At 41.5% G+C, this 115343-nt stretch carries 95 protein-coding genes and 1 pseudogene (1 of these 96 only partly in view); 45 read left to right on the forward strand and 51 right to left on the reverse strand.

All coding sequences use genetic code 11. The annotated features are described in order from the left end of the window. The 19 genes from H8B21_RS13025 to H8B21_RS13115 all read right to left on the reverse strand — a co-directional run. Nucleotides 1-536 carry the beginning of a glycosyltransferase gene (locus H8B21_RS13025; RefSeq protein WP_223815021.1) on the reverse strand. It extends 616 nt beyond the left edge of the window, so the window shows 536 of its 1152 coding nt (coding positions 1-536); its start codon is at nucleotides 534-536; its stop codon lies beyond the left edge, outside the window. Then, entirely contained in the window at nucleotides 526-1671 is a 1146-nt protein-coding gene (locus H8B21_RS13030; protein ID WP_190314212.1) for a glycosyltransferase family 4 protein, read from the reverse strand. Before H8B21_RS13030 ends, H8B21_RS13025 begins: the two co-directional genes overlap by 11 nt. Further along, entirely contained in the window at nucleotides 1668-2795 is a 1128-nt protein-coding gene (locus tag H8B21_RS13035; protein WP_190314213.1) for a glycosyltransferase family 4 protein, read from the reverse strand. Before H8B21_RS13035 ends, H8B21_RS13030 begins: the two co-directional genes overlap by 4 nt. After that, nucleotides 2792-4057, reverse strand: a complete 1266-nt coding sequence (locus H8B21_RS13040) for a hypothetical protein (protein ID WP_190314214.1) — start codon at nucleotides 4055-4057, stop codon at nucleotides 2792-2794. The genes H8B21_RS13035 and H8B21_RS13040 overlap by 4 nt, the downstream gene beginning before the upstream one ends. A gap of 11 nt (nucleotides 4058-4068) precedes the next feature. Next, the gene (locus tag H8B21_RS13045) at nucleotides 4069-5061 is read right to left on the reverse strand and encodes a glycosyltransferase family 2 protein (protein WP_190314215.1); all 993 of its coding nucleotides are present in this window, start codon (nucleotides 5059-5061) and stop codon (nucleotides 4069-4071) included. Nucleotides 5062-5086: 25 nt separating this feature from the next. Continuing rightward, the gene (gene gmd, locus H8B21_RS13050) at nucleotides 5087-6166 is read right to left on the reverse strand and encodes a GDP-mannose 4,6-dehydratase (protein ID WP_190314216.1); all 1080 of its coding nucleotides are present in this window, start codon (nucleotides 6164-6166) and stop codon (nucleotides 5087-5089) included. Nucleotides 6167-6184: 18 nt separating this feature from the next. Further along, the gene (locus H8B21_RS13055) at nucleotides 6185-7066 is read right to left on the reverse strand and encodes a glycosyltransferase family 2 protein (RefSeq protein ID WP_190314217.1); all 882 of its coding nucleotides are present in this window, start codon (nucleotides 7064-7066) and stop codon (nucleotides 6185-6187) included. A gap of 4 nt (nucleotides 7067-7070) precedes the next feature. Then, the gene (locus tag H8B21_RS13060) at nucleotides 7071-8003 is read right to left on the reverse strand and encodes a glycosyltransferase family 8 protein (protein ID WP_190314218.1); all 933 of its coding nucleotides are present in this window, start codon (nucleotides 8001-8003) and stop codon (nucleotides 7071-7073) included. A gap of 9 nt (nucleotides 8004-8012) precedes the next feature. Continuing rightward, on the reverse strand, nucleotides 8013-8879 hold the full coding sequence (locus tag H8B21_RS13065; protein WP_190314219.1) for a LicD family protein: 867 nt from the start codon (nucleotides 8877-8879) through the stop codon (nucleotides 8013-8015). After that, nucleotides 8872-9300, reverse strand: a complete 429-nt coding sequence (locus H8B21_RS13070; RefSeq protein WP_190314220.1) for an HIT family protein — start codon at nucleotides 9298-9300, stop codon at nucleotides 8872-8874. Before H8B21_RS13070 ends, H8B21_RS13065 begins: the two co-directional genes overlap by 8 nt. Before the next feature lies 1 nt (nucleotide 9301). After that, a complete protein-coding gene (locus H8B21_RS13075; RefSeq protein ID WP_190314221.1) occupies nucleotides 9302-9727 on the reverse strand; it encodes an adenylyltransferase/cytidyltransferase family protein in 426 nt (141 codons plus the stop codon). A 5-nt stretch (nucleotides 9728-9732) separates the two neighbouring features. Beyond that, a complete protein-coding gene (locus tag H8B21_RS13080; RefSeq protein WP_190314222.1) occupies nucleotides 9733-10719 on the reverse strand; it encodes a glycosyltransferase family 2 protein in 987 nt (328 codons plus the stop codon). After that, a complete protein-coding gene (locus H8B21_RS13085) occupies nucleotides 10720-11586 on the reverse strand; it encodes a polysaccharide pyruvyl transferase family protein (protein ID WP_190314223.1) in 867 nt (288 codons plus the stop codon). It lies immediately after the preceding gene. A gap of 17 nt (nucleotides 11587-11603) precedes the next feature. Then, entirely contained in the window at nucleotides 11604-13127 is a 1524-nt protein-coding gene (locus tag H8B21_RS13090; RefSeq protein WP_190314224.1) for an MATE family efflux transporter, read from the reverse strand. An 8-nt stretch (nucleotides 13128-13135) separates the two neighbouring features. Continuing rightward, a complete protein-coding gene (locus tag H8B21_RS13095) occupies nucleotides 13136-14098 on the reverse strand; it encodes an NAD-dependent epimerase/dehydratase family protein (RefSeq protein WP_190314225.1) in 963 nt (320 codons plus the stop codon). Between the two features lie 58 nt (nucleotides 14099-14156). After that, complete coding sequence (locus H8B21_RS13100) at nucleotides 14157-15344, reverse strand: MraY family glycosyltransferase (RefSeq protein WP_190314226.1); 1188 nt, start codon at nucleotides 15342-15344, stop codon at nucleotides 14157-14159. Nucleotides 15345-15402: 58 nt separating this feature from the next. Beyond that, nucleotides 15403-16626, reverse strand: coding sequence for an OmpA family protein (locus H8B21_RS13105; RefSeq protein ID WP_190314227.1), 1224 nt, complete (start codon nucleotides 16624-16626; stop codon nucleotides 15403-15405). A gap of 120 nt (nucleotides 16627-16746) precedes the next feature. Next, nucleotides 16747-18498: a hypothetical protein gene (locus H8B21_RS13110; protein ID WP_190314228.1), complete on the reverse strand. Its 1752-nt coding sequence runs from the start codon at nucleotides 18496-18498 to the stop codon at nucleotides 16747-16749. A gap of 53 nt (nucleotides 18499-18551) precedes the next feature. Further along, complete coding sequence (locus H8B21_RS13115) at nucleotides 18552-18779, reverse strand: hypothetical protein (RefSeq protein ID WP_190314229.1); 228 nt, start codon at nucleotides 18777-18779, stop codon at nucleotides 18552-18554. 468 nt (nucleotides 18780-19247) lie between these two features. On the opposite strand from H8B21_RS13115, the gene H8B21_RS13120 reads away from it, so the two are divergent. Continuing rightward, nucleotides 19248-20108 (forward strand): helix-turn-helix domain-containing protein, encoded by an 861-nt coding sequence (locus tag H8B21_RS13120; protein WP_190314230.1) that lies wholly within the window; start codon nucleotides 19248-19250, stop codon nucleotides 20106-20108. 3 nt (nucleotides 20109-20111) lie between these two features. On the opposite strand, the gene H8B21_RS13125 is transcribed toward H8B21_RS13120, so the two are convergent. From H8B21_RS13125 to dinB, 3 genes are all read right to left on the reverse strand, one after another. Then, on the reverse strand, nucleotides 20112-20999 hold the full coding sequence (locus tag H8B21_RS13125; protein WP_190314231.1) for a helix-turn-helix transcriptional regulator: 888 nt from the start codon (nucleotides 20997-20999) through the stop codon (nucleotides 20112-20114). A gap of 229 nt (nucleotides 21000-21228) precedes the next feature. Further along, nucleotides 21229-21432, reverse strand: coding sequence for a hypothetical protein (locus H8B21_RS13130; protein WP_190314232.1), 204 nt, complete (start codon nucleotides 21430-21432; stop codon nucleotides 21229-21231). A 194-nt stretch (nucleotides 21433-21626) separates the two neighbouring features. Continuing rightward, complete coding sequence (gene dinB / locus H8B21_RS13135) at nucleotides 21627-22673, reverse strand: DNA polymerase IV (RefSeq protein ID WP_223815085.1); 1047 nt, start codon at nucleotides 22671-22673, stop codon at nucleotides 21627-21629. 372 nt (nucleotides 22674-23045) lie between these two features. On the opposite strand from dinB, the gene H8B21_RS13140 reads away from it, so the two are divergent. From H8B21_RS13140 to H8B21_RS13150, 3 genes are read left to right on the forward strand one after another with little or no spacing between them, the layout of a single operon-like run. Beyond that, on the forward strand, nucleotides 23046-24269 hold the full coding sequence (locus H8B21_RS13140) for a porin (protein WP_190314233.1): 1224 nt from the start codon (nucleotides 23046-23048) through the stop codon (nucleotides 24267-24269). Nucleotides 24270-24311: 42 nt separating this feature from the next. Beyond that, nucleotides 24312-25433, forward strand: a complete 1122-nt coding sequence (gene lpxB, locus H8B21_RS13145; protein ID WP_190314234.1) for a lipid-A-disaccharide synthase — start codon at nucleotides 24312-24314, stop codon at nucleotides 25431-25433. 51 nt (nucleotides 25434-25484) lie between these two features. After that, the gene (locus tag H8B21_RS13150) at nucleotides 25485-26129 is read left to right on the forward strand and encodes a hypothetical protein (protein ID WP_190314235.1); all 645 of its coding nucleotides are present in this window, start codon (nucleotides 25485-25487) and stop codon (nucleotides 26127-26129) included. 294 nt (nucleotides 26130-26423) lie between these two features. Here the strand turns inward: H8B21_RS13150 and H8B21_RS13155 are convergent, their stop codons facing one another. The 5 genes from H8B21_RS13155 to H8B21_RS13175 form a co-directional block, all read right to left on the reverse strand. Continuing rightward, on the reverse strand, nucleotides 26424-27704 hold the full coding sequence (locus H8B21_RS13155; protein ID WP_190314236.1) for a M16 family metallopeptidase: 1281 nt from the start codon (nucleotides 27702-27704) through the stop codon (nucleotides 26424-26426). Continuing rightward, nucleotides 27694-28947, reverse strand: a complete 1254-nt coding sequence (locus tag H8B21_RS13160; RefSeq protein ID WP_190314237.1) for a M16 family metallopeptidase — start codon at nucleotides 28945-28947, stop codon at nucleotides 27694-27696. Before H8B21_RS13160 ends, H8B21_RS13155 begins: the two co-directional genes overlap by 11 nt. A 17-nt stretch (nucleotides 28948-28964) precedes the next feature. Then, a complete protein-coding gene (hemF, locus tag H8B21_RS13165) occupies nucleotides 28965-29867 on the reverse strand; it encodes an oxygen-dependent coproporphyrinogen oxidase (protein WP_190314238.1) in 903 nt (300 codons plus the stop codon). Beyond that, nucleotides 29867-30877, reverse strand: a complete 1011-nt coding sequence (locus H8B21_RS13170) for an NAD(P)H-dependent glycerol-3-phosphate dehydrogenase (protein ID WP_190314239.1) — start codon at nucleotides 30875-30877, stop codon at nucleotides 29867-29869. Before H8B21_RS13170 ends, hemF begins: the two co-directional genes overlap by 1 nt. A gap of 65 nt (nucleotides 30878-30942) precedes the next feature. Beyond that, nucleotides 30943-31926, reverse strand: a complete 984-nt coding sequence (locus H8B21_RS13175; protein ID WP_190314240.1) for a calcium/sodium antiporter — start codon at nucleotides 31924-31926, stop codon at nucleotides 30943-30945. A gap of 139 nt (nucleotides 31927-32065) precedes the next feature. Here H8B21_RS13175 and H8B21_RS13180 point away from each other — a divergent pair, with 139 nt between their 5' ends. Continuing rightward, nucleotides 32066-34750 (forward strand): cation-translocating P-type ATPase, encoded by a 2685-nt coding sequence (locus H8B21_RS13180; RefSeq protein ID WP_190314241.1) that lies wholly within the window; start codon nucleotides 32066-32068, stop codon nucleotides 34748-34750. Here the strand turns inward: H8B21_RS13180 and H8B21_RS13185 are convergent. Genes H8B21_RS13185 through H8B21_RS13195 form a run of 3 tightly spaced genes read right to left on the reverse strand, consistent with a single transcriptional unit; the run spans nucleotide 34728 to nucleotide 41078 of the window. Then, on the reverse strand, nucleotides 34728-36680 hold the full coding sequence (locus tag H8B21_RS13185) for a glycoside hydrolase family 97 protein (RefSeq protein ID WP_190314242.1): 1953 nt from the start codon (nucleotides 36678-36680) through the stop codon (nucleotides 34728-34730). The genes H8B21_RS13180 and H8B21_RS13185 overlap by 23 nt on opposite strands. An 11-nt stretch (nucleotides 36681-36691) precedes the next feature. Beyond that, nucleotides 36692-39961, reverse strand: a complete 3270-nt coding sequence (locus tag H8B21_RS13190) for a BNR-4 repeat-containing protein (RefSeq protein WP_190314243.1) — start codon at nucleotides 39959-39961, stop codon at nucleotides 36692-36694. Between the two features lies 1 nt (nucleotide 39962). Further along, nucleotides 39963-41078: a glycoside hydrolase family 88/105 protein gene (locus H8B21_RS13195; protein WP_190314244.1), complete on the reverse strand. Its 1116-nt coding sequence runs from the start codon at nucleotides 41076-41078 to the stop codon at nucleotides 39963-39965. Nucleotides 41079-41525: 447 nt separating this feature from the next. On the opposite strand from H8B21_RS13195, the gene H8B21_RS13200 reads away from it, so the two are divergent. From H8B21_RS13200 to H8B21_RS13270, 15 genes are all read left to right on the forward strand, one after another. Continuing rightward, complete coding sequence (locus H8B21_RS13200) at nucleotides 41526-43427, forward strand: family 43 glycosylhydrolase (protein WP_190314245.1); 1902 nt, start codon at nucleotides 41526-41528, stop codon at nucleotides 43425-43427. A 31-nt stretch (nucleotides 43428-43458) separates the two neighbouring features. Next, nucleotides 43459-45825 carry a glycoside hydrolase family 127 protein gene (locus H8B21_RS13205; RefSeq protein ID WP_190314246.1) on the forward strand — a complete coding sequence of 789 codons (2367 nt, stop codon included), beginning with the start codon at nucleotides 43459-43461 and terminating at the stop codon, nucleotides 45823-45825. Between the two features lie 79 nt (nucleotides 45826-45904). After that, nucleotides 45905-49954: a hybrid sensor histidine kinase/response regulator transcription factor gene (locus tag H8B21_RS20830; protein WP_190314247.1), complete on the forward strand. Its 4050-nt coding sequence runs from the start codon at nucleotides 45905-45907 to the stop codon at nucleotides 49952-49954. Between the two features lie 31 nt (nucleotides 49955-49985). Next, the gene (locus H8B21_RS13215; RefSeq protein ID WP_190314248.1) at nucleotides 49986-50570 is read left to right on the forward strand and encodes an RNA polymerase sigma factor; all 585 of its coding nucleotides are present in this window, start codon (nucleotides 49986-49988) and stop codon (nucleotides 50568-50570) included. 63 nt (nucleotides 50571-50633) lie between these two features. After that, nucleotides 50634-51860 (forward strand): FecR family protein, encoded by a 1227-nt coding sequence (locus H8B21_RS13220; protein WP_190314249.1) that lies wholly within the window; start codon nucleotides 50634-50636, stop codon nucleotides 51858-51860. 242 nt (nucleotides 51861-52102) lie between these two features. Further along, entirely contained in the window at nucleotides 52103-55381 is a 3279-nt protein-coding gene (locus H8B21_RS13225) for a TonB-dependent receptor (RefSeq protein WP_223815022.1), read from the forward strand. 9 nt (nucleotides 55382-55390) lie between these two features. Further along, a complete protein-coding gene (locus H8B21_RS13230; protein WP_190314250.1) occupies nucleotides 55391-56983 on the forward strand; it encodes a RagB/SusD family nutrient uptake outer membrane protein in 1593 nt (530 codons plus the stop codon). 2 nt (nucleotides 56984-56985) lie between these two features. Further along, the gene (locus H8B21_RS13235) at nucleotides 56986-58464 is read left to right on the forward strand and encodes a right-handed parallel beta-helix repeat-containing protein (protein ID WP_190314251.1); all 1479 of its coding nucleotides are present in this window, start codon (nucleotides 56986-56988) and stop codon (nucleotides 58462-58464) included. A 263-nt stretch (nucleotides 58465-58727) separates the two neighbouring features. Then, nucleotides 58728-61304: an alpha-L-arabinofuranosidase C-terminal domain-containing protein gene (locus H8B21_RS13240; protein WP_190314790.1), complete on the forward strand. Its 2577-nt coding sequence runs from the start codon at nucleotides 58728-58730 to the stop codon at nucleotides 61302-61304. 6 nt (nucleotides 61305-61310) lie between these two features. Continuing rightward, on the forward strand, nucleotides 61311-63185 hold the full coding sequence (locus tag H8B21_RS13245; protein ID WP_190314252.1) for a BNR-4 repeat-containing protein: 1875 nt from the start codon (nucleotides 61311-61313) through the stop codon (nucleotides 63183-63185). Between the two features lie 13 nt (nucleotides 63186-63198). Further along, complete coding sequence (locus H8B21_RS13250; RefSeq protein ID WP_190314253.1) at nucleotides 63199-67158, forward strand: hybrid sensor histidine kinase/response regulator transcription factor; 3960 nt, start codon at nucleotides 63199-63201, stop codon at nucleotides 67156-67158. A 156-nt stretch (nucleotides 67159-67314) separates the two neighbouring features. After that, nucleotides 67315-70437 carry a SusC/RagA family TonB-linked outer membrane protein gene (locus H8B21_RS13255; protein WP_190314254.1) on the forward strand — a complete coding sequence of 1041 codons (3123 nt, stop codon included), beginning with the start codon at nucleotides 67315-67317 and terminating at the stop codon, nucleotides 70435-70437. Nucleotides 70438-70449: 12 nt separating this feature from the next. Further along, nucleotides 70450-72309, forward strand: a complete 1860-nt coding sequence (locus H8B21_RS13260; RefSeq protein WP_190314255.1) for a RagB/SusD family nutrient uptake outer membrane protein — start codon at nucleotides 70450-70452, stop codon at nucleotides 72307-72309. Between the two features lie 12 nt (nucleotides 72310-72321). Next, nucleotides 72322-72999 carry a DUF3823 domain-containing protein gene (locus H8B21_RS13265; RefSeq protein ID WP_190314256.1) on the forward strand — a complete coding sequence of 226 codons (678 nt, stop codon included), beginning with the start codon at nucleotides 72322-72324 and terminating at the stop codon, nucleotides 72997-72999. Nucleotides 73000-73038: 39 nt separating this feature from the next. Then, a complete protein-coding gene (locus tag H8B21_RS13270) occupies nucleotides 73039-75543 on the forward strand; it encodes a sugar-binding domain-containing protein (RefSeq protein ID WP_190314257.1) in 2505 nt (834 codons plus the stop codon). 64 nt (nucleotides 75544-75607) lie between these two features. Here the strand turns inward: H8B21_RS13270 and pgl are convergent, their stop codons facing one another. Continuing rightward, nucleotides 75608-76327 carry a 6-phosphogluconolactonase gene (gene pgl, locus H8B21_RS13275; RefSeq protein WP_190314258.1) on the reverse strand — a complete coding sequence of 240 codons (720 nt, stop codon included), beginning with the start codon at nucleotides 76325-76327 and terminating at the stop codon, nucleotides 75608-75610. After that, nucleotides 76311-77843 carry a glucose-6-phosphate dehydrogenase gene (gene zwf, locus H8B21_RS13280; RefSeq protein ID WP_190314259.1) on the reverse strand — a complete coding sequence of 511 codons (1533 nt, stop codon included), beginning with the start codon at nucleotides 77841-77843 and terminating at the stop codon, nucleotides 76311-76313. Before zwf ends, pgl begins: the two co-directional genes overlap by 17 nt. Before the next feature lie 309 nt (nucleotides 77844-78152). Here zwf and H8B21_RS13285 point away from each other — a divergent pair, with 309 nt between their 5' ends. The 5 genes from H8B21_RS13285 to H8B21_RS13305 all read left to right on the forward strand — a co-directional run bounded on the left by H8B21_RS13285 (nucleotide 78153) and on the right by H8B21_RS13305 (nucleotide 82917). Then, the gene (locus tag H8B21_RS13285; RefSeq protein WP_190314260.1) at nucleotides 78153-79220 is read left to right on the forward strand and encodes an endonuclease/exonuclease/phosphatase family protein; all 1068 of its coding nucleotides are present in this window, start codon (nucleotides 78153-78155) and stop codon (nucleotides 79218-79220) included. A gap of 63 nt (nucleotides 79221-79283) precedes the next feature. After that, entirely contained in the window at nucleotides 79284-80006 is a 723-nt protein-coding gene (locus H8B21_RS13290) for a hypothetical protein (protein ID WP_190314261.1), read from the forward strand. A gap of 191 nt (nucleotides 80007-80197) precedes the next feature. Then, nucleotides 80198-81061, forward strand: a complete 864-nt coding sequence (locus tag H8B21_RS13295) for an AraC family transcriptional regulator (RefSeq protein ID WP_190314262.1) — start codon at nucleotides 80198-80200, stop codon at nucleotides 81059-81061. A gap of 76 nt (nucleotides 81062-81137) precedes the next feature. Beyond that, entirely contained in the window at nucleotides 81138-81857 is a 720-nt protein-coding gene (locus tag H8B21_RS13300; protein WP_190314263.1) for an FAD-binding oxidoreductase, read from the forward strand. A 97-nt stretch (nucleotides 81858-81954) separates the two neighbouring features. Beyond that, the gene (locus tag H8B21_RS13305; protein WP_190314264.1) at nucleotides 81955-82917 is read left to right on the forward strand and encodes a TolB-like translocation protein; all 963 of its coding nucleotides are present in this window, start codon (nucleotides 81955-81957) and stop codon (nucleotides 82915-82917) included. A 72-nt stretch (nucleotides 82918-82989) separates the two neighbouring features. Here the strand turns inward: H8B21_RS13305 and H8B21_RS13310 are convergent, their stop codons facing one another. The 5 genes from H8B21_RS13310 to H8B21_RS13330 form a co-directional block, all read right to left on the reverse strand. Continuing rightward, complete coding sequence (locus tag H8B21_RS13310; RefSeq protein ID WP_223815023.1) at nucleotides 82990-84192, reverse strand: BamA/TamA family outer membrane protein; 1203 nt, start codon at nucleotides 84190-84192, stop codon at nucleotides 82990-82992. Nucleotides 84193-84261: 69 nt separating this feature from the next. Further along, nucleotides 84262-84978 carry a 3-ketoacyl-ACP reductase gene (locus H8B21_RS13315; RefSeq protein WP_223815024.1) on the reverse strand — a complete coding sequence of 239 codons (717 nt, stop codon included), beginning with the start codon at nucleotides 84976-84978 and terminating at the stop codon, nucleotides 84262-84264. A gap of 193 nt (nucleotides 84979-85171) precedes the next feature. Next, nucleotides 85172-86032, reverse strand: coding sequence for a DUF6929 family protein (locus tag H8B21_RS13320; protein ID WP_190314265.1), 861 nt, complete (start codon nucleotides 86030-86032; stop codon nucleotides 85172-85174). 49 nt (nucleotides 86033-86081) lie between these two features. Beyond that, nucleotides 86082-86735 carry an ATP-binding protein gene (locus H8B21_RS13325; RefSeq protein ID WP_223815025.1) on the reverse strand — a complete coding sequence of 218 codons (654 nt, stop codon included), beginning with the start codon at nucleotides 86733-86735 and terminating at the stop codon, nucleotides 86082-86084. 171 nt (nucleotides 86736-86906) lie between these two features. Further along, entirely contained in the window at nucleotides 86907-87080 is a 174-nt protein-coding gene (locus H8B21_RS13330) for a hypothetical protein (RefSeq protein ID WP_190314267.1), read from the reverse strand. Nucleotides 87081-87179: 99 nt separating this feature from the next. On the opposite strand from H8B21_RS13330, the gene H8B21_RS13335 reads away from it, so the two are divergent. Next, nucleotides 87180-88733 (forward strand): Fic family protein, encoded by a 1554-nt coding sequence (locus H8B21_RS13335; RefSeq protein WP_190314268.1) that lies wholly within the window; start codon nucleotides 87180-87182, stop codon nucleotides 88731-88733. A gap of 59 nt (nucleotides 88734-88792) precedes the next feature. Here the strand turns inward: H8B21_RS13335 and arr are convergent, their stop codons facing one another. Together arr and H8B21_RS13345 are read right to left on the reverse strand one after the other, a co-directional pair. Then, nucleotides 88793-89536: an NAD(+)--rifampin ADP-ribosyltransferase gene (arr, locus tag H8B21_RS13340; RefSeq protein ID WP_190314269.1), complete on the reverse strand. Its 744-nt coding sequence runs from the start codon at nucleotides 89534-89536 to the stop codon at nucleotides 88793-88795. Between the two features lie 27 nt (nucleotides 89537-89563). Further along, complete coding sequence (locus H8B21_RS13345) at nucleotides 89564-89995, reverse strand: hypothetical protein (protein ID WP_190314270.1); 432 nt, start codon at nucleotides 89993-89995, stop codon at nucleotides 89564-89566. Nucleotides 89996-90077: 82 nt separating this feature from the next. On the opposite strand from H8B21_RS13345, the gene H8B21_RS13350 reads away from it, so the two are divergent. Both H8B21_RS13350 and H8B21_RS13355 read left to right on the forward strand, forming a co-directional pair. Then, nucleotides 90078-90779 (forward strand): hypothetical protein, encoded by a 702-nt coding sequence (locus H8B21_RS13350; RefSeq protein ID WP_190314271.1) that lies wholly within the window; start codon nucleotides 90078-90080, stop codon nucleotides 90777-90779. 9 nt (nucleotides 90780-90788) lie between these two features. After that, the gene (locus tag H8B21_RS13355) at nucleotides 90789-91439 is read left to right on the forward strand and encodes a hypothetical protein (protein WP_190314272.1); all 651 of its coding nucleotides are present in this window, start codon (nucleotides 90789-90791) and stop codon (nucleotides 91437-91439) included. Nucleotides 91440-91667: 228 nt separating this feature from the next. On the opposite strand, the gene H8B21_RS13360 is transcribed toward H8B21_RS13355, so the two are convergent. The 3 genes from H8B21_RS13360 to H8B21_RS13370 are packed head-to-tail and all read right to left on the reverse strand — an operon-like array spanning nucleotide 91668 to nucleotide 93021. Next, on the reverse strand, nucleotides 91668-91862 hold the full coding sequence (locus H8B21_RS13360) for a hypothetical protein (protein WP_190314273.1): 195 nt from the start codon (nucleotides 91860-91862) through the stop codon (nucleotides 91668-91670). A 52-nt stretch (nucleotides 91863-91914) separates the two neighbouring features. Further along, nucleotides 91915-92382 (reverse strand): DUF5675 family protein, encoded by a 468-nt coding sequence (locus H8B21_RS13365; protein WP_190314274.1) that lies wholly within the window; start codon nucleotides 92380-92382, stop codon nucleotides 91915-91917. Nucleotides 92383-92385: 3 nt separating this feature from the next. After that, the gene (locus H8B21_RS13370) at nucleotides 92386-93021 is read right to left on the reverse strand and encodes a fibronectin type III domain-containing protein (protein WP_190314275.1); all 636 of its coding nucleotides are present in this window, start codon (nucleotides 93019-93021) and stop codon (nucleotides 92386-92388) included. A gap of 79 nt (nucleotides 93022-93100) precedes the next feature. Between H8B21_RS13370 and H8B21_RS13375 the strand changes: the two genes are divergently transcribed. Beyond that, a complete protein-coding gene (locus tag H8B21_RS13375; RefSeq protein ID WP_190314276.1) occupies nucleotides 93101-93424 on the forward strand; it encodes a hypothetical protein in 324 nt (107 codons plus the stop codon). Nucleotides 93425-93646: 222 nt separating this feature from the next. Here H8B21_RS13375 and H8B21_RS13380 read toward each other — a convergent pair whose 3' ends face one another. The 3 genes from H8B21_RS13380 to H8B21_RS13390 are packed head-to-tail and all read right to left on the reverse strand — an operon-like array spanning nucleotide 93647 to nucleotide 95845. After that, complete coding sequence (locus tag H8B21_RS13380) at nucleotides 93647-93973, reverse strand: helix-turn-helix domain-containing protein (RefSeq protein ID WP_190314277.1); 327 nt, start codon at nucleotides 93971-93973, stop codon at nucleotides 93647-93649. 9 nt (nucleotides 93974-93982) lie between these two features. Next, nucleotides 93983-94774, reverse strand: a complete 792-nt coding sequence (locus H8B21_RS13385; RefSeq protein ID WP_190314278.1) for a LytR/AlgR family response regulator transcription factor — start codon at nucleotides 94772-94774, stop codon at nucleotides 93983-93985. Nucleotides 94775-94792: 18 nt separating this feature from the next. Then, on the reverse strand, nucleotides 94793-95845 hold the full coding sequence (locus H8B21_RS13390) for a sensor histidine kinase (protein WP_190314279.1): 1053 nt from the start codon (nucleotides 95843-95845) through the stop codon (nucleotides 94793-94795). 350 nt (nucleotides 95846-96195) lie between these two features. Here H8B21_RS13390 and H8B21_RS13395 point away from each other — a divergent pair, with 350 nt between their 5' ends. The 4 genes from H8B21_RS13395 to H8B21_RS13410 all read left to right on the forward strand — a co-directional run bounded on the left by H8B21_RS13395 (nucleotide 96196) and on the right by H8B21_RS13410 (nucleotide 97830). After that, complete coding sequence (locus H8B21_RS13395) at nucleotides 96196-96471, forward strand: hypothetical protein (protein ID WP_190314280.1); 276 nt, start codon at nucleotides 96196-96198, stop codon at nucleotides 96469-96471. A 6-nt stretch (nucleotides 96472-96477) separates the two neighbouring features. Further along, nucleotides 96478-96723: a cyclic nucleotide-binding domain-containing protein gene (locus H8B21_RS13400; RefSeq protein ID WP_190314281.1), complete on the forward strand. Its 246-nt coding sequence runs from the start codon at nucleotides 96478-96480 to the stop codon at nucleotides 96721-96723. 240 nt (nucleotides 96724-96963) lie between these two features. Continuing rightward, on the forward strand, nucleotides 96964-97491 hold the full coding sequence (locus tag H8B21_RS13405) for a MauE/DoxX family redox-associated membrane protein (protein ID WP_190314282.1): 528 nt from the start codon (nucleotides 96964-96966) through the stop codon (nucleotides 97489-97491). A gap of 18 nt (nucleotides 97492-97509) precedes the next feature. Further along, a complete protein-coding gene (locus H8B21_RS13410) occupies nucleotides 97510-97830 on the forward strand; it encodes a hypothetical protein (RefSeq protein WP_190314283.1) in 321 nt (106 codons plus the stop codon). 29 nt (nucleotides 97831-97859) lie between these two features. Here H8B21_RS13410 and H8B21_RS13415 read toward each other — a convergent pair whose 3' ends face one another. The 4 genes from H8B21_RS13415 to H8B21_RS13430 form a co-directional block, all read right to left on the reverse strand. Continuing rightward, nucleotides 97860-99341, reverse strand: a complete 1482-nt coding sequence (locus tag H8B21_RS13415; protein ID WP_190314284.1) for a TlpA family protein disulfide reductase — start codon at nucleotides 99339-99341, stop codon at nucleotides 97860-97862. Nucleotides 99342-99356: 15 nt separating this feature from the next. Further along, nucleotides 99357-100724, reverse strand: a complete 1368-nt coding sequence (locus tag H8B21_RS13420) for a RagB/SusD family nutrient uptake outer membrane protein (RefSeq protein ID WP_190314285.1) — start codon at nucleotides 100722-100724, stop codon at nucleotides 99357-99359. A 4-nt stretch (nucleotides 100725-100728) separates the two neighbouring features. Then, complete coding sequence (locus tag H8B21_RS13425; protein ID WP_190314286.1) at nucleotides 100729-104439, reverse strand: SusC/RagA family TonB-linked outer membrane protein; 3711 nt, start codon at nucleotides 104437-104439, stop codon at nucleotides 100729-100731. 260 nt (nucleotides 104440-104699) lie between these two features. Further along, nucleotides 104700-104909, reverse strand: coding sequence for a hypothetical protein (locus tag H8B21_RS13430; RefSeq protein WP_190314287.1), 210 nt, complete (start codon nucleotides 104907-104909; stop codon nucleotides 104700-104702). Nucleotides 104910-105462: 553 nt separating this feature from the next. On the opposite strand from H8B21_RS13430, the gene H8B21_RS13435 reads away from it, so the two are divergent. Further along, on the forward strand, nucleotides 105463-105708 hold the full coding sequence (locus tag H8B21_RS13435) for a helix-turn-helix domain-containing protein (RefSeq protein WP_190314288.1): 246 nt from the start codon (nucleotides 105463-105465) through the stop codon (nucleotides 105706-105708). A gap of 21 nt (nucleotides 105709-105729) precedes the next feature. On the opposite strand, the gene H8B21_RS13440 is transcribed toward H8B21_RS13435, so the two are convergent. Both H8B21_RS13440 and H8B21_RS13445 read right to left on the reverse strand, forming a co-directional pair. Next, the gene (locus tag H8B21_RS13440; RefSeq protein WP_190314289.1) at nucleotides 105730-106653 is read right to left on the reverse strand and encodes a hypothetical protein; all 924 of its coding nucleotides are present in this window, start codon (nucleotides 106651-106653) and stop codon (nucleotides 105730-105732) included. Between the two features lie 291 nt (nucleotides 106654-106944). Then, nucleotides 106945-107250 carry a hypothetical protein gene (locus tag H8B21_RS13445; protein ID WP_190314290.1) on the reverse strand — a complete coding sequence of 102 codons (306 nt, stop codon included), beginning with the start codon at nucleotides 107248-107250 and terminating at the stop codon, nucleotides 106945-106947. A gap of 1135 nt (nucleotides 107251-108385) precedes the next feature. Between H8B21_RS13445 and H8B21_RS13450 the strand changes: the two genes are divergently transcribed. From H8B21_RS13450 to H8B21_RS13495, 11 genes and pseudogenes are all read left to right on the forward strand, one after another. Further along, on the forward strand, nucleotides 108386-109066 hold the full coding sequence (locus H8B21_RS13450) for a hypothetical protein (RefSeq protein WP_190314291.1): 681 nt from the start codon (nucleotides 108386-108388) through the stop codon (nucleotides 109064-109066). A gap of 178 nt (nucleotides 109067-109244) precedes the next feature. Beyond that, nucleotides 109245-109874 (forward strand): hypothetical protein, encoded by a 630-nt coding sequence (locus H8B21_RS13455; RefSeq protein WP_190314292.1) that lies wholly within the window; start codon nucleotides 109245-109247, stop codon nucleotides 109872-109874. A 167-nt stretch (nucleotides 109875-110041) separates the two neighbouring features. Then, nucleotides 110042-110323, forward strand: a complete 282-nt coding sequence (locus H8B21_RS13460) for a hypothetical protein (protein ID WP_190314293.1) — start codon at nucleotides 110042-110044, stop codon at nucleotides 110321-110323. Continuing rightward, the gene (locus H8B21_RS20895; protein WP_190314294.1) at nucleotides 110289-110435 is read left to right on the forward strand and encodes a DUF1016 N-terminal domain-containing protein; all 147 of its coding nucleotides are present in this window, start codon (nucleotides 110289-110291) and stop codon (nucleotides 110433-110435) included. Before H8B21_RS13460 ends, H8B21_RS20895 begins: the two co-directional genes overlap by 35 nt. After that, nucleotides 110434-110592, forward strand: a pseudogene (locus tag H8B21_RS20755) (DUF1016 N-terminal domain-containing protein); the annotation flags it as partial. The gene H8B21_RS20895 and the pseudogene H8B21_RS20755, both read left to right, overlap by 2 nt. A gap of 57 nt (nucleotides 110593-110649) precedes the next feature. Next, nucleotides 110650-111177 carry a PDDEXK nuclease domain-containing protein gene (locus H8B21_RS13470; RefSeq protein ID WP_380907434.1) on the forward strand — a complete coding sequence of 176 codons (528 nt, stop codon included), beginning with the start codon at nucleotides 110650-110652 and terminating at the stop codon, nucleotides 111175-111177. Between the two features lie 231 nt (nucleotides 111178-111408). Beyond that, nucleotides 111409-111933 carry a GNAT family N-acetyltransferase gene (locus H8B21_RS13475; RefSeq protein ID WP_190314296.1) on the forward strand — a complete coding sequence of 175 codons (525 nt, stop codon included), beginning with the start codon at nucleotides 111409-111411 and terminating at the stop codon, nucleotides 111931-111933. A 218-nt stretch (nucleotides 111934-112151) separates the two neighbouring features. Then, on the forward strand, nucleotides 112152-112925 hold the full coding sequence (locus H8B21_RS13480; protein WP_190314297.1) for a TIR domain-containing protein: 774 nt from the start codon (nucleotides 112152-112154) through the stop codon (nucleotides 112923-112925). Between the two features lie 170 nt (nucleotides 112926-113095). Further along, nucleotides 113096-113623: a hypothetical protein gene (locus H8B21_RS13485; RefSeq protein WP_190314298.1), complete on the forward strand. Its 528-nt coding sequence runs from the start codon at nucleotides 113096-113098 to the stop codon at nucleotides 113621-113623. 4 nt (nucleotides 113624-113627) lie between these two features. Further along, entirely contained in the window at nucleotides 113628-113909 is a 282-nt protein-coding gene (locus H8B21_RS13490) for a hypothetical protein (RefSeq protein ID WP_190314299.1), read from the forward strand. A gap of 461 nt (nucleotides 113910-114370) precedes the next feature. After that, nucleotides 114371-115297 (forward strand): hypothetical protein, encoded by a 927-nt coding sequence (locus H8B21_RS13495; RefSeq protein ID WP_190314300.1) that lies wholly within the window; start codon nucleotides 114371-114373, stop codon nucleotides 115295-115297. The last annotated feature ends 46 nt before the right edge of the window (nucleotides 115298-115343 follow it).

Consider the following 115343-nt stretch of genomic DNA (forward strand, 5'->3'; position numbering starts at 1 on the left):
ACCGGCAAAACCCCTATTGGGATATAATCAATCTTATGTTGTACCTTTTGGAGAGATGCTGATTCGGCTACATATACCGGACTCGTTCCCACAATAATGTCCGCTCTTTTGATAAGCCAATTTTGCAGCGGCACATATAGTTTCAATAACGCTCGCTGCTTCAATATATCCGAATGCCAATGTAAAACCACCTTGCCCCGATAACCAGAAAGGAATAAGGCGAGACACGCCATCGGATCAGGATGATGGATGTGGATTACGTCATAATATCTCGCGATTTGGCGAAGCTTTGTAATCATGGCCGGTGCCAACATCGTCGCTGCCAGCTTATGTTTTGTGGGTACCACGAAGACACTTCCATAGGCATTTAGTTCTATGGTACCCTGCGGATAGTTTTCGGTTGACGCACAAAGCATATCACAACGTACCTTCCGCTCTGACAAACCTATTGTCAGATCATACATTACTTTTTCCACTCCACCCCGAATGGGATAGAATTTTCCCAATTGCAATATACTCATGTTCCTAAACTTCATTGTGTTTTCTATTCATGCTCTCCTTTAAAAGCATGCAAAACACATCTGACCAATTATTTGCCAACGGTTCTGCTATAACTGTAGAAGGGATCGGTTTGAAAGCCTGGCTTTCTCCCTTAATAAGCTGCGCCATCAATTTTGCTAAAGCAACTGGGTTATCCGGATCAAAAAAAGCCGTGTAACCGCTAGCTCCGGCTGTCTCATGTGCATAAGGCATATCCGCCAGCAGCATATATTTGTTGTAAACTGCAAATTCCGAAATGGGCAAGCCCCAGGATTCCACTCTAGATGAGTAAATAAGTCCGGTGCAGGTATCGTAATAGTTCTGCAAATCATCTTTCGACAAGAATCCTACAAATCGAATTGAATTCAACCCACCCCATTTTTTATGCAGCCATCTCGCATATTTATTTTCATTTCCCCGAACCGTGATGTAGACTTTAAAATCCTTGATATGATAATGGTTCTCCAAGATGTCGACTGCCCGACAGATCACTTCAAAGTTTTTATGAGGGTTAGGTGACGCCGCGTAAATAAAAGATATAGCCTTATTCCGACAACCTGCTTTTCCTTGTGTATACATACTCGCCTTTGGTCGTATTGGTGGTGCTACAACGATCTTACTCCTATCTATGGCAAACATCTTATTCATCGCTTTTCTAAACCACTCTTGTTGCACGACGACATAACGATTCCGGTGGATATTTCGACGATAAATAAATTTCGTTAACATCGCTATGATCGCCATATTAGGCGCAAAGAACAGGTCGTGCAACTTCCAGCGATAACTAAAAAGTGCATTATGGCAATAAACCGCTTGGCGCTCGGCGACTACATTCGGTGTGGTATCGTGCAACGAGAACCAAAGGTCGACCGAGCCGATAGTTTTGGATATTCGTTTCAACGAAACATATTCATACCACAACCGGTTTATCCATCTTTTTTTCGGCCATTGCGTTTCGATGTATTCGATATGCGGATAATCTGCCAATTCTTTTTTATACACAATAGCGATCACCCTAAACTCACCTTCCCGATCAGCAACCCATTGCGAAAGACCGGAAAGACAATCCCTCAATATGGTTAAAGGACCTGCTTCCACAATATTTACGGCTGATATCACTATGGTCTTCATGGTGTCAATTGATTAAAGAGATCCAACCATTTCCGCATCACTTTAGCTTCCGTGAAATCCGTAGACATTTCCTTTGCTTTCCGTCCCATTTCCCAACGCAGATTTTCATTTTCCATCAGTTGTATCAATCGCGCTACCATCATCTCTTGATTATGTTCCTCAACTAAAAAACCATTTTCACCATCTCGAATAATATCCCGTGGTCCACATTTGCAAGCATAAGCCACCATCGGTAAACCATAAGTTTGCGCTTCCAACAATGTCATCGGTAAGCCTTCATAACGAGAAGTCATAACCAGCAATCCACTTTGACAGTATTCTTTTTCGATATCCCAAACCGGCGAACATAAACGAATCACATCTGCTAATCCCAATTGGTTAATCTGTGATTGTAGTTTATTCTTTAAAGGTCCATGACCAAAAATGTCTAATTTCCAATCCGGTTTTTGCTCATATATTTTTCTCCATAATGCAATCAGCTCATCAAAACCTTTCTGATAATCATATCGTCCAACAGCGATAGCACGTTTGGCCTTTACATCCGCTTGACAATTCGGCACAAAACTGTTCGCATTAGGAATAACTACTATGTTGGGAAGATTCCCCCAATATTGTTTATCCTCTTCCGTCAATACGACAAAGCGGTCATATCGTTTTGCTATAGAAACATCCTGCCAGCTACGAAGGCGGTCTATTATCTTCCAAAGTCCTTTCCGTCCATATTGTAAGCGTTTAAAACGCGAAAAATGAATTTCCAGCACTTTTTTGCTCCCATCTTGAATGCGATAGAGAAAAGAAGCATCGTTATCAAACATGGAAATAACGATATCTGCCTTCAAATCTTGCAGAAGACTTGTGAGTAATTGTTTATGCTGTTTTTGTTTCCGTTGATAGGAGATTATTTTCTTCCACAGTCCATGTTGATTATTTTCTGTATAGTTGATATCCAAGTCGTGTAGCTGAATAGCCTCATTTAATGGAAAGTAGGGAGATCTCCCCTGCTGATCCGTTGTTACAATAGCCACCTCCAGCCCCTGAGCAACAAAATAATTCGCTTTATTTGCCAATACCCGCTCCATACCACCCGAGTTAAATGTACCTAATATGTTGTAGACTATTTTCATTCTTCTTCCACATAATATTTATGATACAAATACGGGCTACCCACGGACAGAAATAGAGCATACACTAAAAAGATATCTGTAGCTACTTTTAACCAATTGATTAAAGCGAGTACAAACAACAATAGAAAGAGGTGCTTAAATACCGGAAATTTACGCCACAGTGCATAAGACAAGTACATAAAAAAGAACGTGAAAATACTTAATCCTATTAAGCCACTATAGAAAATAAATCGACAATAACCTATATCTGTTCCTACAGCATGCCAATTCGAAAATGTTGCTTTGCCGATTATCCAAGTTTCATAATCATCCGCATCCGGCCAAATCCACATCACATTATTTAAACGGTCTGTAGAGTCTGTTCGCCATTCTCCTGTTTCTATCCAATTAAAAAAGCCTTCAAAAGCAAACCGCAACAACTTATATACTTCTGCGTTGGTATTATAAAAATAGACACTGATTGTTGCTATTATCAACACCGCCAATAAAATTATTTTCCAGAGTTGCAGATTCGATACTTTTATATTTGCTTGAATTACATTGGCAAAAAAAACGAGGTAACCTAACGACAATGTTAGTCCTACCGTAGTCGTTCTGGAAATCATATTCCCTATACCACCGATAACCAAAAAAGCTATGGCATACAGGAATAGTTCTTTCTGATTTTCTCGTAATTTCTCATCCTTTACCAATAATATACTCATCATGACTAAAACCGCCGAAAACCGAATACCTGCAACATCTAGTGCCGCTCCCATACCATATAATCGGTTCACTTCGGTCAAAAATTCATTAATTCCCAGATCAATATATCGATCAACGAAAACTTTCACTGCCGGTACAAAATCAATTACTAATGCTAACACACATTGACTTAAACAAACAACAACTAAATAATCGACTACCAGCCGGAAATTCAATTTTTGATGGATTACCGCAATAAATGTAACAACTGTATACGAAGCAGCTAGCCAAACCCACATCGAAATAATATAGGAGGCATAAGCAGAATCATTAGAGTTGTTGTAGTCCATCGATAAAAGACCTGTCAATGAGAACAAAACCGCAATAAGAGAAGCAATTATTATTTCCCGCGAGAAGCGAGCAACGCCCATCTTTATAATATGATATGCTATTAACAGCAGTCCAACTACCGCCATCATGATCTTCGTATTCAAACCCACTGGTAAGAAGGTAAACTCAAACGGAAAATAAAAAAAACTGGTAACGATGCCTGCTAATATGATTAATACTGTCTTCATAGAAGGTCGCGTTATTTATAAATTAAACCATATACCACCCTAATAATCAGATAATAATATAATTTTAGAATCCAAAATTGACGCCTTAAAGCGGTCTTCTGAATAAATTTTGCCCGGTTGGAAAACATCGGATTCGCATCAATGAATGCATTAGCTTCCGGATACCATGCCAACCATCTTTCATACGATTCCACGTCGGTAGAAATCAGAAATGGTAATTTGACATTGAGTTTAAAAAATTGGACAAACATATCCATATTATCACCATAAATACCACGTATAAAATGGATAGTTGTATCGACATTATATTTAATATCCTCTAAATGTTGAGCTGTCATTTTCTTCGTGAAAGCATCATTATTCAGCTGTACATAGTGATACAACGCCTGTGGTAGATAAACCACTTTTTGCGCATAAGCGAATACCTTTATCATAGCCATATCTTCCCCCATGCCATGACCGTCCGGAAAATGGAGATTATGGTCTTTGTACAGCGAAGTCTTCACCAACTTATTCCAGACGTTGTACCGGATTTTACCTGCGAGAAGAAGTTCAACAGATGCTACAGACGTAAGGGAAGCCGAGCCCGGGTCTTGCGACATATACCGCTCGTTATTTTGGAAAGATAAATACCAATCGCACCACACGATGTCTGCGTTATTCGTTTTAGCGGCGTTATATAACCGCTCTATAGCCTCCGTTTCTAGCCAATCGTCTCCGTCACAGTGAAATACATATTCACCACTCGCCACAACCAACCCTGTATTTCTCGCAGAGGGCAACCCTTTATTCATTTTATGCCTAATGATTTTTACATGAGGTTTCCGCGAGGGATAGCGTTCCAAAACCCGGGAAACGATAGCCGAGCTTTCATCCGGAGAACAGTCATCAATAAAAATAATCTCGATATTTTCCATTGTCTGCTCAAGCAAATGTCTCGCACATTTCTCTACGAATTGCTGAACATTGTACATCGGTACGATTATGGAAACGGAATAACGCATCTGACAAAGTATCGATTTAATTATATTATTTTAATGTCTGTTGTATATCGGATTGCACCATCTCACGAATCAGTTCCGTAAGAGTATATTTAGGGCTCCAACCCAATACTGTTTTGGACTTGGTTGGGTCTCCAATAAGCAGGTCGACCTCGGTTGGTCGGTAATACTGCGGGTCAACCCGAACCACTACCTTCCCAATTTCCAATTGGTATTTCGGGTTATGACAAGATTTTATCCGAGCAATTTCTGCTGCGCCCGAACCCTCAAAGCTCAATTCTACACCAATTTCTTCAAATGCCAACTTTACAAAATCTCGTACCGATGTTGTCGTACCGGTCGCAATAACGTAGTCATCTGCATTGTTCTGCTGTAGGATTCTCCACATTGCTTCGACATAATCCTTTGCATGCCCCCAATCTCGCTTCGCCTCTAGATTTCCAAGAAACAAACATTCTTGTTTGCCGAACGCAATAGCGGCAACCGCCATCGTGATTTTACGTGTCACAAAAGTTTCGCCCCGCCTTGGCGACTCGTGATTGAATAAAATTCCATTGCAGGCATACATACCATACGCTTCGCGGTAATTCTTTGTAATCCAGAAACCGTATATTTTAGCTGCACCGTATGGAGATCTCGGGTAAAAAGGTGAATCTTCATCGTAAAAACCTCGTTCATTTTTATTTGCTGCCAACCCTCCGTATAGCTCAGATGTAGATGCTTGATAAATCCTTGTTTTCTTCTCCAAGCCCAGAATTCGCACAGCTTCCAAAATGCGTAACGTCCCTAAGCCGTCTACATTCGCTACGTATTCCGGCGAGTCAAACGAGACCTTAACATGCGACATCGCACCCAAGTTGTATATTTCATCCGGTTGTACTTCCTGTATGACACGAATGATATTCGTAGAATCCGTTAAGTCGCCGTAATGCAGTTTGAAGCTAACATACTGCTCATGCTGGTCTACATACAGGTGATCTATCCGTTGTGTATTAAAAGATGATGCTCTTCTTTTAATGCCGTGAACCATATATCCCTTTTCCAACAGCAATTCCGCCAGATAGGAACCGTCTTGCCCCGTAATACCTGTAATTAACGCTTTTTTCATATTTCTGTGTTCACAGTCTTATTTTTTCAAATACTTAAGCACGCCATAATAAGCTCCAGGCATCAATGCCCGAAAATAACCTGCAATTAATACCGGTATATATCGATAAGGAAAACAGCGTTTTTGAAAAAGCAATGTGTTATTTAGGTTATAACCCAAGGGTGATTTTAGAAATTTGATACGATCCCTTAATGACATCTCCCTAAACCTATCTCCGCTAGTTTTATAATGATCATTTTCACAGACCCCCACGTAATCTCGTAATATAAATACCGGATATCCGTGCTTATGGGCTAGATAAGTATAATCGTGATCGCCACCGCTATGGATATATTGATCGCAAAAAACACCTTCCGTTTCTACTACGTTTTGAGAGACATAGGTAACATTTCCATGAGCGGCCTGGCAATTTTCAAAAGCGTTATTCGGAATCAAAAATTTATCTTTAAGCGTCCATTTGCTTATAAAATTAAAACCGCCATAGCTTAATCCGGTTCTTGCCTTGTTATAGGTGGAGCCGACATAAATCCCCCCTTTACCAAAATGTCGTTTCGAATATTCATCAGCGGCTTTTAATTCCTTCCATAGATTGGGCAACAACAGCGTGTCGTTATTTAACCATAAAAAACCATCAAAGCCCCCTTCTGCTATTGCCTTACGCCAAGAGTTATTCATACCGCCATTCCAAAACAGCTGACCATTCCCGGATAATATCTCAATATCCTCCTTTAAGAATGTCTCTCGAATTTTATCCGTTGTTCCATCTGTACTTCCATCGTCGGTCAGAAACACTTTAAATGTCATCCCGAGGCCATCAATCTCTGCCTTATATAAAGAGTCCAAACAGATCAGCGTTTTCTCGATTCGATTAAATACGGTTATCAAAACTGCAATTTTCATCTTTTTAATTTTGTTTCTGTCTATGTTTGAAATATCGAAAAAGGATTTTCAACCGTTTCGAAAAAGACAATTTATCGTATTCATTTAGTCTGGAATAAAAAAAGTCAAAATAAAATCCGGGGTCGTAGTACACCGATTTTCTATAATATTCCCACCAAATATCAAAATTAGGACACCAGCTATTCCAAGGCTTAGGACCATTATAGTGAACGATACCCCATTCTTGCATATCACTTAGTTCTTTTGAGGTATAGATTTCTTGCTTTGTTCCTTTTACGGCCAATTTAAAAAGTTCTATCATCCCGCAGAAAACGGGAGACAATCGCTTAATCTTACCTTTACAGACAATATTTATAACATCCATATCTTGATGCTTGTAATTGTGTTTCGCCTCTTTTCTAAACCGGTCCACAATTTGATTTGCCCTTAGCAAAGCAGCATTAAAAATCAAGTTTCCAGACAATATATAATCTTGGGGATCTAGACCGAGACCGATTCTTCGCTGCACAGATTCTTGATATAGAAAACCTGGAGAAATAACGCCTGCGATATAGTATCCGGCCATATCGGTTACATCGAATATAGCAGACAAATCTGATCTAAAAATAACATCAACATCGTGGTACATAATCTTATCATACTCGGGAATAAGCTCAGGAATCAGTAATCGATAATAAGCAGGTACGGTTATCCCTCTAATTTCAAAAGCTTCCTGAAATTGATTTCCTACGCTTCTATAAGTGATATTGAAGTTAGTATACCTATCATAAAGGCGCTCCAAAATACCCAATGTAGGATAAACCGCCCGCTCGTCATGCAGAATAAAAATATCATAGAAAGTATCGGAATGGGCATTTTCCAATAAAGAGGTTATGCTCACACCCGCCGGCATTGCCAGATTATCATCGAAACAAAAAACAACCGGTATTTTTCTCATGACGGATATTTAGATTTTTCTCTTCTTATTCAATTCTTGATAAACTTCTTCCAAACTCCTTCGTTCTTTCAGATTGCGGTATGCCACGCTATGATGTGTCACTCTTTTTTCCTCGGGAGGCAACTGCATATAATTACCGTATACCTGGGTGAGCAATTTATCGTAACCGCTTGGCACACGTACTTCCATCCCTTCAAACGACATCATTACAACATCATCAAACCAGACTTTTGGCCAAAAAGCCTTGACACCAAACTGACTACCATAGCTTCCTACGTATTCTGCTTTACCATATTCGTAACGGGTCACGATATCGCGAAGCCGTTCACAAGTTTTCCAGTATTTTTTCTTTTTGTAAAAAGCACAGGAAATTTCATCTATAGCTGTTCGCAACTGAAATTTAGACAAGCGTTTAAATAACCATATAAAATTTTCTTTACTTGGCTTGGGTAAAATCATCAGTGTATTGGCAATACGTCTAAAAAGTAACCAGTCCGCTGCCCGCTGTTCCTTATCACCGGAAGCTCCATCCAAAGGAAATATGTCTACAAAACATCCAAACACACAGGGAATATGCTCAAATTCCAATAACGTGGTGTTTTTGTCACACATTTTGGTGAACGGCAAGTAGTATGAAGGGGTTTCACCCGGTACCATTAACTCATATTCATCCTGCTCGAGTTGCGAAAACAACGATAGAAACTTCTCATAATCCGGTCTGGGCATCAGTACATCAATATCATCGTCCCAAGGGATCAATCCTTGATGACGCACCACGCCTATAGCTGTACCTCCATGGCAGAAATATTGTAGATCGTGTTCTTCACAAATTTTGATAAAGGCACGAAAAACATCTACAATTTTTTGTTTATACATGAGCAGCCTCCATATATTCCTTTAGCTGTAGGAGAAGTTGATCATCAAAATCCAGCGTCAACAGTACATTTGCCGGCTTCGGCCAATGTTCATCCTCAAAGCGGTTATTCTTAAAGATCACCTCGCGCCCATACCGCGGTATGACATGAAAATGCACCTGTTTATCGACCATCATAAGCAACAAATAGTTAACCTTGTCTGGCGAAAACGTCTTAGCATATACTTCCTTTATCACTTTAAATGCCCGTCCTAACTCTTGCGATTCGCTATCTGTCAAGTCACCAATATCATAACACGGTCTATCTAAAGACAACACCAAAGAACCAATAGTAACCTGCAGCGGACGTAAGCTAATAATCCATGACCCCACCTTTTTTATGGTTAGGTTGACGATATCAAATTTTTGTTTAAAATCTTCCATATTATGATGTTTTGATTTTGTTTAATACTTCGCGCAGAAAAGTAGAAGATGTTCCTTCTGTATAGGGGAAGTATATCACCTGTATTCCAAATTCGGCAAAGTAATTTTCCAGTTTCCGCCCTTTTTCTGTTCCTTTCCAATCATCTCCTTTAAAGAATACATCAAACTTCAATTCCCTCCATGCAGCTATATTATCGATATCCTCTTTTGCTACTGCTTTATCTACATATTTTATACTATTCACGATCTCCAGACGCTCTCCAAAAGACAAAACAGGCTTTTTACCTTTCATTTCAAAGGCAATCTCGTCTGTTGTCACACCGACAATCAAATAATCGCAATGCTCCTTCGCTTTTTTCAATATATTCAGATGCCCGATATGGAATAGATCAAAAACACCGGTTGTATAACCAATTATCGTACTCATTATATTTAAGTTTTACTAGTTTGATATCGTTTTTTAACATTAATCCATAACCTAAGGAGACCCCATATCTTATGAATAGCAAGGAAACCGAGTATTTTATGTCTTATCCGTAACGTACTCTTATAGAGCAGACCGTTAGATTCCGGAAAAATACCGGCCCATTTCTCAAAATGGATTAAATCTATTGCATTCAACAATTTTCGTTTACTCCGAAACATAAAATCGTGGATATGGCTATCCAATACCCAATCCACATTTTTCTCTCGGAGAAAACATACAATATCCCGGGTATTATCTATTTCTTCGTAAACCCGGCAAGTATTCGTATCCCGGGTTATCGCCCCTGTGTTAAGCTGCATATAATGATAAAGTGGCTCTTCTACATGAGTGATATTATTACAGTAAAACAGCACTTTAATCAGTACATTTCTATCCTCTCCCAGATTACTACCGTTTAAAAACCTAATCTGATTTTTAGAAAATACTTGGCGTTTTATAAGTTTATTCCAAAGCATTCCTTTCATTTCACCCGTTATCAAAGCCTGTAAATATGTTTTGGGATCTTCGGCAACTTGTTGTTTATTTTCGTAGCTCGAGTCCGCAAACGTCATCATGAAATTGCACCAAACTAAATCGGCTTGCCCCGATTCCGCTGTGTTATACATTTTTTCAAACATCTCCCGTTCAATCCAGTCATCGGCATCTACCCAACCGATATATTTTCCTTTTGCGACATCCAATCCGGTATTTCTGGCAGTCGCAACGCCTCTGTTTTCTTGGTGTCGAATGATTTTGATATGCTGTTTACGAGCGGGATAGTTCTCTAGAGCCTGTTTCAAAACAGCTATACTATCATCAAGGCTACAATCGTCAATGAATATGTACTCGATATCTTCCAACGTTTGATCAAATAGACTTTGCGCACAACGAGCTATATATATTCCCACATTGTACACGGGTACAATAACTGATATCTTAGTTTCCTTAATCATCTAGAAACAATGTTTACTGTATTTATCCCTGATTGGAAAAGGAGCTGCCTTCAATAGTTTTTTTTGTATATCCATCAAAGAATTGTTGATTTTCGCAAGCTCTCCGTAATCATTAAAAAGTTTATACCAATGAGCATCGTCAGCCAATATATCATCAATATCTTTAAACCCATTATATATCGGAATATCCACGGAACTGAAATAATCATAAAATTTAAATCCGTCAGTGTCAATATAGCCATGTTTGATCCATAAAGCAGGGATTCCATATGCATGTGCTACAATAATACCATGCAATGAACTTGACAAGATATACTCACAAGATGTTATTTCACGGGTCACTCCGACAACGTCTTTCGTACGGAAATCAATGACATGATATCGCTCACCGTATGTATTCTTAAAGAAGTCTACCTCTTTCCAATGTGGTATCAAACCAAGTTTTATGGTTTTTATCTTCTGTTCGTTTAACCAAAGCGGAAGTAATAATGCAGGATCGCCATATATGCGAGTTGGAGATATTCCCTGTTCTTCAAGTTTCTGCTCGGTAAGTTTACCTCTAACTGCGTAGACCTTACCACCTTTAAAACTTTCGTTTTTATTCATAAAACCGGTTCCCCAGACTAGGCTTCCTTTTGGAAGCCAACTCAGGATCGAACCTATTCCACCATAAATCTTTTGAAATGGTAATATCGTCATCCTAATTTTAGCAATATCAAATTTGAGAAAAGCCATAAATCTCTCTTTCCGAGACATCGAAATGCCTTTACACTGAACCTGCTTACCGCTCAGCTCTTCGATGAGTCGAGGACTCAAAGCGTCTCCGTAATTAGCTTCTTTCCAATAAATAAGATTTATCTTCATCATAATAATTTCTTTTTGTCTTAAAATTTATTTGGACACCTTTTTTTTAACTGCTCCATCACTAGAAATCTCTCATTATGATTTATACCAAATAACCAGACGACTGAAGGTATCCCAATTAACACCGACAAACCCATGACGACAAAACGCAACTCCCCTTCCGGTAAATTCCAATAGAAAATTGCGGGAAGGATAGATGCTAAGACAAAGACGATAAGTACCTTAAAAATAACATGACGTATATATTCATTAACGTCCAGATCGATCATCGGCGTTATCAATACAACTCGGATACCGTGTCCTACACAGGCTATGACAAAGTGTACCACAAAAACCGTATATGGCGGGAAATCCAACGTCAAAAGAAAATAGGAAACTGGAACAATCAACAACAGAAATGTACCCAAAACAGACTGATACTTTCTAATTTTTCCCGTGGCTTTGGCGGAAATAATCAATGGGTTAGCTAGGCAGTCTATCAGTGAAATCAACAGAATAATTCGTAGAAAAGTAACCGTATATTCCGGTACAATTTTCAACCACCATACTAACAGTGCATGGGCTTCAAAAAAGACCGGTGTAGCCAATAGCAGAAAAAGAAAAAAAGACAACTTAGAACTGGCAAATAGCAGTTTATGCATATACACATAATCCTTAGCCGCATGACTTTTCATGAGCTGGGGATTAAGGGCCGTTTGAAAGCTCCCAATAAAACGAAGCGTTACACCCTGAACCTGGACGGCAATACCTCTTGCAGCGTTGATTGCCGGACCAAAAAACATATTCAATAATATATTGATGCCTTGCGAAAACAATATGGCAGCAAAATCTCCAAACAAACTCCACCCGGCAAAAGAAGACATCTCTTTAAATTTCTCTTTATCCCACGCCGGCTTCACCCTCGAAGCATGAAAATTCCGAAAACAATATTGCCAGTAAATGAATTGCATCAGTATTTGGATGCCCAGCAACAATACCGCATATAACTTCAATTTATCAGCGGCGAAGTAAGGTAACGCCAACACGACACCCAAGCGCAAGAATAGATCGATCAAAGAAAAATAGGCAAATATCCCCATACGCTCATGCGCAACAATCATTGCGTTGTATGGCACGTTGAGGATGTAGAAAAAAGCCGTGGCAACGGAGCAATGAAATACCCATACTGCTGCCTCCATACGGGCTTCCGGAATTTGCATCTTGTGCTGCAAAAACCAAATGCCAACTGGCTCAGCCAATAGCACGATAAGCACACCTAAAAGAATATGTATCGTTAACGATAACCCAAACACCTTCTTCAGTTGTTCCATATGGTCTTGTCCTAGTGCGACTGTTATAAATCTGCCGGTCGTACCGGACATGGACGTGTTTAACCAACCAAACATAGCCACAACACCTCCAACCACATTATAAAGTCCGTAATCTTCCACCCCAAGTTCATTCAAGACCACACGGGAAGTATACAACCCAATAAGCATCCCCAAAAACATCTGTACGTACAACATCAGGGTATTTTTAGCAATTCGTCCGGTCCTATCTGACATCACGTTTATTATTTTCTCCCAAATTCCTCTTCCAACATATTCCTCAGCCCCTCCTCCATGGTATACGGCGGAACAAAACCCGAAGCCATGGCTTTGCTCGAAGAAAACTGTGTCACGGCACAAAACTTCTTCACCCGAACCGAGCTGATGTTTAATTTTTTACGTGTGATAAATGCCAACACATCAAACCCATACCCCCCCAACATACCCAGCCAATAGGGAATCCGAACGGTCGGGATTTTCTTTCCTACAATCTGTCCGGTATGGTGTACCAGGTCATTTGTGGTGAAGTCCGGTTTATCGACATAATTGTATACCTCATATCCGGTTTTCTCCTGTTCTATCAAAAACCAGATAAACGCTACGATATTCCCGATATAGGACATTGATTTTTTGTTACGGCCCCTTCCGATCATCAAAAATCTACCACTGGCGATCTGTTTCAACAAATTATAGACATTACCGCGATTTCCTTCGCCGAAAATAACCGTCGGTCGTATGATATTAATATCCCAATCGAGATGACTGCGATGCCAAACGTGTAAAACCTGTTCCGCCTGCCATTTACTTTTCCCATAATCGTTAAAAGGATCAATAGGTGCAGATTCATTAGGATTATCTCTGTCTAATCCATACACGGCGACTGAGCTGGTAAAAATCAATCGTTTAATACCATTAGCATCCATGGCTTTCAAGGTATTTCGCATCCCTTCCACATTGATATCGTAATAGAGCGATACCGGACTTACATCATCACGATGTTCCGCAGCCAACAACACCACGACATCGCTACCTTTAGAATGATGTGCGAGCGTTTGCCAATCCATCACATTTCCAATGCGTGTCAATTCCGGATATTTCTCGCTGTTGTTTTTATCAATATTCAACACTTCAATATGCGGAATTTCCAGCAACTTATCTATTAAGCGCGTACCAACAAAACCGGAACCACCGATGAGGATTATCTTCATTGAATTTTCTTATACAGGTAAATTGTATCCGCTCTAAATTCGAGCGTATGTAATCAAATCAAGGCGCATGTAATACACCCTTGCGCTTTCTTTCGGTATTGCTTCTGTAAATTTGTACAGACACTATTACTTGCGTTTCCGCATCTTGTTTTTTAATATGTTTTTGTTCGATTTTCTCAAATATCCAATGAACTCCCAGCCATAATCCTATATCACAAAGGATAACAAGGTTATTACTGATCAATTCCACCATCACGATATTAAACAGACAGAAAACCAATACAAGCCCCAATATGGATAACATTGCCGCCCGATGCGACATGCCCATGCGTAAAAATTTATGATGCAGATGATTACGGTCCGGTTTAAAAACCGGCTTCCCAACACGCCAGCGTACAAACATCACACGCGCTACATCCATAACCGGGATAATGAGTGTGGAAAACGCAACAACAATGGCCCCCTCTGAAAATGGCCTGATATAGGTGTTGTTCATGGCAAAACTAATGGCCAGAAAAGCTATAGAATACCCTAAGGTCATACTACCCGTATCTCCCATGAAGATTCTCCTGCGACGACGGGTCGCACCAAATACATTATAATAGAAAAACGGGATTAATACACCCAGCGTAATAAAAGCAAACAGTGCGTGCCACCAAGCACCGTAATACATAAATAAAGAACCCAACACCAAACACCCCATCGCTACTACGCTTGAACAAAGCCCGTCCAAGCCATCAATAAGATTAATGGCATTGATAATCAAAACAACCATAAACATCGTCAATGGTATCCCTATCCAAGCAGGGAGAGAAACGATAAGCCCTACACCATAGAGATCATTAATCCATAGCCCGGAAAGGGGGAAGAAGGCAGCGGCTAAAATCTGTGCAACAAATTTCCACCTATAGCTTACACCAATAAGATCATCAACGACACCAACCATGAACAACATTCCTAAACCACATAACAGCATCATGAAACTTGGAAGCAATGCCCACGACTGTACCCCCATTTCCATATTTGCAATCTTGATCACAAAAACAAGTGAAACCACAAACAAAAAACATTGTATAGGTACAAAAGCAACACCTCCTAAGCGGGGAACGATGCCTTGATGCAACTTACGGCCATTCACCGGATCAAAAAGTCGTCTTTTGTACGTTACCAACATAATAAGCGGAATCATCCCCCTGCTTAACAGCAAGGCAATAAAAAAACAGCCTATCACAAGTAAAATTTGCATTGTTCTGGTTAATTTTATTTATTGTTATATAAGGGCGTATCCAATACGCCCTTATATATTACTTACCGATAACAATTACCGCACGACTCAAACGTGGGTCATCGTAATACATATTCTCGACACCTCCCTCATGCGCCGTACGCAATTGCGACGGATCAACACCAAACTCTTCTACTAATACTTTCTTGATTGCATCTGCACGGTTACGGCTCAACAGCTCATTACGAGCCCGCGTACCAGTACCTTTATCTGCATAACCAGTAATCGTATAGACCACCTCTTTGTTTCCTTTCTTTATGGTTTCCGCAAAGAACCTTAAGTTTACGCGGGCTTCGTTGCGCACGTCCCAAGTGTCTATCTTGAATGTTACTAGAATCGGCGCAGCCAATATTCTGTCCTTAAACTGAACATCGGTAACTACGTCACCTTTCGCATTCGCCAACTGGCGTTTCAAGGCTTCGTTATCTGCGGCTAATTTTGCAACGCGATCACGCAATTCATTCAAAAGGGTTTCATCATAGCTAGTTTCAATAACGGTTGTGGATGGCTTATCCCAGCCACGTTTGTTAAACTTATATGCTAGCCCAAGTAATGCACTTGCCTGTCCGTCCTGTTTACGGTTCCCGACTTCTCCATCAAAACGATCACTGACCATTGCGCCCCGAAGATCCAGCGTTAGATCCAATGATTTCGCTAAACGGAATGTATTATAGATACCGATATTGGCGCTCACTTCACCTTGTTTTGGCTCATCGTTTGTCACCATCCAGCCCAAGCCTACATAAGGACTGATGTTGTAGAAACGTTCTTTGTAGCCGCCGAAAATATTCGTCAAGTTAAAAAGTGCATCACCATAGATATGAAACGCGTTAAATTCCTGATGTTCTAACCAGTAACCATCCCAGGGTTTGCCATCGTAACGCTCACCGGTAGAATGCACACCGGATGTCATCCATGGTGCGTTTTGGGTCAACCCTTTGATCTTGCCGTAGCTACCGCCTAAACGAACTCCCAATCCCGGGCTAAACCACTTCCCTAGATAGGCTGAAAAATGAGGAGTAACACGCTCTCTCACTTTGGCTTGCTTATCGTGGTCACCAAAAAATATGGATGCACCGACGCCGGCACCAAAGATCCAGTTGTCACCAAAGCGGTTGGTAACGACTTGATAACGATCGGTTGAGACCGTCACCGTGGTATCATGCTTTACCGATAGCGATTGTGCATGTACAGCACCCGTACCACCCAAAGCGAATAGCGATAATATTATAAAATTCTTCATCTATAATTAATTTGTGATTATCTTATTTCTAGTTTAAGTACCCCCGGAGGGGTGACTACATTAAGTGTCATTGCTCTCTTTTACCAAACCTCTGCAAACAAGAAAGAGGAGTAATGGAGATTAATTACAAGGGGCAATCCGCTTACCTGTCACTTGACCATTGATATAAGTTTGTCCGGCTATGGTTTGCGTTATGGTTACCTTATTATTGGTGTTGCCACTGGTCAGCCAAGTCACGTTATTAAAGGATGTGCTATTAAATAATTCCATTGGATAGAGATTGAGGTCGGAATTGCTCTTACGTCCTTCTATGCTCACGACACCGGACGCTGATATGCTCACCCGAATAACCGGATTAGCTACGGTTCCGTTAGTAATATTGTGTATCGCGGAAACAGAACCAACACCATGTTCTCCTCCTCCGTTGGTAAACCGGATATTACGACCGTTAGTCCCTGTACCTTGAAATTGTATTTCTTTCGTCGCTATTTTATATGTTGTGGTATTTTGCTCGTCAGTTGGCTCATTAATCGCCATATTGAACGAATTATCCAAGCTGGTGATATTCATAACCACACCGGCATTGGCTGTTGGTGCAAACTCGTACGTACGACCGATAACTTGACCGTCAAGATTAGCATTTCCCATCTGATTTCCATTCCTCCAATCCCTAACAAAGCCAAGTAAAGTTGTCCCTCCAGAACAGTCGCCCTGCGATATACCATAATCATACCACGTAAAGAAGTTGACGAATAGGAGATAGAATCTAACCCTACATGCCCCTCCCACGGATCTATCCATTGAAAAAGACTCTGGTTGTACTTCAAACATACAATTCCCTTTATCCAACTCCAAAACCAGATTGTATTTCACCCCGGGCTCAATCTTTACATTGGACACGGAAAAAGGCTCGCTCCTGCCTAAGCCGGCTATCTCAATATATTCCACCTCAAGGGTAGCTGTAGTGGTCGAACTACGGAGAAGCGCAGTAACTGAACTGTTGACCTCCGTCAACGCTGTTGAAATGGTCGGAAAAGTAACCGCTTTATCTTGAGCAGATCCCGTGTAAGTTATTACTCCATCAGACAGCTTTATTGTACCCCCACCGTGGGTAGCATTCTTAAAAACAACATTACCAACTCCTGTTATCGAATTCAGACCGATCCCCGTGCCATCAAGAACAGTGGTAATCTCGCTCAGCTTGTTTTTCAGCACTACAGTCAAATCATTATTACCCGCCGCAAGCCCCACTGTCTCTACATAATGCATAAACTTCTGTGCATTTATCTCCACCAAGGCATTAGCGAGTGGCGTATTAGCAGCAAGGTTTGGCAACGCCGCTGTACCTGCCGAATAAGCCACAAACGTATAGTTCGTTGTTGTACCTGTCGCGTCCAAGGTGAATTCGTCAAACGAAGAAGAGTTTGCGTCTACCGTTTTTTCAATGCGCTTCACCTCGTTGCCATTCGCATCGTAGACCAGCAAACGGTAACGCGTGCCTTCCGACAATCCATCTCTCACCTCTTGAGCAGCTGCCTTAAGCCCACCTGCAGACTGCCGGAGAGCAACAGGCGCAGCTTGTTGTTCCGGCACTAATTTTGCAACGATGTTTAATCCATTGCTGAGCGGTATGATCTGGGTCTGAGTCTCCAATCTATCATCGGTATTTTTTGTAGCTCCAGAAATAGAAGCTTTTGATTTTGAAACCCCGCTGTTTCCTATAGGCTGCTCAAAACCACTAGTCAAACTGACGCGCATTTTTATACCGTCGTAAACGGGTTCTATCCCTGTATCATTTTTACAGGAAACCACAACAAAAAGTGTCAATAACAGACACCATATTGCATTATATCTTATTGAGTTCGTTTTCATTTTTTCCTTTCAGTTTGGTTTTTTTTCAAAAAATTTGCGGATAAACGATGTCATTAATCAAAGAAATCTAAATCGACGTTCCGTACGTCGTCTTCTTCCACCATCCAGCTCTCTTGTACTACATTGTCATTCTCCTTGACCGTTATCGAACCTGCCGCAATATGGCTTTCCAATTTCACGAGAATCGATCCCATCGAAGGTGCGAGGTAAAGAAGTTTCTCGTTTTTTTCTGCTCTATGCAATCCCATCTCGGGTATGAGCGGACTTTTTTGCTGTTCCATTTTTTGTTTGGTTTTTATAAATTCAATTCCCTTTTGACAAATGATTAATAATCTTGGCACATATTTTAAGTTAAGCTTGCCTATGATCAGTGCAACAAAATTAACGCAACTGTAAAGGGTAAAAAAGATATTGTACAACCACAATAGAGAAAATAAAAAGGGACAACTTTGTACGATTTACCTAAAATGACAAAACAGAAATAACACACAAACACCTGAAAACAAGGTTTTTAAACAACAAAACAACTATAAAAACGTGCAACCCACTGTCCCCTCTTAATGCATTTTAATTATATTACATCATACCTATGTAGTATCTCATAAAGTATCTGTGACGTATCCAATTTTTCGTCATTCCAAAGGATTGCTTGCATTTTTGTGAAATGATGCTATTTTCCATATAGCATTCTTATATCATTATTTAACCTCGGCTTTTAGGTATTACTAGACGCTCGGAATAAAACTACCATGATTGCGAAAATCTATTTTTTATTTGTTTACGTATTTACATTTGCAACGATTACATGTGCCCAAAATTTAGAAGCTTATAATGCATTATACACAAAGACATTTTTAGAAACTTCACAAAAAGATTTCCCCAGAGCTTTGCATGTTGCAGATTCTTTATATACCATTTCTAAAACACCGTTGCTACTAGCCCGGAACTTAGAACGAAATCAATCCATTGCTACAATGGAAAATGAACACCATGAGAGGGAAGATATCCGCCGGGAATCAAATAGTAAATTGATTTTTTTCATCACAGGTATTTTAATTGTACTCCCATTTACACTCTATTTCTTCCTACTCCAGCCGCGACAAAAATATATGTCAACACCGAAAGCAAAAAAGAATGTACTGGCAAATAAAGAAAATGCATCTCAACTCCTAACTAATAACAATGAATTCTTGCTATCTAATACAGATACATACGGTGAACAATCCTTTGCGCCATCGGTGATGTCTGAACAGACTGCCAATAAAATCCTAGGGCAACTAGAAGAATTTGAAGACAAACAACTGTATCTTAAAAGAGACTTATCATTGTCTTATTTAGCATCCTATTGTGATACGAATACAAAATACCTATCGGTTGTTATTAACTCGCATAAGAAAAAAGATTTTTTCAATTATATCAATGAGCTTCGGATTAACTACATCGTCGATAAACTGACAAACGACCCCTATTATAGGAGATTAAAAGTAGCAGCTCTCGCACGCGAAGCAGGCTTTTCTTCCCAAAGTAAATTTGCCTTGAACTTTAAAAAGGTGACTAATGTATCACCTTCTGAATTTATCAAATCGTTAACGGAGGACTCGGAGGCTTAGATATCAAAACCGGGCAACCCAGCTATAAAGGTCTTCCTGAGGAGGTATACAAAAGGATTTACGAAGTCTACTTTTTCTTGTCTGTACCGTGCGTATTGCCAAATGGTTATAATTCGCGATGTCTTTGGTTGTAAACCCGAGCTTTAAAAATGCGCAGAATTTAAATTCTTCCTGTGTCATCTCGGGATTTTGTTGCAATAAGTTCCTATAAAAATTAGGGAATATTTGTTGAAATGTCGCAATGAACGCCGCATCACCTCCCCGAGCTAATTTTACAGCTTCCTCTACTGATGGTAATATTATGTTGTCAGACTGTCTAATATACAAATTAGATGGTCGTATAGCGTGTAGAGCTTGGTGATACAACTTCTGTAATTCATTATTTTTTAGCATAATAAAATAACCATTGACGGCTAATAGCAATACCGATTGTACAAGGGTAACTTGTGTGTTTTTATGAAAACATATCTGATTTCCCCAAACTTCTCTGAACCAATCTAAATCAAACAATTGGACGACATAGAATAATATAAAAACCCACAGAAAAACAAATATGTTATAGAGTCTATTACACTCATTGAAAATAAATAACGCTGCAAACAAGATTGCGAAATAATAAGGTGCGATCCCATTGTTAAAACCCGCCGTAGAACAAGAATAAAACACTATCCAGGTTGTACCTATCAAAGCTAAAAGGGCAATCTTTGTATTAGAATATATTTTGGTATGCCAAGATAACATAAATAATAGGCAGCCCAGACCAAATAAAACCATACAATTAACAACGTATCCAAAAGATAGGTTTCTAATGGCATCAAGGATGAAAATCAGGGATATCAAAAATGCATATTGATTCATCAGCTGTATCTTAACGACTAGCAATTTATCCATATCTTTCTCTACATGTCTGTTAGAAATAAGATGCCAAAATGGCTTACGTAGATGTCCATTCATAACGTACTTAAAAATTAGTTTTGTTGTTATCCTCTCTCTAGAACCATTGCCAGAAATGGTCTGTTGACGAATTTAGATAATATCTACAGATGTTTATAGCGATTATACAACACAAAAAAAACATGTAGCGTTTCGACTACATGTTTAACATATTTTTACTATGTAACTATTGAGAAATTTGATTTCTCAGTTTTTTACATTGATGGTTCTTTAACCACCGCACAACCGTCTTTTTTGACATAATACCGTGCTTTGTCATCGCTTCTTCCAACAGCAAATCACCGGATAAAATAGCACTTACCACATTTTCTTGTATTTCGGTGGAATAACGGATTTGTGATCCTTTCGTCTTATTAGTTTTTGCGTGCATGGTTATATCTGAACAGTACTTTTTAATAAATAGATCCGGCGTTACCGGGGAGGTGACGCCGGATACAATCTACCTATGAAAAATTATACCGCGATTGGTATATGTTCAGCAAAAATGTATCGCCTTTTTTATGTTAACGAGAAAACCAGTACAACAAACGTACACTTAGAAGCTACTACATAGATACGACTGCATCAAAACAACCGCAATTGTGGGTTATTCAACTTCTCCAAATCAGCATCGTAAAAATTAGAGATCGTTACCCCCAGAAGCCTCACCCGTTTATCTTCCATATCCACTTTACTGAAAAGATCCGTTATCTGCTGGAAAATATCTTCTGCAGTATTCAGATAAAACACGCTAGTTTTGCTTCTTGTAATCTGGGAAAAGTCTGCGAATTTTATTTTTAAGGTAACTGTACGTCCCTGTTTTGCCTTCCCCTCCAATCTTTTCTCCAGTTTGTCGCATAATACCCGCAATTCCTTTAGCATTTCCTGCTCCTCTCTGAGATCCGTTTCAAAAGTATCTTCTATACCAATTGATTTGACGATTCGATTAGGTTTGACAGGTCTATTGTCTTCCCCACGAACCATATGGTAGAAAAATTTGCCTGATTTTCCGAAACGCCGGATCAACTCATTCTCCGTAAACTCTTTCAGTTCCTTTCCCGTATGTATCCCCATACTTTTCATTTTTTTGGCCGTTACTTTACCTACACCAAAAAACTTCTCGATTGGGAGCTGCTCTAAAAAAGGAATAATTTTAGAAGGCCCGATAAACGTTAATCCATCCGGCTTCTGATAATCAGATGCAATTTTTGCAATAAATTTATTTATAGACACGCCTGCTGAAGCTGTTAAACCCAATTCTTCACGAATTGCTTTCTTGATCGCTTTGGCGATTTCAATAGCCGATCCGATTCCCTGTTTGTCTTCCGTCACATCCAAATACGCCTCGTCTAGTGAAAGCGGCTCTATCAAATCGGTATATCGTCTAAAAATTGCCCGTATCTGATGGGAAACTTCCCGATATACGTCAAATCGAGGGCGAGTAAAGATTAAGTGTGGACAACGCTGTAAAGCTTGTCGGGAAGACATGGCCGAACGGACTCCAAACTTCCGAGCTTCGTAACTCGCCGTAGCCACAACACCCCTGCCATCCGGCGAACCGCCCACCGCAAGCGCTATATCGCGCAGTTCCGGAAAATCACGCTGCTCCACCGACGCATAAAATGCATCCATGTCAATATGGATTATCTTTCGTATATTATTGCTCACAATTTTCTTCGTTTGTCTGAACCAGGATTATCGTTGATAAACTCACATGCTCAGCTTATAGGTTTGCACGATCCCTTTATTCTCCTCTGATGTCGCATCAAAAATTTTGAAATATGTAGAACTAATATCTTTGCACTATCCATCCCCATCAAAATTTTTCAGCGACGATTTTTTTTGCATACTTTTTTTGAGGGAAAAAAAGTATGAACCCAATCTTCCTATTTCTTTCCAAAATTAAAATGAAATTTCGTATCTGAGAATAGTGCAAAGTAAAACTAAGAAATATTATCTTTGGCACTTTGCTACGTATTAGAAAATACTTTTATAACCACACGCATGAACACCAAAATTGGATTACTGTTGGTAACCGTAGGTTGCCTCTTACTTACCCTTCAAAGCCAGGCACAAGAGCGGGACGATCGAGCCACCATCTTAAATTTCAAAGGCATACAATACATGAGCGACGATTCCCTGTTCTATACAAATTTTAGATTTCGTATGCAGAACAGACTCGGCTATAGTAATGTACTGGATAACGAAGATAATGGTAAGTTCGATGCTCGCATCCGCCGCTTACGGCTACGTATGGACGGCTATATCTATACCCCAAAGATTTCCTACTCCATCCAGTTGGCATTTACCCGTGGCGATCAAGATTTTGATGATACCGGCATCGCTAATATTGTGCGTGACGCGGTAGTTTTCTATAACTTTAGCGATGATTTTTATATTTCCTTTGGACAGAATAAATTACCGGGTAACCGACAGCGCGTTAACTCTTCCGGTCAATTACAGTTTGCTGACCGATCGTTGGTGAACAGTAACTACACGTTGGATCGCGATTTCGGAGTTTCGTTTAACCTAAGCAAGAAAATAGGCGACATGCCCATCAACGCAAAAGCAGCGATCTCGACCGGTGAAGGACGTCCTGCCTTGGGTACCGACGACGGATTAGCTTATACCGGACGTGTGGAGTTTTTACCTTTGGGCAATTTCACAAACGATGGTGACTACTCGGAAGGGGATATCGAGCGCGAGGAAACGCCTAAGCTTTCCATCGGAGGCGGATATAGTTACAACGATCGTACTATAAGAGAAGGTGGGCAACTTGGCAGGTATGTGAAAAATCCTTTCACACTCAAGACGTCTTTTGCAGATGCTATCTTTAAATATCAAGGTTTTGCTTATCAAGCAGAATACATGCGACGTGATGTCGATAACCCATTCAACATCGTAGATGATCAATTCAATCAAGTGGACGGTCCAGAAGATGAATTAGCCTACGCACAAAAGGGATGGGGGCTGAATCAGCAAGCTTCCTATTTACTCAACAAGGGATATGAAATAGCTACCCGTTATACCTATATAAAACCACATCAGCAGTTGCGGAACTATGAAGATCAGTTAGACGTGATTGAATTAGGGCTAACGAAGTATATGAAAGCACATCGACTTAAATTCCAAATCAACGCAAATTATACCGTGCCAAATGGTGATTTCGGTAACAACTATAGTAAGAACGCTTGGGGAGGAACTTTCCAAATTGAATTGGGGATATAAATAACGTATCTTTGATACGGTGAAATATAACTCAGTTTACGAATGAAATACTATCTTATTGCTGGCGAGACTTCAGGAGATCTACATGGCGCTAATCTGATCAAAGCCTTAAAAAAAGAAGATGCAGAGGCCAGTTTCCGTATAGTAGGTGGAGATCAGATGCGTGAGGCATCTGGACAAACGCCGTTGATACATACGTCCGAAATGGCGTTTATGGGATTTGTGGAGGTTATCAAAAATCTCGGAAAAATCAGTAAGAATCTTAAGCTAGTAAAAGAGGATATTACCAAAGAAAATCCAGACACTTTAATCTTAATAGATTTCCCCGGATTTAACCTCAAGATTGCAGAATTTGCCAAAAAGCGTGGTATTCGCGTTTGCTACTACATCTCCCCAAAAATCTGGGCCTGGAACCAAGGGCGAGTGCATAAGATCAAAAAAGTTGTCGACCATATGTTCTGTATACTTCCTTTTGAGGTCGATTTCTATAAAAAATACAATTATGCTGTAGATTACGTCGGCAATCCCCTGCTGGACGCGATAAGTCAACATACGTTCAATACCGCCTTCAAAGAGGACAATAGGCTCAATGAGCGGCCTATTATCGCGCTGCTTCCGGGGAGCCGAAAAATGGAGATCGAAAAGCTGTTGCCGGTTATGGTCGATTTGTATTATCTTTTTCCAGCACACCAACTCGTCATAGCAGGAGCACCAAATTTTGATGAAGATTACTATCAGCAATATATTGGCGATTTACCCATAAAAGTCGTTTTCCAACAAACATATGATCTCCTTAACCATGCGGAAGCTGCCGTCGTGACCAGCGGTACCGCTACACTGGAGACAGGTATCTTGAAAGTACCGCAGGTTGTCGTCTACAAAGCCAACAAACTCACGGTTTTTTTAGCTCGTCGTCTGGTTAAAGTTGAATTCATTTCTCTAGTCAATCTGATCAATGGTTTTTTATCCGTTCGGGAATTTATCCAAGAAGAATGTGATACCCGTACCATTGCCGACGAACTTGGTGAACTGATCACAAATAAAGAACACCGCGCGAGCGTAATGGAAAATTATGACATATTGGCGGAGAAACTTGGTTCGCCGGGAGCATCGGAAAAAGCAGCGAAACTTATCGTTCAATATTCGTCCGGCAAAGCAAACTAAACTATTTGCCCTTTTGTTATTCTAATATAACATACACAAATAGTAGAAGTCATGAAATTAACGCATATATTAAGTATAATCTTCCTCTTCTTAGGCGTTTCTTTCCTATCGTTAGGATATGCCCAAGAGGAACATATTGCTCGATTAGAATTGGGCAAGAAGAAAAAGAAAACCTTTAACAGCCGGGATTCCTCCGCAGTCATATATATTGATACACTGATCATGAAAGATCGGTCGTCCCTGCAGTTTTACGGAAAAAAAGATGTCAAACTGATTGTAAAACATGCGGAAATTGGAAAAGGTGCATTTATTAGCGGTATCGGTGGCCGAAATAATGCTTCGGACTTCGATATCGATATCAACCTTAAAAAATTGGGTTCATTGTATGTCATTGCCCGTGGTCAAGATGCCATGAACGGGACGAAGACCGATCCAAACGGCGATGGCGGTCAAGTGAATTTCAAATACGATCCGAGTGGGATTACACCACAGTCAGAAGATAAAAAACAAGCGAACTACGTATATATTGATGTATCCGCCGGTGGCCGAGCTATCAATCCTGTCTCCGATTTAAATCAGATATACTCACGTATTGCTACCTCAGCGCCGGGTCTTCGAGGTATGCCGCAAGGACAAGTTTATTCTGGTTCTCCGGGTAGAGAGGGGAAGGCCACTATCTCTTCTTTTTCCCCGTGAAAAAGAAGCAAAAACCTCGTCGCTTCGGATATTTGAGAGAAATGGGTAGTACTAAGGATGGGTTTCTACATACCTCAAACATCCGGATGCGACCTTAAAAGTTAAGGGAGGGTTCATGCAATTGTATTATCCCATTTTTAACCTCTTAATGCCACATATAAAATTTTGAAATATGTAGAAATACTATCGATGCACTATCCATCCCATCAAAATTTTAAAGTGGCGAGTTTTTTTGCATACTTTTTTTGCGGAAAAAAAAGTATGAGCCACGTCGCGGCTTGAGCGACAAAATTATTAATATACTTTACCAACAATAATTTTTAATAAATTATTGTAGTCAAAATACGTATTCGCTACACGTTGTACATCCGCAGCAGTCATGTTGCGGATGATTTCATTATACCGTGTATAATACGATAGATCAAGTCCATAAAAATACACTGCTTTAAACTTATCGGCGTGCGAAAAGATAGATTCGATCGTACCTAAAATAGAACCCAAGATATAATTTTTCACTAAGGCTATTTCCTGTTCGGTAGCTTGTATATCCCGTAAAATATCCAATTCTTTTTCTATCTCCGTGAGCGTTGCCTGCGTGCTGTCTACACCTACTTCCGTGGCAATGGTAAAGAACCCCGTATGTTGCAGACTCGCAAAAGCAGAGCCGATACTATACGTAAATCCTTTTTCTTCCCGGATATTCCGCATCAGACGTGAACCGAAATATCCACCCAGCAGTGTATTCACAAACTGTATGGCCGGAAAGTCAGGATGTACGCGATTGATGGCAGGCATACCTAAACGAATCGCTGATTGCAGGGCATCCGCACGTTCATCCAATACGGTGGTAGGTATAAAAACCGGAAATTCAGGTTTCATGATGCCATCTAAGTTCTCCGTGTTTGTCCACTGGACATCGAAAAGCTCCCGTATTTGCTTTAAAACATCATCAGTAATATTTCCAGATAAAATCAACGTACAGTTTTGAGGCTGTACCTGCTTCTGATATAGCGCTATCAAATCTTCCCGGTTTAGCTTATCATAAGCTTCCTCCGTTGGAATGCGTCCATATCTACTTTCTCCAAACAAGTTTTTGAAAAATAGCCGACGTGCCACATACTCATTTTTTTGCAATGAGATCTGTAACGTCTGCTTATTGTTACGAATATATGTTTCCAGTTCCGCTTCCGGAAAAATAGCCTCATTCAATATATCGTGTACAACAGGTAGCACGGCACCTAGATGCTTATTCAGCGAATAGAGCGTTAACGCCGTTTGGTCAAAGCTATATTCTGGCATGAGGTAAGCGCCATAAAAATCGATTTCTTCTGCGATTTGCGCACTCGTACGCGTCTTTGTACCTTCCTTTAACATATGGCTAGCACAAGTATGAAGCAGGGAGTTTTCCGAGCCATTGAATATATTTTGAAAAATAAATTCAGCCTTTATCAATTCCTGTGTTGGTGCACTAAAAATGAAAACCCTTAAGCCATTGTCAAAAACCACTTCATCGGGTTGTACAAGGTCGATATCCTGTATGTCGTGACGTGAAGGTGCTACCGTTCTATTCAGCATGTTTTTGTTCTTTAGCATAATAAATTAGAGTTGACGAATTATCCGGAGTAAAAATTTCCCGTGCTATCCGTTGGATATCAGACGGCGTTACGGCAAGGTATTTAGCCACTTCTTGGTTATATAAATCAGCATCACCAAGTACTTCAAAAAAAGCTAAATTCATTGCCCGATCCAAGATAGAAAGTTCTGCAAACACCATCGTCGATTCTATCTTATTTTTCACTTTTTGCAGCTCGGTCTCCTTCATCATTTCAGATTTCAATATGTCGAGCTGATTCCACAACAATTTCTCTGCTTCTGCCATATCCATATGAGGTAAAGGTTTTCCTTCAATGACAATCAGATTAGGATCGATAGAACCGCATACATAGGCGTTTACCTCACTGAATAAAGGTTGATCCTTTACCAATGCCCTATATAAACGGGACGAACTTCCACGCGAAAGTATATCGGACAATAAATCCATTACCGGATAATCAGGATCTGTACGTCCTGGTCCGTGAAAAGCAATATAAATACTATTTACCGGAATATCCGCATATACTTCCTCCCGTCTAGGAGCTAATTGTTTAGGTTCCCGAGGCAGCTTCCGTTCGGGTTTCGAACGCGCAGGAATATTAGCAAACCATTTTTCTGCCAATGTTTTTACTTGATCAAATGTTACATCACCTGCGACTACCATAATGGCATTATTCGGCAAATAATGCTCAAAGAAAAACGCCTTTACATCTTCCATCGTTGCTTCTTCGATAGGACGAAGTTCCTTACCGATCGTAGCCCAGCGATAGGGATGTTCCTTGTAGGCAAGTGGTCGCAAACGCAACCAAACGTCGCCGTAGGGTTGGTTGAGGTAGCGCTGTTTAAATTCCTCGCATACCACATTTCGTTGCACTTCCAAACTCTGCTCACTAAAAGCCAAACTCAACATACGATCACTTTCCAACCAAAATGCCGTTTCCAAATTAGCAGACGGAAGCGTAATATAATAATTGGTAATATCGTTGCTCGTAAAAGCATTATTTTCCCCACCTACTTCCTGCAAAGGTGTATCATAGTTGGGTATGTTTACAGAACCTCCGAACATCAGATGTTCAAACAGATGTGCAAAGCCGGTTTTATCAGGCGATTCGTCCCGTGCTCCCACATCATATAATATATTCACACATGCCATCGCCGTGGTATGGTCTTCGTGCACCAATACACGCAAGCCATTATCAAGTGTAAAACGCTGATATTTGATCATAAAAATATTATTATAGGTTAGACCACCCAGTCTATCCCTTTTTTCAACAAAGACAAGGTTTTTTCCTCTTTAGAGCCGATTTCGGGTTTAAAATCATACGCCCAATTCGCCTGTGTCGGTAAACTCATCAATATAGACTCTATACGACCATTCGTCTCCAACCCAAAACGAGTGCCTGCATCGTAAACCAAGTTAAACTCCACATAACGGCCTCGACGCAGCAACTGCCATTCTTTATCCTGTGGAGAGAATTTCCGTTGTCTATTTCGATTCACCAACTCCGTATAGGTAGGTACAAAGGTTCGTCCTAAATCACAGGAGAACTTAAAAAGCTGTTCTGCTGACAGCCCTGTTTTTTCGGGCGTCAACTTATCATAAAACACACCACCTACCCCACGTGTTTCTTGTCGGTGTTTAATATAAAAGTAATTGTCTGCCCACGTCTTAAATTCCGGATAAAAAGTAGGATGATGTCTGTCACATACGTTCTTCATCATATGGTGAAAAAAACGAGCATCATCTTCGATCACATAGTGCGGCGTAAGGTCAATTCCGCCCCCGAACCAGCGAATATTCTCGCCCAATTCGAAATAGCGTATATTCATGTGGATAATAGGCACCCACGGATTATTGGGATGAATAACAATAGAAACACCGGTAGCGAAAAATTCATCCTCTTCCACTTTAAAGGATTTTTTGATCGGTTCGGGCAATTTACCATGAACGGCGGAAAAATTAACACCACCTTTTTCCAATATATTACCATTTTGTATAATACGGGTGCGACCGCCTCCACCACCCTCACGCTGCCATAGTTCTTCCACAAAAGTAGATTTTCCGTCTAAAGTTTCTAATCCCGAGGTTATCTCATCCTGAATTTTTTTATATGTTTCTGCTATCTGCTCTTTTGTTAAACTCATTACGTTAATTTTGCTAATAGTTTTTTGACTTCGGCATTTGCTGGCTGACGGTGATATAAGATTTCATATACCATATGGCATATGGGCATATCCAATTGGTAACGTTGAATAATATTTTGGATACATGCCGATGCATAATAACCCTCTGCAACCATATTCATCTCCAATTGTGCCGATTGCACGGTGTACCCCTTCCCGATCATATGACCGAAAGTACGATTTCTACTAAATTGCGAATAAGCTGTTACCAATAAATCGCCGAGGTAGGCTGATGCATTAATATCTCGGTTAGCCTCCGGGTCAATTGCGGATAAACAAGTCTCCATCTCCTGGATAGCATTCGAAATCAATACGGCAATGAAGTTATCGCCCAATCCCAACCCATGACATATACCTGCCGCCAAGGCATATATATTCTTAAGTACGGCTCCGTATTCTACACCAAAAATATCTTTTGAAAGAATGGTATTGATATACCTACCACGAATAAATGTGGCTACACGTTCAACGGTTTCATCGTCTTTACCCGCTAAAGTTAAATAAGACAGTTTTTCCGAAGATACTTCCTCGGCATGACAAGGCCCTCCAATGACTACAATGTTTTTTAACGGAACATGATAAGTCTTCGTCAGGTAGTCGCCTACGATAAGGTTATCGGTCGGAATAATACCTTTAATGGCAGACACCACAATCTTATTTGAAAAATCTTCGGTCTTCACCTCTTTCAACGCCTCTTTTAAATAAGCAGAAGGCGTGTTTAGTACGACAATATCTGATTGTTGAATAACCGATTTCGCATCAAGGAATAAATTATCTGGTTTTACAGAAACCTTTACAGCACTCAGATAACTGGGATTATGTCCATAAGATTGGATATAAGCCAAATCGTCTTCTTTCCTAACCCACCATAAAATATCTTTATTTTCGACATTATCTCCAAACATCTTTATCATCGCTGTCGCCCAACTTCCACTTCCCACAATGCCTATCTTTTGCACCGATTCGTCCATAAATTTCTTGTTGTAAAAGCTACAAATATACGGTTTCTAATAATACTTTTTTTTCTCAAAAAAAGTCAAACTCGATACATCAGTAAAAACACTAGATAAGCGAGATACAACGTCACAAAAGTAATCCCCTCTTTTCTCGATACCATCTGATCGGATTTAAATACAGGGTAACAAACTACAGCGACCAACGCTGCCAATGGTAAATCAAACCAGAGGATATCCTGGGATACGTTGATACCTCCCGGTGTGAAAATACTTGTAATGCCTAAGATGATAAAAATATTGATGATACTACTTCCGAGTAAATTTCCGATCGCTACATCCCGCTCATCCCTAAAGGTAGCAACAATCGTCGTTGCGAGTTCCGGTGCTGATGTACCTATGGCGATAATCGTTAATCCAATTACCGCGTCACTCATACCGAAATATTTAGCCATCTCTACCGCACCGTCGACTAATTTTTCCGCTCCGTAGATTGTTGCGACGATTCCGCAGAATAATAACATAAAATTCCAAGCCCACACCTTTGCATCTTTTTTCTCATGCAATGGTGGAGTTTCATATTCCTCCCGAAATTCCATTTGAACATGGAAAGGCTCCTGTCTGCTTGTCCGCACAATAATCGTTAAATAAACAATACCCAGCAGTAACATAATCAATCCATCCCATGTACTAAGGTCGCCGTCCAAAGATAGTATCAGTAGTAATACGGCTGCAATAATCATCGTGTACATCTCCGTTTTGATACTCTTTAAATTCAGCGGCAAGGGACGGATAGCTGCACTTAGCCCAAGAATAAATAGGATGTTCACCAGATTCGTTCCCGCAATATTACCTATCGCAATGTCTCCCGCTCCCTCCCCTATAGCCGTAAGCCCAACGGCCAATTCAGGCAAACTTGTTCCAATAGATACAATAGTAAGACCGATAACGATAGGACGAATATGAAGTAACGTGGCAATTTTGGACGCACCTTTCAAGAGAATTTCGGCACCCACCGTAATAATGATCAATCCAAATAAAAAAGTAATAACGGCTGAAAAACTCATAAATCTCTATTAGATGATAAACAAATATGCCATTTTTTACGTTAATTTCTACACATAAATACTTCAAAATGACCAAAATTACATTTTTTATAGGGACTAATTTATATCTTTATTGAACGACAACTTTTAATCTGAAACGATGACGAAAACCGATACTTCCAAAGAAAACAGCACTTTATTTCATGCACAATCCATCGATAAATCTGTCGAGATGCTAAAAACCAATCTCTCTTCTGGTTTATCAGAAAACGAAGCTCAACAAAGACTATCCACCTACGGCCCCAATCAACTAAAGGCACACAACCGTAAATCTATTTTCAAGATGTTTCTTGCCCAATTACAAGATGCCTTGATTTACGTACTGTTCGCTGCTGTTGTCATCACCATGTTCATGGGCGAGTATCTAGATGGCATCATTATCATTATCGTCATTCTTATTAATGCAACATTGGGTGTTGTCCAGGAGATAAGAGCTGGAAATGCGATCGAAGCACTGCGAAAGATGGCGACCCCGAAAGCGTTGGTAAAACGCGACAATCAAGTTAAGGAAATCGGTTCGGAAGACGTAGTACCGGGCGATATTGTTATTTTGGATGCTGGACGTTATATACCCGCTGATTTACGTCTCGTTGAGAGCGCGAACCTGCAAATCGATGAATCCGCATTGACGGGAGAATCCGTAGCAGCAGAAAAAGACGCATCCGCAGTGTTTTCGGAAGACTATATACCACTCGGTGACCGCGTCAATTTAGCCTATATGTCTACGCTGGTTACCTACGGGCGAGGCATTGGTGTCGTGACCGGCACGGGAACAAACACGGAAGTAGGAAAGATAGCCGATATATTAAGCCAGGATAGCGAAACAAAGACACCGCTTGAAGTACGATTAGACCAGCTTGGAAAAACACTGGGCAAAGCAGCACTTGCTATCTGTGTACTTATCTTTATTATATCGTTTTTCCAAGGAAGGGATTTAACGGAAATGTTCCTAACATCGGTTTCCTTAGCCGTTGCGGCTATTCCAGAAGGACTGGCAGCCATTGTTGCTGTTGTACTTTCCATTGGCGTGACCAAAATGGCGAAACAAAACGCGATTATTAAAAGACTTCCTGCTGTCGAAACACTAGGTTCCGTAAACATCGTTTGTTCCGATAAAACCGGAACGCTGACACAGAACAAAATGACCGTTCAGGAGTTTTTCACTTTTACCGACAAAACTCAAAAGGTGGAAGACCAATCCGATCTTTCTGCAGAAGCCCATTTACTTTCGTCGGCCATGGTATTGGCTTCTGATGCTACATTGGAAAATGGAGACAGCACGGGCGATCCAACAGAGATTGCTTTGTTACAGCTGGCGGACGACTTAAAAATTGACCGGGCAGCATTATCGTCATCGCAACCCAGAATAGATGAAAAAGCCTTTGATTCGAATCGTAAGATGATGTCTACGCTCCATCAACAAGAGGACAAATTTGTAATATATGCAAAGGGAGCCATCGACAGCATTATTTTGAAATGTAAACATATTGTAGAGGATGGTGAAATCATTCCGTTAACAGAGACACACAAAACTATCCTTTCGGATGCCGCTGATGCCATGTCGGATAAAGCACTACGTACCTTAGCTGTCGCCTATAAACCATTGGAGAAACAGATCGACACGGAAAATTTTGAAAGGAATTTGGTTATGATCGGTGTAGTTGGAATGATCGATCCGCCCCGCGAGGAAGTCAAAGACGCTATCGCTACTGCCAAAGAAGCCGGCATTAGCACGATCATGATTACCGGAGACCATAAAAACACAGCTTTGGCTATCGCCAAGGAGCTGGGTATTGCGTCCAAACGCTCCGAGGCAACTACAGGCGCGGCCATCAACAATATGTCGCGGGAAGAACTAGAATCACATATTGAAGAATACAAGGTGTTTGCTCGGGTCTCTCCAGAACATAAGGTCAACATCGTAAAAGCTTTCCGGGCAAAAGGCAACATCGTTTCCATGACCGGGGACGGGGTGAACGATGCGCCTTCGCTCAATGCAGCAGATATCGGCGTAGCCATGGGAATCGAAGGTACGGATGTGGCAAAAAATGCCTCGGACATGATTTTGGCAGACGACAATTTCTCAACCATCATTGCCGCCATAGAACAAGGACGGAATATTTATAATAACATCAAAAAATCTGTTATCTTCCTGCTCGCCTGTAACGTTGGCGAAGTCATTACCATGCTCGTGGCGATTGGTGTGGGGTTACCTATACCGCTCATCGCGACGCAATTATTGTGGATTAACTTATTGACGGATACATTGCCCGCCGTAGCATTGGGCATGGATCCAGGCGACAAGGACGTGATGAAAGAGAAACCTAGGCCGTTAAACGATAATTTCTTTTCGCACGGAGCCGGACGGCGTGTCATTCTCGCCGGAATTCTCATGGGTATCTTGACTATTGTCGCGTTTGTAAGCGGCTATTATCTACATGGATACTCCCCTTTTGCCGATAATATTCCCGAAAACATTGAAGAATATGCGCGCACATTGGCATTCTTAACTATTATCGGCTGTCAGTTATTCTATTCATTCAGTTTCCGTCACGAGTATAAATCTATCTTTAGAATCGGATTCTTCTCCAATAAATACCTTTTCGGTTCGGTCGTCGTCGGTTTACTATTACAACTGATCGTACTTTATGTACCGTTTATGACGGAAGCGTTTAAGCTGCAAGCTGTTGGCATAAAGGAGTGGTTAGGCGTATTTGTGTTGAGTATTATACCCTTATTGGCAAACGAAGTCGTGAAAGTGTTTACAAGGAGGAAGATACAATAATAGCCGCTCCGTCTGATTGGATTGTTAATTTGACCTTTTTGTCTTTCGCTATCTTCAAATTGCTTTGTTGGGGGTTTAGTTTGGTATCATCCGAATAGTATACCGCTTGTCCTTCCGAAAGCATAGGCAGCGATACAACAATCTCTTTCGCCTCTTTCTCCGCATTGATGCCAGCGATATACCACGTGTCACCATGTCTACGTGCCAAAACAACATACTTGCCCGGATAGCCGTCAATAAACACGGTCTCATCCCAGACTGTAGGCACATCCTTCATAAAATCAATAATGAAATCAGGGTATTCTTTTAGATTATTTGGCGTAATACCAAAGTTTTGCACCGGCGTCTGAAATAAAACAGCCGTTGCCAGTTGAAAAACCTCACTCGTCTTACGGGTTGTTCCACCGTTATTTTCCTTATTATGACGTTTGTTCAGTAATACAGGTCCGAAATCCATCGATCCGACTGCATTCCGAATAAAGGGGTGTAACGTTGCATTATAAGCCTCCGTATCATTGGCGTGCTGTGTAAAAATCAAATTTTCGGATGCGAGCACCGCTTCACTTCCCACAAAATTTGGATACATCCGTTCCCATCCCCGAGGTAACGTACAACCGTGAAAAATAATGACTAAACCGTGATCATTTGCATCCGAAAGAATATCCTCGTAAAGCTGCATTGTTTCCTGCTTATCTCCACCAAAGAAATCAACCTTGATTCCTTTAACGCCTATGCGTTGCATCCAGGCCATCTCCTTCTTCCGTGCTACCGAGGTATTCATCCGATTTTTAGGTCCTTGCGGTGCATCATTCCAAAAACCATTCGAATTGTACCACAGGCAAATTCCGACTCCTTTTGTTTTCCCGTACGCCACCAACTCCTCAATCTTTTGATGTCCTATCTTCGTATCCCACCAGTTATCTACCAATGCAAATTCATAGCTCATATCAGCAGAGAGATCGATAAATGTTTTCTGATCCTCAAAATTGATACTGCCATCCTGCCACTCTAGCCAACTCCATGTCGAACGTCCGAATTGATAATCCTGAGAAGGATCGTATAATGGTTTTACTACGTCAAAAGCGATAGTCGTTTCCACAATCGGTTTTAGATCTTTTCCAACGGTGATCGTTCTCCAGGGCGTATATCCCGGCAATGCCAAAGTAGGCTGTGAGCTTCCTAACCCGTTATTTTCGCCTTCCTCCGGAAATGAAATCTGATAAAGACCGTTTGCCGTACTCTCGCTCAATTTCGAGCCACAATAAAGGCTACCTACCCCCGTCTCCGACACGAGTACCCACCCTCTATCACCTATACGAAATAACGCAGGGAACGTATAACCCACGCCATATTTAGAAGGCGTGCCAATGGGCTCATCCGGAACATACTCTTCTTCATAACTCGGTTTAGTTTTCTTCCATCCGATCATCGGTGTAGCTTGCGGTGTTAAAAATGTCGTTGTAAACTGTGGAAAGTCAAAACCGCTCAATTCCTTTTGAATAATGGCATTGGCAGGTTCGCCAGTTTGAGGTATGCCGTAGCGGAACGCTACATTGTTATTGCTCACCTGAAAAATGATTTCCAACAAAGTGCTGTCTTTATTCTCAAACATAAAGCTATGCTCATTTGCCCGATAATGCACCGATTTCCTTTTTATTTTAGGTTCTTCATAACGTTCGTCCACCTGCCGTGTTTGTTTATCGATTAGCCGAAGCCCGCTTGAAAGATCCCCTAAATGCGTCTGCAAACCTAAAGGTGATTTTTCGAGCATTTCCTGCCCATCAAAAACCACCGAATAGTATAGCTGCCCTTGGTCCAGCTCTAACATTACCGAGAGATGATTATCCGGGCTAACCATATTCATTTGTTGTCCTTTCACACCGGATAAAAAGAGAAGGAGCAGAACACTAGCAATAATTTTCTTCTTCATTTGAGCATTTATTAGTTTTTATAATTTAATACCTGTCTACGACCATCTTTCCAACGGATTTCAACCTTTCTTCCATCAGAAAGATGCTTCCATGTTTTCAAAGGGAATAATTCTTTTTCTCGCCACTTTTCACCAGATTTCTTCCATAATAGCAATGTCACAAAATACCGGTCGTCTTTAGCAGTTATTCCTTCTATATTAGAGACTTTACTTACGTCGGATACTGGATGCAGACCATTCGCGGTGATCACTTCGGATTTTTGCCATCCGTATACGGGGATCGTTGCCAGCTGATACACGCCGTTGTCTATAATAGTCGCTTCCAAATCAGCTGATTTGATCTTAGACTCCTTTATCGGAGCTTCCAATTGGGGCAAAGCATAATGACCTAAGCGCACCATCGCTGATTTCTCACTTATATCTTTATCTACCCTCAAAATTCCATTTGGTAGGATGACATCGGCAAGTAGTAGTTTTATTTGTTCATCAGAAGCCAATACCGCATCTCTGTAATACACGCCATCTTCAAATCCTTTAAACATATACATCCGAAAAGATTCCCACTCTTTTTGCCCGTTATAAAAAGTATAGTTCATGGATATTTCACCCCGTTTCCCATCTGCTTGCCAGGGAAATGCACTATTGTAAGCTAATTTATTATAGTTCTCTGTCCCTTCATAATATCCAATCTTTTTTGTGCCGCTCCACGATCGGACTTCCGATGCACCAATATCATTATAATCGGTGATGAGAAGCTCGGCATCTGCCGTGAATTTATGCAGCAGTCGAGCCTCTCCGATTTCATTATCCCACGCACCGTTATTTTCTGTTGCCGTCCAAAATATATTATCTTCCGGGATCAGCATACCCAAAAAGAATTTGCCTAACCAATACGCGCTGCCCCGGCAACTATATTCTTGAACAGCCGGCTCAAAAGCCCCGTAAAAGCCCAAGGTCGGCACGTTATCTTCCATCACGTCCGGATTCTGCAGAAATTGCAGCAACGTACCCGAAGCGATTCGGCGCATCCACCCGTAATTAATCGATGGATCTTCCAACATACCCAATAACGGGAATGGCGCAGCGGCTCCCATACGATAGGCAATGCTACGTCCCCACATAATCATTTCGCCATTTTGACTAAACATATACGGATAATTGTCTGCTACGGCACGTAGATTTTTCTTAAACTGGGTGGCAAAATCGGGGTACATGCAATCACCGTAGAACTTCGCCCATAAAGAACCATACATCTGAAAAGCCCACATGCTATAATAATCAAAATACGGACTGTCACTGTACCACCCATCCCCACGATAATCAGCCAGACATTTCTCCAAAAGCTCTTTCAAATATTCTTCTTTAACTTCATAACCTTTACTTTTAAAAAAGCTCATAATCATGATATTGAAAAAACGCCAATTCATTTGAATAGTAGGCCCATGACCATAACTGAGCATCGTATGCGCTAAAGCATCTTTCTGTGCTTGTGTTAATGGATCCCACAACACTTCCGGTGCCGCAGCCAATGATACAGCCAATCCGCCAAACTCCACGAGTTTCTGGCTTGGACCACCGTTCACTGGAAGTGGTTCAATATACGTGTCACTATGACGATCAAGCATCCGCATCATCTGATGACGATAATAATCCCCTACACGTATATCACCGATTCTGTAATCCGGGTCTTCTTTTATCAGCGGAAGGGCAACAAATAAAGTACGACATAGTCCTTCCATTTTCTCCGTTGGTGTATGCTTGCCGTCACGAGGGTAGCTTCTCCCCGGTTGTTTCGGAAATAACATCGGGCTATCTACACCTTCTACATGGCTAAAAGCCCCTTCTAATAAATATGCCGCTGCATCCTTCCAATGTTTTCGTGTTAATCCCGTTTTAGGGCTACGTTTATAATCGGGTTCATGCACTACGAAAGTATTTGTTTCTTTGATCTGTGGTTCCCATTCTATTACTTTCACTTCTGTAGGTGAAGCATCCAACAAGCCCTCTCCATCTTTTTGGTCTGTTTGCTGTACATAGAGTGCTAAGCGCCTTTTTTTTCTCCACAGCTCCGTATCAAACGTAGGTTCCCAGGCTCCCAATGATGTGGGGAATAGATCCAGTATCTCGTAGTTATGTTCGCGGATGTCATCCAGCTTCAGTACAGAAGCCTTATTTTCTCTTTCTTTATCCCGGAACAGCAATAGAAACGATATTTTCTCCCCTTTACCTTTTACCAATAACTGTGGCCGGGAAATAGGAATCTCTTTCGTCCCATGTCCACTCAAGGAAAATGGAGATGTCCGAAAGTCCAACGATTTCACGTTCCATTTACCACTCCCATAATGAATGATCTTGTATTGTGGGATTTTCGAGTCGGCAGCGCGCCAATAAGTAGCGATAAAAGGGTTGCCATCTTCATCTGCTGCCATAGCGGTTTGGTTGATCAATTCACTCTGTTCCGGAATCAGTGCCGCATATTCCGCGTTGTCTGCCGTGATAGGCAAACCATATATTGTGCCATCGGTTTTTTGCCAGGTTAAACCACCGTCTTTAGAACAAGCATACGCCATATCGTGGTTGCTTGCCACATCCGGAGATTCCCGCCAGACCCAGGAAATGTGAATTGTTCCTTTCTGATCAACGTAAGCCTGCCAGTATGCATTCCGTTTTCCCTCTCCACTTATCAGATTCGTGTGAAGTCGTAGCCATTTTTTCCGTTGCTGCTCATATTTGTTAATAATCAAGTTACCTGCTCCCGAACCACCGTCTCTGTAGAAAAAGAGAAGTTCACCAGTTGGTAACGCGAAGAACTCGGGGTAAGTCACACGTTCTTCCTCCCTTCCTACCATTGGCTGCTCCTCCCCAAGTTCCAATCCTCCAGGCGTTATACTTTTAGCGTAACGTAAACGACTATTGTGATGATCCCAAGCTACATGCAGATACCCATCTCCATCTAACATCATGCTGATAACATTATGCGCATCGGCTGCATTCCCTTTATACGATGTCCGCTGTATAGTCCACTGTTCACTTTCAAGCTGCCGCTTTCCTAAAGTTACAAACCCATCACCATCATAATACGCTATAAACTGAATTGTGTCATTACTCACGAGAGAGTTTTTCCTAAACACGGCTGTATTCACTGTATTCCGAGCCCAGCCATGGCCAACGTTCATTACACGAGCATCATGGGGCTGCGCTACGACAATAATAGGCATAACGCATATACCGAACAAAATGGTGAGCCATATTGGCCAAATAGCGGTTTTCCTGTCTTTCATCTTACCTGTCTAAATAACGGTACATTTCAACTCCAGCTAATAAAAAGGCTCCAACGCCAAAACCGGCAGTCGAATTTGCGTCGACAATCTGTCCGGGGATAGCTTTTTCTCCAATTGGCTGTACATAGCCTATCCGACCGTCGTCCTGCAAAGCCGTTTCGCTTAAAAATTTCCAACCCAATTCTGCTGTTTTGCCGTATTTTTCCCCGGGCAGGAACCCATTGTTTATCCCCCATAAAAACCCATACGTAAAAAAGGCAGTACCACTGGCTTCTGGTCCAGGAGCGTGTTGAGGGTCTAGCATGCTGCGCGTCCAATACCCTTCTTTCTGTTGACTCCTGGCTATCGCCTCTGCCATGTCTTTATATCGGCGCACATAATAATCATAATGCGGATTGTCTTTTGGCAGATCTTGTAACACTTTTGCCAGTCCGGCAAACACCCATCCATCTCCACGAGCCCAAAAATCTTTCTTTCCATTTGCCGATTTATGTTTTGGATAAACATATTTTGCATCCCTATAATATAACGCCTCCTCTTCATCAAACATAATACTATCTGCATAGCTTAAGTACGCATACATCTTCTCCAAATATTGATCATTGTCGGTCAATTTATACATCTTGGTCATCACCGGCATAACCATATACAAACCGTCGGCCCACCACCAATAATCGTTATTGGCTGTACTCATCTGATATTCCATCACCTCTTTAGCCCGAGCAATCTTGTAAGGTTTCGGGTCTAAGTTATAAAGATCAATATACGTCTGGAAACAGATTTGCCAATCCCCAAAAAGCACATAATCGTCTTTCTCACCATACGAATATTTCCAATTTGCTTTATCTTCCGATTTCGCTCCTGTCCACTCATTGTGTTCTGCCCACGCTTCGGAATACGCGCGATAAGATTCATTTTGGGTAAGTTTATATAGTTCCATATTCCCTGTATGGTAAGCCGCTACATCCCAAAAGGCCCAAGCAGTAGGTTTATGATGTTCTTGCCAATAATTGTTTGCTAAGTTCAATTTAGACAACACATCATCTTTAGTCAATCGATGACTACAAGAAGCTGATGAAAACAAAAATAAAAAACAAATGATAAGGTTTACACGCATTTTTTCTCTGGTTAAATTTTATAGATTAAACATTTTTGCACAAGAGTACTTTACAAAGATACCTCCCATTTACCGCCATCATGTTCAATTTCAAACTATTTATCCACTAAATTTGATTCAAAAGCCTTTATAATAATAAATTCCATGAACACTTCCATACACAAACCCTAACCGTATTTACGCGATCTGAAACATATTCAAACCTCTTTGACACAAATATCAACACCATAAACACCGCTACTCGTTAGTTTTGCTTTTGCAAGAAAGGCCTACAAAAAAATAAATGTAAAAAAAACACTTAAATTAAGCGTACAATTTTTATATTTAAATCACAATATGATATAGGCACACACAGCTAGCCAGATGTGTATACGTTTTACATAATTATATAGACATTACGCTGATGCAATCTTGTTAAATAGTATATACAAATATTTAAGATAAACCATGAAGAAGAAATTATTTACATTCTGTTTATTCGTTTGCAGCATCATCCTTGTCAATGGACAATATCGTACGCCAGTGGAAAAGGACTATGTCGCCTATCTTTTTGCCTATTTCACGGGCAATGCTGTAGAAGAAGAACAGGTACATTATGCTATTAGCACTGACGGATATAACTATTTTGCTTTAAATGAGAACAAGCCTGTGCTGGCATCCAGTGATATCAGCTCCACTGGTGGCGTACGGGATCCACATATACTTCGTCGTCACGATGGTCAAGCTTTTTACATGGTATTGACGGATATGACATCTTCTAAAGGATGGGATTCCAACCGGGCGTTAATCCTTTTAACGTCTGACAATCTCACTGATTGGACATCTAATGTCATCAATATACAACAAAAATACGCCAATCAAGAAAATTTAAAACGTGTCTGGGCTCCCCAAACGGTTTTCGACGAAAAAGCACAAAAATATATGGTGTATTGGTCGATGCAACATGGCGATGGTCCCGATATTATTTATTATGCTTACGCTAATAACGATTTCACCGATCTGGAAGGGGAACCGAAACGGTTATTTATTCCTAAAAGCAAAAAATCCTGTATTGACGGGGATATTATATATAAAAACGGTATATACCATCTCTTTTATAAAACGGAAGGTGATAGCAACGGCTTAAAAAAGGCAATGACCGATGATCTGACATCGGGCGTTTGGATTGAACAACCAGACTATAAACAACAGACCAAAGAGGCCGTCGAAGGATCAAGTATATTCAAATTGACAAATACAGATAAATATATACTGATGTATGATGTTTATATGAAAGGCACTTATCAATTTTGTGAAAGCTGTGATCTCGATCAATTCCATGTCATCGATCAACAAATCAGTATGGATTTCCATCCCCGTCATGGTAGCATTATTCCCGTTACACGAAAAGAACTTGAACATTTGTTAAATACTTATGGCGCACCAAAAAACTACGCGCACGTTCCGCAAAATAATCCGATATTAGAAGGGTATCATGCCGATCCGGAAATACTTTATGCTGAAAAAACCGGCAAATATTACCTGTACCCTACCAGCGATGGTTATACGGGGTGGGCAGGCGATTATTTTAAAGTGTTTTCTTCTGAAAACTTGAAAGATTGGAAAGCGGAGGGAACGATGTTAGATCTTAAAAAAGACGTCTCCTGGGCAGATAGAAATGCATGGGCACCTGCCATCATCGAAAAGAAAATTGGAAAAAATAAATACAAGTATTATTACTATTATACCGCTGCTCAAAAAATCGGTGTTGCCGTGGCTGACCACCCCACAGGGCCATTCACCGATTCGGGCAAGCCACTTGTGGCAACAAAGCCGGCAGGTATCAAGGGCGGACAGGAAATCGACCCAGATGTATTCCGTGACCCCATGAATGGAAAATATTACCTTTATTGGGGCAATGGTTATGGTGCTGTAGCAGAACTAAACGACGATATGGTATCCTTAAAAGAGAATACGACAAAGGTTATTACGCCCGATGCCACATTCCGCGAAGGCTTTTATGTGTTTTACCGCAACGGAACATATTATTTCCTCTGGTCAGAAAACGATACGCGTAGCGAAGATTATCGTGTACGATACGGCACTTCCAAATCGCCCACAGGACCGATTGAAATACCCGAAAACAACCTGATTTTAACTAAAAATCCCGAATTGGGTATTTACGGTCCGGGGCACAATTCGGTTCTGCAAATTCCGGGCAAGGATGAATGGTATATTGTTTATCACCGATTCAGCCGTCCGAACGGCATCAAAATGGGTGACGCAGCGGGATATCACCGGGAAGTATGTATAGATAAAATGGAATTTAACGAAGACGGCAGTATAAAACCGGTTGTCCCAACGCTGTAAACAATTCATTCGTTACTAAAGTATCATTCGTATGAAGTTAAAGAAACTTATCAGTATATGTTTGCTTTCCACTGCGATCGGAACCGTATTACAGGCGCAAACACAAAAGCAGATCGACTATTTTGAGCTGCGTGATGTCCGCTTGCTACCAAGTCCTTTTAAACATGCAGAGGAACTGGATTTAAATTATTTATTGGAGTTGGATGCCGATCGTCTCCTCACGCCTTTTCTCCGCGAGGCAAACCTCCCCTCGCCTACAGAAAGTTACGGCAATTGGGAGAATACAGGGTTAGACGGCCATATCGGTGGACATTATGTTTCTGCATTGTCCCATATGTACGCTTCCACAGGCGACTCCCGTATAAAAGAGCGGCTTGATCATATGCTCCGTAACCTGAAACGTTGTCAAGATGCCAATGGTGATGGTTATATCGGCGGTGTACCGGAAGGGAAAGAGCTTTGGGAAGAAGTGAAACGGGGAAAAATCAAAGCCGGGGGATTCAGTTTAAACGAACGGTGGGTACCTCTATATAATATCCATAAAACGTATGCCGGATTACGCGATGCTTATTTATTGACCAGCGATGAAATGGCTAAAGAAATGCTGGTTAAAATGACAGACTGGGCGATAGCATTGGTTGAGGGTCTGAGCGAAGAACAAATACAGGATATGTTGCGTAGCGAACACGGTGGACTCAATGAAACATTCGCCGACGTGGCTGCCATCACGCAAAATCCGAAATACCTCGTACTTGCCAAACAGTTTAGTCAGAAAGCGGTTTTAAATCCATTGTTAGCGCACGAAGATTACCTTACCGGTAAACATGCCAACACACAGATTCCGAAAGTGTTAGGATTCAAGCGTATTGCGGATCTCTTCGAAGACGATCAATGGGCGGATGCAGCACGTTATTTTTGGGAAAATGTCATCGAAAGACGGTCTGTATCGATTGGCGGAAATAGTGTGAGCGAACACTTTAATCCTGTTGATGATTTTTCTAAAATGATCCAGAGCATAGAAGGTCCCGAAACCTGCAATACCTACAATATGCTGCGACTGACACGTATGTTGTATCAAACCGATCCGAAAAGCAAATATCTCGATTATTACGAACGCGCCCTTTATAACCATATCCTATCGACACAAAATCCAGAAACAGGTGGGCTTGTTTATTTTACACAGATGCGGCCTGGACATTATCGCGTCTATTCGCAACCTCATACCAGCATGTGGTGCTGTGTTGGATCCGGTATCGAAAACCATGCAAAATATGGCGAGATGATTTATGCCCATAGCGGTGACGACCTGTTTGTCAATCTCTTTATTCCATCTACTTTAAATTGGCAAGAGAAAAACGTCAAGCTTGTGCAAGAGAATAACTTCCCAACGGAAAACAAAATACAATTTACGGTGCACCCGAAGTCTGCTACGTCTTTCGCCTTACGTATCCGTAAACCTGGCTGGCTAGCAGGCGAACCTGTCGTTCAACTCAACGGTAAGCCGTATGATGCTATCCCATCCGAAGAGGGTTGGATTACGATCGAACGTCAATGGGAAAAGAGCGACCGCGTGTCGGTTGAACTTCCTATGCACATTCATACCGAGCAGCTTCCCGATCGTTCTAACTACTACAGCATACTTTATGGTCCACTTGTGTTAGCCGCAACTACAAGCACAGAAGACCTAGCGGGGTTGTTTGCTGATGATAGCCGGATGGGCCATGTGGCACGTGGCAGGCAAATTCCATTACGCGATATGCCTATCTTAACTACTCGGCCGGATAACATTCCTAATTTGGTAAAAAGAGTAGACAATGGTCTGCTACGCTTTAAACTCTCTGGTCTACGGTTAGGAAAAGAACAGCTTAGTATGGAACTTGAACCGTTTTACAAAACGCACGAGGCCCGATATATCATTTATTGGCCGCAGGCAACGGAGGAAGAGCTTGCTGCCCTCCAAGAAAAAACAGAACGCGAAGAAAGAGAATCACTGCGTTTGGCCGGTATAACGATCGACCGGGTTGTTAGCGGTGAACAACAGCCAGAATCAGATCATTTCATCAAAGAAGAAAACACGCAGGCAGGCAGTATAGAGGACGTCCGCTGGCGAGAGGCAAAAGGTTGGTTTAGTTATGCCGTTAAAACCGATCCAAAGGAAAACGTACAATTATTTATCAGATATTTAGACGAGGAAAACCGAAAAACGAACGTTCTCATCAACGATAAGGAGATCGGAAAGCTACCACAGGATAATTTGGGCTCCGGTGAGGTCAAGACGGCCGTGATCGCTATTCCGCCAAATAGCAACAAAGCGGCAACCTTCCAAGTCAAGATCGCTGCCGATACGCCATCAACCAGCCATAAAATACTCGAAATAAGAATCATCAAAGCAGATTAGTTAAGGGTTTATCCCGTTTGATTATCGCCGTTTTAGTTGTAGCATTTCCGTACCTTTGTCCGACAGATAAACATAAATCGTGACCAAAGCATTAGCATACCACTTTATTCTTATTTTCTTCTACATAGGAGTATATCCCTCTTTTGCCCAGCAAATCGGGATTTCCCCTGTAAAAATTGAGCAGGAGCTTCCTTCATTAACAGTAAATAAAACATTCCAAGATAGCGAGGGTTATATATGGTTTGCTACAGCCTACGGCTTAAGCCGGTTCGACGCTTACAATCTGCTAACATTTAAGCTTCAAGACGAAGATGGAACGGTTGCGCCCCACCAAACTATCTTGACCATTAACGAAAACGCCGGTCAGCTCTTATTAGGTGCCGAAAATGGTCTTTATGTATTAGAGAAGAAAACGTATCGTATTTTACCATTTCCAGATGCAAACTTAAAAGGACGCCGCGTTGCGACCATTTTGGTAGACAAAGAATCCAAAATTTGGGTAGGAACGACCAACGCGATTTATGTGTACAATAAAGACTTTAGTTTATACGCCGCATTTGAGCACAAGCCGGGAGATAAAAATTCTATCCCGCCCGGAAGTATCAACGCTATATTCCAAGACCAGAATGGAGAGATATGGACAGGTATCTGGGACGCGGGGCTTTATAAATTAGATAAAAGAAAGCAGCAATTTGTTGCTTTTCCGCGCATAGGAATCCGGAACAATCCTTTTAAAATAATGCAGGATGACCGGGGACAGTTTTGGATAAGCACCTGGGGAGATGGTCTTTTTCTCTTCAATCCGGAAGACAAAGAAAACATGTACCGGGAAATTATCATCAAAAATAAAAGACGGGAAGTTGGAAAGGAAGACCTGGTATATAATATCATACAAGACCATGCAAAGAAATATATCTGGGTTTTATCTTATTCGGGTATTTCTACTTTTCAATACAATGATAACAATATCATCGAAGAACTTAATTTCTCCCACCTGTTTCAATATACGTCTAATTTTTTCCAAGATATCTACCAAGATCGCTCCGGCACGCTATGGCTCGCTATAAGCGGTAAAGGGATATCTACCATTAGCTTTGACAAACCAGTTATGCGCAGCTTTGAGTTGCCTGAGGTTCAGCAAAGATATAATATATCGCCAAACTTCAATATGCTTTACCAGGACCATGAAAATCAATTGTGGTTCAATCTGGAACGCATCGGTTTAGGAAAGTTTATCCCGGGAACGAATGAATTAGAGACTTATAGCAATCTCCGTTTTAAGGACTTGCTATCGATACGGGCGGTTAATTGTGCGTTGGAGGTGGATGATGAACTGTGGGTAGGCGGTGCATATGGAACGATCATGAACGTGTTCCGAAAAGAAAGTGGAAACCTCACACTGTTACGCACAATTGATTTAGCCCAATATGCTAATGAGATTGGTGTTCCCCACCATCTTTTTCAAGATACAAAGGGGAATTTATGGATCGGAACTACCCGCGGCATGATGTACAGAAAAGCAGGAAACGAACAATTATATCAAGTAGAGGGTATAAACGGATATATTGTAGCTATATCCCAAGACGCCCGAGGCAATATATGGGCTGCCACAAAAGATCACGGTATTTATCAAGTGGACAACCATGCGAGCTGGAAATCCACACGTCGTATAGGCAAAGAAACAGTCGGATTAAAAACCGACCAGATGGAAACAATGGACGCGGACAGCCGTGGATACCTGTGGATAGGGACAAAAGATAACAGGTTACTTTCGTTTCATACGGAAAACGGGCGGGTACAGGAATATGCAAATAGTCAACTGCTATCTCCCAATCAAATATTGCATGTGGTTTGCCTGGATAGTACGGTATGGTTCTCCAGCACCCGGGCAGTATATAAATTATTACCCAAGGACAACCGTATCTTTGAATATAGCCGTAGCGATGGTATCCCGATCAGTATGTTTACAAAAGGTGCTTTTACGGCGGATAAAGCTCGTAAAACCGTATATTTTGGTGGATATAATGGCATTGTCCAATTTTGGGAATCTTCTTTTGCACCGAATCATAAATCCGCTGTGGTTATCTCTGATATTAAAATCAATAACCAATCTGCTATATCCCATAGTCTCCATGCGAAATATGATTTTCGTGGAAAATCGCTTGTGCTCGAGCCGGAAGATCAAAGTTTAGAGATTCTGTTTTCTTCTTTTGAGTATACGCACCCGGGTAAAATAAGATATGCCTATAAATTAGAGGGAGTTGATAAAGATTGGGTATACGCACCTCGGGAACGTCTATTTGCAACCTACAATAATCTGGGGAAAGGGCAATACACATTCCTGATCAAAGCAACAGATTTAGACAATCAGTGGAGTTCGGAAGTAACACGCCTGCAAATCCGCAAGAAACCGGCATTCTACGAAAGTAATCTAGCTTATATGCTCTATGCATTACTTGCTTTAGGTATTGCCTACGGCATTATCAGATTTTATGTTAATCGGCTCAAGTTACAAAGTGATCTTCGGATCGCTCAAATCGAAAAAGAAAACGCCAATAAGCTTGTACAGACCAAATTGAGCTACTTCACCAATATATCGCACGAATTGTTAACACCACTTACCATTATATCCTGTCTGATCGATGATGTGCAGATGATCACGAAGAAGAACCTTTCCCAATTTGACAAAATGCGGTTTAACCTAGACAGATTGAAAAGGCTTCTACAACAGATATTAGATTTTAAGCGGGTTGAAAATCAACAGATGGCACTACGTGTAGGACGCGAAGATCTTATCGCTTTTATTACCAATATCTGCACGATTTATTTCAGTCCGCTAGCTAAACGTAAAAACATGGACTTCGAGGTTATTCAAGGGAATTGTATACCTGAAGGATATTTTGACGCGGATAAGCTTGATAAAATTATTTTTAATATCCTATCAAATGCTTTTAAATATACACCCAGCGGAAGGAGCATAAAACTTGCATTTCATACCGAACGTATACAAGAATTTCTTCATTTAGTTGTCAACGTACAAGATACCGGTATGGGCATTGCGCAGACGGAGCTGGATAAAATATTCATTCCGTTTTATAATAATAGACAGGCTAAACAACAAGAAACGAATGGTATTGGATTGGCATTAACAAAAGAGCTTGTGGAGCTTCATCATGGCTCTATTGAAGTAGTTAGTGTAGTAGGCGAAGGTTCTACGTTCACGGTATGTCTCCCTGTTGAAAAAGCAGCCTATACAGCGGAGGAATTACGCGAATTACACGACAGCTTTGTTGATTCGGCCAATTTGTTAAAAGAAGTACCAGATTCTTCGATTACACCGCTTCCACAGGTAGAAGGCAGGAACGATATCACGATTTTGCTCGTCGAGGATAATATAGATTTATTACAAACGGTGCAGAGTGTGCTTTCAAGAACGTACCATGTGGTTACCGCCCAGCAGGGTGAAGAAGCATTGGCTATCTTACAGAAACAGGAAATCGATATTGTCATCAGTGATATTATGATGCCCGTTATGGATGGTTTAACCTTATGCCGCCGTGTTAAACAAGATCCCGAAATAAACCATATCCCCGTTATCTTATTAACAGCTAAAAACAGTATAGACGACCGTATAGAATGTTATCAAGCCGGTGCCGACAGTTATATCAGCAAACCTTTTGACCTCAAGGTTTTAGAAGCACGTATACATAGTTTTTTAGTACACAAGCGGACAAAACAGGAAGACTTCAAAGCAAGCCCACAAATCAATATTTCTTCTTTGGATTATACGCCGCAAGATGAACAGTTTCTCGAAAAGATGATCAGTGTTGTAGAGGAAAATCTCACCGATGATCAATTTGATGTCGTGGCGCTTGGTAACGCGCTCGGATTATCCAAATCCACACTTTATCGAAAAACAAAGGCGCTATTGGATCTATCGCCAAGTGAATTTGTTAAAAATATCCGATTGAAACATGCTTGCCAGATGATGGAAAAAGATAAATCTATTTCTGTTAGTGAAGTTGCATTCGCCACCGGCTTTTCGGATCCCCGTTATTTCTCTACTTGTTTTAAAGCAGAATTTGGAATGACGCCTTCGGAATATCAGAAAACGTCGCGGGAGGAATAGCAAAATAGTATATTCACCACAAGCTTTGGTTATGGACGAACGGAAAAATTATTTTGATCGGTTACAAAAGGGCGATGAAGCAGCGTTGGATTATTATATCAAGAACAACATCCAGACGTTGACCTTTTTCGCCTATAAGCATGTTCGGGACGAACAGTTATCAGAAGAGATTGCTTGCGATAGCTTTGTGAAGCTATGGCACAACAGACATCTTTTAAAAAATGAATTGCATTTGCAGAATTTTTTATTCCGGGTAACCAGAAATGCATGTCTGAATTATCTTGACAAGCAAAAAAACAAACCCGTTTTAGACTATGATTTAGAATCACTGACCATTGCCGATGATAATGATATAAATCGGAAAATTATTTACGCTGAATTCCTCAAATTAATTTATGACGAACTTGAAAAGCTACCTAAACAACAAGCATTGATATTTAAAATGAGCTTTTTGGATGGTTATTCAACAGAGGAGATCTGTGATATCTTAAAAACCAGTAAAAACAATGTATTTTATGCAAAATCAAAAGCCCAAGCTACTTTACGCCTACTTTTAAAAAAGAAGAAATTTGAGCTATACAGTGTGCTGCTCCTGGCCTATTTTTATCACCCCTAAATTATTTTTCTTTTTTTACTAAGATTCTCTTTAAAATCCGGTATATATTAAAAAACAAGAAAGATGCTGGATACACAATTGATAGCTTTCCTTATAAAAAAATATCTTCATAACGAACTCACAACAGAAGAATCGTTGTTATTTCGTGAGTGGTTAAATGCAGATGCCGAAAATGTTAAACTGCTTTCGGAGTTAGAGACGGCCGATAAAGTTTTCACAGATCTTTCCATTTATAATCGGATCGCCGAACGTCAAAAAGAGGGCACGAAGCTAACTGCCCTAACCGAAAAGATCAAAGAACGTACCAGACAAGACGAAAAGCAACCAAAACCCATTAGAGCTCGTTCAAAACGCGCACTAAATTGGATAAAGTATGCTGCGGCGATACTTATTCTTTTTAGCTCAATATATGTTTATATCAAACAAACGAGCGATGTGCCCTACCCATCCGAGAACCATTCTACACATTTTTCCGACATCGCCCCCGGCACCAATCGAGCGATTTTAAAGTTACCAAACGGAAAGACAATAGATTTGGACAACGATGCAGACGGCATCATCGCTGACAACACTACTATTTCTTATGCAGACGGACGAAAGATCGAAATAGCAAACAGTTCCGCCCCACAAAACGCCATCGTCACATTAGAAGTCCCTCTACGTGGCCAGTACCATGTCACCTTATCCGATGGGACAAAAGTCTGGGTGAACGCTGGTTCCAAACTCCATTATCCATTACACTTTGAAGGAAACCAGCGCGCTGTAGAATTGGAAGGAGAAGCTTATTTTGAAGTTTCTACGGATGAGATTCCTTTCATTGTAAAATCGAAGAACCAGACCTTAAAGGTACTCGGAACAAAGTTCAACATATCAGCCTATGATGAACGAAAAGAAATAATAACAACATTGGTCGAAGGAAAAGTCGCATTGGGAAGCGAAAATATCCAAGAAGCCCCATTAGTACTTACCCCCGGACAACAGAGTATATTTAATGGGAAGCGCTTTTCAAAGACAAAAGTCGATGTTGAACAATTTATCGCCTGGAAAAACGGACAGTTTTACTTTGATGGCGTATCTCCAGAAGAAGCTTTTTCTCAACTTGCAAAATGGTACGATATCGATATTGTTTATGAAGGCACAACGCCTAAATTCGAGTTTTTTGGCATAATCGATAGGGGGAAAAACCTAAGCGGAGTTCTTGATATCTTAAAAAAGAGTGGCTTAAATTTTAAGTTAGAAGCACAAGGAACGCACCGTAAATTAATTATTCAGGACGAACAAACTTATTAGCCACAAGCAGAAAGGAGGAAATTATAAAACAATCAGCATAGCCGCAGATAAACACCAAGTCGACCATAATAAACCGGGCGATGCCACCAACATCACCCGGAGAAAAGTGTCGACTGGCTTCCGCTAAGTGGAAAACTTAGCGCTTATAAACTTAGTTACCAATCTAACATTACAAATCTATGTTTTTTAAACCATTTTTGAGGTGGTCTTGTTACCGCTTTGTGTTTCGAATCTTTTTTCTTATGAAATTAACGATCTTTCTGATAATTCTCTCGGTGTTCCAATGCGTGGCACGTGTGAATGCCCAGCGGATAAATGTTGCAGCAAACAACCAGACGCTGAAAAATATTATGGGATCTATTCAAAAACAACAGGGATACACCTATTTCTTCCGGGGAGCCAATATTGCCAATACACGTATTTCTGTCGACATTCGGAATGCAGAGCTACCGGATGCCATGGAGGCCATATTAAAAAACCATCATCTAACGTGGACTTTATCCGATAAAACTATTGTTATCGCACCATCGCCAAAAGCGCCATCCAAAGCTATATTACAGCAACATGTATCTGGTCAGGTAGTCGATGAAAACAACCAACCTGTAGCTGGTGCTACTATAGCCGTCCGTGGCGACGACAAAAAAGTAACAACAGATGCTTCCGGCGGTTTTGAGATTGTTACGAACGTAGCAGATCCGGTGTTAATCGTAACGTATATCGGCTATGAGACATCGGAAGTAAGGGCTGCCACGCTAACGGGCAAAAAAATAATACAGCTCTCACCATCGGAGAATATCCTGGAAGAGACCGTCGTCGTAGGATATGGTACGCAGAAGAAAGTCAATCTAACGGGTTCTGTTGCATCCGTCAATTTTGAGGATGTCGCAAACGCTCCGATAGCAAATCCCACCAACATGTTACAGGGACGGCTACCGGGCATGGTGTTAACCAACAATGGTGCACAAGCGGGTAAAGACAGTCCGGAAATCCGAATCCGCGGAATCGGTACACTGAGCGATAATAACAATCCGATGGTCCTTATCGATGGAATCGAGAGTACCGTGTCCCAAATTGCTGATATTGCGCCTCACGATATAGAAAATGTAACCGTGCTGAAAGACGCGGCATCAGCTTCTATCTATGGCGTTCGGGCGGCGAATGGTGTTATTCTGATAACAACTAAACGGGGAAAGGCACAACAAACACAGATTTCGTATGCCGGAAACTATATCATTCAGCAGCCCAATATCATGACCGATTATCTTGATGCAAGGGAGTGGGCGACAGCATTCAATGAGGCAAAGAGCGCCGAAGTATACACACCCGAAATGTTACAAAAAATAACAGACGGAACGGATCCCGATCGTTTTGCGAATACGGACTGGCTTGATGAAATGTTCCGAACTGCCGGCATGCATCACCATCACCTTTCCGTAAACGGTGGCAATGAGAATTCGCGTTTCATGATCTCGGGTCAATATATGGATCAGGATGGCATTATGTTGAATACAGGCAACAACCGATATGGATTCCGCTCCAACGTCGACTCGAAACTCGGACGGTTAAATGTAGGTTTAAATCTATCCGGCAGCAAACAGGATATTCAAGAACCGATTACCGAAGTTTCGGGAGAAGGGCTTATGCGCATGGTCAGTTGGTTTACACGTCCTACCGTACCTGTTCGGTATTCAAACGGACATTATGGATATGTCGACGGAACCTCACTTTCCCATACTATTTTTAAGAATCCTATAGAGTCTCTACATTTGGGCAATAAAACTTTTGAGAATACACGTTTCGATGGAAAAATATTTGCAGGGATTGAAATCGTAAAGAATTTGTCCTTTCAATCGAATCTAGGTTACAAGATTTTTAGACAGGATATCTCGACATTCTCACCCAGAACGGCAATTTACGATGCAGAGGGCAGTCTATTAATGCGGAATCAGACAAATAGCTTAAACGACTATAGTGAGAAGTCTACGACATTGCTCAACGAAAATATTCTCACCTATCATTATGAGCAATCTGCACACCGGTTGGACGTTTTAGCCGGCCATTCTACGCAATTAAGCAGAACGGATCTGGGCTCAGCCTATATTCAAAACTTTCCCACGGATAATATATACGAAATCGATGCAGGCACATTAAATCCAGCAGTTACCGGTTCTGCTTATGAAACAGCACTGCAGTCATTCTTCGGCAGAATCAATTATAACTATGATTCCAAATATTTGTTGGAATTGAATGTACGGCATGATGGATCGTCACGGATGCCGCGGGAACATCGCTACGGTACGTTTCCATCGGTTTCCGCCGGATGGAACATCGATCGGGAACCGTTTATGGAAAATGTGGCATTCATTTCCAACCTAAAACTTCGGGGAAGCTGGGGAATGCTCGGAAATCAGGAGATCGGCAACTATGCCTTTTCACAAGCCCTGCAGGTAGGTGGTAATTACTATTTCGGAGATGTATTATCTACCGGTTTACGAAAAACAGAACTTGCCAATGACAAGATAAAATGGGAAACCACACGAATAACGGACATTGGGATAGACCTAACACTCTTTTCAAATAAATTCTCGCTAAGCTTCGACTGGTTTAACAAGCAAACTTCCGATATTCTTTTGCGCCTTGCCATGGCACCATCTTTTCTCGGATCGCTTTCAGCTCCATATCAAAATGCTGGAAGGGTCCAAAATAAAGGCTGGGAGCTTATCGGTGCTTATACCGATGGAAAGAACGATTTCAAATGGAACGTCGGATTAAACCTATCTGCCGTAAGGAATAAGATAATCGACAATCGTGGAATAGACAACTATGGAACTAATACCATTAATCGCGAAGGAAATCCGATAAATGCCTATTACGGACTGATTGCAGTCGGACTTTACCGCACCGCTGACGATCTGAATAGAACCACAAATATAAATGGAACAGAAAAGATTATAACACAGTTTGACACCGCTCCGGAATTGGGCGATATTATGTACCTGGATGTAAACCAAGACGGGAATATCAACGATAGTGACCGGGCTATTATAGGAAATCCTTTTCCTAAACTTGAATACGGGTTTAATCTAGGACTTCAATATAAAAATATTGGCTTTTCCATGTTCTGGCAAGGTATCGGAGGGCTTGATAGGTTCAACTGGGAACAGACCACCATCTCCAATGGCGGCAATCTAACAAAAAGATGGCTAGATCGGTATAGTTCAGAGAATGTCAACGGATCGATGCCCCGCTTAGGCTCCCCGTTCAATGATAGGTATTCTTCGTTTTGGCTGACGAAAGGTGATTATCTCCGTTTAAAAAGCTTGGAAATCGGTTATGACCTGGATGGGTCATTGGCACAAAAAATTGGCGCATCGAAACTGCGTATGTTTTTAGCCGGCACGAATCTATTAACGTTTAGTGACATTAAAGAATATGATCCCGAGAAAGCCAGCTGGGATATGAGAAACGATGTCCACCCAAACACAAAAACCTATTCTTTTGGGATTAACCTGACATTTTAATTAAAAGCTATGAAGAATTTATATATATACGCTGTACTGCTATGCCTGTTGGGTACAAACTGCAGTGACAAATTTCTGGACAGAAACTCCCTGACGGGAATCTCCAACGAAACTTTCTGGCTAACAGAAGAAGATGCTGTAATGGGACTCACTTCTTGTTATGACGGCCTTCAGAACAATTACCTATATAATGGTGGTCCCTGGGAAAAAGGTTTCGCCATGATGGATAACTTAACCGACAACGGAGGGCATTTCAACTGGGATGGATGGATGGCCGGCTACGATATTGCGAACGGTATCCATACCCCCACGAGTTCCCTGATAGGTAACTTTTGGTCAGCATGTTACGAAGTCATCAATCGGTGCAATACCCTCATCAGCCGTATCGATAATATTGAAATGGATGCGAGCAAAAAAGAAATAATGAAAGCGGAGGCCGTAACTATCCGTTCGCTGATGTATATCAATTTGACGATGACTTACAACGATGTACCGTTCATTCGGGAAGAGTTAACCATGGAGAATGCGGACCAGCCGAAAACAGAAAGAGCCGCAATTGTAGGAGAAGTAACACAAGATCTAAAAACTTCGATTGAAGTCCTACCCGTTACTCCGGAACAGCGAGGACAGGTAACCAAAGGCGCTGCATTAGCTATTCTCGGAAGGCTTGCCTTATACAATGAGAGCTGGGATGAGGCAGTCGATGCCTATAAAGCAGTAGTCGATTTAGGAACTTATGGGCTTTATACGGATTACACGCGATTGTTTACCCAATCTGCCGAGAATAGCAACGAAATTATTTTCGGTGTGCGATTCGAAGGCCCGGGACTCAAGGAAGGGTCTTCCTTTGCAGCGCATTATGATACCCCGTTGGAAGCTGAGAATGGCAGTCTGGATCTGGCGAACGATTTCTACTGCTTGGACGGGAAGCCTATTGGTGAATCGGCTCTGTATAGAGAAGGGCCTAACGACTTGAAAAACGATCGCCCCGATCCTGTCCGTTATGAAAACCGCGATCCACGCTTAAAAGCAACCTTATTCGTTCCCGGCATGAAGTGGGGCAATAACAATGCAGCGTTTTATGGCGGTGCTGCTCCCTCCCGCTCTACCGTTTATGTGTTTAAATATTTTAATCCGCTTCAATCGTCCAACGATTCCTGGGACTCCGGGCAGGATTTTTACGTGATACGTTACGCAGAGGTACTGCTCTCCTTGGCGGAAGCGTTATTGGAGAAAGGAGGATATTCGGAATCCGAGCTCTTTAGCTATATCAACCAGGTGCGTGAACGTGCAGGTATGCCCAAAGTCGAAGACGTTGAAGGAGCTGGTCTTACAACAAATGAACTACGCGCGATGATCCGGCACGAACGACGGGTTGAAACGGCCTTCGAAGGCCTGCGTCTCTTCGATCTGTATCGTTGGAAGGAATTAAAAAACGCAGTCGATAGAATCGAGGCAGAACGTGGATTGTACTCGAATATCGGAACCTATTTTTTATATGAAAAAAGAAACTATCGCGGAGAACAGGAATATATCTGGCCTATCCCACAAGCAGAAGTAGATGCAAACAAAAATATGGAACAACATAATCTTTGGAAGTAAAAATGAAAAGAATTTTAATTTTAATACTCGGCATCATCCCGTTTTTTTTACAAGCGGCAACTTATTATCTGGACGCTGAAAATGGAAATGACAACAATAATGGTCTTACAGAGCTATCTGCTTGGCAAACGTTTAAAAATGTTAACACCAAACAGTTGCTCTCTGGAGATACGGTTCTTTTGAAACGTGGCACTATTTTCCATGAAGTCTTGGAACTCAACGGCGAAGGGAGCTTTATCAATCCTATTCTTATAGCTGCTTACGGCGCCGGTGATAAACCTGTCATCAATGCTCCCGACAATTCTCTGTATGCCATCCGTGTTTTTAACAGTTCGTATTTAATCCTCACCGATTTAGAAATCGTGAACCATGGTTCTTCCGATTTGGCGACACGAACCGGCGTCAAATTAGAATCAATTGATTATGGTACGTCGAAGTCGGTTATCTTACGCTCTCTTGATATCCGGGATGTTAATGGGAGTTTGGTGAAAGAAGCTGGTGGCGGTTCCGGTATACTTATTCAGAGCCGGGGAGAAAAGAAACGCTCCAATTTCGACGGTTTGACTATAGAACATTGTACAATCACCAATTGCCAACGGAACGCCATGATTTGGAACGCACACTGGCAGCGGGATGAACGATGGCTTCCGAGCACGAACACCGTTGTGAGAAACAACTTGATCCGGGGCGTACCCGGTGACGGCATCGTACCCATTGGGTGTATTAACACCTTAATCGAATTCAATAAAATGATGGATTGTCCCGGCACCTTGCCAAAGACAGAGGCTGCTGCCGGGTTCTGGCCATGGAGTTGCGACAATACGACCATTCAGTTTAATGAGGTAAGCGACCACAAGGCGCCTTGGGATGCACAAGGATTTGACTCGGACTACAACTGTACCAATACGACGATACAGTACAATTACAGTCATGACAATGATGGTGGATTCGTCCTGATCTGTAATTCCGGCGAGTCGACCGAACAGATAGGAAATATCGGAACCCTCGTACAATATAACCTCAGTATTAATGACGGCCAACGCACGAAACCTACCCGAATAGGAATGTTTTCACCATCCATACATATTGCCGGTCCGGTAAAGCAGACAACCATCTTTCGCAACCTTATTTTCGCGGGCAACAAACTTACCAAAGATACCCACCGTTCTGTGATCACATCAGATTCGTGGGGTGGCTTTGCAAACCAAACGAAAATATTGGAAAACGAGTTTATTGCAGTAGAGCCTTCGAATATCGATCTGCAAAAATCTACAGACAACCTGATCAAAGGAAACAGATTTTATGGTAGCTACGCGAATACAGACAGCTTGAAAACGAACAATGTATTCGAGTTTAAAAAGAACATGACTCCCGATCAGCTCAAAGAAAAGTTTTTAAAAACAAAGAGTATCGCAAATGGAAAAGCAACGATCTCCTATGTCGACCGTGTAGCACTTGAGGATTATTTTAATAGCAAATAGTAAGTCATACATCTTGACATAATTCGCTCTAAACCGGTGCTAGCTTATCTTTTAGCTAGCACCGGTTTTTTTTGTTACAAACAAAAAAACAGAAGCTCAACGCCATAAAAGACTTCAATTGAATCATCATCAAACAATTTTGAAACAAAAGTTCATTACTCAAAATAAATGTTATTTTTACATTTGTATTAGGTTAACCAGTGTTTCGCAAAGCGACCTGTAACATATAAACTAAAATGAAGATCATGAATACCAAATATCTTATGAGAAAAGTCGTTATTTCCTTTTTTGTATTATGTCTATTTTTTTCAGGGCAAAGCTCTCTTTTCGCAAACGAACCGGACTCTGCCTATATTTTTGTTTATGGCACAGCAAAAAATAATTACCATAACGGCCTACATGTTGCCTGGAGTTTAGATAAACACACCTGGCATCCCGTCGGGCCAGAGCATAGTTTTGTAAAATCAGACTACGGTCCTTGGGGAGCAGAGAAGAAAATGTTTGATCCTTTTTTATTTCGCGCACCGGACGGCACCTGGCATTGCGTATGGAGCTTGAATAATGAAGACGGCGCTTTTGCCCATGCCAGCTCGTCCGATCTTGTTACATGGAGCAGGCAATCTTATCCGCTTGTTTTATCGAATGGAAATTGCCTGGAGCCAATGATTGCATACGACGATACAAACGATGTTTATACGATTAGCTGGACAAGTAACAAAGGACAAAAACAAGCCTATTTTGTGACCACCAAAGATTTTAAGCACTATTCCGCTGCAAAAAAAACAACATCCTTTTTACCGAAAAAAGAAAAAGTTACGCTACCCGATGGAGAACAGTCGGGAACACTTCACAAAGTAGCTTGGCATACCGTAGATAATATCATCAAAGCTCAGCAGCTGGCTGCATATAAAGCGAAATTGAATAGTGAAAGAATGACGGATGATGGCCAGCGGTTTCATGATTTAAAGGACGTAAAAGCGACCATCAACGTAAGAAAAGATGACACCAGACAAATCAGTGATCTTTTGGTCGGTATATTCTTTGAAGACATCAACTATGCGGCTGACGGTGGTCTTTATGCCGAACTCATTCAAAACCGGGGATTTGAATATGCTCCCGATATCCGAAAAGAATGGAATAGCCTGACGGCATGGAACGCCTACGATGCCCACAGTAAACTATCGATAGACACGGTTTCGCCTATCCATATCAACAACAAACACTACGTTACACTTGAAGCCACTGCAGGTGGTGGACTCGCTAACGAAGGTTTTGGCGGCATCGCTGTCCGTGCGAATGAAAAATATAACCTTTCGTTGTTTGCGCGTGCACCGGACGCCAATACTGTCAATCTCCAAATACGGCTAGAGGATGCAAATGGAAAAGCAATCGGTCAGACCACCATTAAAGGATTATCTAAAACTTGGAAAAAACACGAATTGACCTTGACATCCAGTGCTACAGTTAAAAACGCCAGACTAGTCATCCAGCTGCAACAAGCAGGTAAAGTAAATCTCGATATGGTTTCCCTATTTCCGGAAAACACCTTCCGCAATCATAAAAACGGACTCCGCGCAGATTTGGCACAGACCATTGCGGATATGAAACCTCGTTTTGTACGTTTTCCGGGTGGCTGTGTCGCGCATGGCAACGGCATCGATAATATCTATCACTGGAAACATACCATAGGGCCACTCGAGGCCCGTAAACACCAGCGAAACATTTGGGGCTATCACCAGTCCTACGGTCTGGGCTATTTCGAATACTTCCAATTTTGCGAAGATCTTGGAGCAGAACCGATCCCCGTCGTTGCCGCGGGTGTCCCTTGTCAGAATTCTGCACACAACGGACACGCTCTTGCTGGGCAACAGTGTGGAATTCCGATGGAAGAAATGGGCGATTATGTACAAGATATTCTGGATCTTATCGAATACGCCAATGGGGGTGTAAATACGGTTTGGGGAAAGAAAAGAGCAGAAGCCGGCCATCCTGAGCCTTTCAACCTAAAGTATATCGGTGTTGGGAATGAAGACCTGATCACAGATATTTTCGAAGAACGCTTTACCATGATATACAATGCGATTAAGGAAAAACATCCCGAAATCCATGTTATTGGAACGGCAGGACCTTTTTATGAGGGGACAGACTATATCGAGGGATGGAAATTAGCCTCGACGTTACAGATACCTTATATGGATGAACATTATTATAATCCGCCAGGTTGGTACATCCACAACCAGGATTTTTACGACAAATACGATCGCTCAAACGCAAAGGTTTATCTCGGCGAGTATGCCGCCCATATCCCCAGCCGGGCCAGCACCATCGAAACAGCCTTGGCGGAAGCGCTCCATCTCTGCAATATCGAGCGTAACGGCGATATCGTCGCCATGACATCCTATGCCCCCCTTTTGGCCAAAACAGGTAACACGCAGTGGAATCCAGACCTTATTTATTTTGACAACACCGAAGTGAACCCCACTGTGGGTTACTACGTGCAGCAATTATTCGGGCAACACGCGGGCAACGCATATATTTTTAGCGACCTCCAATTAAATAACAGCGACGACAACGTCCGGAAACGTATAGGAAAATCGATCGTACGAGATGAAGTTTCGGGCGATATTATCCTGAAGCTGGTCAATTTATTACCTGTAGAAGTTGCTATGGCCTCCGATATTTCCGAACTGGCTGTGGATAGCGAAAACGTAAAAGCGACTATACTTTCGGGAACACCAGCGGATAAAGACGCTAAACCGATCGATACAAAAATCGATCTAAATAACTTTAAACTACAGCCTTATTCGTTGACCGTCATCCGCTTTAAGGAGAAAAAATAAAACTAAATGAAAAGAAAAACATATTTTCTATCGATAAGCTGTCTTCTCTTATTTATAACAGCGTGGGGACAAGAAGGTATACAGACAAACACACTCACCGAAGAAGGTGCTTGGTGCTGGTTCGCCGACCCCCGTGCTATTTCTTATGAAAATGAGGAGGGAACGATCAACACGACCTATATCGGCTATATCGATATACACGGTAATATCAAAGCGACCCAAATCAACCATCTCACCAATACCACAAACGAAGTATTGATTCGTTCATGGTTTCAACCGGATGACCATGATAATCCGACTTTTCTGGTTTTACCCGACGAGCGTATCATGGTTTTCTATTCGCGTCATACCGATGAAAGCTGTTTCTATTATCGTGTTTCCCAAAAACCTGGTGATATAACGACTTTGGGAAGAGAAGTGCGGTTGGAGACAGACCACAATACGACTTATCCATCGCCGTTTATCCTTTCCGATGATCCCGACCATATATATTTATGTTGGCGTGGAATAGGCTGGCACCCTACAGTCGCACGTCTCACCCTGCCTGATAAAAATGATGTTGTTCAATTTGATCGCGGTCCCTATCAGATTGTGCAGTCGCAAAAAGGAAAAAGAGGTGTTAGACCGTATGCAAAATACATGTCCAATGGGAAAGACAAAATATACTTAGCTTATACGACCACCCACCCAGACAATCAACCTGTCAACTATATCTATTTTAACTATATAGACATCCAGACATTGGACTTAAAAGATATTAAAGGACAAACATTGGCCACCATTGGCGACGGAACATTACACGAAGTAGACGCCACTCCCGCCTATAAAAACAGCTATCCCGACGCTGTCGTGGAAGATGCTCCTTTCCGAAATTGGCTATGGGAAATCTCTGTGCAGGATGAAGATCACCCAGTTATTGCCATGGTACGAATAAGTGAAGATAAGAAGTCGCATGATTATTATCATGTCAGATGGAACGGGCAGGAATGGCAAAAAACATACTTATCCAATGCAGGAGGTCATTTTCATCAGACACCTGATATCGAGAAGTGCTATAGTGGAGGTATGGCCATCGACAAAGCCAATCCAGCTATCATTTACGGTTCCGTTCCGGTAAATGGAAAACATGGCAATATATACGAACTGAAAAAGTTTACCGTGGATGTAGATGGAAAATTGGTATCCACCAAACAGCTCACATTTGACTCGCCGAAAAACAATGTTCGTCCCTTTGCAATTGCCCACACGAAAAATGATTTAAGATTAGCTTGGATGTACGGCGATTATTATGATTGGATCGTCAGCTCATCACGCCCAAAGGGCTATCCTACGGGGATACATACAAACATGTCCATTCCAACCAGCAATATCCATATCGCAAAAGGAAAAATATTACAGCAAAGCCCAGGTAAAATTTCCGTCGAACATCGCGAGAACATCCGCGTACGAAAATCCAAACAATTCAGTATGGTGATGACCTTATCGATCGATCACGACGCTTACTTCGGTAAACTACTGGAGACCGACGCGTTTATCTATAGACTTGAAAAGAGCGAACACCCTAAACCTTATCTAGAGATTAAGAACGATACCTACAAAAGTATCAATGCATTAGGAACTGCTGACGTATGGAAAACGAAAAACAGAGGAACAGGCGGACAATGGCATCCACCCACAAAATTAGATACTTTTCAACTGGCAATAACCTACGAAAAAGGCCTATTGAAAACTTATATCAACGGGCTTATCGACCAAAATATAGAGATAACAGGACTGTCACTGTCCGAGATAATACTAGGCGGATATCAAGGAGCGATTAAAGACATGCAAGTATATAAACGAGCCTTGTCGCAGGATGAAATAAAAACTTTACAACCATGAATAGTACACCATTGTGTCAACCATATTGAAAAAGTTTCGGTTGTTGGCTATTATCCTATTCTGGCAGTATGGGGTTTCCTATGCTCAACTTCCGCATGTGAAATTTTTATCATTGGAACAAGGTATTTCAAATCCCAACGCGTTAGATATTGTACACGATAACCAAGGGATTGTATGGATTGCCACTGAATTGGGGTTAAATCGGTTCGCCGCAAATTCTTTCGACCATTATTACAAATCTGAACAAGAAGTTGGCTCATCCATTAATAGCAACGAGATAAATAAACTGCTGTACGACGATCAATACCTCTATATTGGTACCCGTGCAAATGGATTAAATGTGTTGGATATAAAAAGTGGGAAATTCTCTTATTACACACACGATTCTGCAAATAAAAAATCAATCGCTACAAACGATATTACGGATATCCTCAAGGGTAGTGATGGTGCAATCTGGCTATCCACATACCACCATGGTGTAGAAAAGTTTAACCAAGTCTCGAAAGAATTCGAACACTTCGATACGCAGAGTGTCCCCGGTTTACCCAGCAACAGTATCTGGTCTATTGTCGAGGATCAGCAGGGGCTTTTATATATTGGACACGTAAATGACGGTGTTTCCATACTAAACAAACAAACCGGTCAATTAAAACGCCTGCATGTAGACAACGCCGAACACGGTATTCCACATAATGAAATCAAAGTACTGCTCTGTGATCATAAAAACAACATTTGGATAGGTACCAGAAAGGGATTAACGGTCTATAATCCCATAAGCGGAAAACTGAAGCGCATCAACTTGTCAAAAGATACGATCGCCCAGCCTTTCATTTATGCGCTAGCCGAAATCAATCAGGAAATCTTGGTAGGAACAGAATCTTCAAAACTCCATGTTATTAAACCAATATACGAAAGTGCCGGCGATATTCCAGTTATACAGGATATCCGCAGTATAGATATTGGACTTGGCAGACATGTTTCGATCCAAAAAATATCTTCAGATAAATTTGGAAATATTTGGTTAGCTTTCTATGGAGGCGGAATCGGATTTATCAGCCATTTTAATCCTTTTTTTGAAACAATACAGGGAACCAACGCGATTATCAATGGTATCGTCAGCCGTTCACAAAATACCATGACGCTCGTCACTGAAGGCAAAGGACTTCTTCAACTTCAAGTAAGCGAATCCAGTTCCCGAACTACCAAATTATCAAATGCCCTGCATGAGGATTTCTTATTGAGCGGCTTTCAAGATCGTAACAAAAATTTGTGGATTGGTTTGAAAAATCAGGGCGTATCCTTTTTTCATGCAAACACAAAGCAATGGAAGCCGTTAAATGTATTGGACGCGCTTCCAGAAGTAAGAACGATTACGGAGGATCACAAGGGGCATATCTGGTTCGGAACCAACCGTGGTGTAGTTATCTACGACCCGAAATACGATCGAATAGAGAAGTTAACGCTCCATGAGCCGGCTTTAGGAGATTATGCTCCACGAGCCCTCGTAGAAGACGTCGATGGAAATATGTGGGTAGGCACCTACGGCCAGGGAATTTATGTTTTTAATACAGACAAAAAACAGATCGCTCATTTCACATCTGCGAATGGACTCAAAAGCAACAGCATCAACCACTTGTTCCGGGATAGTAAAAATAACATCTGGATAGCCACTAATGAAGGTATTGCGCTTCAAAGCAACCATAAAAAGTTAGGAGCGTTACAAATCATTACACCACCAAAAACGAATGCCTGGCTCTTTATACAGGCTATCGTGGAGGATCAGGACGGCAACATTTGGTGTTCTACAAAATCTGGACTTCTCCGGTATCTTCCAGAGAAAAAACGATTTTTTAGCTATGATCAGGATTTTGGTATTCCATTGGGTGGTTTCAAGAATAATAGTGTTGCTCTAAATGAACAGGGGCAACTTTTTTTCGGTATGCAGGATGGTTTGTGTTTTTTTGACCCAAAAGACGTTCCGATTACACTCACCTCCTCTCCTATCTATATCGGTAGCTTTACAGCTTTTCAAGGCGGAGAATCACCTCGACAGACAGAAAAATATATACCCCACCACGATAAAATTAAATTAGAGCATAACGAAAACAGCTTTCGAATAACATTTGGTGTTTCTGACTATGCACTTCAAGGTTTGACGGAGTTCAGCTATCAGTTAAAAGGACGTGATCAGGAATGGACATTTATCGGAAATGAACAAGCCTTAAATTTCCGAAATATTCCTTACGGCACTTATGAGTTACTTATTCGCACCCGTCAGAAAAACGAAAACTGGTCAAGCGATATAACCAGTCTGTCCATTGATATCAAGCCTCCATATTATCTCCGTACATACGCCAAGGTTATCTATACCATGTTTGGAGGCGGTATACTGTTTGCCATCATTTTCTTCTACCAAAGGAAAATCAAAGCCGAGGGAGAATTGCGGTTAAAAAAATTAGAGCATCAACAACAACAGCAGCTCACGACCGAGCGCCTAAATTTCTTCACCAATATCACCCATGAACTCCGCACGCCCCTCACGCTTATTCTCGGCCCATTGGATGATCTACTGGAAGAAAAAACATTATCACCGAAACAGAAAAATCTAGTTCAAGTAATACAAAAAAGCTCCAACCGCCTTTTCAGTTTGGTAAATCAACTTTTGGAATTCCGAAAAGTAGAATCACAACACAAACCATTGGTTTTGAATGAGGGCAATTTGGGAGAAGTAGTGCAAGACGTTGTCAATAAATACGTGGAGTTGAATCTTAAAGAGAAATTACAAATCCGAGGTCACCTACCCGTCACGGATATCAGAACCACCTTCGATGCAGACATCGTCCATATCATTTTGGACAATCTGCTTTCCAATGCGTATAAGTATACCACGGTCGGTACGATAGACGTTAGCCTTTCCTATGAACAAGACCGATTAAACACCTGGTCGGTTCTTCGAGTAAAAGATACCGGAAGTGGGATTCCGGAAGAATATTTGACCCGTATATTTGACCGTTTTTTCCAAATCGATGGTACTTCACTACCGGGAACCGGGATCGGATTAGCGATAGTAAAAGAATTGGTTGCCGTCCATCATGGAAAAATCGAAGTGAGAAGCCTGATTGGGCAAGGTAGTGAATTTTGTATTCACCTACTCACGAATCGTGTCGCAGAAGCCGCACCACCATTGGTAAATAATGAGGAAGTAATTCTATTGGTTGAAGACGATATTGATTTACGGCAGTATCTCACATCCACATTGGAAAGCCATTATAAGGTAATAACTGCCGACAATGGCAAAGAAGGATTCGACAAGGCAAACGATGATATTCCCGATTTAATTATTAGCGATGTCATGATGGCGGGAGGAGACGGATTTGAAATGGTCCATAAACTCAAGGAAAGACGCGAGACAAGTCATATTCCTGTGATTGTATTGACGGCAAAGGACAGCGATATTGACAAGCAAAAAGGTTATGAATTGGGGGTTGATTCCTATCTAACAAAACCTATCCTGCCGGTTCTACTGATTAAAAGGATAGAAAATATTCTGTCTAACAGAAAGATTGTCCATGATTATCTAATGCAAAAAACATCCTTGAGAGAGAATCCGCATTCGAATCTACCGGAAGGCCTCTGGAAAGACAATACGTTTGTACAGGAGTTTATAGAGATAGTAGAAAAACACATGCAGGATGATGTGTTAGAGACGACCAAGCTGGCTGAAAAAATGAACATGAGTCATTCCACCTTATACCGAAAATTAAAAGCACTGACCGGGAAAAACATTAACCAACTGGTTCGAAAAATACGCATACAAAAAGCAGCCGAGCTGCTTCGATCAGGACAGTATAACGTCACGGAAGTTTCCTTCATGGTGGGCATCCATAGTCCAATTTATTTCCGGCAATGTTTCAAAGATGAATTTGGACAGCTTCCATCTGAATATCAAAAAAACAGCCCTCAAAGTCCTTAAAATCCCCTTTTTGACGAAAATACTATCGAAATCTGACGGATTTACATATGCTTGATAAGTGTATAATCCGCTAAGTTTGACGTACGCATTCAATTATAGATTTGATATTATTCCTACACAGGAAAAAGCAAACTTTTTATAATAAAACTAAACACTATGGTAAATTTTAAACCTATTCTATTGCATGTACTGGTATGGATGATACCCCTATTTGTACATGGACAACAAAAACTTACAGGAAGCGTTGTCGATTATGCGAATACCCCTATTTCCGGGGTGAACGTATTCATCAAAGGTACGCCGACTGGGACAACCACCGACGCTACCGGAAAGTTCGAACTCACAGGGATTGGGGATTCTCTGAGCGTTTCCTATATCGGTTACAAATCACAGGTATTGGCTATCGGCAATCGAACAAATTTTACCATCCGTCTGGAAAGCGACGATCAGTTTTTGGAAGATGTTATTGTTGTGGGTTATGGTACACAGTCCCGCAGAAATGTAACCGGAGCGGTGAGCGATATTAAGGCAGATGATATTGTCCGCACTTCCTCGACTACAATGGCCGGTGCATTAGCCGGAAAGGTACAAGGGATATCCATTCGGGCGAAAGATGCCCGCCCCGGAAAAGGAGCAGCAATTGAGATCCGGAATATGGGTACCCCGCTCTATGTCATCGACGGTGTTCCATACGGCGGAGCTCCCGGTAACGACTGGGTTGGTTCTTCCCAAGTTTCAGGCGCAGATGCCTTCAATGCCCTAAATCCCGAAGACATCGAAAGCATTTCCATATTAAAAGATGCCTCTGCCGCGGTATATGGTTTACGTGCAGCAAACGGAGTTGTATTAGTAACAACTAAAAAAGGAACGAAAGGCGAAACTACGCGTATCAATATTAACGGTTATTACGGCTGGCAAAACTTAACCCGTTTCCCGACCCTTGCGAATGCGGCACAGTACGTCCGAGGGAAACTGGAGACAGCACAGAATGAAGGTAGAGACCCGGCCTCTGTTTATAGTCCTGAAGAATATGCAAAATGGCAAGCCGGTGCGGAACCAGGATATAAAGGATATGATTATCACGACATGGTCATCCGTAAAAATATCCCACAACGTTATATCAATGCGAATCTAAACGGGGGATCGGAGAAATCTAATTATTTCCTTTCTGTTGGTCGTACAGACCAAGAAGCGATGATTCGAGACTTTCAATATAACCGTACCAATTTACAGGCTAATATGGAAGCTACTATTCTAAAAGGACTTACTATTGGTTCCCAGATATCCGGTCGGCAGGAGAAAAGCGAAGATGTCGGATTACCGGGAGGCGATGGTTATTTCTCGTCTATATTGGCGATTTTCAAGAACCGTCCAACGGTTGGCCCCTATGCAAACGACAATCCGGAATATCCCAATCATACGCATGATTTCGCCTATAATCCTGCTATTTTCAGCAGAGACATAGCAGGCTACAAAGATAACTTGTATAGAAACGCAAATATCAACCTCTATGCACAATATAAGTTTGATTTTGGTTTATCGGCGAGGGGTACGGTATCCTATAATTATACCAATAATAAATTTGACGGCTTTCAGTATACATATGATGTATATACGTATGAAAATGATGAATATCGTCGTACGCACGGAACCGATTCCCGTTGGCGTTACCAAACCGAGCGCGAAGCTGTTAACCGCTACGCACAATTTCAGCTAGATTATAGCAAAACGTTCGGAGACCATAATCTTTCCGCTATGTTGGGGTATGAGCGTTCCGATTATGACCGCAATTTTCTGGAAATGGGTTCCAATCCCAGTAACAATTATCTACCGTTGATGCAATTCGATGAAATGAATTCGTTCAATGATGGATGGAATTATGAAGCGCGCGCCGGATATATCGGACGTCTAAATTACAATTATCAAGGTAAATACTTATTGGAACTTTTGGGTCGGTACGACGCCTCCTATCTCTATGCGCCCGGCAAATACTGGGGCTTTTTTCCTGGAGCATCGCTAGGCTGGCGTATTTCGGACGAAACATTTTTTGAACCTCTAAAAACCACCATTAATGACCTAAAGATCAGAGCCTCTATTGGTCAAACAGGACTTGAACAAGGCGTGAGTATGTTCGGCTTCTTATCGGGATATAATTGGAAACAAGGTGGCGCTGTTCTGGATGGCGATTACTACAATGGGTTGCGCCCCCGCGGACTGCCGGTCGATAATCTCTCCTGGGTAAAAAACACCAATTACAATATTGGTCTCGATTTGGCGATGCTTAATTCTAAACTAACCTTAACCGCCGATCTTTTCAAAATCATCAGAATCGGCGCACCGGCAGCGCGTTATGATGTGCTTTTGCCTAGTGAAGTGGGTTACGGCTTGCCAAATGAAAACCTAAACAAAAATGGATACTATGGTGCCGAAGGTATTATTACTTATCAGGATCGTGTTGGTGAACTAGCCTACGTGGTTAGCGGAAACTTTACTTTTTCACGATATAGAAGTATCGAGACCTATAAGCCCCGATTCGACAACTCCTGGAACAAATACAAAAATTCCGTCGAAGACCGCTGGGGCGGCGTTTGGTGGGGATACCAGGTCGTAGGTCGTTTTCAATCGGAAGACGAAATACGCAATCACCCCATCGATAACGACGGACAAAACAACAACTCTCAATTACCAGGCGACTTTATCTACAAAGACGTCAATGGCGATGGCATTATCAACGGATTGGATGAGCGTCCGATTGGTTACCCTACCGGCTGGGCACCCATGCTGAGCTTTGGAGGCCGTATCGGATTAGATTACAAAGGAGTTGACCTTAATATTGATTTTTCCGGAGGCAGTATGCAGTCATGGAATCAAGATTATGAGTTGAGAAATGCATTCCACGGTGGCGGAAATTCGCCAGCTTATCTGTTAGAAGATAGATGGCATCGCGCAGATCCTTATGATCCGAATAGTGAATGGGTTCCTGGCTATTACCCGGCTATCCGTGAAGGACATTCCGGACCGAATGCTAAAAATAATGATTTCTGGTTAACCAATGTCCGCTATTTGCGCGTACGCAATCTGGAACTTGGATACACCTTGCCCGCTACGGTTTTAAATAAAATAAACGCCAATAAAATCCGGGTATATGTACGCGGTTCAAACCTATTTTCCTTTGACAATGTCAAGAGATTCCAAATAGACCCAGAAATTGAGGCACCTGCAGCCGTGGTGTATCCACAACAGCGTACGTTCCTCGTTGGCTTTAATTTTACATTCTAAATCTGCATAACAATGAAGTATATATATATTACAATAGCGTTGATGACCTTGCTTTTTACAGCAGGTTGCAAGCATGACGAATGGTTACACCGTGATCCAAAAGACATTATTACTGATGAACAGCTTTGGAATGATCCTGTGTTGCTCACTTCTCTACTAGCAAACTATTACGACCGTCTTCCACAATTACATGGTGTTTTCAATACGGGCGGTATGTCGGAAATCGACGATGCGATGTGGTCGGGCCACCGCGATCAAAATTGGCGAAATGATTTTCAATACGGTGACGACTATGGCCGTTATTGGGATTATGAATTGATTCGGGACATCAATCTTTCTTTGGATAACATGGACAAATATTCGGTAAATCTAGAACCGGAGCAAAAACAGCTTTTTATTGCCGAAATGCGTTTTATCCGTGCTTTTGTCTATTTCGAATTGGTGAAAAGAATGGGCGGTGTTCCTATCGTAACCGAACAATTGATTTACGATTTCGGTGGTGATCCTACTTATTTGCAAATACCCCGCTCCAAAGAACACGAAGTTTATGATTTTGTGTACCAGGAGCTGGAAGAGGTAAAAGATGCATTGTCCTTAAATGAAAAAAGTAGAACACGGGCCAATACGGTTACTGCACTCGCCTTGCAAAGTAGAGCTATGCTATATGCTGCCTCTATAGCAAAATACAATGCACAGATGAGCGCCCCTATATCAACACCCGGCGGTGAAGTGGGTATACCCGCTTCCATGGCAAACGATTACTATACCAAATCGCTTAACGCATCAAAGGAAATCTTAAGTAACCCTGATTACAGCCTTTATAATGCCAACAGCGATAAAGGAGCCAATTTTTACGATATGCTCAACAGCAAATCGACAACAGAAGTGATCTTTGCTAAAGACTTTAAAGTAGGTGTCAAACCGCACCGTTTTACGTACGACAATATTGTCAAAAGCTTTACGGAAGACAACGAGTCGTCATCGACACTGACCCCTTCGTTAAGCTTTGTCGAGAGTTTTGAATACCTGGATGGCAGCAAAGGTGCATTACGTATTAAAGACGGTTCGGGAAATTATATCCGCTACGAGCATCCATCCGATCTATTTGCCGATAAAGACGCCCGTCTAACCGGAACGGTTGTATATCCGGGATCAATTTTTAGGGGGAGAGAAGTGAGCATGCAAGCTGGAGTTGCCGTGTGGGAAAATGGGAGTTACCAACTACGTACGTCTGCCGTGTTAGGAAGTCAATACGAATACAAGGATCAGAGTGGAGTCACGCAACGGATACTCTGGACAGGCTTTGATGGTCCGCTAGATAATGCGCAAGACGTGAGTAATACCGGCTTCTACATCCGTAAGTTTGTTAGTGACGCGCCAGGAGCGAGTGCTAGAGGTATATCAGCTGAAAACTGGTGGCCGTGGTTTCGCATGGGCGAAATTTATCTGAATGCCGCAGAAGCTGCTTTTGAATTAGGTGAGGCAGGTGCTGTAAATTATATCAATACGTTGCGGGAGCGTGCGGGATTCGCGGCCAATAGCATCACCACATTAACCACGGACATTATCCGCAACGAACGCCGGGTAGAATTGGCATTTGAAGATCATCGCTTTTTCGATTTAAAGAGGTGGCGGATTGCGCATCAGATCTGGAACGGAGCCGAAAGCAGTACCAATGCGGTTGTGCGTGGCCTCTATAGTTACCACATTGTTCGGCCAGGTCATCCAGATCACGGAAAGTATATCTTCGAGACTATCCGGCCGACACGATTCCGTAGAGCACGTCTTTTCCGTATGGCGAACTATTATTCGTCCATTGACCAAAACGTGTTAAACAACAACCCAAAACTGGTTAGAAATCCATTTCATTAATTCTAGAAAGTTATGAAAATCAAAGCATCCATTTTAATAATACTTATAGTAACAACCTGCATATTCACAGGTTGCGAATATGATAATTTTACGGAACCCACGTCTACCCTGACAGGTAGAGTCGTCTATAATGGAGAACCTGTCGGTGTCCGCACAAACGGACCTCAGCTAGAACTCTGGGAAGATGGGCATGAATTGAGAGCGCAATTTCCTATCCATGTGACCCATGATGGTACATTTTCCGCTGTTTTATTTGACGGAGAATATAAACTGGTACGGAAAACAAACTCTCCATGGTTACCACAATTGACTGATACAATTATTATTAACGTGAATGGCCATACGGCAGTTGATGTTCCTGTAGAACCCTATTTCACCCTTAGTAATATATCTTTTCAACATAACAATGGCGAAATAACAGCTAATTTCTTCCTAAATAAAATAATAGAAACAGCGAATCTGGACAACGTCAATTTATACCTCGGGAAAAACCTGTTGATCGATGATGTGCGACATGATCTTAAAACAACCCTATCTACTGACAATATTACCATCGACGGCTCTAATAACATGGTTGTCGAGATACCGGCAAACCTCAGAAGCTTGGGTTATATTTTTGTCCGAATTGGTGTAAAGGCATCAGCTTCAGGAGAATTGTATTACAGCCAGGTTCAAAAAGTAAACCTGTAACCCGCACTATAATGAATAATGTGCTGACGATAAAATAATATGATCAAAACAAGAATAACATCTTATCTGGCATCGGCAATATTAATGACTTGCTGTATTCCACCATTTCTTTTTGCCCAACCTGGATTCGGCCAGGCGGAAAAAATAAATGCAAACTGGCATTTCCATCTCGGCCATAACGAAGATGCAGCCACGCAAAATCAGCTTGGCCGATCGTGGCACCAAGTCCAATTGCCCCATGACTGGAGTGTTAAGCAGCCTCTAAGTCCTACTTTAGCCAGTGCCACGGGATACCTTCCCGGAGGCATTGGATGGTATCGAAAAAACGTGACCATCCCACAGGAGGACAACGGACAAAAGCTTTACATTTATTTTGAAGGTGTTTACAACCGCAGCGAAGTATTTGTCAATGGGAAGTCCGTCGGGAAACGCCCAAATGGCTATATCTCCTTTAGTTACGACATCACGCCGTATATCAAATACGGAGAGGAAAATACGATAGCCGTAAAAGTAGATCATAGTCAGGATGCTGATTCACGTTGGTACACCGGATCAGGGATATACCGTGATGTATGGTTAGTACGTGCAAACCCCGTTCATTTAGAACCATGGGGCGTGTATGCCTATCCCGAAGTAAAAAAGAACCGAGGTACATTACACGTGCAAGTCGCCATGCATAATGAATCCGATGCATCGGCGACCCTTTCCATCTTGAATGAACTCGTGGGACCAAATGGCGATGTCGTAGCAAAAAAAACGACTAAAGCTACGCTTGCAGGTGGCGTCCGCGACGAAATCCAAACAACATTGGATGTGAAAAACCCCCAACTATGGAATTTGGAACATCCGACCCTCTACACGCTGCGGACCCGCATACTCCAAGGAAATCAACAAATAGATGAATCCGAAATAAAAACCGGATTCCGCACCTTTACATTTGATCCGGATAAAGGATTTGCGCTTAATGATCAGTGGATGAAGATGAAGGGTGTCTGTATACACCACGACGCCGGCGTGTTGGGTGCTGAAGTTTATCCCGAAGTTTGGCGTCGTCGCTTATTGGCCCTGAAAGAATTGGGCGTTAACGCCATTCGCACCAGCCACAATCCCCAAGCCCCTTCCCTATACGCGTTGTGTGACGAACTGGGGTTATTGGTGATGAATGAAGCATACGATGAATGGGAATATCCAAAAAGAAAGTGGTTGGAAGGTTGGAATGTAGGAACACCGGGATTCCAGGGCTCGTATGATTTCTTTGAAGAATGGGGTGAAAAAGACCTGGAAGACATCGTAAAACGGGACCGTAACCATCTTTCTATTTTTGCCTGGAGCATAGGAAATGAGGTCGATTATCCCAATGATCCCTACTCCCACCCCGTCCTCGATGGAAGTTCGGAAAGCGGATTTACACAACCTATATTCGGAGGTTATAAAAAAGACGCCCCCGATGCCATGCGGTTGGGTACCATAGCCAAACGACTTGCGGCTGTTGTTCGCAAATACGACAATAGCCGTCCGATAACCGCTGGACTAGCAGGCGTTGCGATGTCGAATGAAACGGCGTATCCGGGCGCACTGGATATCGCCGGCTATAATTATACCGAAAGCCTCTATCAGCAAGATCATGAACGTTATCCCGCGCGTGTTATCTATGGCAGTGAAAACCGCCATGACATGGGCGCCTGGAAAGCGGTCAGAGATAACGAACATATCTTCGGACAGTTTCTTTGGACAGGTATTGATTATCTAGGAGAATCAGGTCGCTGGCCTTCACGCGGCTTCTATTCCGGTCTACTGGATTTTGCCGGTTTTACCAAGCCGCGCGGATATTTCCGCCAATCTTTGTGGTCAGAAAAACCGATGGCGTATCTGGGCACCTATCCACTACAAGGGGGCGGAGCAGCAACCGATGTGTGGTCTCGACTGGAAACCGAACAGGGACAACGTAAAGATCAAGCACCATCGATGGATGCTTGGCCAATATGGAATTATCAAGAGGGACAGCAGATACGTGTCGTGTGTTATACCAATGCCAAAAAAGCGCGATTGGAACTTAATGGAAAAGTCGTCGGGACAACCAAAGAATACAATGACGAGCACGGAATTATACACTGGGATATCCCATACGCTGCTGGGAAACTGGAAGTGGTGGGGCTTGATGCCGATGACCAGGAAATAACCCGTTATTATATACAATCAAGCAAGAGACCGCAGGCTATCCAAGTGCTTCCATCGAGTACGACTACCTTACAAGCTAAAGGTGGTGTTGCGCAGATCGAGCTACAAATTATCGATGAAAATGGGCTTCCCGTGCTATTAGCAGAAGACGAAATAACCTGTCAACTTGCCGGCAATGGTCGGTTGCTGGGTATGGAAGCAGGCAACAATTCGGATATGGGCGATTATACGGATAACAAGCAACGTGCTTACCATGGTAAAATGATCGTTTACATACAGGCGAATGGAGAACCCGGTGAACAGGTTGTAGCAAGGTTTACAGCTCCTTGGCTAAAAGCGGCTGACGTAGAGATTAAGCTGCATTAACTCCTCTTGCATATAAAAAGCCCTCCCAAAAGCGTATTCTTGGGAGGGCTCTTCTCCTGTCCAATCACGTCAACAGCTGAGCCGCCTCATCATCTACGAGGAAAACCAATTCTCCCACGGACGGTTTTAAAAGCTGGGAAGGATACAGTTCAGGATTGTTCTCCCCCTGCAAAACCTCCCGCAAGGCCTTGGCCTTTTTCTGTCCAAAGGCAATCACCACGATTTGGTCTGCCTTATTTATAAACGGAGCTGTCAGCGTAATCCGATACATATCTTGCGGCACCAGAAAATAAGCATCTACCCATTTATCTTTTTCATGAAGCACTTCCGTGCCCGGAAACAATGATGCCGTATGTCCATCGTCTCCCATTCCCAGAAAAATAAAATGGAGCCGTGCATCATCTCCTAGTTTTTCCCGTAAAATCTGCTCGTAGGTCTGCGCATAATCTTTCGCATCTACGCCTTCTTTATACATCGGAAAAATATTGGATTCGGGAATAGGGACATGATTAAGCAGCGTCTCGTAAGACATCTTTGCGTTACTCAAATCGTCATCGAGTGGCACCCATCTCTCGTCGCCCCAAAACACGAACACCTTGTTCCAATCCACCTGTGATCTATAGCTTTCTGTGGCTAGCAATTTATGCAACTCGATAGGAGAAGAACCTCCGGTCAATGCCACAGAAAAAAATCCCTTTTCCTCTATATTTTTTTTCGCCGCATCGACAAATAACTGTGCGGCCGTTTCAAAAATTTGTGCTTTACTTTTAAACTGTTTTAACATTCTTTTCCTCCTTTAAACCTTCCGTTGTTGTTGATAACCATTGATGTCCCTGCCTGTTCAGCAGCTCATCCGCAGCTTCGGGTCCCCAGCTTCCTGCGGCGTAGGTGTACATAGGTGAATACGTTCCGTTTTCCCATTCTTGCTGAATCGTAGCGATAATATCCCAAGCTTCCTCTACTTGATCCGAACGCATAAATAACGTCGAGTCTCCATCGAGTGCATCGATCAGCAAGGTTTCGTATGCTTCCGGGCTGTCTGGCGCACTCTCAAAATAGTCAAATACCATTTCAACCGGGTCTAACGTCATGTCCAAACCAGGTTTTTTCGCCATGAAGGACAAGCGGATATCCATTTCAGGCTGGATATTGATCGTCAGTTGATTCTGCTGTAATGTATCCTTACTATTTACAAATGTTTTGTTCGGCACTTGCTTAAAGTTCACCACGACACAGGATTTCTTCTGCGCCATACTTTTGCCGGTACGCATATAGAAAGGCACCCCTTGCCATCTCGGATTGTCGATATAAAACTTCATCGCTACAAATGTCTCGGTATTCGAATTAGGATCTACCCCCGGCTCCTGTTTGTAACCCTGTTTTGCTTTTCCATTTATTTCACCATCCGTATATTGTGCACGCACCGTGTAGTGATTGATATCTTCCGGCTTGATCCGGCGTACCGCTTTTAGTATTTCCGCCTTTTTATCCCGGATTAAAGAAGATTCAAATTCAACCGGAGCGTCCATGGCGACCATACAGAGAATCTGCAGGAGATGGTTTTGAATCATATCACGTAAAGCACCCGAATGATCGTAATATCCGCCCCGATCTTCCACACCAACCTGCTCAGCCACCGTTATCTGAACCGATTCGATATGTCTATTGCTCCATAGCGGTTCAAAAACCGTATTTGCAAAGCGAAAAGCTAGAATATTTTGTACCGTTTCCTTACCTAGATAATGGTCAATGCGATAAATCTGCTCTTCCTTAAAATTTTGATTTAATAATTCATTCAGGGCAACTGCAGAAGCCTTGTCATAACCGAAAGGCTTTTCGATGATGATACGGTCTTTTTTAACTTCGTCGGCCATTCCTGCTTTCTTTAAGCTAGACGATACGGACTCGATAAAACTAGGTGCTACCGATAGATAGAAAAGACGGTTTGCGCGGTTGTTGCGATCGACATCGAATGCTGTTAGTTTATCATTGAGATTCTCGAATGAATTCTCATCCGTGATATCAAAATTTAAGAACGTAATTTTTTCACTAAAACTCACCCACTGTTCTTCGGTATACGTGTTATTACGTGAAAATTCCTTTAGATTTCCTAGGACATATGCTCGAAATTCCTCCTGATTATATGGTTTTCTACCCAATGCAATGATCTGGAAATGCACAGGCATCCATTCATCAATGAATAAATTAAAGAAAGCTGGGAACAATTTCCTTTTCGCGAGATCACCAGTTCCACCAAATACAACAATGGATGTTGGTGCTGTTGTTCTGTCGTGTGTCATGTTAAGGTCGATAAAATTTAGTCCCAGTGGGTATGAAAAAACCTAAATCCAATCTAGCTACAGCGAAATCGTTGTCTGCGATTCCAAAATTGTATTTGTTCATTTTTTATAAAATAGTTTAAGTATGGAAGACCAAAGATATTGAAACTTGTATGCTATTACGCAAAAATTCTTTTTTTTACCCGTATGTGACCAACATTAACGCTTATGGGGTTGACCATATAAGAAAATCTAGTCATTTAACTTTTCTTATTTTGCCGCTAATTTTTTACTTTTAATCATCGTTCATTCAATTCATTACTATTTCTCATGGTTACAACACTTGCTGTTATTTCTGTACTCTTGATTCTTTTAAGTTTACTTCCCTTTATCCAACATCAGCACTGGTTATTCCGCGTTGCCGAATTTATCAAAATACAGCTTGTTATCCTACAAATTATTGCCTTTGGTATAACGATGATATATGTGGAGGACAATATCTGGCTTTGGATAGTTCAAGCCGTCCAGTTTGCATTGATTGTTTACCATATTTACATCTTAATGCGGTACACCAAATTCTGGAAAAAACAAAAACCCTCCAAAACTTCGTTTAGTTCCAATAAAATAAAAGTCATCTCCTGCAACATCCATCAATATAACAGCGATTATCACCGCTTTATCGAATTGATCGAGCAAGAGCGACCTGACATTTTTGTAACGATGGAAAGTAATACCGACTGGGAAAAATCCATGCGCGTTCTAGAAAAAGATTATCCATATCAGGAAAAGGTGACGCTTGAAAACACCTATGGGATGCATTTATATACTAAGTTAAAAGTTAAGAATATACAAACCCACTATTTTGTAGCGGATGATGTTCCTAGTATAGAAGCGGAACTCGAGACCGACGATGGTCATCGCTTTGTTTTCTTCGCGGTACATCCGCCCCCACCAAGTCCAACGGAGGAAGATAATTCCAAAGAACGAGACGGCGATTTACTGGCAGTAGCGAAAAAAGTGAGAGACTCTGCGCTACCCGTAGTAGTCACGGGCGATTTCAATAATGTTGCCTGGGCAAGATCCTCTATTTTGTTTAAGAAAACCAGTGAACTTATCGACGCACGTATTGGACGGGGTATACTGTCAACCTTTCATGCCAACTATTGGTTTTTTCGAGTTCCGTTAGACTTATTATTCCACAGTACAACTATAATAATAGATAAGTTGTTTATTTACCCATCTGTCGGTTCCGATCACTTTCCAATAGGCTGTACCTTCCACATTGACGTCGAATCAAACGATCAGGAAGAAGAAGTAAAGCATCTTGAAAACGGAGAAATGCAGGAGGTTGACGAACTGATTGCCGACGGAAAGGCAGAAGAAAGCGAAAACCGTTAGACGCCATGGGACTAAAAATTTACATACCTTTGGTCGTAACTATCGGAAATTAAAGATGGAAACATGAAGAAACTGAGCAAATTATTCGCGCATATCGGATGGGTATGCATTCCGGCCCTTGCCACGATGCTAGCTTGCCAATCGTCTCCTAAAAAAGATACGGAAACTGCCCATGCAACATCCTCATATCCAGACACAACACAGCCTGTCAACAATACCGACTCCATAGGCTTACAAGACAGATCCGTCAAATTTCTCTGGCGAGAAGACCAAGTCATGGAAGAATACGACGCGACTGTCAGTACCATCGTGCTGGACGAAGCCTATGTGGACCGTATCTCCGACCCGGAAAAGGCCGCACTAGGCTATGTTGCCACTTTCATCGGCAACGAATGTGCTTGGGATGGCAAAGCAACCGCATCACGTAGCAACCTAAAATGCAAGATACTTACCGCACTGAATCTCGGTTATCAATGTTCCGATACTCACCTTGGCTTTCTGCGCAAGTGGTTTCGTGACGACAGTGCCGTCCTGAAAAAACTGGAAAGCTGTCCTACCATCCCGGATGGTGCTACTTCTCAAGAAACTTTTGACCGGATTGATGTAACCGTTGCTGATGGCAAAATTGCCATCGCTTATGAGGTTACAGGCATCAATACACGGGAAGGTAAACAGTGGACGTGGAAGGCAACAGATCTCTTTATATATCAGAACAATGGTCTAAAGCTGGTCAAGGCCGAAAAGTCGGATCCTGTCATTACCGATTTTGAATGGGATGTTCCGTAAAAAGTTATCAGCTATTTAGTGGTCAGACATTAATCCATCCGCGATAGCATCCCATAATGCAATACGCTTGCGCAATGCATTCTTTGCGAATTAGTTGGGCGAGATTTGGCGTAACAAAACTTTTTAAGTAGGTTTAGCTATTGCTTAATGTCCTAAAATAGCGAGACGATAAGTAACGGAAACGAAACAAGATGCGCACGATATCGAATAAAAAAGATATCCCCATAAGAACATTGCCTAAAGAATACGGCAATGGCATAGCTGTGTCAAAAGTATCTGCCGCATCTTTTTTGGCAGATGACGAAACGATGCATGCGCATCGGCACGATTACCACTTTTTTGTATTGCAGGAAAAAGGCATCACGCACACCGAAATTGATTTTGAGCAATATATAATCAGTACCCCAACGATTCTTTATCAATCACCCAATCAGGTGCACCGTGCTTTGAAAGTCGAAAATATCGAAATGTATATACTCATCATCAGCAATGAAAATATCCATCCAGATTATCTCAAACTTTTACAAAATATCGCTCCGTTAAAACCGTTGTCCATTCGGCATAAAGAACTCACCATTGTTCGCCAAGCATTTCGTCTGTGTACGAATCTGTACGAAAGAAAATCCGATAAACTTTATCTTTCTTCCCTGCAAGATAGCTGCAATGCCTTGGCAGGGCTGATCATTTCGTTGTACCTAAGGCAAGTAAGACCTTCCGAATCGCTTTCGCGGTTTGAGCGGATTACCAATGAATTTTTTCGCTTATTGGAACGCGATTTCCTGACAGAGAAACGCCCTTCATATTATGCGGAGGCCTTACATATTTCTGTTTCCTACCTCAATGAATGTGTGAAAGATGTAACCGGTCAGTCGGTATCCCACCACATTCAGCAACGTGTAATTTTGGAAGCAAAGCGTTTGCTTTATCATTCCGATAAAGCAGTTAAGGAAATTGCTGCTATATTAGGTTACGATGATTATCCTTACTTTTCCCGACTATTCACTAAAACAACTGGAATGACCGCCGTAACCTTCCGCAACAAAAACCGCGAATAGTCCAATAATTACACTTTTCCGTCCTTTTCCATTTTGTATAAACTTTCGTCCTTTGTTACCAATAAAATGAAAGATTATGCCAAGTGCTCCAAAATGGGTTTTTGATACCCTAAATTTATTTATTTCTAAAATCCCTTCCGTAACGATAAGTGAAACAGCGTATCTATCGCCATCAGTAAAGCAACTTCGATTGGAAGGCGATTTTAAAAACCTGCATTTCCCGGTTGGTGCTTTCTTCGACATTAGAGTAAGCGATACCGACGCACGACGATATACCGTTGCACAGATAAACGAGGAAAAAGACAAGTTAACGCTTATCGCCCACCTGCATGGGAAAGGCGTTGGGAGCGATTATATGCATCGGTTAAAAGTCGGTGAAACCATACAGCTCAACTATCCCCGGACCGAACAAAAATATTATGATGAAGCAGCAAAAAGGATTGTACTTTTTGGTGACGAGACTTCCTTAGCGTTGGCAAGTTCCTTTCTTCCGATCGTGAGAGAAAAAAATTTGTCTATCCGGTTTATATTCGAACTCGACGAGGAAAATAAACACATACCTGCTGTATTAGGCTTAGAAAACAGCATCGTCTATTCCAAGAACAACTTATTTCAAGACACGACGTGGATACAGGAGCATCTTCAAATTCTCGATCACGAGAACTGGCAGGATGCCTATTACGTTTTGACCGGAAATGTAAAATCGGTGCAGGCTTTTCGGAAAGTCATCAAAAGTAAAACAAACGGCAAGATCAAACATCATGGTTATTGGTTGGAAGGAAGAAAAGGATTATAAATAATTGCTATACGTTATAAAATCCCTGTATTCGTGGATTGACCGATGTGCCGAAATAACCGAAATTGGTACTTTATTTAGATCAAGAGGTAAATCGATGAAAACAAATACTGTATATCTATTCCTATTGGTATTCCTAGTATTCGGATGTTCAAAAGATTCAGATACGGACGGACCAAATGGTAACGGGATGCTTTCGGGAAAGCTCTTCTTCCAAAACTATGACGGACATACGTCGATAGCGCTTCCCTCCATGACGGAAGTAATATGGAAGACAGGTCGAAGCTGGTATGACTGGGACATATCGCTGGACGGCGAAAACATTCTGGAAATGCGGGATGGCCGAAGTGATGGCATGCCGGACCAAGTCAAATTTACCTACCGACGTTTTGCTGAAGAGCAAGCTATTAACGAGTTCTACTACAGGCCAATAAACGGTGGTACAGTGTACATTTCGGGAACGCTATCTCCCGATAAAAGCCTATTTTGCATTGATCCAACATTTGATGAAGGCTTTGTAGTCTTATCACCTCAAGAAGGCAAAATCATTGCCCACATCGAAAGAATAAACAATGAGCAAGTAGATCGCAACTCCAGTTTTTGCTGGCTACCCGATAATTCGCTGGTGATCACCTGGAAAAACGCACTTGTACGATTCCCGCATCCTTATACCAAAGGTGAAATCATCAAGGAATTTCCTAATGAGAATTTTGGACAGATTACGGCAGATCGGCAAGGAACAAAGTTGGCTATGATTTACCAAAAGCGGGTCTGGATACTAAATCTCACAACCGATGAGTTTTACCAAGCGACGGAAAGTCAAGAAAGAGAAGCTAGTCCAGCGTTCTCGCCCGATGGCCACTTTATCGTGTTCGGAGCTGGACAAACCACAATAGGTGTACCGGGAAGTGTGCCGAGCTATCAAAGTTACATGAAGATCGTTCCTGTCGATGGAAAAACCTATCAAGTGGATACGGATGGTCATGGGGTCATTCCGGTCATTGCTGCAGGAGAAATCTCGCCTGAAGCATTGAAAGGCCCTGTTGTGTGGACAGAATAAAGACACCTTTTATAAAATTATTTACTTTGGGCGTAACGATCGGTAACGAATGTGCCTAGGATGGTCTTGCTTCTAGAACACTTCTCCTAGTCCAAGCCTAAAACCCCGATACCCTTTACTTACCCCATAGTCTATGGCTATATTCGTCCCGGACTTTTTGTTGAATTTGATCCTTGCTCCGGCGCCCGTACCTACATTCCAGTTTCCGAAAAGGTGTGTATTAGGTCCGCTAATACTCGTTACATTAGCAAACAGGACGAATCCGAAAAGCCCATTACGCGTAATATCCCGACGGTATTCCGACTCCAGATAGAATAAGGACTTACCTCTGTATCTACTCAGGGGAAGTCCCCTTCCCGAGCTATTGTACGGATCCCAGTTTAACGTCGGAAGGTCCAGATAAGGTACTTTAGTATTGAAGACCGTCCAGAAGAAATTGCGGACAGCAATCATGTTCTGCTGATTTGGATTATCCGTAAGCCTATGGTATCTTCTCACCTCGAGATATAAAGATTGCCAGTTCTCCGTACTTCCCATAAACGTTGGATTTACACGAAATTGCAAATTCGCAAAATTTCCATCCCACGTATTGATGGAGTTCGCTCTAGTATCAAAAATAAGATTTAAGCTTAATCCGGAAGAAATACTGGATCCGTTTTGTGCCGTCCCATATGGGTATCCCGTAAAATCAGCTATCGAAATCTCACTTTTACTCCGAATATCGGTACGATAATCCAGATCGTATCCCAGCCCCATAAAAAAACCACCGTCAATACGTTTAAGGACATGCTGATAAAACCTGACATATGTATAATCCAGATTGATTTTGTCGTTATGGCCATATTGCTTACCCAGCCCCCATATTTCATGGGGGAATTTCAATAACCGTATATCGCCATCGATAACCCATTTGTTTTCCTTAAGCCATATGTAGGATCGGATAGGTAAACCAAACCGCTGCTTAAAATTAGTGTAGGGCGTAAAGTTTACGCGTGACATATGGGTGTCTTCCCGATCACCGAGATAGAAGCCCGCCGTCGTCGAGGTAATCAGCGCATAACCGCCACCGGGCACACTCGTGGAAAAAGGTAAAAACGAAAAATAAACCTTTTTTCCTATACTGTCTTGCCCTTGAGGAGGCGCAATACCAAATACCTGACGACCGATATCGATCAGATCCCGCTGTTCACTAGTGTCCGAACGGACAGGCGTAATCTCAATCTCATTAACAGGCCGTTGTGCATTCACACGCAAAACAACCGTCAAACTAGCCATTAACAACAGCCAGTTATATTTCCTCAGCAACAGCATCTCACAATTCAATAGCGCAGATAGCTTTTATTTTTAAGGGTTCGTACTAAAAATGGATCCGTTCGCGATCAGCGCCCGTCGATTCATTTTAAGAATATCCACGACCCATTCTGCGAAATCTTCCGGCTGCAACACTTTATCCGGGTTACCGTCCGTTAAACCACCTTGGATACTCATATCCGTGGCAATCGTGCTCGGCGTTAGGGTCACTACCCGGATATCATCTTTTCGCCATTCCGCCATCATCGACTGTGATAGTGAAATTACCGCGGCTTTGGAAGCCGCATAGGCTGCCATACCCGCTCCGCCCTTTAAACCTGCCGTGGAAGCGACATTGATCACATCTCCTTGCCCCTCTTCTTTTAGATATGGATATACCGCTCTTGCCACGAGATACACACCAAAAAAGTTAATATCAAATACCTTTTGGAAATCTTCCGGTGCCATCTCCATCACTTTGCCAAACTGGCCCACCCCAGCGTTGTTTACTACAATCTGCACACCGCCAAGCGCCTCCACCAACTCTTGTATCCCTTTTTCCACCTGCGCATTATCTGCTACATTAAATACGGCGTAGTGTGCTTGCACGCCATATCCGCGAAGCTCCTCTACGGTAGACTGGAGGTTCTGCTCATTTTGCCCTGTGATACCCACCTGAACACCTTCTGCCGCAAGTGCCAACGCGACTGCCTTTCCTAAACCACGGCCTCCGCCTGTAATGATTGCTTTTCTACCTTTTAATTCTATCATTTTGATGCTGTTGTAATCTACCCAAAAATAATAAGAATAGTTCTGAAAAACGACATCATAGCAAAAACCTATATCGGACATGCATTGATATTCAAACAGGAGACTATTGGTTGGATATTATAGATAAAAGCACAGGACTGGACAACGCCACATTGAAGGTGCTATTGAAGAAAGTCTTATCTGGTGAACGCCATTAGATTTCAGCGGAACCTAGATCGAAATCGTAACGATAAATCGGACACCTGTTATTGCTTTCATCGTCCGGATCCTCGCATAAAATAAACGTGATCGTATCCGCAGATTGGCCATACACAGCGAGCCCTTCCAACTTTTTGGTACTTGAGAGCTGGTGGGTTTGCCCTAATGTCCAGTCGCTGAGATTTATATAACTGATATAGGAACCTTTATTTTCCCCATCGTGATAAGTACTGGCGCTGTCTTCTGCCGTTGCAATAAAAAATAAGCGGCCATCCACTATTACGCCGTCAGAAAACCCCGTCGTATAGTTTTGGATATCAGACAGCTCAATATGGTTGGCGCTCAACGTTTCGGGGCGGAGAATAAAATCCGAATCGCCCGCTACCGTGAAGATGACGTTCTGTTTTTTTTCACCATTGCCACGGTTTAAAAAGTACCAGGTTCCGTTATCGTAAGTAAGTCCTTCTATGTTGAAGTTCTGCTTGTCAACCTTGCCTATCTCCTGCATGCGTTGATATATCGAATCTAAGGAGACTCGGCGTACATGGCTATTCCGCTTATCGTAAATAAAAGCCTCTTGCCGTTGGGGCTTTGATCCGGAGCCCACGATTACCAGTGCATCACCCACATCACACAACGCCTCGAAATCTTTTTTATCCTTTTTGGCAACCATCTCCGTTTGCTGCAAACTATCCAAAAGCACCTTATCCATCCGTTCTTCCTGTACATGATAGTGGTACAGGTAAGGGCTGTTGTCTGATACAATATACAGTTGATCCTGATGGTATTGCAAGCCCGATGCGGCATTGATACCTGTCAGATTAAAAAGCAATAGCAAAGAATAAATTGTATCCATTATCTGTTGTACTAACAAAAACCTCTCCCTTTTCTAGACATCCGATCCGTTAATACAGAAAACCAAATAACCATAGCGGTATCTTACGACCACTACCTACCTCTATATCGTCAGCAGCAACGTAGGCATTGTCCAATCCTGCCACCTGGCTAAAGTCCTTCTTTGCTCCGCCGACTTCGATCGTATATGTCCCATCGATCACGAAGTCCCCTTTTTTCGCCAAGTCGACGCGGTAACCGGCACTTCGAAGCTGGTTGACGAAAAAGCTTTCGCGAATACTGCCTACATTCTTTGGCTGCGTGGATATAGCATGGAACAGGTTCGGATTGTCCAGCAACAGTTTCCCTGGTTTCTCCATTGGTCCTAGTCCCTTTCCTTCCAAGTAAACCAGTTGAATCAGTTTCGCCTTTTCCAGGTAATGTAAATATTGGATAAGCGTAGCACGGCCCATTCCGATGGTCTTTGCGAGTTCGGAAACGTTAGGCTTAAAGGGCACTTGCGTGGATAAGCTAGCGAGCAGCTGATTGATTTTCCTGATCTGCTGTTTATCAATATCTTCTATAAAAGCGAGATCATAAGCGATGGTGAGGTTCACCACATTGGCAAGTTGGTTTGGATAACCCGCCACGTCTTCCTTATAAAATGGATAATAACCGTAAGCGATATATTGTTCAAACAATCTAATAGGTTTCAGGCTATTCAATGCGCTTGCCTGGGCGCTGAAAACCCATTTCTACTTGGCTCAGCAATATCGCAGACTTTTCTCTAAGAACATCCATGTCTAAAATTGTTTTGAACAAATAACAAAAATCACAAAAATTGTATTTTCAAAAATACAAAAAACTTACCAAATACCCTAATATGATATACTTATTTACTCTCCACTAACCCGTTTTATATATTGCAACATCCCTGTTTCTGTATCCAGCTGCATCATGTGTACCGTGCTTGCTGTAAACGTGTTGACGACCCGGGATGCGCTCCCGTCAACTTCCAATATGACATCTACATCCAAAAAGTACTGACCGCAAATTATGACATTAGCCATCCATAATAGAAAATCACAAAAACTTTGATTTTATAATCGTTTTTCATTTTATATAATTATTTTTCATAACTTTAGCTTAATTAAAATTCATAAGTAAGTATGAAAAATAATTGTTTTTCACAAAATATAACCGTTTTTCATGGACGATCTGCTCCCGAAGCGGGGTATCTTGCTGGATATGCGGCTCTACTTAGTGCCTTTGATCTACAATTACCGCTACCGGATGTCCTGAGCATCATAAGCCATAAGCACAAGCATTATACAACGCCGCAGTGGCGTATCTTCACACCACGTTACCAGCCGGAAGATACACTCATGGGGCACTTGACTTTTGCCCTTAAATATGAAGGCATCGACCTAGGACTTTTAAAGAAGCTCTTTGAAAGAGTTCCTAGGCATGAGCTTACCGAACTTATTGCAATGGAACGTACGGGGCAATACAGCAGAAAGATATGGTTCCTTTATGAATGGCTGATGGACAGGCAGCTAAATTTGCCCGATCTGACTACGGGTAACTACGTCGAAGTGGTCGATACCAGTATCCAATATGGAGTTGTCCGAACAATGGAAAACTCGAAAAGACACCGGGTGCGTAACAACCTGCCCGGAACTAAGGACTTTTGTCCGATGATTCGAAGAACAGCTGTACTTGACGAGTTTATCCATGCGGATTTACCTGAACGTATCCAGACGATTATGGGGCGGATTCATCCGGATATCATGGCCAGAACAGCCGCCTTTCTGTTGTTGAAAGATTCGAAGGCATCCTATGCCATAGAAGGAGAAAAGCCACCGCAGAACAGAGCACAGCGTTGGGGAAGGGCGATTGGACAGGCCGGACAAAAACCGATAAGCACCGATGAGCTGATCCGCCTGCAACAGGTTGTAATCGACAATCCGCGCTTTACCAAAATGGGTTATCGTGAGCAGGAAGGGTTTGTTGGCGAACACGACCGTCTTTACGGAACACCTATTCCCGATCATATTTCTGCGAAATGGAAAGATGTGCAGCAACTGGTGAACGGATTGATCTTAACAGGAGACAAACTAGAACAGGAAGCGGAATTTGATGCAGTTTTGGCCGCTGCTATGATCGCGTTTGGGTTTGTATTTATCCACCCCTTTGTGGATGGCAACGGAAGAATACACCGTTACCTAATGCACCATGTACTGCTACGAAAGGAGTATGTTCCAAAAGGTATGATATTTCCGGTGTCATCCATTATACTGGAACGTTTGGATGAATACCGCCGAACGCTAGAAGCGTTTTCCATACCAAGGCTGGATTTTGTAGAGTGGCGTCCAGACGGCAAGAACAATGTGCAGATTCTCAATGAAACAATTGACCTGTACCGGTATTTTGATGCTACTAAACAAGCAGAGTTTCTATACAGCTGTGTAATGCAAACCATTGAGCAAACCATCCCCGAAGAGGTTGAATATCTGGAAAAATATGATCAGATGAAAGACTATTTAGACAACGTGTTTGAAATGCCCGATAAAATGGTGGCCTTGGCGGTGCGTTTCTTAGAACAGGGAAACGGAAAATTTTCCGAACGGGCGAAGAACAAAGAATTTCAAGAATTAAGCGCTGATGAAGCTACACAGATAGAACATAAGTATCAGGATATTTTTGGGATTAAATCCAGTTAAGGAATAAACAAGAGCACCCGTAGCGTGCGTTTCGGTGATCAAGGTCGTGATGCGTCTGATCAATTTATAATTTCACCATCGTTGTTTGCCAGTCTTTCCTGCCATTTACTTCGTTCTTCGAGTGTTATTCGAGCCCAATTTTTAATCTCACCGATTACTTTTAGTGGCTTCTGACTGCGATAAGAACGCGTAGGGTTGCCCGCGAATTTTTTATTCGTCACATTCGGATCGTTTTCAAAATCCCCTGTTGGTTCCACGATATAAACGCGTTCTTCTCCCTCTCCTTTCGCCAAAGCAGCAGCAAGTCCTGCTCCATGTATTAAGGCCGTGAAGTAAATGTGATTCATAATTAGATCGGCTTCATAATTAGATTTGCCTCCAGCGGTTAGGAGATCGTCTATCTGCAAATCTGCTCGTGTTCCATGAAAAAAGGGTCCTTTGATCGATGGCGCCTCGGTTGGCTGTTTCGCTAGCTCGTTATATTTTGCGGCGTTATCCACCTCACCTAGTTCCTCGTAGCATTGTGCCAATTGGGCATATAATAGTGGTAATGCTGGTCTAACGACGTCATCATTTATTTTCCGTGCGAGTTGCAATCCCGTGTTGAACCACTTTAATCTGTCCTCCGGCTTGGTTTGTCGACGAGCAATATGGTATGCCGACGTAAATTTTTCAGCATCGTCAGTCGCTTCCTCCCAAGCTTGCAGAAAAAGGGCAAGTGCATCTTCATAATTACCTGCATCCTCCAGACGCATGCCCTGCATACAGAGCTTAACCACCGGATTATTTGCGCTAAATTCCATGTTACAATGATTTTGATATGCTAGGCTTTATTCACGTTCTAGGATTACTAAAATATAACCCTCCTTCTGCTCATACTCCACGCCATCCAAGGTTATTTGTTCTATGATTGTACCTCCGCAGGCTTTATTCTTCCTTGCCTTGACCAAGAATGAGAAAGATTTTATGGTCGACAAAAATTTATACTGTATAACCCCTTCTGACCAGCCCACTTCAGGAAGTAAGACCCGATCATCTTCTCTAATCTTATACTCCACGAGCTCATTTTCACGGTTTCCCAGTTCTTCGCGAAGCTCGAAGTTGTCTTTATGGAGCTGACCTGTAGTTATCAAGTTCTTTCCTTCGGCATCCACGAACTCAAAAACGACCGGCGCGGGTGGTGTAAAACAATCTTTTTTCTCACATGCTGTGATCGATAGACAAAGACATGCAACTATCAGGTATATCCGTATCGTGTTCATAAAATGATTTAAAAATACGTTTAGCAATTTTAGCAGCGAAAGATATGAAAAAAAACTATCTTTGCCGCTTAATCTATATTTTATGAATAAAATCTTTATTATCCTATTATTTTTAGGGACGTTCCATCTTGGGCTTGCACAACAGGCGAAGGTATTAATCGAGTTCGGGGGAGCCCTTGGCCATGCCAAAGCTGAGATATCTTCGCAGCCTAACAACGTTCAAACCCAGCTCCTAAAATCCAGAAAGCTCCAACCTCAGATTGGTGTTGGATTGTCGCCCCATTCCTATGTAGGAGTCAGCTACAATTTAACAAAGCAAAAAGAAATCTACACCTCCAAGTTCGAGAACGAAGTTTATACGGCTAATGAGCGAAAAGAAACCGTAGAAAAGACCAATGCCTTCGGTGTCTTCTACCGTTATTATTTTATGCCGTTCAACAAAACACGTTGGAATACATTTGCCCAAGCAAATCCAAGCTATCAGATTTACGAAATCAATAACGCTACTATATCAACAGTGGAATCACGTGATTCATTTTCCGGATCAGCATCGGGCCAGGAATGGTACCGACGCCAGAAAGCTATAGATATGGATATTAGCGTTGGGGCTTCATACCGCATTGCTCCTAATTTCCATGCCCAGCTATCCATAAGATCGTTAGCCAATGTGAAGTACACCTTTAGCAATTCGTATACCATACCGGATGAGCAGAAAGAAACGTCTTATCGCTTTTTTACTTCGCCATTATCAAACACCTATCTTTCACTTTTATTTAGTATTTAAACCATCCACATGAATAGATTTTACATTTTATTTTTTCTGACTTGCGTACTCGCCACAGGTCAGTCTTATAGCCAAGAGAGTAAGTTCAACATCTCTGTCCATACCAATCTCAATAAAAGTTCCTCATCAACTGGCAATGTAATCGGAACCAATTCCACGATGGAATTGAAACAATTTGCCATTACACCTCGAGCTGTTTTTCGAATTGATAAAGTATGGGCAATCGGCGCAATATATAGCTACGGCAATACTGTTAATAGATCACACATTATAATACCTGAACTAGCTCAAGCGTATCTGGATACTAAAACGATAGATCAACATGCCGGTGTGCTCGTGCAGACCTATCTTTTTGATAACGGAAAATTCGCAGCATTTTTAGAATTAGATGGTACAAAAGGAAGTTCCAAAACAGAAATAGTACCTAAAGAGGATATTTCAATTTTGGGCACGCCTACGAAATCTAGCTTATATTATTCGGCCTTCCATGCAGGAGGACGGTATACATTTTTCAAAGGGCTCGGTGCCGAGATAAGACTAAACCGTTTGGTTAGCTATCGACATTTAAGAACAAAAGATTTTGATACGAAAGTGAATCATTTTGACTTATTTAATAACTTTTGGAATGAGGTTTCTCTAGGCCTTTCTTATCAATTTTAGGTTTCCCAGATCCAAATAAAAACACCCTGGTTTGCGCTTCCGGGTGTTTTTGTTACCCACCGATAAAAACGTACCTACCGCCTTCGTCGCCTTCCCGCCAACAAGCGGCTGGTTAAATAACTCACCGCAGCACCGACCATAGCCAGCAACGCCGTATGTGCGAGATTGCTCCAATCGAAGCTGTTCCACACCGAGCAGACGGTACCGCCTAAGGTACCCAGCTGCACATTACTCAGCGGCCTCATCACTCCCCTCCTTCCCTTCCGTTTTTGGCTCAGTACCCTCATCCTGCATCACCTGCTCGATAATACCTAACCCTACGGCGACGTATTTCAATACATTCAATGCCTTCGCCGGCAATTTTATCGGCGCCAGCAGCACCACCTGTACCGCTTGGCTTATTTTTCCTATTATCTGTCTCATTATCTGATATTTAAAGTTCATTCTGCATGAACTAAATTCATTCTGCATGAACTTAGTTCGTTCCGCATGAACTTAGTTCGTGAATTTTTATAAACACTTCTTCTTTTTCCATCATCGCTGCAAGCCGCTTGTAGAGCGGGATGTACGCTTTTCTGGATTGCCGGATCTCAAATTCATGACTTTTCTTGAAATATTTTTTGGTTTTTCCAACTAAAAGACACCCCGCCGTGTCGGAGAAATTATTGCCGATGTGGATATAGATGTAAGAGAAATTCGGAACATCCATGAGCTGTATCATGCCCTTATGAAAATCAGGAAATAACCGGTGGTAACGTCCATGCATACCTCCGTAGCGCCGAAACGCCAACTTATATCGTCCTGCCGGAATCGCTGTACTTCCTTTTATCTTCTCATCCCGGACCGAATCCTCCAGTACATAACAGACCTGCTCGCCATCGATGTAGAGAACAGACAGGGTACTGTTATTCCCCTGCCTGACACGTTTTACGTGAATTTCCATCCGTTAACGTACTACATGTGTTGCCATCTCCGACCAATCCGAGCGGCCGTAGCCGTTTACCGCCCGCACGCGTACGCCATAACGTTGATAAGGTATCAACGGGGCGATGATGTTGAGCCTTGACGAGCTCGTGGTATACGATTCACCCCATTCATCCGGTAAACCATGTGCGTCGATCTGGCACAATTGGTATTCGTACAATTTGGCCGACTGGTTTTTGTCGAAATCCAATCGCATCTGTCCTTTCTGCCGACCATCACCCACGGTAATCCCTGTCACTGGCAACGGCACATCATCCTTTTGCGGTAAGCTGGATACCGCAAACCCCGAACTCAATAGTTTCGGCAGATCGCCATCGGCCGTTTGCGTGACGTAGAATGCCAAACGCTTCAGCATTTGCTCTGTCACTTTCCTAGCCTGGTTCTTGGCAGCTGTATCCTCCGGACTGCCGCGTCGTTTGGCCATGGATAGCTTCTGTTCGTAATCATCCAGTACCTCCGCTACCGCTTCCAATGTTGGTTCCGGTGTTTCAAAGTTGGTGTTGCCTGTCATGGCGAGCAACACCGTTTTTCCTTTGACCAATACGGTTTCATCGCTGTCCTTGGTGAAACCACCCAATGCTTGTTGTTTTATGTTCATCACATATTGTTTTAGCAGCAGGGCCCATTCCCTTGCTGTGGCAACAAAAGTGGTCTGAGCGAGAAGATTTTAACGGAAAATGACGACAGATGGGCACATTTGGGCACAAATGGGCTCTAATGACGACGACAACGACGTCAGCAACCCGGACGGAAGTATCGCTTCAGCGGACAGAAGTATCCTGTCGATGGGCGGAAGTATCACATCGTCGTACGCCGACGTTGTTTCGTTAACCAACCTGATCAAGCTCCTATCTATCTTTTTCATATCGGTGTACGGGACAACAATTTCGTTGCCCAACGCATACATGTTCCCGTATGCCGAAATCATTGCGGTGCACAGGAGTTTACGTTCGGCGTACGTCGACATTATTCTGATGGACAGCCGTCTGGTTTCGTCATAGCGAAAAAGACATATTCCGGACAGGGAGATAAACATGAAAGTCAACTTCATTGTATCGGCGCGTAAAAGAACCGCAACCCCACACGAAAGAAGCATGCCGTTGTCCGACGGGTTACAGAAGTCGCACGCCGTCAAGCCGTCGGCGTACGGAAAAACAAAGGGGAAGCACGATGATCGATGTACCTCCCCCTGCGTGATTAAAGCGTATAACGCTGGTTGCTCATTAACGCTTGCCTTTTCGCTTGCTTTCCTCGAAAGCGCGGCCAAGATCCGCTTCGGTAAAGAAATGGCGCGTGCCCATTATACGCGGCACCAAGATACCACGGTCTACCCAGCGGGTATAGGTACTGTCTTTGATGTTCAGCTTGTCCATCACTTCTTTTCGGGTTAATAGTAAGTGCATTTCATGCGGTTTCGGAGCCGCCGTACAGTTTTGCGGTATATCCAAATCAATGTTTAGTGCTTTCAAAATACTTATAAAGATCGCACATCGCCCACATCTTTCTGCTGGCCGCTGACCGTTCCTGTTGTTTAATTCGTTGTTGTTCATATCTATCATTTATTGGTTGCTATAATAAGTTACTATCCACAAAGCGTAGAAATCAGTATACACGTTGCGATGACCAGCAGGTATTACCTCATTTATGGATTCATCACTGTCATTTGCATTATCACTTTTCTTGGGTTTCGGTGTCGTTAAGACCACGTCTCCACCGACCATTCCCCTATAAAAATTGATATTCAACGCTACACTTTGTGCACACTCTAAAAACCATTTGGAAGGAAGGAGCTCCATTACCTGTTTAAAGCTAGCATTCGTTTCCAGTACCCGTTCGTCTGCCAGGTGTATGCAAAGTTTTCCGTTTTGCATATCCACGTAAACAAGATTTTTTAGCCATACCATTTCGCGTTGGTATCTTACGGGTCCTTTGACCTGAAAATACTCGTAATAATTCTCCAGTGCATCCTCTGGAATCGGCACTAAATCTCTCAGTCCCCGGTCTATACGGCGCAGGGCACCTAACAACCGACTTTGGCTGACAGGTTTTAACAATACATCTACAAAATCACGGTCATACCCCTCGTCTTCATATTTTTCGTGCCCTGTATACAGGATGGTCGGTATCTTCGGGTTGGATAGACCGGTCAGGAAACGAAACGCATTCGTTTCTTCCAGCTCTACATCCAGGATCAAAAAATCGACCTTGTTTACATGTAAAAAGCGCTTTGCTTTTTGTTCATCTACGAACGTCGCAACGATTTCAACGTAAGCCACGTCCTTCAGCATGTCCAGCAGATAATCAATAGCTGATTGTTGATCGTCTATAATGACGCCAATCCATTTTCTCATAGTAGCTGTTTTTAAGAATTAAAAATTAATGTTTAGTATTACTTTATATGTTGTTTCTGTTTCTTGTATTTTCAGATCGGCTCGCTCTCCATAAACAATATTTAAACGTCTTTTTAAGTTATGTAGACCATATCCATGTGTTGCCGCTGACGTTTTGCTTTCCTGCTTTTTATTTTCTGTTGTGATCAGTAAGCGGTCTGTTTCTATGCGCACGAAGATTTCCAGCGGATAAAGCGATTGGTTTAAGTCACCATGTTTAAACGCATTCTCTACCAACGTCAATAAGCTCGTCGGTGGGATCGTATACCCTAGCAGATTTCCCTGCTCGACAACATCCACATAACACTTTTTACGCCTAGTCTTTTGCTGTATGGAAATAAAACTGTCCACGGCTTTCAGTTCGTCGTGCAGCAGAATGGTCTTTTTTCCATTCGGCTCATGTGCTGTCATGTAGAACTTCATCAGCTCATACGTTTCCATCACCTGCTTCGCCATTTCCGGATACAAACTGTGGAGCTGTTGAGCCCAGCTATGAAAAATATTAGCGAAAAGGTGAGGCGAAACTTGGCTAGCCAAAGCAGCGAACTCATATTGCTTACGCTCTTCCTCGATCTGAAGACGGCGTTCTGCTTCTGCTAACTTCTCTTTTACTGCGCGGAGTTGACCGCGGTGCAGATAATAGAGTATCGCCCAGATCGTAAAATTTACATGCATCACACGGAGTGAATCAAAAAAATCGCTCCACGTAAACAGGTCCTTCTGTACTTGCAACTTCCTGTAAAACCCCGACGGTTCCAGTCCACCATGCATCACAAAATATACAAATAGCGTTGACAGTATATAAAAAGCAACTAATGATATCACACCTTTCACATATTTCTCCGGCCTAAAAAATCTTTCCAGTATATGATATACGATATAAAAAACAAAGGCAAAATAAGGAACTGTGAGTACAACGATTCCAATAGTTATATTATCGTTTCGCGAGCTGTTGTTTATGTAAAAATAAATGGCGTACGCTATCCAAAAAAAGATATGTTTCGTGTAGTTCGTATTTATAAGTTTCCGCATAAGTATGATAGGTTTATTTATTTCGAGAAGAAGAATATAAGGATTTTCAGTCAAAGACCCAAATTTCCCGTCGTTATTCTGTTCTAATCTATCTCCTGCGGCGGTTTCTGATCTTGAAAACCGCCGACCGCTGAATTACAAAGATGACGAGAAAGTAAGCCTGGCACAAATAATACCGCCTATTACCATGTTTCCCTATAAAGGTTTACCGGTTTGATCCCGAAAAGGTAGGCAAAACGCATTTGGAGCTAGGCAAATCCATGGAATACAGGTACTTTCTAAATCCATTTGCATAAAACCCTATTTTTAAGGTAGCGGATCAACAGTACAATCACCAAAAAACGATCACCATGAAAAGAGAGAAAGTCGTACTTACCGATTACTTAAACAGCATATTTCCGACCTGGCAACAGGAAGTTCCGACGTTTATGGATTACATCGAGGAAATAAAACTGGAAACAGACGAGCCCCTGCCCAACCAACGGGGCGACATCTACTTTGTTTCAAGTGGTGCTATTGCCAAATACCATAAGAAAATTCCCAAGCGCTACATTACAGCCGGTGAACTCATCATCATCAAATTCGATAGCAAACCGTTGTTCTTTCGTGCGTTGGAGGATAGCTAAATCCTATTGATCCAGCGACATGACCTCTATCAACTAGCAGAAAATTATCCTGTCACGATCCAACTATACGATCAGTTACTGGCTAAACAGGAGCAAGCTGCTGATTTCAGAGAGCTAATACTGGAAATGCCCAAAGCGGAAAGATTGGAGGCGTTCCGCAGTAAATTCAGCACCATCATCCCCCTTATCAGCCGAACGGAATTGGCGTCCTACCTTGGTGTGAGCCGGGAATATCTCCGAAGGCTGTTTTAGCGAATACAAAATGTTGCTTCGATATTGGCTAGCGATGGCAACAACTTAGCAATAATAACCGTACGACCGCATCTAACTTTGAAGTATAAACTTGAAGAGATGAGAACAAAACAACACAAAAGAAAATTTGCGCTATTCCCCGGCAGGCGGGACGAACAAATTACCGGGGAAACCAACGATCAATAGATCGAGGTTCCGCAGCTAACAATAGATTACACAACGCAAAAGAAACGAGAAAACATGCAAAAGCTTATTGGCAGAACGAGAATAGGAACGGCTATAGATGCAATAGCCCAGACCAAAGCCGCACATTGGCTCAGCAAGAAATTGCTGTGGCTCTACAAAGGTCTTCCGGAGCTCATTGTGTACGGTTATGCTTTCCTTTATATATATACCGGATACAACAAGCTTAGACATGTGCAAGTGTTTATAGATGGCAACAGCAAGATACCGCTCGTGGGACAGTATGCCGAACTTATCGGTTGGGGCATTCCTAGTTTAGAAATCCTATTAGCTGTACTGCTAGCATTGCCGTTTGTAAGAGTAAAGAAAATTGCACTTTGGCCGTCTGTCGTCTTAATGGGTATTTTCATACTCTACTTAACGACGATGTCGATTTTCTTTCCAGATAGGCTTTGCCATTGCGGAGGTGTAATCGAATCGATGGACTGGACTACGCACCTAATCTTTAACCTTCTTTGGTTGGGTGCGGGTGTCTTCGCCATCAGAAAATTATCCAAAAATGAGCTAACTGAAGCTCGGTTATAAACATTTAAATTTAAGGGTATGAGAACTCAAATTAAAAATTTAGTAAAATCAGCATTGTTCGGTGTAGCGGTGCTCGGTGGCGGTTTGGCAGCAAATGCTTGGACAGGAGAAAAGCAAGCTGACGGACACCTCGTGAATAAGGGGGATGGTCTATTTGAACTACGAAGTAGTGTCAATCCTATGGATTGTCAACCTACCGAGCCAACGCCATGCAACTACCAAATTCTATCGCCTGAGAACATTCCAACCCAGGAAAGCTATACAGCTGCCGAATTGGAATCCTTTGAGAGCAATGGCTGGATTTCGCCATCAAGCTCTAATGGTGTATACCAAAATTGAAAAAACGGGGGGGGATCTCCCCCGTTTTTTCAATTTTTCATCCTAATAAGCATTTCGACAAATTCCTTTCTCCCGCTGACGTTGATAGGTCTGGGTGGGTTATAGGAAACGAGTGATCCTTTACCGTCTATCATCAATAATTGCGGAAAAGAAAAGAAACCGTAGTATGAGGCGATATTGGGCTTAGGATCAATGATTCTCAAATTTATGCCACCCTCCGAGGTATATTTACCACTTGCTATCCCCTGAAGCCATTTGTCTCTTTTCGCATCAACATTCACACTTATAAATAGAACAGAGGAATCATTTAAATTCTTCTCGATCTTCTCGAGCTCTTTATGTAGCAAAGCACAGCCCGTACATCCGTTAAACCAAAAGTCCAAAACTACCTTTTTACCTTTGAAAGACTCAGGTGTATAAATATTTCCGTCAACATCCTCCAAACGAAAGGGATAAACATCACTGTTTGTGTACCGTTTCTCTTTGACATCAAGTAGATACGATTTAATCCGGCTATCACGAACGAAGTCCAATGCCTTCTCAATAGCCTGTTCTCCTCCTTTCGCGGCCGTCGCAAAACGACTAAACAGAAATGCAATGATTTTATCTCCATTTTCTTGTTCCAAGTTCATTTTCGCCAAATCGTCAATTATGATGTTCAAATCTACAGTCGGCGCAGAACTTGGATTCTTCACATATTCCTGTATAAGATAACCAGCGGTTAATAGGTCGATAATATAATTGGTATAGGCATAAGATTCACCACTACTTCCCGTTCGCTCTTTCATGGTATTCTGATATTCCTGAAACACATATTTTTTTAAAATCCCTTGATATGGTGCCCCAGTTTCGACGCCTCCCTGGAGTGTCGTTATACGTTTACTTTCTGTAGTATAAATACATTCTTCTTTGATATAGGCATATGCACGGTCACTCACTTTATCTCGATTTTTCTCTAACAGTTCGAGTTTGCGCTCCACTATCGCATTATAAAGATCATTACGCACAGCGTAGTACCTGTGAATATTTTCTTGTTTTATATAGTAGCCCAACCAATTAGCCGTCATACTCTTAGCAACACTTGATAGTCGTTCTCTAATTCTATTCTTCTCGTTATCAACCCCTTCTAAGAATATTTTATCTCCTACGCGAAACGATAGACTATCTCCAGGTTCTACTAGATAAACGCGTGTCGGGAAGAGACCAACTAAGGACTCGCCATTGTCAAAGACTTCAATCTTGACGAGCGATATATCGCTTCTCAATGGAATTCCTATTGTGACATCTTGTTTATCGACAGATCTCCTGTACTTTTCATCATATAAATCAACGGCCTTGACGTGGTAATAAGAAAAGACAGAGACCTCTAATGTTAAATCGCTTTTAGACAGGAATTCTTCTTCGAACGAAATAATCACAGTTGCAGCACTGTTATTATTTAGTGCTGCATAGTTACTGTTGATAAATAAAGCCGTTAAAAACAGTAAAACTATTTTATATTTCTTTTTCATGATGTTAAAATTTTATCAATAAAGATGTATCAACTCATTTTCGGGTATAGGAAAGACGACGCGGTCGTCGTCTGAAGAAATTTCGTACAGTTTGTCGCCAAGCTTTCGGGTTATAGTGGTCGTGATACCCAACTTGTCTAATCTTTTCAGATCCGTCCACCGAGTGGAGCGCCAGATCAATTCTTTGCGACGTTCCAAAAGCACCCTTTCGATCAGACTGACCTGTTCTAAATGCTCAATCCCGAAATCGTAACCTGGAGGAAATCTCTTTTGCAGTAATTGCAACAATGCATTTTTGGCTTCCCCCACCTCTCCAATTCGTGCCAGACTTTCTGCTTTGATCAAGTAGATCTCGTCCGTAGCGAGCCCTGTAAACGGATAAAGATTTACAGCTACACTCCCGAACATCATTTTTCTATAAAATCTCCCTTGTTCATTCTTATTAAAGAAAATCTGTAGCCGTAAATCTTCTCGATCATACATCTCCATGAGCGTCGTATCCATCCCGATATAATTTCCGGTAAGCATACCTACCCCCGAAGTTGTCGTATAATCCAGAACCTGAGTGGTATAATAAATCACGTCGTCATTGTTTTGGTGAAAAGGCTGGTCGGTATCAACATCCAACTCGTTAAAATCCGTAATTGTTGGATAAAGAGTAATGCATTGATCGGCATAAAACCCCGCTTTCTGGAATTCTCCCATGACAAGATAAACTTTGGCAAGCATCCCGTAGGCAGCCGCCTTACTCTGCCTTGTACGTATATGGAGTGGTTTATCCGACGTGAGCAATTTAACTGCACCTTCCAGATCGGCGATGATCCTGTTGTAACATGCTTCGACAGTAGCGATTTTCTCCACCTGATTTACATCGGCGGATAGGCGGATGGGTACACCAGGTATTGCAGCAGCAGTCTTCGCATCATAACATGGAGCGAATGTGTTGACCAAGTCAAATAGCGCATAGGCTCGTACAAACAATGCCCGACCTCGGATATCGTCTATTTTTTCTTGGTCGTCCCCTCGTATTCTATCCAGTTCTTCCAATACACTGTTCGCATAAAATATGGCCGTATATAAATTATCCCAATCCTTGATATTGGTTTCGCCTTCGTACAAGTTTGCTTTCCAGAGGTAAGCATTCCGCTGTGTGGAACTGAACAGACCTTGCCATATTTCCGGCGTAGCGATGTAGTACTCATCCGACGCCAACCGTTGTAGTCCTCCAGTTATATTTATTACCAAGGTATTGTCAAGCATCTGCTCCAGATCCTCCAAGGTCTGTGGTCGAATAATATTGGAACTGGGCTTAACCGATAAAAATTCTTGTTCGCAGGATGCGAGCAAGAATAGAGACAGTGCTGCTGTAAATATTCTGTTCATAATCTTAAAGTGTTAATTGAATACCTAATGAATACGTTGTCCTGATCGGGTTGCCGTTGGTGAACAAGGGGTCTATCGATCTTCGGTTCTGCGTCCAGAGTACACCTATATCCGTGGCACTGAAAATAATCCTGGCCCGGGACAGTGAAAGCCTTTCCGCCATATCTATGGCGTTATAGGAAAACTGTAGGTCCTGCAGACGCACATGTCCCGCTGGCTCGATCAATAAGTCAGCGTATTTGTAGAAATCGCTCCGATTTATATTATTGGGATACACCAGCGCCGGCACGGTGGTATGCTGTTCGTCACCCGGAGCTTGCCATCGCGCTTGGTAATCCCATATGGTATAACTACCGTTGTATATCGCAGCGTTGTCCAGTGAGTTTCGCCTAAAGTAGTGACCTCCGTACCATCGAATTGAAAATGAAAGCTCAAAACCCGCATAACCAAAGCGGTTCCATAACGTCCCATGCACTGTGGGCGCAGACGAACCCATATAGGACATTTCGGAAAGGTCCTGGCTGTTCTTGATTGCACGATAATCGACTGTTTCTTCGCCCGCCATATAACCGATAGGATTGCCGGTTTCATTCAGACCTTTCATAGGAAAAGCAAACAACGAAAACTGTGGGTAATCGATCTGCGGGTAATCGTAGTTATTCGACATAATAGTGAAATTTGTGGCCGGAACGACGTGGTAATCCAGCACGCGGTTTGTCACATGGCTCAAAAAGAGTTGGTTTGACCAGTTAAACGAACCTTGAATATTCTGCGTCGTGATAGCTATATCCATTCCTTTTGACAGCACGGCTGCGGTGTTCCCGGTAAAACCCGTAATTCCAGTCTGCGTGGGCGTTGGTCGGTTCGCAATAAGATCCTGACCCCGCTTCTGCCAGTACTCAACGGTACCGGAAATTCGCTGGGACCGCGTTGCTAGGTCGATCCCCACATTAATATTCTGTACCCTCTCCCAACGCAGTGCGGGATTGGGTGGATTTACAATTTCATAATAGGGTTGCCCATACATAGAAACAAACGCTCCCTGTCGGGCCGTTAAATATCCCGACACCGATCTGTTTAAATTACCGTTGTAACCATAGGAGACACGAAGCTGTAACCGAGAAAAAATATCCTCTGGAAAAAAGGCCTCTTTATGCACATCCCAAAGGCCACCTACTGACCACAAGGGTACGAATTTCTGGTTTGTCTGCACACCAAAGAGGTTAGATCCGTCGCGACGAAGGCTACCACTCAGCCGATAACGATCCCTGAAGGCATACATCAGGTTGGAATAATAAGACACAAAACGATCCGTTATGGAGGACTGATCAGTTAGTGTAGATATCCTTGAGCTTTGACCGCTGTGCCACATACGAAAAGGCTCTACATAATTCACCAGGTGATTTTGGTTAGTCTGGTTTTCCTCGTTATACCCGTATAACCCGTAAGAAGCGTTGAGCCCCGTATTTTCCCTAACTTCCATACCCAGGAGGATATTCAGCTGATGTTCTTCTCGGAAACGGCTGTCATACTCCGCTTGCAGACGGCCGGTCTGATTACGCTGTTTTTCCGTCCTGACATGTTTAATTGCCCCCATGGGTATCCCGTACTCGATATCGCCATCGGAATTCAGATAGGAAAAACTGTTGATCTGGTGACGAGTATAATAGGACTGCGGTCCATAATAGGTCGGCGAATCGCTGTACGACTCCTCATAAAGATAAAATGCCGAAGCTTTTAGACCTTTCGCAAGTTTTGCTTCCAGCTGCAAGCTATTCCTCAGATTCGTGACGCGATGATTGCTATAGAAATCGCTGCTGGTCAGATCATCCATCGGTCGCATATGCCAGTCCAGTAAGCGATTATCAGTAAGACGGTCAATATAGGAAAGCCTCAGTGAGGAAACCTCTGGCAGATGATTACCCGTTGTTGCATCAATATATTGGCTATACGGATATCTTGGAGCGGAGGGTACGGCGTATGCCTCCTGCCTGTCGATCTTATTACTATAGAGTATCCGATGGGCGAGCGTAATACGGTCGTCCAAAAACCTGAACGTATTGGCCGCCTGCATTGTCCACCGTTCAAAACTATTACCAACGGTCTGCGGACGATTCTTATCGAGTCCGGCCGAGATAAAATAGTCGTGACTGGCGGTAGCTCCCCTAGCAGAAGCGCTGTACTGCTGGTTGAAAAGTGGTTGATTGAAATACGTATTGTACTGTTCTCTGGCATCCCGCTTCGCCATACCGTCGATAATCTTATTTCCCTCCTCCTCGCTTAATTCCTCCGATCTGATGCGTGCCAACAACTCGACAACGGGAGACACAGGTTGCCAGCCGGTATTAAGTGTTGCATTGTACCGACCACGTTCGAAAAGAAACCGCTCTATTTCTACAAACTCTGCCGAGCTGAGGAGGGGCTGTTCGAATACGTTCCGTTTTCCAGCCAACGACAGGTTGGTATTGAATTCAATGACCGGTTTTCGGCCCATCTTACCGGACTTGGTTGTAATAACGATCACGCCATTGCTCGCCCGGACGCCCCAAATGGAGGCAGCGGCCGCGTCCTTAAGTATCGTCATGTTTTCAATGTCATTCGGATTGATAGATTCGAGGTCTCCCTCATACGGAAAGTTGTCCAGCACAATTAGCGGTTCGCTATTGGAGTACAGTGTGGATCTTCCGCGAATTTCGACATCGCCCTGACCCCGTTGTTTCCGTTTCAAATTCGTCAAAATACCAGGCACCATACCATCTAAGCGCTCGACGATATTCGTGGATACGCGCCTGTTCATCATTTCATTATCAATCTGTACAAAACTCCCTGTAGCCCTTTCCTTCGGAATCTGTTGATACCCCGTACTCACCACTTCCACTTCCTCAATCTGGTTTTCAAGCGGCTCTAGCCGTATAGTTAGATATTGCGTTTTGGTATCGATGTTAATCGACTGCGGTTTGAACCCAATATGCTTTGCTTCTAATATTCCTGCATTTGTTGTTAAGCTTATACGGAACTTTCCCTCCTCATCTGTTATGGTTGTAATTTCGTCTATTCGGATAGAAACGTCTTGAATGGGTTTGTCATCGGTAGCAGACCGCACCTCACCGAGAAAAACTGATTGGTGCCTATCGGTCCCGTCACCGTTGTCGAACATAACGGGACGGGACGCCAAGGCTGTTGATAGATTAAACAACATGAAACAAATCAATGCCCAAACAGGTGGCATTGATCTGCTCGTCCTTGCTGTCAACGAAAAAATGCGTTTGGATAAACGATATTTATTGAGAAAGCATAAATATAGCGAAAAATAACTAACTAGTAAATTGTTTTGCCGTTTACACCCAAAAAACAACCTGTTTCTTCGGGTGCTGTTCGGATATACTTCGGACGCGCTTCGAGTCCGCTTCGGGACTGGTTCGGGACAACTTCGGTATTCCTTCGCTTGAAATTCGGGTGTTCTTCGGGTTGCACCCGAACAGCAGTCGAACACTTCCCGAACAGCACCCGAACCAGTGTCGAACAAATCTTGAGGATATTCCGAAGAAACGTCAACCACCTCTCGAACGGATGTCGAAGGCAAGGCAACGCCGCCCTCTCTTACTTGATTGGTTAATATTTTTGTTATTCTAGGTGGTTTTTCTTTTCGGGAACTAGTTCTTCCTTCGCGTTGGCTAAAGGCCAGTCCTCTCCCACCCTTGTTAAAATTGTTCATTTTTTCATGGTTGTTAGGGTGTGGCCTAAGCAGCTGCCGAAAAGTGTTTCTTTCCTATTTCTCCTTTGTGCCTAAGCTGAACTTAGGCCACACAATTAGTAAAATTGTTTGATAAAGGAATGCGGAATATACGTACTGGAAATTTAGTTAAAATCGGTTATCCGTTTCCGCATTCTTTATAAAGCCAAAAATGGCTATAAACGCCAAACTAGTCGGCGGCGATATGATGTCTTTACAAAATTGTCTATTCATTATTATTGTTATTCTATACATATGTCTCTCCGCTTCAATCCTATTTCAAAAACAATAGGTCGATAAAAACCACGGATTTCCCCGATTGGCCAATTGGTAGCGTCGGCAATTTTTTCGAATTGCTTCTCGGCGTTGATTAACCACTCTTCTACTTTTTGATGATATTTTTCATCAATGGCGCCCAATAGCATATCCCTAAATTCTTCCCTTTCCATCATTGTCTTTTATTTATTAATTCCCTACATAGCTAAGTTGAGCTTCGCAATAGGAATAAATTTACTTTGCTAGAATAAAATGCGAACGAAACGGGGTTGGATACTATGTTATATTACGGTTTTACACTGTCGCACTGTTAGGAAAGCCTAAATCACCTAGCTAGCTTAACTAACTTGCAGGCTTGATGATGTTTTTTAATAATTGCTTTTTTATCATAACTCGTCGTTTATGTAACGAGTCTTGCTTAGTTTTACAGCCCGAAAAAGTAAGGGCTGCATCCCGTAACTCCAAAAGATTCTCAGGCCTAAAGTTGCGACGGGTAAACAGCAGCCCCACACTTCAATGAAGTAAATGCAAAGCTAGCACTTTTCATTGAAAGCGTGAGATATTTATACTGCTGCCTTGCCACTTGGCCTGAGAATGGAGTTGCAAGACCTCTAAATATCTATTTCTTCAATATTTGTTTTGTCTATATCATAAAGACAAATATAAAACATATTTTGAAGTAAACAAATTTGTTGACCAACTTTTTATGTTTTTGTCGAGCTTAACCGAATGGACAAAGTGCAGAAAACATTTCGAATCAAACTTGGACGTCGTATAGAGCAGCTGCGAGAAGACCGACATATCGAGCAAGGAGCATTAGCAGCTATGATAGGAAAAGATAAACAATTTATTAATAGATACGAACGTCAAGGAGCAAATCCAACCGCATTTATTCTGGTACAAATAGCAGAGGCTCTTAATGTGACGGCGAATGATTTGTTGGATTTCAGTAAGTTGAAAACTTCGAAGGATTAATGCGGCATTGACAAGAGAGGACTATCTAAGTAGGTAATTCCTGTCGATGGACTTCACTGTTACTCTGATTACCCGTTTGACGTATATGTCTCTAAACTTAACTAGATTGTCTAGGTTCTCGTCCTCTGGATGTGGAAGAATAGCGTGATATACATATTCATATCCTTTTAATCTATATCTTACTTTTACCATCAATAATTTTATGTCTTCAGTTTCGATAACTCCAATATCATCTGGGATATTTACTTTAAATTCATCGGTAAAAATAAATGGAAAATCCTCATCAAGATTTATTTTTTGAAGTTCACGAATAATTGCTCCATATGTGGCACTCTTTAATCCGTTTTTGTTAAACAACAATCGGTAACCAATTTTGCTAAATGCTATTAAATATGCAGACTTTAATAACGCACTTTTGTCAATTTGATGAGTATAGTTAATTGTCAAATTCATTTTCAATCCATCCCAACTCCGGAACACCCCTCGGTCTTCAAGTAATTTTACAGTCCGTTCAGACAATCCTATTTTTATTTTGGCACCTTCTTCATCAATCCTACCTACCAATTTACCGCTAACTTTACCCTCCAAAATATCAGGTACAGAGAACTTAGCTTCGATAGGCTCTACACCCTGCCTAAAGTTTTGATATTTGAAAAAATTTAAAATCTTTTTATCCTTCGTATAGCCATCAATGTTGTTATATTCTTTATCTGTCAAAACTAGTGGCTTACCTTTAAGACTATTTTGGGGAACATGTTCAATCGTCAGTTTCTCTATATCCTTCTTATGATATGCTCGAAGCGACAAAGGACATATATACATGTTTTCAAAATCGATGATATTTCCCTTCTCATCTAAATATCTAAATCGGAAGATCTCCATCGTTTGAATGAAATCATCTGAATATTTATTGAAAATTTTGTGTGCGATATCAGAATTTTTCATAGTCATTCTCTACGTGGTTATAAAAAGTACGGATACCAACAAGATGATTTTGCCAGTTTAGTTATCTCGTGGATAACTTTAATGATTTCTTGTCGGTTAATCTTGTTTCTGTTGGGTAAGTACGATAATAGGTCCATAGAATAAAGATAAGGAAATTTAGGAGCCAAGACAAGATCCAATTAAGGTAACTGTTGATATCCCTCGACACCTTGTATAGCTTTACCTAGAACATCCATAAAATCGCGATTTTCCAAAGAAACATAATCCAAGTGTACACTTTCAAAAACTTCATTAACATATACCTCTGTTATAATAAATAGTTAAGGTGTCGTTGGCAAACTTGTATACAAAAGGAGATAAACCATCAACTCCTCCGATTATATCTTTTCTTTCTCTCAGTCGAGTTGGGTCTTTGGTTATTACGGTGTACTGCTTATCCCCGGTCATCCCCCAGTTAAGGGTATTGATGTAAAGTTTCTCGTCCTTGCTCGAAATCAATTCTCTACTGATGAATGTATCTTTTGGATCAACACAACTTGATGAATAAATTAAGATCGATATTATAAAACAAAATGTGTATAGATAGTTCCACTTCATACTTGTTAACTTATGAAATTTTCAGTATAGACGAGAAGGTCGATTGATAGACTTAAAGGTAAAAATCGGCTATGCATCGACGAGATAGCACCAGGAGGAACAAGGAACTTATCACCTATTGCTGTAAATATAAGGAGAGCTATGACTAAAGTACTCCATAAATAATATACAACGCCTCCAAGTTTATAAGTTAAGATTAAAGTTTGAATTGAACCGATACCCAAACTTATTAGCATTAACCAATTCCAAACCTCCAAAATAGTCGATCCTGTGTGAATATCATCAACAATCGAATAAATCATTTCTGTTCTAAACGAAATCGTGATTAAGAAGGAAATGATACCAAAAGCTAGGTTGATCTTATAGAATCGCATTGATTTACTGTTCATATCGTTTTTCCGGCTAATGGTTTGATAAGTGGGTAATTGGATTGCAAAGTAACATTGAATTTTTAAATCACTATAAAGCTGAGGTTCAGTATCCAAGAGTATAAAGTTTCCTATAAAAACACTAGAACAAATAAAAAAGTCCAGTATGTGTACTTTATCAAATCGTGTTATCGAAAATATCTAAAGCGGTCGCTTTGAATTGACCTTTACGAACTAGATTTTCAATAATGGGAAAAAAATTCCGTAATCCCGTTATTTGGATACAAGCTGGTACAACTCCCGTATTTAAATAAAATAGAAAATCGCCTACATGTTTTCTGTAATAAGTTAGTCCATTGTCGTCTTCATTTCGTTTTAGCTTAAGATAACGTGCATCCAGGTATTGAACTTCTTTTGAAATCTGCGTTATTAGCGTGATATAATCCGCATCGCTATACTTCGAAATGAAATCGCTTAAATTGTAATTGATAATTTCTGTCTTTTATGCTACCCGCAAACGAAGATAATAATTTTAGAAATGTTTGCTGGATATAATGTTGATGTTGACCCCTCCGCTGGACATATTGACCCCTCTAACGAGCATATTGTTTCGCCAAACAGACATATGGCATATCCACTATGCTGAATTATACTATTTTAGTATATTTAGTATACTTTTATACACAATTCGGATACAGACGATATTTGGCGAAACGAATTGCGGTAAAAAAGTAGTCACCAATAATTGTAAAATGACACTAACAAAGATGATTACAGACAGACCATTCATATTTTACACACTTCCAAAAAGTAGGACGACCCAACAACTTAATGGCGGACGGAAAATTGAAAAAGCGTGGAACAACGTTTGTAACTTTTTGACAAATTGCACGACAACAAAGCCAAACCAACCAACAAGAATTTCATTGACTGCTTATACAGCATTTCAAGGCGACCCAAATCCTGAAATTGCAGTCAAAATCATTCAAGAAACAAAACTACTTTTTGACAGTGGACAAACAGAACCTGTTTCATACGCTTATCCAAGTGGTATTCCCGACAAGCAGACAAAAACTGAATGGGACATTGAAACAAATGATTTACAAAAAGGAATTGACTATTTAGTAAAAGGACAACCTTGGCCTAAATTCACTTTTGGACCTATTGAACTGTTTATTACTTTTTATTTTAACCTCATAGACCCGATAACTAAAACAGAATTTCCTAATCAAAACAACAAATCAAGTTTAATGATTTGGCTATCGAGAAATTGTGTTTGCAGTCCTGACTTATATTTTCCATTCGAGCAAGCAGACGAAAACTTCAAACAGACAATTAAAAATTTAGAACCATTTTTGCCATTTAAATTTGAAGAAAAGTATTTACGACTTGGACGACCAAACAAAGCAAAGACACAATACACTTTTACTAAAATTATAATGGACTAACAATGATGGACGAGAGAAGAACAACTACTGGTAACACGGGTTTTGCGTCAGGCGGGGTGACGTGCCAACTTGGAGCTTTGTGCTTCTATTCAATTTCAGTGCAGGTCGACAGTTTTGTGCTCCGAAACCCGCCCGAACGCAAAGCCCGAAAACGTTATGTGTAATTTTAGCAAACACAATGAAACTAACAGACTTTCTAATATCTCGACAATACGGTTTATCAAGAAATATTTCGATAGACAATGAAATGATACGTTTCCATGACATTGAGATGACCATGAAAATCAAAGACTGGAATATTGTGGAAATTCAAAAATTTCATGACTTCATTTCAAAATATAGTTTTCCAAAGAAGGAAGAACTCAAAAAGGATAACCAAAAAGGAATAAGAAGCAATATTCCACCACCACAAATACTGATTCAAAAGAAAACCGAACGGCTATCCGAGAACAGTCCAGTAATTGCAATGTATCTATATGAAAAAACTCATTTGACAGGTGACTCTTTACTACACATAAGGAGTATAAACAAATTTGAACAAATGTGGTTGCCGTACTTCATTAATTTTGGCCCAGAAAGACGAGATAATCCAAGAGTTCATAAAAGACAACTCTTTGAATATTGCCAATCGACCGATATTAATTTTGGCTATTCGCTTTCAGACAGTCAGATTGAGAATGACGCCAGAATTAGAATCTTGTCCTTTGCATTCAATTCTTACGTTCTTCTAATGTACGTATTTGACAAAGACAATTTGCCCCAAGAGGAATTGTTGACATTTATAGACAACATAAAAACCAGCACCTAACACGGGTTTTGCGTCAGGCGGGCTGACGTGCAAACTTGAAGCTTTGTGCTTCTAATGAACTTTAGTAATAATTTGAACCTTTGTGCTCCGAAACCTGCCCGAACGCAAAGCCCGAGAACGTTAGGCTTTATTTAATATATTAACAAAACAAACAAAAATCATATTGGATGGCAATACCAGCGTACTTGTACCACTATTATGAACTAGAAAATGGCCCTTTTCGAAATATTACCGAACAGGGAATTGAGAAAGCTTTGGCTATTCAAAGCAGAATTTCTAATGGGTTTAATAGCAAAAAACCCCCAAACTACATCGAACTAAGGTTTGGTCTGGAAGCGAGACTAAAAGAACAGTTTATTTCCAAAGGAGGAAACCTCAATAGAGACGACGCATTCTACTTTATATTGGGAGAATGTGAATGGGCAAAATCTCGAAGGTTGGTCTTCTAAAGTAATTCCTAGACTTGCCAATGATTTAAAAAATGAATTTTCTGACTTGAGGGGTTATTCTGAACGGAATTTAGGATATATGCTAAGGTTCGCCAACGAAATATCAGGATAAAACAATTTTGCAACAGCTTGTTGCAAAATTGCCTTGGGGGCACAATATCCTATTAATGGAGAAGGTGAAAGATATGGACACTCGATTATGGTACGCACAACAATGCGTCGAAAATCAATGGGGTCGTGAGGCCTTAAACTCACAACTGAAGAAGAATCTCTTTGAACGTCAGGGTAAAGCAACTAGTAACTTCAGAAGCACATTACTACAAGATATCTCAACTCTCGCGCAACAGACCCTGAAAGACCCATACGTTTTTGATTTTTTGACGCTAGACACCGATTATAGGGAACGGGACATCGAAAACCAATTAATAAAGCACGTAAGCAAGTTTCTACTAGAACTCGGAAAAAGTTTTGCGTTCATAGGACAACAATATCATTTAAAGGTATCTCAAAGCGACTACTATATTGATTTATTGTTCTATCACACAAGACTGAAATGCTATGTGGTCATCGAATTAAAAAACGGTAAGTTTATTCCAGAACATACTGGTAAACTTAACTTTTATTTATCGGCAGTAGACAGCTTGGTCAAAGCATCCGACGATAACTCTACCATCGGATTATTGCTCTGCAAGGAAAAAGATACTATTGAAGCCGAGTTTGCACTGCGGGACATCCTGAAACCGATTGGCGTGAGCGAGTACGTAATAGCCGAAAATTTGCCAGAAAATTTGAAAAGTAGTCTTCCGACCATGGAAGAAATCGAGCGGCAGCTAAAGATCGAGACAAAGGAATGAGAGGTAGTGGGATAACCTAGAGTAACGAACCAAAAGATAATGACCAAATCGAATATCGCTATTTTTTTAGAGGAACAGTAATAACTATTTACATATAAATCGGCTTAAGTTATGAAGAATGAAGAACACTAAAAACCACACAAAGCCAACTAAAGATGGGAATTTTATGTAATTTTATTACGTATATAAACGAGTTAGTGGCAACCTTAAAGAATGACAACGTAAAAAGATATGACTGACATTTCAATAAAAAAAGTAACGCTAAACTACATTGACCAACTACAAAAAATTGGCAGACAGACTTTTCATGAAACATTTTCAACAGGAAATACGGAAGATAATATGACAAAATATTTATACGAAGGATTTTCCATTGAAAAACTGACAAGTGAACTTAGCGATAACAATGCAGAATTTTATTTTGCCACATATGACAATAAAGTTATCGGTTATTTAAAAATTAACTTCGGACAATCACAGACAGAGTTAAAAGACGACAAAGCCGTTGAAATTGAAAGAATTTACGTGCTGAAAGAATATCACGGGAAAAAAGTTGGACAAATACTTTACGACAAAGCAATCAATATCGCAAGACAAAAAAATGCTGACTATGTATGGTTAGGTGTGTGGAATGAAAATCCGAGAGCAATTAACTTTTACAAGAAAAACGGCTTTGTAGAATTTGACAAGCACATTTTTAAATTAGGCAATGACGAGCAGATTGATATAATGATGAAACTAAAACTAAACGACTGATGCATACGGCAAGAATGGCAGCCAATAATAGGGATTTTACGTCAGGTGGGAGGAGGTGTGACAAAAACCTAACTTCATTAAATTAAATGACAAAAAAGCCAGCACCTAACAAGGAATTGCAAAAAAACTAGGATAAACGACTTCTATTGTACGTTTGTGCTAATAATCCCAGCTTAGACATTACCCAAGCTGTTAGTAAATATTATAAACAAATTTATATGAAATTAAAAGAATTACAACTTCTTTCAGAAGCATTATGGGAAAGCGTAAAAAGTGATTTGAAATTTTTCGCTCCAATTCAAGTATTTATTAAAAGACTCTCTGAAGTTGACTACTCTGATCCAACAAGTCTTTCTGATATAAAACTGTATTCAGATAAAATTGAAGAATTCTTCAAACAATACAGATCCACAAGTAGCAGTGGATTTTATTTTCCTCCGGCTCAAGCTTCGACTAACGATACAACCGTGAAATCAATTTACAATATTGTCCAACAGCTGGACACTCTATCAGAAGAAGAACTGGTAACAGAGTTTGAATCTATAAAACCTAAAACTCAAACAAAATCAGTTGGTTTGCGTAAGATATTTTTGGGACATGGAAGAAGCAAGCTTTGGGCAAGACTTCAAATTTTCATAAAAGATGATTTGAATCTTGAAACATTAACTTTTGAAGATGAATCAAGAACGAGTGAAAGTATTGTTAACATACTTGGCGAATTTTTAGATAATTCGTCGTTGGCGATTTTGGTAATGACCGCCGAAGATGAAACTTCAGAGGGAAAAACAAGGGCTAGACAAAATGTGATACATGAAGCGGGCCTATTTCAAGGACGATTAGGATTTGATAAAGTTATTATTTTAAAGCAGGAAGGAGTGGAAGAATTTACAAATATTGCGGGCTTACAATACATCCCTTTTTCAGGAGAAAATATTGAACAATGCTTTTACGAATTACAACGAAAATTTAAAAAGCTAGGTTTGATAAAATAACATCTGCTCCCCCCTACCTTTAGTAACCATTTCGTTGACCACTAAGGATTTCATTAATGAAAGGTAGTCTGAGACAATGTTTTTTAAGTGATTTTGTGGAAGGAGTTGGACACCAAAAGAGATTTATGTAGATATGGAGTTATATATCATTTCATACATTGGCACTAAGGATGATCATTGAAGTTGAAATAATAAACCAACCTTATTCCGGAGAATATAATGAAAGAATTTACGATAATGAAAGCTTATGGAATTCTCAAGGTTGGACTTTTGTAAAGTTCACCAATGAAGACTATTCAGAATGGTGTGGGCAATTCCGTGGTTTTCCAAGAAAAGCTGCAATATCGACTGCCAATAATATTATTTTGGTTTTGACTTCCGATTACTTATATCAGCTTGATGCAGAAACAGGAAATCTGACAGAACTGGAAGATCAACCTCCATACCACAGCTTAACAATCTCTCCGAACGGAGATCGTATTATTGCTGATTATTATAACATCGAAAAAATTACAACAAGCATAAAGCAGAAAGTGCCAATCGAAAGTCCAATTCAAATGGATATGATTGAATTTAACGAATGGAGTGTAAATCTATTGGAGTTTACTTGTGATGAATTTTTGAGTTGGGATAGGCATTTGGTGATGTTTTATAATTGCGATAGTAACTCAATAGATATAAAAGAGGACCTACGATAGATTTATGAACACAAAAGTGATGAACAACCGACAATACAATCAAATCAGCCGTCTCGTGAAAATAATTAATTCTTGGAACTTAATCCCTGGAGCGTCAACCAATGAATTTGACACAATGGCCAATAAGATATTAAGCCATCTACACAAGGGAGCGGATCTCCAAAAAATTCAAAACATCATCGCAAGTGATTTAGTAGCTATTTATGGTTTTTATAATTACGAAATTGATGCTATAGCTTTTGCGCAAGAAATCGTTGAATGGTGGGTATTGGAGCAAAGTGTTTAAAAGCAATATGATAAACCCTAACCTCATTATAATAAAGTATACGTCTATAAAAAGAAATAACTGATATTACCTTTTTGATTAGTATTTTGTATTTTAGAAAAAGAAATTATTGAATAAATACATATTAGGCTTAGATTATGAAAAATATATCTCTACGGCATGAGTTGAAGAAACACCCGGATGTTAAGGTGGAACTTCTTCCGACTAAAGGGAAAACGCATTGACATGAGAGAAAGTAACTGCCATAATATCCACTTAGCATCATATTAAAATTATGACTTAAGAAAAAGCTGCGCCTCCTTATTCGACTACGTGCTTCGTCATGAGGAGAACAGATTATTCGAAGATAATATCGATGCGTACAAAAAGAAACTCAGAGAGATTCTTATTCCAAGCCATTTTAAAACTAAGAATATTTAAAAACAAACGACTACGTAGAAAATTAAGAATAATCAAACAACATGGACATCCCTTGGTATATAAAACATCCTTCTAAATCACCTGGAGAAATTATACTAATATCAAAACATACGATAAAGGTAAAAGATGTTTCATGGTACCTAGATAACGAAATCCACTTGGCTATATACGAGAAAACCTTAGAAAGCCCTATATTGAGGAACAAGAAATATGATGTGGAACCTCGTGATCTCTTCAATAAACTGTACTTTATACTACATAAAATAATGTCATATGTGGACAACCGAATATTTGTTAGAGATTATCTTACAGCCTTTATCCTAACCGATTTTATCCATACAGATGTAAAAGAAAAAATATTCTTTCTCAAATGTCTAAAAAAGATTATTCATTATTTTGAAGTCGAGCTTTGCATACCAGAGTCGGTTATACATTGTATCAACATAATAATTAAAGACTTAAAAATAGTTACCAGCTGTATGGAAAGCTCCTCGAATAAAGAAAACACATCTGAAGACTCCACAACACATTTTTCAGAAGATAATCTTAGCGATAGGTTAACCAAAAATTTTAAAGATTCACAACCTAGTACCGCTTCTCTTTTTGCAGACAGTGTAGAAAAAATAAATAAAACAGCGATAATCAGAAAAGCTATTGAAACACACCTTGATTCTTTATCCGCAGACGAAGGATGGCAATCGATCTTTCGAAACAAACAAGATAAAGATACTATAGTTGATCTTCTTGTTTCATTTTTTTCAGGCGAAAGGAATATCGAAGTTCCGCGAGAAAAAATCAATTTAAAATTAAAAACAAAAACAAAGATAGCTATGTGCATCAAGTCGATGTATACCGAACTAGGAGAAGGGGATCTAAAAAAGAAAGTTGAACTTTTTAAGATCATCAAATGTATGAACCATTTTGCAAAAGATAATAACACTTCCATATATAAGTTGATGCACAAATAAAAATACACGATCCCTAAAGTCCCCCCTAGAGCCACCAAAATCCCCC

Source organism: Sphingobacterium chuzhouense (assembly GCF_014692525.1).
Lineage (GTDB): Bacteria > Bacteroidota > Bacteroidia > Sphingobacteriales > Sphingobacteriaceae > Sphingobacterium > Sphingobacterium chuzhouense.

Excerpts from the sequence above, each read along its gene's own strand:
- H8B21_RS13125 (WP_190314231.1), bottom strand. The coding sequence starts at position 20,999 with ATGGATAAATTGCTAGTCGTTAAGATACAGCTGATGAATCAATATGCA.
- gmd (WP_190314216.1), bottom strand. The coding sequence starts at position 6,166 with ATGAAAAAAGCGTTAATTACAGGTATTACGGGGCAAGACGGTTCCTAT.
- H8B21_RS13140 (WP_190314233.1), top strand. The coding sequence starts at position 23,046 with ATGAACACCAAAATTGGATTACTGTTGGTAACCGTAGGTTGCCTCTTA.
- H8B21_RS13170 (WP_190314239.1), bottom strand. The coding sequence starts at position 30,877 with ATGGACGAATCGGTGCAAAAGATAGGCATTGTGGGAAGTGGAAGTTGG.
- H8B21_RS13390 (WP_190314279.1), bottom strand. The coding sequence starts at position 95,845 with ATGCGGAAACTTATAAATACGAACTACACGAAACATATCTTTTTTTGG.
- H8B21_RS13330 (WP_190314267.1), bottom strand. The coding sequence starts at position 87,080 with ATGGCTAATGTCATAATTTGCGGTCAGTACTTTTTGGATGTAGATGTC.
- H8B21_RS13430 (WP_190314287.1), bottom strand. The coding sequence starts at position 104,909 with ATGATGGAAAGGGAAGAATTTAGGGATATGCTATTGGGCGCCATTGAT.
- H8B21_RS13155 (WP_190314236.1), bottom strand. The coding sequence starts at position 27,704 with ATGCTGAATAGAACGGTAGCACCTTCACGTCACGACATACAGGATATC.
- H8B21_RS13090 (WP_190314224.1), bottom strand. The coding sequence starts at position 13,127 with ATGTCAGATAGGACCGGACGAATTGCTAAAAATACCCTGATGTTGTAC.
- H8B21_RS13225 (WP_223815022.1), top strand. The coding sequence starts at position 52,103 with ATGAAATTAACGATCTTTCTGATAATTCTCTCGGTGTTCCAATGCGTG.
- H8B21_RS13375 (WP_190314276.1), top strand. The coding sequence starts at position 93,101 with ATGACGACAGATGGGCACATTTGGGCACAAATGGGCTCTAATGACGAC.
- H8B21_RS13420 (WP_190314285.1), bottom strand. The coding sequence starts at position 100,724 with ATGAACAGAATATTTACAGCAGCACTGTCTCTATTCTTGCTCGCATCC.
- H8B21_RS13240 (WP_190314790.1), top strand. The coding sequence starts at position 58,728 with ATGAGAAAAGTCGTTATTTCCTTTTTTGTATTATGTCTATTTTTTTCA.
- H8B21_RS13105 (WP_190314227.1), bottom strand. The coding sequence starts at position 16,626 with ATGAAGAATTTTATAATATTATCGCTATTCGCTTTGGGTGGTACGGGT.
- H8B21_RS13445 (WP_190314290.1), bottom strand. The coding sequence starts at position 107,250 with ATGAAGTGGAACTATCTATACACATTTTGTTTTATAATATCGATCTTA.
- H8B21_RS13040 (WP_190314214.1), bottom strand. The coding sequence starts at position 4,057 with ATGAAGACAGTATTAATCATATTAGCAGGCATCGTTACCAGTTTTTTT.
- H8B21_RS13285 (WP_190314260.1), top strand. The coding sequence starts at position 78,153 with ATGGTTACAACACTTGCTGTTATTTCTGTACTCTTGATTCTTTTAAGT.
- H8B21_RS13460 (WP_190314293.1), top strand. The coding sequence starts at position 110,042 with ATGGCAATACCAGCGTACTTGTACCACTATTATGAACTAGAAAATGGC.
- H8B21_RS13100 (WP_190314226.1), bottom strand. The coding sequence starts at position 15,344 with ATGCAAATTTTACTTGTGATAGGCTGTTTTTTTATTGCCTTGCTGTTA.
- arr (WP_190314269.1), bottom strand. The coding sequence starts at position 89,536 with ATGGAATTTAGCGCAAATAATCCGGTGGTTAAGCTCTGTATGCAGGGC.
- H8B21_RS13205 (WP_190314246.1), top strand. The coding sequence starts at position 43,459 with ATGAAGTTAAAGAAACTTATCAGTATATGTTTGCTTTCCACTGCGATC.
- H8B21_RS13410 (WP_190314283.1), top strand. The coding sequence starts at position 97,510 with ATGAGAACTCAAATTAAAAATTTAGTAAAATCAGCATTGTTCGGTGTA.
- lpxB (WP_190314234.1), top strand. The coding sequence starts at position 24,312 with ATGAAATACTATCTTATTGCTGGCGAGACTTCAGGAGATCTACATGGC.
- H8B21_RS13320 (WP_190314265.1), bottom strand. The coding sequence starts at position 86,032 with ATGGATACAATTTATTCTTTGCTATTGCTTTTTAATCTGACAGGTATC.
- H8B21_RS13235 (WP_190314251.1), top strand. The coding sequence starts at position 56,986 with ATGAAAAGAATTTTAATTTTAATACTCGGCATCATCCCGTTTTTTTTA.
- H8B21_RS13380 (WP_190314277.1), bottom strand. The coding sequence starts at position 93,973 with ATGAACAACAACGAATTAAACAACAGGAACGGTCAGCGGCCAGCAGAA.
- H8B21_RS13495 (WP_190314300.1), top strand. The coding sequence starts at position 114,371 with ATGGACATCCCTTGGTATATAAAACATCCTTCTAAATCACCTGGAGAA.
- H8B21_RS13110 (WP_190314228.1), bottom strand. The coding sequence starts at position 18,498 with ATGAAAACGAACTCAATAAGATATAATGCAATATGGTGTCTGTTATTG.
- H8B21_RS13065 (WP_190314219.1), bottom strand. The coding sequence starts at position 8,879 with ATGTATAAACAAAAAATTGTAGATGTTTTTCGTGCCTTTATCAAAATT.
- H8B21_RS13180 (WP_190314241.1), top strand. The coding sequence starts at position 32,066 with ATGACGAAAACCGATACTTCCAAAGAAAACAGCACTTTATTTCATGCA.
- H8B21_RS13310 (WP_223815023.1), bottom strand. The coding sequence starts at position 84,192 with ATGGCTAGTTTGACGGTTGTTTTGCGTGTGAATGCACAACGGCCTGTT.
- H8B21_RS13490 (WP_190314299.1), top strand. The coding sequence starts at position 113,628 with ATGAACACAAAAGTGATGAACAACCGACAATACAATCAAATCAGCCGT.
- H8B21_RS13350 (WP_190314271.1), top strand. The coding sequence starts at position 90,078 with ATGAATAAAATCTTTATTATCCTATTATTTTTAGGGACGTTCCATCTT.
- H8B21_RS13195 (WP_190314244.1), bottom strand. The coding sequence starts at position 41,078 with ATGCGTGTAAACCTTATCATTTGTTTTTTATTTTTGTTTTCATCAGCT.
- H8B21_RS13175 (WP_190314240.1), bottom strand. The coding sequence starts at position 31,926 with ATGAGTTTTTCAGCCGTTATTACTTTTTTATTTGGATTGATCATTATT.
- H8B21_RS13415 (WP_190314284.1), bottom strand. The coding sequence starts at position 99,341 with ATGAAAAAGAAATATAAAATAGTTTTACTGTTTTTAACGGCTTTATTT.
- H8B21_RS13435 (WP_190314288.1), top strand. The coding sequence starts at position 105,463 with ATGGACAAAGTGCAGAAAACATTTCGAATCAAACTTGGACGTCGTATA.
- H8B21_RS13365 (WP_190314274.1), bottom strand. The coding sequence starts at position 92,382 with ATGGAAATTCACGTAAAACGTGTCAGGCAGGGGAATAACAGTACCCTG.
- H8B21_RS13075 (WP_190314221.1), bottom strand. The coding sequence starts at position 9,727 with ATGAGTACGATAATTGGTTATACAACCGGTGTTTTTGATCTATTCCAT.
- H8B21_RS13265 (WP_190314256.1), top strand. The coding sequence starts at position 72,322 with ATGAAAATCAAAGCATCCATTTTAATAATACTTATAGTAACAACCTGC.
- H8B21_RS13450 (WP_190314291.1), top strand. The coding sequence starts at position 108,386 with ATGATTACAGACAGACCATTCATATTTTACACACTTCCAAAAAGTAGG.
- H8B21_RS13455 (WP_190314292.1), top strand. The coding sequence starts at position 109,245 with ATGAAACTAACAGACTTTCTAATATCTCGACAATACGGTTTATCAAGA.
- H8B21_RS13055 (WP_190314217.1), bottom strand. The coding sequence starts at position 7,066 with ATGAAAATTGCAGTTTTGATAACCGTATTTAATCGAATCGAGAAAACG.
- dinB (WP_223815085.1), bottom strand. The coding sequence starts at position 22,673 with ATGGATGCATTTTATGCGTCGGTGGAGCAGCGTGATTTTCCGGAACTG.
- H8B21_RS13405 (WP_190314282.1), top strand. The coding sequence starts at position 96,964 with ATGCAAAAGCTTATTGGCAGAACGAGAATAGGAACGGCTATAGATGCA.
- H8B21_RS13385 (WP_190314278.1), bottom strand. The coding sequence starts at position 94,774 with ATGAGAAAATGGATTGGCGTCATTATAGACGATCAACAATCAGCTATT.
- H8B21_RS13215 (WP_190314248.1), top strand. The coding sequence starts at position 49,986 with ATGGACGAACGGAAAAATTATTTTGATCGGTTACAAAAGGGCGATGAA.
- H8B21_RS13425 (WP_190314286.1), bottom strand. The coding sequence starts at position 104,439 with ATGAACAATTTTAACAAGGGTGGGAGAGGACTGGCCTTTAGCCAACGC.
- H8B21_RS13085 (WP_190314223.1), bottom strand. The coding sequence starts at position 11,586 with ATGATGAAGATAAATCTTATTTATTGGAAAGAAGCTAATTACGGAGAC.
- H8B21_RS13185 (WP_190314242.1), bottom strand. The coding sequence starts at position 36,680 with ATGAAGAAGAAAATTATTGCTAGTGTTCTGCTCCTTCTCTTTTTATCC.
- H8B21_RS13030 (WP_190314212.1), bottom strand. The coding sequence starts at position 1,671 with ATGAAGACCATAGTGATATCAGCCGTAAATATTGTGGAAGCAGGTCCT.
- H8B21_RS13130 (WP_190314232.1), bottom strand. The coding sequence starts at position 21,432 with ATGCACGCAAAAACTAATAAGACGAAAGGATCACAAATCCGTTATTCC.
- H8B21_RS13060 (WP_190314218.1), bottom strand. The coding sequence starts at position 8,003 with ATGAGAAAAATACCGGTTGTTTTTTGTTTCGATGATAATCTGGCAATG.
- H8B21_RS13230 (WP_190314250.1), top strand. The coding sequence starts at position 55,391 with ATGAAGAATTTATATATATACGCTGTACTGCTATGCCTGTTGGGTACA.
- H8B21_RS13190 (WP_190314243.1), bottom strand. The coding sequence starts at position 39,961 with ATGAAAGACAGGAAAACCGCTATTTGGCCAATATGGCTCACCATTTTG.
- H8B21_RS13315 (WP_223815024.1), bottom strand. The coding sequence starts at position 84,978 with ATGATAGAATTAAAAGGTAGAAAAGCAATCATTACAGGCGGAGGCCGT.
- hemF (WP_190314238.1), bottom strand. The coding sequence starts at position 29,867 with ATGAGTTTAACAAAAGAGCAGATAGCAGAAACATATAAAAAAATTCAG.
- H8B21_RS13440 (WP_190314289.1), bottom strand. The coding sequence starts at position 106,653 with ATGAAAAATTCTGATATCGCACACAAAATTTTCAATAAATATTCAGAT.
- H8B21_RS13260 (WP_190314255.1), top strand. The coding sequence starts at position 70,450 with ATGAAGTATATATATATTACAATAGCGTTGATGACCTTGCTTTTTACA.
- H8B21_RS13305 (WP_190314264.1), top strand. The coding sequence starts at position 81,955 with ATGAAAACAAATACTGTATATCTATTCCTATTGGTATTCCTAGTATTC.
- H8B21_RS13395 (WP_190314280.1), top strand. The coding sequence starts at position 96,196 with ATGAAAAGAGAGAAAGTCGTACTTACCGATTACTTAAACAGCATATTT.
- zwf (WP_190314259.1), bottom strand. The coding sequence starts at position 77,843 with ATGACACACGACAGAACAACAGCACCAACATCCATTGTTGTATTTGGT.
- H8B21_RS13295 (WP_190314262.1), top strand. The coding sequence starts at position 80,198 with ATGCGCACGATATCGAATAAAAAAGATATCCCCATAAGAACATTGCCT.
- H8B21_RS13270 (WP_190314257.1), top strand. The coding sequence starts at position 73,039 with ATGATCAAAACAAGAATAACATCTTATCTGGCATCGGCAATATTAATG.
- H8B21_RS13035 (WP_190314213.1), bottom strand. The coding sequence starts at position 2,795 with ATGAAAATAGTCTACAACATATTAGGTACATTTAACTCGGGTGGTATG.
- H8B21_RS13045 (WP_190314215.1), bottom strand. The coding sequence starts at position 5,061 with ATGCGTTATTCCGTTTCCATAATCGTACCGATGTACAATGTTCAGCAA.
- H8B21_RS13255 (WP_190314254.1), top strand. The coding sequence starts at position 67,315 with ATGGTAAATTTTAAACCTATTCTATTGCATGTACTGGTATGGATGATA.
- H8B21_RS13345 (WP_190314270.1), bottom strand. The coding sequence starts at position 89,995 with ATGAACACGATACGGATATACCTGATAGTTGCATGTCTTTGTCTATCG.
- H8B21_RS13115 (WP_190314229.1), bottom strand. The coding sequence starts at position 18,779 with ATGGAACAGCAAAAAAGTCCGCTCATACCCGAGATGGGATTGCATAGA.
- H8B21_RS13290 (WP_190314261.1), top strand. The coding sequence starts at position 79,284 with ATGAAGAAACTGAGCAAATTATTCGCGCATATCGGATGGGTATGCATT.
- H8B21_RS13480 (WP_190314297.1), top strand. The coding sequence starts at position 112,152 with ATGAAATTAAAAGAATTACAACTTCTTTCAGAAGCATTATGGGAAAGC.
- H8B21_RS13355 (WP_190314272.1), top strand. The coding sequence starts at position 90,789 with ATGAATAGATTTTACATTTTATTTTTTCTGACTTGCGTACTCGCCACA.
- H8B21_RS13220 (WP_190314249.1), top strand. The coding sequence starts at position 50,634 with ATGCTGGATACACAATTGATAGCTTTCCTTATAAAAAAATATCTTCAT.
- H8B21_RS13200 (WP_190314245.1), top strand. The coding sequence starts at position 41,526 with ATGAAGAAGAAATTATTTACATTCTGTTTATTCGTTTGCAGCATCATC.
- H8B21_RS13160 (WP_190314237.1), bottom strand. The coding sequence starts at position 28,947 with ATGATCAAATATCAGCGTTTTACACTTGATAATGGCTTGCGTGTATTG.
- H8B21_RS13150 (WP_190314235.1), top strand. The coding sequence starts at position 25,485 with ATGAAATTAACGCATATATTAAGTATAATCTTCCTCTTCTTAGGCGTT.
- H8B21_RS13370 (WP_190314275.1), bottom strand. The coding sequence starts at position 93,021 with ATGAACATAAAACAACAAGCATTGGGTGGTTTCACCAAGGACAGCGAT.
- H8B21_RS13485 (WP_190314298.1), top strand. The coding sequence starts at position 113,096 with ATGATCATTGAAGTTGAAATAATAAACCAACCTTATTCCGGAGAATAT.
- H8B21_RS13080 (WP_190314222.1), bottom strand. The coding sequence starts at position 10,719 with ATGATTAAGGAAACTAAGATATCAGTTATTGTACCCGTGTACAATGTG.
- H8B21_RS13095 (WP_190314225.1), bottom strand. The coding sequence starts at position 14,098 with ATGAAGATAATCCTCATCGGTGGTTCCGGTTTTGTTGGTACGCGCTTA.
- H8B21_RS13360 (WP_190314273.1), bottom strand. The coding sequence starts at position 91,862 with ATGAGACAGATAATAGGAAAAATAAGCCAAGCGGTACAGGTGGTGCTG.
- H8B21_RS13070 (WP_190314220.1), bottom strand. The coding sequence starts at position 9,300 with ATGGAAGATTTTAAACAAAAATTTGATATCGTCAACCTAACCATAAAA.
- H8B21_RS13245 (WP_190314252.1), top strand. The coding sequence starts at position 61,311 with ATGAAAAGAAAAACATATTTTCTATCGATAAGCTGTCTTCTCTTATTT.
- H8B21_RS13475 (WP_190314296.1), top strand. The coding sequence starts at position 111,409 with ATGACTGACATTTCAATAAAAAAAGTAACGCTAAACTACATTGACCAA.
- H8B21_RS13120 (WP_190314230.1), top strand. The coding sequence starts at position 19,248 with ATGATTGCGAAAATCTATTTTTTATTTGTTTACGTATTTACATTTGCA.
- pgl (WP_190314258.1), bottom strand. The coding sequence starts at position 76,327 with ATGTTAAAACAGTTTAAAAGTAAAGCACAAATTTTTGAAACGGCCGCA.
- H8B21_RS13300 (WP_190314263.1), top strand. The coding sequence starts at position 81,138 with ATGCCAAGTGCTCCAAAATGGGTTTTTGATACCCTAAATTTATTTATT.
- H8B21_RS13335 (WP_190314268.1), top strand. The coding sequence starts at position 87,180 with ATGAAAAATAATTGTTTTTCACAAAATATAACCGTTTTTCATGGACGA.